This is a genomic window from Dyadobacter jejuensis (assembly GCF_003149085.1).
GTDB lineage: Bacteria > Bacteroidota > Bacteroidia > Cytophagales > Spirosomataceae > Dyadobacter > Dyadobacter jejuensis.
On record NZ_QGDT01000005.1, the window covers coordinates 57672 to 173014 of the forward strand.

Consider the following 115343-nt stretch of genomic DNA (forward strand, 5'->3'; position numbering starts at 1 on the left):
TGGAATATATAACCTCTTCTTCACAAACTGGTTATGTATTCCTAACTCATGCGGATACTTTATCTGGAATAATTGCAGGAACTTTTGAATTCACTGTAGCCGATTCAAATGGAAATAAGATATCAATAAGTGATGGACGTTTTGACGTAAACAGAAAAACGCTATAATCTTTAAACAACTAAAATCACTAAAAATTTTTATCGACTATTTCTAGGCATGGAGTCGTTTTGCCCTAAGGGCCTAATCCTTGCCTAGAATTTGGAGACAGGTACAGCCAATTCTCCGACTTTTGAGTCGTATGAGGAAGCGACCAATTATTGATGTAGCAACCTTGACCATTCAAAAATAACTACCGGTATCTGGTATGATCGGGCATGCAAGAATGAGCATTTGGGGGTCTTTCCTTCTTTATTTTTAATCTTTAATGCCTTGATCACTGGAATCCGCCCATATATTTTACTGGATTGTGCAACTACTTGAAAAATAAGTACATAATCGGTTTTATTTGCCATGAATCAAGTAAAAATAATACTAAATAACCTAACTATTATTGAATTATATTCGTAACTTTTATATAAGAATTCAATTCCACCATTAAAGCTATATCGCCTATGAAAACACCTAAAAATAGATAGTACCTAGGTCGGTTCCTGTTTCGGATGTTTTTTTCAAAAATCTAGACTCAGCTAAAACGATGAAAAATAGAAAAAGTAATTACCTATATGCCTTTACGTTAGTGATATGGCTAACGATGATAGGCTGCGACAAGGGCCCTCACCTTACACCCATCACCCAAGAAGGAAAGAATACCTTTTCCTGTAAAGTGAATGGGAAGGTGTGGGTGCCGACGGGAAGGGGAGATATTTTTGTAAATATTCCTCCAATTACTGGCGGATTTATTCGGCTTTCCGGAACTGACTCTATTGGGATATTTATAGACACATTTGCAGGTAGCGGAGAAGATTTGGCAATATACTTAAATAAAAGCGAGGAAGGACTATATGTATTGAATCAAAATACAAGTTATACAAATTTTGCTCCGGCGAGCTATGGACTTTTTAGTACGGAATTGAAAAATATTTTTTTGACTTCGGCTAATAATACGGGTATTGTTTCTATAACCAAAGCCGATACAATCAGTGGTATTATTGCAGGTACTTTTGAATTGACTGCAGCCGATCCAAAAGGTAACCTTGTAAAAATAACGGAAGGGAGGTTTGATATCAAATCGCCTCTATAACTTCCTAATCAGCATTTAAATAAATAAAAATATGAGAAAATTTTTAAGTTTATAATAGGTATGGGATTGTAATGCCCTATTCCCTGCACAGAATTCGGTGACAGGCACAGCTAATAGTCCGAACTTTGATTCGTATCGAGAAGCGACCAATTATGGATGTAGCAACCTTGACCATTCAAAAATAACTACCGGTATCTGGTATGATCGGGCATGCAAGAATGAACATTTGGGGGTCTTTCATTCTTTATTTTTAATCTTTAATGCCTTGATCACTGGAATCCACCCATATATTTTACTGGATTGTGCAACTGCTTAAAGAATAGGTACTTAATTGGTTTTATTTGCCATGAATCAAGTAATAATAATACTAAATAACCTAGCTATTATTGAAATATATTCGTAACTTTTATATAAGAATTCAATTCTACCATTAAAGCTATATCGCCTATGAAAACACCTTAAAATAGATAGTACCTAGGTCGGCTCCTGTTTCGGATGTTGGTTTCAAAATCTAGACACAGCTAATGCGATGAAAAATCAAAAAAACACATCCCTATATGTAATTACGATAGTCCTATGGCTAACGACTATTAGCTGCGACAAGGGCCCTCACCTTACGCCCATCACCCAAGAAGGAAAGAATACCTTTTCTTGTAAAGTGAATGGGAAGGTGTGGGTGCCGACTGGCAAAATTGAATTCTTCGCCACATTAAAACCGATAAATGGCGGGTTCTTTATAAATTCAATAACCGAAAAAAAAGCAATCTGGATTAGAACGTATACCAGCAATGAGGAGAGAATGGATATTTATTTAAAAGATATTAATTTACAAAAACACTTGTTATTCAAAAATACGACTCCTGTTGAGGTGTCACTTAATCCGGAAAATTATTGTTTATACCAAAATTCTGAAATGATAAAGTATATCACTTCTTCCCTTAATACTGGTTACGTTTCACTTACACAGGTAGATACCCTTTCGGGAATCATTGCTGGCACATTTGAGTTTACGGCTGCTGACACCAAGGGAAACCTTGTCAGAATAACGGATGGGAGGTTTGATGTAAAATCACCCCTGTAAGGTTTTACTAATCATTTAACGAATAGAATTATGAAAAATATTTCTAGCCTATTTTTAGGCATGGCTATACTATGCTCTTTTGGTAGTGTATTGGCCCAGTCGAATACTAGTTTGCCGATATTTAATACGTGTGAGGAAGCTACGCAATATGCATTTCGTGATCTTGACCAGACAAAAATAACGAAGGGTATACTTTATGATAGGGTTTTTAAGAATGCACATTTGGAATTATTTCAGTCTGCTGAGAACTCCCATGCTGGGCATTGGAAACAGGCCTATTTCGAACTTTACCATGCATCCAATAATAATTCTCAGATGCTAAATTCGGACAATTTGGATAACCTTATTTATGAATCTTATGAGAGTACTCTCACGGTAACATTAGGTGTATTGGCTGCTGAATTTAATGTTTTAAACTATGACGTGGTCGAAACGACTTCCACTGGATCGCCTTACCGACCTCTTCATCGATAATTGGGTGGATCAGAGGCCTAAAAGGTGAGAGAGGAATAGTCAAAAACAACCAATACCAAAATGAGTCCGAAAGAAAAGGGCTAGAAAGGAATATTCCATATGCCGCTTAAGCAAATAAATATTTATCCGCTACGAGTAGTACGGTTCCTACCTCGCAACAGTATCGCTAATGGGCGTATAGCATGCACCGTATTAATTTCTTAATATGAAAAGCCAACTGGTTTTTCTAACTTTAACCTATCAGTACAGCCATTTAACCAATTATCGCTAGGAGTATAACCCATTTATTTTCATGGAAAGTAGAAGAGATTTTCTTAAGAAAGCATCCATTTTTTCAGGGGCATTAGGCCTTTCCGGGATGATCCCCGAATCTATTCAGAGGGCCATGGCCATCAATCCCGCCCCAGGAACCACCTATCTGGATGCCGAACATGTGGTATTTTTGATGCAGGAAAACCGGTCCTTCGACCACGCCCTGGGAACACTAAAGGGCGTGCGAGGCTATAACGATCCACGGGCCATCACCCTTCCTAACAAAAACCCAGTTTGGTTGCAAAGTAATAAAAAAGGGGAAACGTATGGGCCTTTCCGTTTTGACATCAAGGAAACAAAAGCCACCTGGATGAAGGATTTGCCCCATGGCTGGAACGATCAGGTCGATAGTCTCAATAAGGGCAATATGGATGGATGGTTAGAGGCCAAAAGATCGCATATCAAGGACTATTCCGACATGCCCTTGACGATGGGCTATTATACAAGAGAAGATATTCCGTTTTATTATAACCTCGCCGATAGTTTTACCGTTTGCGATCATAACTTTTGCTCTTCCCTAACGGGCACCAGCCCCAACAGGTGTTTTTTTTGGACGGGGACAATCAGGGAGGAGCAGCATGAAGATGCAAAACCCCATATTTCCAATTCGGATATCGATGGGGCGGAGCGTGTATTCTGGAATACTTTTCCCGAGCGGCTTTCCAGCCACGGAGTGGACTGGCGCATCTATCAGAACGAACTGAGTGTGGGTGTCGGCTTTGAGGGGGAAGAAGGGCGTTGGTTGGCCAATTTTACAGATAATGACCTAGAGTTTTTTAAGCAATACCATGTTAAGCGCCATCCGGAGCATCTTCCGCACCTGTATAAAGAAAAGGCCTCCCTCGAAAAGAAACTGAAAGAAAAGCCCAATGCTAAGCTCCAGGAAAAGCTCGATTATACCCTAAAAGAAATAGCTTTCCTCGAAACAAACACGTTGGATACCTTGACGCCCGAACAACGCGACTTGCACCAACGCGCCTTTACCATCAACCGCAATGACCCCGATTACCATTCTCTGGAAACGATCACCTACAACGACAACGGCATAGAAAGGACGGCTGCCGTCCCTAAAGGCGATGTTTTGCATCAGTTTCGTGAGGATGTGAATGCCGATAAGCTGCCTACCGTGTCCTGGCTGGTGCCGCCTTGTAACTTTTCGGATCATGCAGGGACCCCTTGGTACGGCGCATGGTTTCTTTCAGAGGCCATCGATATTTTAACCAAGAATCCTGAGGTATGGAAAAAGACCATTTTTATCCTTACTTACGACGAAAACGATGGGTATTTCGACCATATTCCACCCGTAGGAACCCCTAATCCCAAGGATCCCGCTACGGGGCTGGTTTCGGAATCTCTGGATATTTCGGCCGAATATGTAAAGAAGGGGCTGACCTCCCGCGAAAACAGTATTGGATTGGGCTTCCGAGTTCCGATGATGGTGGTGTCGCCTTGGTCGCGGGGAGGATATGTTAATTCACAGGTATTCGACCATACCTCTTCCATCCAGTTTCTGGAGCATTTCTTAAGCCATAAAACGGGTGAGAAAATTTATGAAGATAATATTTCTTCCTGGCGTAGGAGTATCTGTGGGGACCTGACATCGGTATTTCGCCCCTATAACGGGGAACCTACCCCACTGCCCACAGCCATAGACCGCATCCCGTTTATAGAAGGGATTCATAAGGCCCAATTTGCAAGAGTCGCCGACGATTTTATCCAGTTCGACCAGCAGATGATCGCCAAGGTCGATCAATACCTACCTCAGCAGGAAAAAGGGATCAAGGCCGCCAATACCATTCCCTATGAAGCCTATGCCCATGGCTCACTGGATCAGGGACAGGCATTCGCACTGAATTTTACTGCGGGTAAACAAGTATTCGGAGAGGCCTCGAGTGGAATAGGGTATTATGTATATGCGCCCGAAGGTAAAACCTGGACGTTCACTGCGGCTGCCGGCGACACCATTAACTATCAGTGGCCCTTGGCCAACTTCGCCAACGGGCAGTACGACCTTAAGGTGCATAGTGCTAATGGTTTCTTTAGGCATTATCGGGGCAATGCCCAAGATCCGGGTATACGGGTAGAGCTCCTGTATGGCCAGAAAGGGGACGCTAAATTAAGGGTCCTACGTACCTCCAGTAACGATGCTATGGAAGTGCTGATAAGGGATAACTCCTATGGTCAAAAGCCAGTTAAGAAGATATTGGCTAAGAACGAAGGCGAATTGATGATCCCTGTCGATCTTAAGGCGAGCCATAGTTGGTACGATCTTACGCTGACCGTCGAAGGTTATGCGGACTATAGCCAACAGTTTGCAGGCCATGTGGAACATGCCAAAGAAAGCTTCACCGATCCGTTGATGGGGCGGATGCTGTAAAATTAAAAGGGACGCTTCCACACGATGGAGACGTCCCTTTTACGGTATGGTGGCCGAATAGTAACCCGGTGCCAAACAGGCCTTTTGGCGGTTGGCACCACCTCAAGTACTCCTAGTGCGCTTAACGACCGGTCTTGGTCATCCATTCTAGCTGCTTCCATTCCTTTACTTCGTCATTTTTCTGGATTTTACCGGGGGGGCTACGGCCTTCGTTCATGTATTTTTTCATTAAGGCTTATAGTCGGCTGTCAGTTCTTTTACCTTGGCAGGGATGCTGGCTTTGCTACTTCGCCATATATTTGATAAGTCTTAATTTTAAAATCATCAGTGGCTTCCCAATTTGGTAATTTTATCATTTTTTTTCCCCTATGAACAATCCAAAGATTTGCTTAAATTCGTATCCAAGTAGATACAGGTTTTATGTACTTCATTGAGAAAACCATTGAATTTGACAAATGGCTAAAAAAGTTAAAAGACTTTAAAGCCAAAGCGAAAATATTGTTCAGAATTCAAAAAATAGAAACTGACGATCATTTTGGCGATTGTAAAACAGTTGGCGACGGAATTCTGGAAATACGAATAAATTTTGCGAAAGGTTATAGGGTTTACATCAAGGAAAAGGAGGGGAAAGTTATAGTGCTTTTAGTAGGGGGAGACAAATCAACTCAACAAAAGGACATTCTGAAAGCGAAACAGATTTGGAAAAATTTAAACAAATAAAAAATGGGAACTTCAAGATTCGAGATAGCAGATTATTTGGATGATAAGGAAATGATTGCGGAATATCTCAATACTGTTTTGGAAGAAGGCAATCATTCAGATATAATTAATGCCATCGGACATATAGCTAAAGCTATCGGAATGACAAAGATTGCGGAAGAAACGGGTTTAAGCAGACCTAGTTTGTACAAAGCTTTATCTGCTGAAGCGAAACCTCAATTTGGAACAATTATGAAAGTACTGAAAGCAATTGGAGGACAACTACAAATAAGATCAACAGCTGGCAGTGAAATATCACAGCACTAATCGAGTAGACATCCCCTGTCAGTAAAGCCTACGATGCGCCTCTGTATCCACTCCACCTTTGTTGCCCGTTCTGGATGTTCTATGTAGGGTCTTTTTATAAAATTATTCGGTTCCTGTCCGAGGAGCATAATCCTAGGACAGGAACCGATGGTTATATGAGCCTTTTGACAGCAGGTATTACCTCAAGTACTTCTGGAGCGCTTAACGACCGGTCTTGGTCATCCATTCTAGCTGCTTCCATTCCTTTACTTCGTCATTTTTCTGGATTTTACCGGGGGTGCTACGGCCTTCGTTAATGTATTTTTTCATTAAGGCTTCCAGTTCCTTTACCTTGGCGGGGTTGCTGGCATAGAGGTTATTCTCTTCTGCTGGATCCTTATCGAGGTCAAATAGTTGATAGGGGGGGAGTCCGTCCAATTCCTTGGCTGACTTGGGGGAGGTCCACCCACCCGAGCCTGGCCATAGTACTAGCTTCCACTGGTCTTTCCGTATTGCGAAGCGACCGTCTATAGAATGGTGCACGGTGGCTTCTCTGGAGGCCTTTGCATTTTTGGGGTCCTTCAATATATTCAAAAAACTATAACTGTCTTCACCCATGGTATCGTCCATTTTATAGCCAGTTATTTCGGCCGCCGTGGCGAAGAAGTCGGTGGTGCAGATCGTCTGGGTCGATTTTGTTCCTGCAGGTACTTGCTTAGGCCATTTGACCACGAAGGGCACCCGGTGGCCTCCTTCATAGATATCGGCCTTATGCCCTCTGTAGATATAGCTAGGATCATGAGAAACCCTGGCTAGTTCATTGAAATTAGCCTTTGGGGAGCATCCGTTGTCGCTAGTAAAAATGATGAGGGTATTGTCGCTGATGCCCTTTTCTTTCAATACCGCTTCGATCTGCCCCACCACGTCGTCTACCTGTAACACGAAGTCGCCATAAAAGTTGGTATTGCTCTTACCGAGAAACTCGGTAGTCGGCAAAATAGGGGTATGGGGGGCTGGCAAGGCAAAGTAGAGGAAGAAGGGCTTTTCATTGCTTGCGTTTTTATTGATAAACGCGATGGATTTGTCGGTAACATGTTGCAATACCTCGGCATGTACAAAGTCGGGGCTTGTCACTCCCTTCCTCCAGAAACCCTTATCTTCAACGGATATGGTGGTGTCGGTGGGTAGTGCCGTAGCCTTTCCATTTTCTACATATACATAAGGGGCCATGTCGAGCGATCCTGAAAAGCCATAGGAATAGTCGAAACCTATGTCGTTGGGGCCAGAGGTAAGTGCTTGGGAATAGTCTACTTCTGGATGTGCATTCAGGTCGTCCAAATTCTTTTTAAAGGGCTTTAGGGCCCAGTCCCAGCCTAGGTGCCATTTGCCTACAAATGCGGTAGTGTATCCTTTATCGTGGAGCACCTTGGCGACGGTGGTCCTTTCGGGGGTGATCAGCGACTTTGAAAAACCACTCAATACGCCATTTTTAAGATGCGTTCGCCAATTGTACCGGCCCGTCAGTATGCTGTAGCGGGTAGGGGTGCATACGGCAGAACTGGTATGGGCATCGGTAAAAATCATCCCGTCTTGGCTCAGCTTATCGATATGAACCGTGTTTAGTTTCGACTGCGCATTAAAGGCTGACACATCGCCTATTCCCAGGTCGTCGGCCAAAATATAAATAATATTCGGGGCTTTGTTGTTTTGCGCAAATGCGGTTAGTTGCATCGAGAATAGACAAACCGCAAGTAAAAAATTCTTGGATTTCATAGGTACTTATTCAAATTTTAAATTAGGATTTCATTGGTATGGCCGACTTCTCTTTCTCCCAGGTAGCCAGTTGTTCCGAGAGCTTTTTGGATTCTTTAGGGAATTTATCGAATAAGTTATTCTTCTCCGACGGGTCGATGCTGAGGTCAAAAAGTTGGTATTGATTTTTTACCCTAACTAGTTTCCATTTACCCTCTCTAATGGCGGCAGCGTTGCTGTAGGCCCAAAAAACGGGCCGGGGTTTAAATATATTTGTTTTGCCCCGAAGCACACTACTGAAATCTCGGCCTTCCAGCTTCACTTCTTTCGGTATCTTGGTATTCGTTAAGGCCGCCAGGGTTGGGTAAATGTCCATGGTGAGGAGCAATTCTTGGCTCATTTGGCTCTGAATTACCCCTTTCCAATAGGCTATGGCCGGGATCCTATGTCCACCTTCCCATACTTGTCCTTTATATCCTTTATAGGGGGAATTGGAGCCCGTTTGATTGGCACCGTTGTCGGAGAGGAACAGAACGAGGGTGTTTTCGGCCAGACCATGTTGCTCTAAGGACTCTATTATTTTGCCAATACCCTCATCCATAATACGGATCATTTCACCGTACACTTTCTTTTTGTCGGAGATGGGCTCCGGCTTGTAGGACGGGTCTCCGGTGCGTTCGGGTCTCGAATCCCTTATTTGATAGGGGCCATGAGGAGCTTCATGAGCCACATATAAGAAGAAAGGATGATCCTTATTTTCTCTAATAAAATCCAAGGAATGGTGGGTGATCAGGTCGGTGCTATATCCCTTCTCATCCATTTTCTCGGTATTGAGCCACCAGTCGAAATAGTTTTCCTGGTCATAATGCGTTAGATAGTCGACATTTCCACTGGTAAACCCCCTGAATATATCGAATCCTTGATTGACGGGAGAGTAGGTGGTATCATATCCCAAATGCCACTTGCCCACGATGCCCGTTCTATAATCCTGTTTTTTTAATAGCTCTGAAATCAATAGTTCTTTAAGGTCTAAGCCGACATCCCGGTGGTCTTTGGCGGTGATCACCCCAGAGATACCCGTTGTTTGGGGGTACTTTCCGGTGAGTAAGGAGGCCCTGGTAGGGCTGCAAACGACCCCATTGGAGTGGAAATCCATAAACTGTATTCCCTGTTTGGCGAGCTTATCAATATTTGGCGTGAGGTGAGTTGTACTGCCATAGCAGGCCAAGTCACCATAGCCGAGGTCGTCGGCCATGATCACGATAATATTAGGTTTAGAGTCGGCTTTACTGTCCGCTAAGGCGAGGCCACGACTCGCTAAGAGTAGCATGCAAATGAAAAAATTTGCTTTGTTCATCATTTTGTTAAAAAATTAATACCCTGAATTTTGTTCACCCAAGTTAGCATTATTTACGAATTCAATTGATGGGATGGGGTTCAAATAATAGGGTTTTTGAGTAATGGGGTGCGTGATTACTTTATGATTAGGGAAGGTTAACCCTATATAATCCATTTGAATTTGGACGGCTGGCTCCAAGATGCCCCAACGGTTTAGGTCAAAATATCGCTTGGCTTCAAAGGCTAATTCAATACGGCGTTCTTTTCTGAGTGCGTCACGGAACGCCGCTTGGTCGGGTAGGTCGGCCGCTGTCAGAGCGGTTAATCCGGCGTTGACACGTGTTTTGTTGAGCAGGTCGAATGCCTCCCCATCGGCCTCATAGCCCACCTCATTTAAGGCTTCGGCCCTGGAAAGCACGATTTCTGCAAACCTAATCAAGGGGTAATTCCAGGTACTAAGTCCACGGGGGTCGCTGGTGTTATAGTATTTATTGACGAAATAAAGGCTTCCTTTTGGCTTAGAGGGGTCTATAAAATTGGTCAGACCATAATTTTGAACCAAGGTAGCCTTTCTCGAATCATTCGCTTCGAACACCTGCATAAATCCATTTCCTGAGGAAAGACTACCTCCTTTTCCGTCCAGGTTATCGTCGGTAGGCATGATGGCCGCCAAGCCACCGAAGTCTGGAGGGGAGTTGGTATTGCTAAGACCGGTGGTGGTGGCAGCGGCCACTCCTCCATATTGTACTTCGAAATACACCTGTTTTCCATTTTCCTGACTGCCATTGAAATTGTCGGCATAGTTGCTCAAAAGCACTCCAGTACCCATCAGATCGGCTGAATGGGTGATTACGGAATCCCAGTTTTCTAATTCCAGAGCCACCAAAACCATCAGCGCTTTTGCGGTATGCGAATTGGCCATACCCGCCTGATTTCCGTTTTTGATGGTGTTGTCGGCAGGTAGCAACTGTATGGCATCGGTCAAGTCGGTATTGATCTGCTCATATACCTGTTGTATGCTGGCCCTTGGTTTCTCAGAATCCTCCCTGCTCACAATTTCGGAGAGGATAAGAGGAACTCCCCCATATAAACGTACCAGATTGAAATAGTAAAACGCACGTAAGAATTTGGCCTGGCCAATAAGGCTGTTTTTTAAGGCGTCACTGGTAAAGTTGTCAAAACTTTCTATTCTATTCAGGATGGTATTGGTTCGGGTAATACCTGAATAATGATCGGCCCATATGGTTTGAATACCGCCATGGGTTTTGTCAATAATAAAAATATCGGGTTCCACTTCCTTACGCCAGATCCAGCCATCGTCACTGCCCAGGTCGGCAACTCGTAGTAGCTCTCCTTTGTAGATGCCCTGAAGGGGCTGGTAGGCACCATTGACGGCGGTAATAATGCCATTTTCATTCGAAAAAAGTTGGTCTAAGGCTATTTGCCCTTGAGGGTCTGGAGACAGGATGCTGTCGCAGCTCCCTAACATACCTACCATTATAAGGCTATAAATATATTTTTTCATGATGATGCGATTTAGAAGTTGGCTTTAATACTCATTGAAAACAATCGGGTAAGGGGGTAAGGGGTATAATCGATACCAGCAGATAGTAGGCTAGTGCGGCTAGATGCCTCCGGGTCCAGACCGGTATACTTCGTGAAAGTAAGCAGGTTGGTTCCCGATAGGGCTATTTGCGCTCCTTCGAGGGCTACCCCATTGAGCCATGTGGATGGCAACTTATAAGTAATGCTTACATTTTTTACCCGAAGAAAATCAGCATTCTCCAGGAACCTTGTAGACACTAAAGTCGCCAACGTAGTGGTATTACCTCCTTGCGAAGGGCGGGGTACCGAATTGCTAGGGTTGTCCACAGTCCAAAAGTCATTGACTTCGGCAAAATTTTGGACGAATGGAACAGATCGGGAGAACAAGTTACGGGCGGTATTGTAGAGTTTGTTTCCAACCGAATAGTTCAAGAAAACCGAAAGGCTAAAGGGACCATAGGAAAGGGTATTGTCAATACCACCGAAGAGTTTTGGATGTGGGTTGCCCACGTCAATTTTGTCGCCTTCGTCGAAGATCCCATTGCCATTGGTGTCGGTGTATTTGGGGTCACCTGGCACGGCATTGGCCCATTTTTTGGCCTCTTCCTCTTCTCCTAACTGCCATATGCCCGCAAACTCATACATATAGAAAGCACCTACCGGATGTCCTGAACGGGTCAGGTTGGTGGGCTGATTGGAAAGGGGGATTAGTTCGCCTGGGATGGTGAGGGGGTTGCCAATGGAGTTGGTCCCTATGTCGAGTACCTTGTTTTTGTTATAGGTAATGTTAAAATCGGTATCCCAGCTGAAATTCTTTCTACGGACATTCCGAGTCGTGATGGCAAATTCTACTCCCGTATTTTTCAAAGAACCGATGTTGAGGATTGGGTTTACGTCAACTCCGGCTGTAAGGGCTATTGGCGTTGCTACGAGCAGGTCTTGCGATCGTTTGTCATAAAAATCGATGGTTGAATTGATCCGCCCTCCAAACATGGAGAAGTCCACACCAAAATCTAGTTGTTTGGCCGTTTCCCATTTCAGATTGGGGTTGCCAATATTTTGAGGCGCATTTCCGATGGTCAGGGTATTGCCCGACACATAGGTGGCGGCAACGGCCCGAGTAATAAATGCGAAGTTTCCAATGTTCTGATTCCCAGTAAGACCATATGATGCTCTAAGTTTTACATCGTGGAAAAGTCGGGAATTTTTCATAAAATCCTCTTCAGATAGTCTCCATGCAAAGGAGGCCGATGGGAATGTACCGAACTTGTTTTCAGGACCAAAACGCGACGAGCCATCGCGGCGTACCGTAGCCGTCACCAAATATTTGCCCTTATAACCATAGTTCACACGTAAGAATCCAGAGGCCAAGCCTGGTACGATGGTCGTACCGGTGCCTATAAAGCTTGTCTGGTTCGACAGTTGATTCAAGGCATTGTCGATGGTACCCCTTCCGGTAATACTATTCGATTTGTTATAAAACTGTTGAAGGGAAACTCCCCCAACGGCATTGATAGCGTGTTCGTTAATATTCTTGTTATAGGTCAAGAAAGCGTCGGTTACCCAGTTGATTTGTTTATCGCTACCCTCGGTGGTGATACCCTCCGGACGGTTATAGATCCCTACCTGATACACGGGCAAATAGGTAAAGTCGGCCCCATTGACCACATCGGCTCCTGCATTGGCCGATAGCTTTAAGCTTGGTGCCAGTTGGAAATCGAATTTTACATTCCCCAATAGCCGTGTCACGTTGCTTTCGCGGGTGGGCAGGAGCAAGTCTACCAGTGGATTTTCGTTGGCTCCAAAAAATGGGGCAGAAGTGGTGTTGGTGGCCGATAGATTGCCAAATTCGTCGTAAGGGACGGTATAAGAATGTTGGTATACGAGGCCTCTATAGCCTGCGGCTCCCCAGCTGTCGTTGTTCTGGATGTTCTGGTCCTGGTAACTACCCGACAAATTGGAGGTAATCGTCAGCCAATCATTGACTTTACTCTGCAGATTAAGGCGCAGCGACCAGGATTGCAGGTCAGTTTTGGCCAAAACACCCTTTCTGTTTAGGTAAGAAACCGAGCCGGAATAAATATTTTTCTCACTACCCCCGCTGAATCCCAGGTTATAGTTTTGTCTAAATCCCGTTCTGGTACCTAGTTTTTGCCAGTCGGTATCGGTTTGCCATACCGGATTGGTGGGGTCGTTGTATACGCTAAGGTCTCTATTGGCATTTTTAAATCCTTCCAAAAACAGGAGTCGTTGCTCCTCTGTGGACATGACGTCATAGCGCTTGGTGATTTCTTCAAATCCGAGATCGGTATTAAACGAAAAGCGGGTCTTGCCTGCTTTCCCCTGTTTGGTGGTGATGATGATCACCCCATTGGCCGCCCGGGCGCCGTAAATGGCCGTTGCCGACGCATCTTTAAGGATGTCCATGGAAGCGATATCCTGCGGATTGATGGTCGAAAAATTGGTGCTGAATAAGGGGACGCCGTCCACTACGATGAGCGGGTCGTTATTTCCGGTAACCGACCCGGTACCACGAATGGAAATATTAAACTTCCCACTCAAATCGCCCCCCGACTGCCGTACCTGTACGCCGCCCGATCGGCCCTGAAGGGCGTCGTTAAATCCTGTAACCGGCCGGCTTTGAATTTTCTCCTCCGATATAGAAGATACGGCCCCGGTTACGTCACTCTTTTTCTGTGTTCCGTATCCAACCACTACCAGCTCTTCCAGCGATTTGTCGTCTGGCAGAAGGGTAATTGCTAAGGTAGTTCGGTTGCCTACCACTATTTCTTTCGATAGAAAACCAACATAGGAAAACACCAAGATGGCTTCCGTATTGGGCACCTGAATGGTAAATGCGCCGTTTGCCTGGGATATGACGCCTTGGGTGGTGCCTTTAAGGGCAATGTTGACACCAGGTAGTCCTTCTCCCTGATCGTCGGTAACGGTGCCTTTAATCTCGATATCCTGAATCTCTATCACTGGTTGGGCAGTCATGGAAACATGCTCTGTTACTGTGCCTTGAGGAGACTTCATTTTCGGCACATTTGGTGCCTTCGTAACGATGAGGTAGGTGTTCTTTTTTAGTTTCTTAAAGGTAAGATTGGTAGTGCTCAGGATACTTTGAAGATTTTCCTCAATTGATTTTTTGTAATCAATTAGGTCTGTTTTAATAAAAACTTTCTCCAAATTTTTATCTGCAAATAGTAAATCGGTATTAAAATGCTCACTAAGCACCATCAGCGCTTCCTGTAAGGCTATGGTAGCCGGTTGCGGTTTGGGACTTTGCTGGGTGGGGTAAGCCACCATAGAAATAGACTGCTGAGCGTATCCCATCTGGCTCATAGAGGCCAAGAGCACGGACACAGCTATCGCACGCCAACTCGTACACAGTTGAATTTTCATATGACAAAAGGTTTAGAAATTAAAGGTTTCGTTTAGATATAATAATCTGCTTGTCTTTTTTTATGATATTGAGATCCAGTAAGTTACTGATGAGGTCCAGGAGTTCATCGTCGCTATGGGCTGTAAATGCTCCTGAGATGGTAAGGTCTAAAAGGTCTTTGTTGTCAATCTTGGTGTCTATTCCATAATTGTCTTCTAGTATATAGCTAAGTTCTAGCAAGGTAGTTTTTTCAAAAATAAAGCGGTGGTCCTTCCATTTAGAATGGACTTCAGGGTGGGCTAAATGTTGAATGGCCTCGTTATTGGCATTATCCAAGGTTACTTTGTCCCCTGGTTTTAGGGTGATGGTTTTTTTTGTGTTTTCTTTTTCAACATTCATCCGAACCATCCCCTTATTCAAGACGACCTTAGATCCTCTTTCTCGAGCAAAAACGGTAAACTCGGTTCCTAGAACCTCTACATCGAACTGTTTGGATGTTTCTACAATAAACTTTTGGTTGGATTGAGTATGTGTCACCGAAAAATCGGCCTCACCCATCAGAAATACCTTTCGCGAATGTTCCCCAAAGCCCCATCGCGGAACTCGAAGCAGAGAGTTACCATTCAAGGTAACCTGGCTACCGTCGGAAAGAGTAAGTGACTTTATTTCTCCTGCCGTCGTTTGGTAGGTCTTGTAAAGCCAAAAAGAGGTTGTTTGGAAGGCCAGGAACCCAAGCAGAAGAACCGTCGACGCTGCCACCAGCCAGGTAGCGAAACTGTGGCGCTGCCATATTGCAGCGGAATGGTTAGGCTGTACGGGAGTATCCTCATGGAACGAAGCAGGGGCGGAATGGATGCGCGCATAGTACTTTTCTACTGCGGCATCGAGGCCTGCCGTGTATTCCGGATACAGCTGTTCGTATTCATCTAGCCAAGTATAAAATAATTCTTGGTTGTTTAGGTCCGTGGCCCATTCGTCTATCATCTGTTTCTGGAGGAAGGAAGTCCTACCAGAAAAGTGCTTGAAAATTAATTCCTTAGTTATATTGGTCTGCATGGGGATGGTCGATAGGTTGGTCAATGGGGAGCTTTTGAATCGGTGGACGTTCTATTACGAAACGGAAAGAACCAAAAGCAGAAACCATTTTTCTTTTAACAAGGCTCGTATTAACTTATTCGCCCGGTATAGCTGTACCTCCACGGTCTTAACCGAAAGGTTGAGCTCATCTGCAATTTCTTGATAACGCATGCCTTCGAAGCGGTTCATCAGGTATATCCTTCGTCGGTTGATCGGCAAGGTACTCACGGCGTTTTGAACGTCTTGGTACAGTTCCTCAAACTGACTGATACTTTCAGGTGTTTCTATCTCCGAGTGCTCCATATGGGCCGGTGCTGGTTCATAGATCGACTCACTACGGCGCATTTCTGTTTTAAGGTGACTATAGCAATTGTTTCTTACGGAACGATAGAGGTAGAATCGGTAGGAGTTGGTAATGCGTTCGTATATTTTCCCCTTATAGAACTCAAAAAATATTTCGGATACCAAGTCTTCGGCTATCACTTTGGACCCTACATACTTGATGGCATGGCTGCATAAGGGTTGAAAATAACGGCGGTAGAGGAGCTCTACCCCTTTTTCAGGATTGGTCTCAAATACATTTTTAATGAAGAGCTCATCATGGAATTCGCCCATCGTCGCCCTATTCCGTGCCTCTGGCGCAGTACGGCCAAGGCCTTTACTGGGGTTTTCATAAGGAATTCTGTCGGTTGTCTGGCCCATGCTATATCACTTCGTTCTAGTATTATTTACACCTCATTACAGTTAAGACCCCATCGAACTGTTTTTCACTTACGCGTTTTGTATTTTATTTTAAATAAATATAAAAATCTGCATAGTGGACTGCTGGGACATGAGGCAATAGGTAGCCATATATGCCTATTTATGGGCAAAGCTAGTCCGTCTCCCCCGCCGAGGGGTATGGATTTATGTAGTACATGGCCAGGTCGTGTATCTATCAGCGGCGCTCACCTAATGGCTGATGCCTCCTTTATAAGACCAATAGGGGAGGCTGTGGGCTTAGGGGAATGATATCTTAATTCCTTCTATGATCATGCTTGTCCCAATTATGGCGATAATAAGACCCATGATTTTCCCTATGACCGAAATTACGTTCTCACCAATTTTTTCTACGATAATTTCACTTAGGCTTAAGGTGATATATGTCAATAGGCACATCAGTCCGATAATGAGCATGACTATTCCAATATGAATATAACTGCTGTCGGGTACGAAATTCATAGCCGTTACGATGGTGCCCGGCCCTGCCAGTATGGGGATCGCTAAAGGGGACACGGCAATGTTTTCATCAAAATTGGTGGTTTTTGAGTGTTTGACATACGACTCTTTGGATTGAAGCTTTTCAAAGCCCACATAAAAAATGAGCAGTCCTCCGGTTATCTTGAAAGCAGGGATCGTGATGCCAAATAATTGGAAAATGAACTTGCCTAGCACTACAAAGGTGCAGACAATGATAAATGCAATCATCACTGCTCTTTTGTTAATTCTCTGCTTGGTTTGTTCATCGGCCCCTTCTACCAAGGAAATGAATAGGGGCAAATTTGATACGGGGTTCATTATTGCAAAAAAAACCAGTGAATACGGTAATTGAAAAGGTAATTAGGTTTGCATGCTTTTGTAATCCAAGTTTTTTAACTGTTTTTCGGTAAAAGAAGGGGCTTATCTTCTTATTTTCCTAATCGTCATTAAATGGCCAGGCCATCTGAGGCAGCTATTGGCAGGCTTGTGATATTACAAAATTAGGAGCCAAATGGTGGTTGAAGCGGTTATTTCATTTCAAAACGTCTTAGATAAGCTACTCCCTTTCTTACTGTCATCGATATACCCCATCCCGGTACCGACTGAGCCTTATTGCCGCTTTCTAAATGGGGCCGGTAGAGTCCTGGAGCCTTAGGGATATCCTTTAGGTCGTGGTGAAGGCTCCTAAAATGGAGCCCATCTGATGCATGGTTAATGGTAGCGTCAATAGAGGCTAAGGACGAAATTCCTTTTTGCTCCTTCCAGACCAACACCTCATGGCTATTATCTAATATAGGCGAAGGGTTCTTGATAAAAGGACCTGTCGGCCTATTGGCAAAGGCGACGCCCATTTTGGTGCGTGCCGGGCCTTGGGTGCCATCTACGATCGACCGACCTTTATAGTATAGCCATATTTTATCATTCTCAACGAGTAAGCTGGCGTCGTCGATCCGGTAGCTGTCAAAGTTTTCTGCTTCACTGGAGATCCTCAATACCGGGTTTTCACTAGCCCTTACAAAGGGGCCGTCGGGCCTATCAGCCACAGCCACACCTATGGCGGTAAAGTCATTTATGGAATTGTTCTCAAACTCCTTCATGGTATTTCCTGGCGTTGGTTTCACTCCAGTATAATACAAATAGTACCGCCCCTTATAGGCCAATATATTGGGTGTGAATACGGAGTGGCTGTCGAACGCTCCCTCCTCACCCAGGCCTAGAGCCATTCCCTGTTCGGTCCAGGTGTGGCCTTCGTCTTCGGAAGTGGCATACCAGATGGTACCCCAATAGCCCGAGGTTACCGGGGTATCCATACGAGTATACCAGATATAGTATTTGTTTCCCACCTTGATGATATCACTATTATCGCGTCGGTTATAGGTGGAGTCCATTCCGATCCCGTTAATGTCTTGATACTCGAATTGAACCATCCGACGGCTAGGGCTCGAAATGCTGTTTTTGGAGGACTGACAAGAAAAAACCAGAAGAGCTATACACCATCCAAACCTTGCGATTGCTTTATTTTGAATTCTTATTTTCATGAATATTTCTTAAATGTAGTAGATCGTCTGAGGAATAAAATTGAGGTGTATTTTCACTTTCTGCAAGGTTCCGTTGACGATTTTAGAATGCTTTTCGTCCGCTAATTGGCCGTGTTGGGCTCCGGCATTTCTGCTTTAACCCGGGCCTGCCAGGCTTCGAGCTTCAGCAGCAGGTCTTTGGTCTTATTTGTTTCGGTTGCCTGGAGGTTTTTGGTTTCGCCTACATCTTCTTTAAGGTTGAATAAGTATAATTCCTCAGACTCGAAATCTTTGATTAGCTTCCAGTCGCCTTCGCGAATCGCAGCGGCCATGGCCAGCTCTGTGCCGCTGCGGTGATGGGGGAAGTGCCAGTACAACGGTTGGCGGGCCGTGGTACGCTCTCCACTAAGGATGGGCCATAGACTTTGGCCCTCCAATTGCCCTTCTTTGGGTAGGGGTATTTGGGCTGCCTCTAATAAGGTCGGGAAAAAATCGACGGTGGTAACGGGCTCATGACTTATTTGTTCCGCGGAAATATGGTTGGTCCAGGAAATGATCAACGGAACCCTAATCCCTCCCTCGTATAGAGATCCTTTTCGCTCTCGAAGGGGTGGGTTTTCTTGAAGACCCCCATTGTCAGAATAAAAAATGATGATGGTGTCGTCCATTAATTTCAGTTCTTTCAATTTTCCTACGACTTTCCCAACGGCTTGGTCTAGCTTTTCGATCATCGCATAATATTTATTACCCTTATATTTGGCTACGGTGGCTTCCGGGGCTTGCATAGGGGTGTGAACCGTGTAGGTGGATAGATCTAGGAAGAAGGGGCGGTCTTTGTGTCGGACTATAAAACGGACGGCCTCATCACCAAGGCGATCGGTGAGGTATTCGCCAGCAGGGCCATCGGGGAGGGTACCGTTTTTGTAGGGCGAAAAGTAACTTGCCGGTTGGCCATAGGCACAGCCCCCTATATTGCTGTCAAAACCATACTTGTCGGGAAGTAGGTCGGGGTTGATTATCCCGTCGTTGCTTTGTGCCGATCCATCACCTGCCAAATGCCATTTTCCTATAAAGCCTGTAGCATAGCCATTCCTTTGAAGCAGCTGGGCGATGGTCGTCTCTTGGGAATCCAGCCGATCCACAAAATAAGCTTCCTTAAGTTTCTGCCCTTTGTTGAATTTGTCCAAATAGGTCTGCATGCCCATGCCGGGAATATGGCAAGTAAGTTTTAAGGCTGCCGGCGATTTGCCCGTTAGCAGACTGGCCCTGGTGGGGGAACATACTGGGGCCGCCGCATAGGCATTGGTAAAGGCCATTCCATTTTTGGCTAATAGATCTATGTTAGGAGTGGATATCCCCGGCTTTTTCCCCAGATAGCCAACATCCGCATAGCCCAAATCGTCGGCTAAGATGAGAACGATATTGGGTTGGCTGGCCCTTGAGCCTTGAGCCATAACGTTGGATAAGCTTCCAATAATAAATCCAATTATGATAAATATTTTTTGCATACCGTATGGTTGAATTATCGTAGTGTAATAGTTTCGTGTAAAATCGCCTTGAAACTTTAAAGACGTAGGGAATGGCAGAAGCCATGAAATGGAAATGGCTCATTGTACTTTACAAAACTACGGGATTTGCGGGTTTTATTTATCTCAAAATGGGGCCAGTATTGTGTCGCAGCTTGGTGAACCATCCATCTGAAGAGAGATAGCCTACAGCCGATAGCGGAGCTGGTATCCAATAAAAAGAGCCATTGAAAAAACCTTTTGGGGTTTTCTCAATGGCTCCTGAGTGGCTCGACTAGCTAAGCGTTGTCAGACTTTATTATGATTCAAGATTTTTAGGCTTTCGCTGATCAATGTTTTTTCGATTTGTTCTCTTTGAGTTTTAACTTATACCCAATATTAAAAACTAAAGGATCGCTTTCGCCTGTTCCTCCAATGGCTCGATCCTGGAATACCGATAAGTCGATAGAATTCCTTTTGGTTAAAGATATATCCACACCCGTTTTGTATCGTACCTGATCGAACCCTGTCCCAATTAAATAGAAGACATCGGCAGAGACATAGGGGGAGAAACTACTTTTATTTTTGTAGCTAAACTCGAATTTATGCCTAAAATAACTACCAGTGGTAGTCAGCCCTGATTCATCGTCTTTAAACTGATGCTGATAGCGGAAGCGGTAATCGAATTTTAACCAGTCGGTGATTTTATGGTCGAATTTAACATTCCCGTAGAATCGGTGGTAGGATCGGTAGTAATAATCGGTATCGGAATCATTGAGCTTCCTCTTGCCAAAATAACGGTAATTGACACTGGCTTCCAGGTATTTGGTGAACTTATACTCTAGGCCTGCCTCTCCCAAATAGGACTGCAATACACTCACGTTGTCGCTGAAGCGGGTCTGCCCACTAGCCGAAATAGAAAATCTGGAATTTAATTTTTTTTCAACTGTGGCGCCAGTCCATAGGCCCACGCCTTGCCCATGCACCATACCGGTGATCAACAGCAAAATTAGAAGCTTATAATGTTTCATAGGACAGTGGTTTTGTATGAATGAACTTCTTCGTCTATGGCCTGCGACTGGGTAGGATAATAGTAAATGGTCATTTTGGTGGCGTCCTTCAGGAAATCGATATCCTCAATCTCTACCCGATGTACCTCCAGTCCGGTACGTTCCCTAAGGTCCTGTATCAGGGCCTCACGCTGCTGGGGGCGGATCAGATGGATGTTCTCATAGATAATGGACTTTCCTCTTTCTTTTTTCATGAGCCAATTGCCCTCCAGAAGGTGGGTTACCACCAAGATAATGGCACAGAAAAAGCTAAGCTCGTCCCAGCCTCCTTTGCTAATGGCTGAGATAAGCCCAATAGCGATTACCAAAAACAGGTAAGTCATATCCTTGGCCGAAATTCCTTCTGTACGGTACCGGAGCATGGAGAATACGGCAAACAGACCAAAGGCGGCACCCATCGACATCTCCACTTTGTTTAACAAATAGGTGATCATAAATATCACCATGTTGAAGACGAAGAAGGTGATGAACAGATCGGTTCGCTTATAATTTTTATAATATATAAAGCGTACCAGGATAAATACAGAGGCGAAGTTAATACTCATGCGAAGTATAAACTTTAGGGATATTTTATCCAGTAAGTCAAATGAACTGAGGGCGTCGGTGAGATGGAATAGGGACATGAATATTGGTATTTATTTTGTTGAGGAAATTAACTTTAGACTTGAAGCGGTTGGTTTTTACCTGGTCTTTGATGCTGACGACCCCTAAGCAATACTTACTGAGGCCACCACTTTTGTACCGCATCTGGTGCATGAGTTCCAGGAAAGGGGATACCGATTTCTTCTTCTCTTGCTTCACCTCTATAATGGCCAAGTGGTCATAACTTTTTTGTCGGTTTCCCGACTTGAACTTGAGATCGAGGTCGATGGTAATTCTTTCAGCGGAATGCTTGCTAACCAAGGTCAACCGGGAGTAATACACCCAGAGGCAGGGTTTAAAGTCGGACGGATCGAGGGTCGTACTCGATTTTAAAAAGGATTGCCCTTTAGGCCCAATTTCTTCCGTTTGGCTGATGGGCTCGGTTACCCGAGTCTTGACGGTACGCCCCTTGTTATTCTTGACCTTAATCTCGAAAAAGGAGGTGTTCGTGTCCACATAATTCCGGTACCGTAATTTACAGCGATTCAGACGTCCCGAATGGTGGCTATGATAAAGGTCCATATTGGGCGTGTCAAAATACAAGGTTTCATAATCGAATATGGTTAAGCCCTTCATCGTTAGGACCCTATAGTCATTTTGGACACGCTCGAAGATGTCGAGAAGGTTTTCCACGGGCATAGTGAACTTTATCTCTGCCCGATCCATTAGTTTTACCGACTCCATTTCAGCTAGTGAAATGGGGTAGAAACCAGACAGCTGCTCGACAATATTGGAATATACTTTTGAGGTTAGCATGGCGCTTATTTTAAAAAGGTTTCTACTGCGGTATTTCTAGTCACTACATGGGTTTTTAAGTTACTTAGTTCCGTCTCAAAGGCGGCGGCACTACTTAGGTTAGAATATCTACTTTGTTCAGGCTCGCTTCCTGTCACATAAGGTTGAATTAGGTTATGGTATTTGTCGAATAATGCGCTCATAGTGGCAGGGACAAAAACATTCTCCTTAAATTCTTGGACATACGTTTTGTATTGGCTGTAGTACACGGCGTCGTCGGCTATATAACGGAGTAGGGGCCAGGTAGATGTCACTTCGGTCATGCTCAATGATACCGCCGACCGACCACTTCCTGCGTTACCCCCTCCGCCGGGTCCGGTTGGAGCTTGGCTTGTGGTGGTAACCGTCATCGATTCGTTGAAATCCCAAGGGATCCAGGTTAGCTTATTGACGGGGGCATTGTACAGGTAGTGATTATGCGCCATGGCACCATATACATCCCAGTTTACGATGGTGTTGTTGACGGCTAGGTACTTCAGGAAATGGTCTACATTGAAGGTGCTTTCCAAATTGGCCCGCCATTCTGCTGCATTGGAGGTCCGGTTAGATGCGTTAAGGGCCGTAATAAAGGCTTGTACATCGCTATAGTCAGATTCTGTTTCGTTGTTTTTCTTCTCAAATTCCGATTGGGTGAAGGTCCTAAAATATGATTCAGGCTTATAGATATTCCCATCGTCTTCTCCAAACTGATCGGCTACCATTGAGTCGTCTATTACCTCTACCATGGTATAAACCCCACAGTATTTGCTCCCGGAGCCAAAATTGATATAAACCTTGTAAAAGGCCGTCCTAGCTGCTGGTACACCGGCTGCCCTGAAAATATCTGAGGCCGCTTTCTCTCTGATCAGCGAATTGTCGTTATAGGCAGGGGACATCGACAGTTCTTTGAACCCATACAGCCGCTGATTTTTGATGGCTGGATAGTCGTCTTCATATTTATCCATATGTAGCCTAAAGGGGAGCTTGTATATCCCCGATTTCCAAATGGAAGAAAGACTGGAATTTCCCTTTAGGCGAAAGCCGACATGATTCCAGACCTTGCCGTTGAAGGTTACCGTCGTGGCCACGTATCCAGGATCCTCATCGGTGCTGGTAGTTCCTCCAGGGGCCCCTCCTGAACTCCCAAAAGATCCCATTCCGATCGAGACCATATTGGCTTGTATGGCCGACCAGTCGCCCGACGTCATGGTGATTTCCAGAGTATTGACCGATTCTTGAGGAAATATGACTTCATAGTTGGGCTCCACCTCGTTGCTATGCGTTTCGGTGGTCCAGTCAGCGTTGTCTTCAATGGGATCATCTACCACCACGTCGGTCGAAGGCGACACTTTGCAGGAAGTTAGGGCAATGGTAATTGCGATAAAAAGCTGTAAAAAGGAAATTGGAGCTTTCATAATTAGAAAATTTATAGTTATTGGTGTCTGAAAGCATGGGTTAATTGCTTCTATAGAGTATTTCGCTGAATTTGAGCTATTTGTTACAGTGTGTCGATAAATTAATAGAATCTGTCGATAAAAACCCCATTTTAAAGGAGTTCGTCAGCGGTCCGTTATTGCATAAATGTTTTCAAGGCCTCTTTCTGCCTCGTCTTTACATGTTGCTTTAGCTCCTTAAGTTCTGCTTTGAATTCTTTATAGCCAGTCATCTGGCTATAGGGGCTTTTTTCTTCTTTGGCCGCACTGTCTAAGAGCCGATAATAACGGTCGAAGATGGTGCTCATGCGTTCAGGAGTAAACAGGGTCTGGGCAAATTCGGTAACATAGGCCCTATATCGGGCGTAGTAGGTTGGATCTTCGGCCATATGCCTAATGAGGGGCCATTGAGTTCCCACCGTTTTCAATTCAAGGTCTACCCCCTGCTTACCCCGTCCTGGGGCGTTAGCCATTCCGGCTGCACCAGGTCTTGTTCCGGCCGTTCCAGCCATGGCTGGTCGTGGTCCTGGAGGTCCTGGCCTATTGGGTTGGCCTTGGGTGGGAGGGGCCATGCCTTCTTTTTGGGTGCTCATCGCCTCGTTTTGATCCCAAGGAATCCAGTTGAGTTGTCCATTTTGTGCCTGATATAAATAATAGTTGTGTGCCATGGCACCATAAGAATCCCAAGAGACCATTAGGGTGTTCATAGCCAGCCATTTTAAAAAGCCATCTACATTTAAGGCTTGTTCCATTTCTTGGCGCCATCTTACGGGTTCTGTGGTGCGGTAAGGCGCATTCAGGAACGTGATGAATTGCTCCACATCGGAGAAGTCGGCCTTCTTTTTATTATTTTTCTTTTCAAATTGGGAAGCGGTGAAGGAAGCAAAAGTGGACTCTGGTTTGTAAATATTACCGTCGTCCTCTCCAAATTGATTTTTTATCATGGTGTCATCGACCACCTCCACAATCGTATAAACTCCACAGTATTGAGTGTCATCTCCGAAGTCGATGTATACTTTACAAAAAGATGTTTGAGCAGCAGGTACACCGGCGGCTCTAAATAAATCGGAAGCCACCTTTTCGCGGATCAGGGAAGGGTCATTAAAAGCTGGCGACAAAGACAGTTCCTGAAAACCATGAAGGGATTGTTTGTCGTATTTCTTAAAATTGAGCCTAAAGGGTAATTTGTAAATACCCCTTGCCCAAGAAGTCATCAGGCTCGAATTTCCTTTTAAGCGGAATCCTACTTGGTTTAACGATAGTCCATTAAAATCTATGTCGACAGGTACATAGATCGGGTCTTCAGCCATGGCTCCTGAAGGCCCCCCACCTGGCAGCATTCCCTGAGGACCTCCCGGCGGAGGCCCCTGCCGGTTGCCACCGGGCACAGGGCTTACGTTGGAGCCTTGCTGGGCCGACCTAGCTCCGAAGGTGCCAAATTTTTCCTGCATATTGTCGTTGATGGCATCCCAATTGGATTGGTCGACCTTGATATGCAGCGTATTGATCTTTTCATCGTTAAATACGAGACTATATTGAGGGGGCTCAAGCACTTCTTGTTCCGAATGATCGATTTGGCCCATAACCAGTGAACTTAACACCAGTAGTGTAGCCGATAGTAGGAGTTTTGTTTTTTTAGACATCTTAAACGTATCTTGGTGAATCTGGTGGCCAAGGTATACGATTATTTTGGGGACATCTAGCACCTGTAGACACTGGGGCCAATTGTGTAGATGAATAGCTAAAATGGCTCCAGGGAGCCAAAAAGCCACTTTTTGGTAAAATTGACTATCCCTCTACACATTCCCTATGAATATATACACTTTGCAGAAATAGGATGGAAATGCGATACTTTTGGTTTAAAAAATAAGCATATATGAAATATTTCGAACGTTATCTGCTGCTATTAGGGATGTTGGTTTTCCTGCTATCTCCATTCCTTCTTTCCCCTTTTTCAGTCTTTGAAGCCTTCCAATACCCACAATACCAAAATGTGCTTTTGGCCAAAATAGTCATCAATGTACTCCTTATAGGAGTCTTTATTTTTAACCTCAAGGTTTTGACTCCACGCTTGTTAGACAATAAGCGTGCGGTAGAATTTGCCTTCGTATTACTGGCTTTGCTCGTCTGCTTTTTAGTTGTCGACACTTTTTTGATGCGCCAGGTGCAAAGTCCATTTCCTGGCCCTGGGCTAGGCAATGGACCTATTGGAGAGCCACGCCCACCCCGGCCTAGGCCCGACGGGGGTATATGGGGAGGACTGGTTAACTTTCCGCAACTGATCGGCAACCTTATTCTATTCCTAGTCATCGTGTTGTCGAGTTCTATCCTTGTTCTGCTCAGGGAAAGGTTGCGCGAAGAGGATTTAAGAAAACAGATTCTATATGAAAAAGTAAAAGCAGAACTCTCGGTTCTGAAGTTGCAAATAAGCCCACATTTTTTGTTTAACACCCTCAATAACATCCGGTATTTGGCTAGGAGAAAATCCGATAAAACCGAAGAAGCCGTGGTGGAACTGGCGCAGTTGCTCCGCTATATGATTTACCAAGTCAACGACGATCGGGTACCTTTATCAAAGGAAATAGAGTATTTGCAACGTTATATAAAATTGCAGCAAATGCGGCTCCAAGCTCATACCCAGGTGCATTTTAAGTTTGCTGGAAACGCCGAACGTCATAGTATCGAGCCTTTGCTATTTATCCCCTTCGTCGAAAATGCCTTTAAATATGGCGTTCATGCCCATGAAGCCTCAAACATCACCATAGAGCTCACGGTGAGCGATACGGAACTACATTTTCTTTGTGAGAATAGCACATTTGGAGGTGCGGTACTGCCCGAATTAGGAGCTTCCGGTGTGGGAATTGCGAATGTTAAAAAAAGACTTCAACTTTACTACCCCCATCGGCATCGGCTTAGCCTTAGCGAGCTCGATGGGAAGTATGGTGTAGACCTTACCCTTCAATTGACCCATGGATAAAATAAAATGCATTGCTATTGACGACGAGCCCTTCGCTCTCGAATTGATAAGTGAAGATATTCAGCGATTAGATTTTCTTGAACTTGTGGGTTCCTTTCCGGGGCCCGATGCCGCCGGCAACCTGCTCAAAGAAGGGGAGGTCGACCTTATCTTCCTCGATATTCAGATGCCCACCATCACCGGAATAGAGTTCTTGAAGTCGACGCCTGTTCATCCCATGGTCATTCTGACGACCGCTTACGAGCAATATGCACTAGATGGTTTCGAGCTCAATGTAGTGGACTATCTCGTAAAACCCATTCCTTTTACTCGTTTTCAGCAAGCTGCCGAACGGGCTTTAAATCTGTTTCAATTGAACAAGCTGGCCAGTACTCAGCAGCCACTTCCACCCATCTATGTGAATACCCAATACCAAAAAGTAAAGATCGCTCAAGAGGATATCAGCTATGTTGAAGGTATGAAAGACTATGTCAAGATATATATCGAGAACCAGTCGGAGCCTATACTCACCCGTATGAACTTAAAAAAGATGGAGTCCCTGTTGTCCCCAGAGCGGTTTTGTCGGGTTCATAATTCCTTTGTGGTCCCCTTAGAGAAAATCACAAGCTCCTTACGGTCCAAGCTATTCCTAGGTTCGGTAGAAATCCCGATCGGGGAGAAGTTTGCCGAGCATTTTAGAGAAAGGTATCAGCAGTAGGAGGGGAAGGGGGGGATTCACCGTGGCATGTGGCCCCAGCATACTCATAGCCCGACAGATCCCATACCGACCCCACTCCAAGGTGGATAATCAGCGCGAAAACTACATAACTAAAACTGCTAACTACCAAGGCAGGAATAATGGCTCTATAATATTCTACCGCATGTTTGTGATGAAGAATCTCTAGTGCAAACAGACTTCCCCCCAGAGAGCCCCAAACAGGGCCGTAAACCCTGAGGCCATTCCGGCCATAGTCATCGATCTCATTTCTTCCCCCTTTAGACGTAATATCCGGCCAAACCAGGTGCCGGTTGATCCCATAACCTGTACCAGCGGGGCTTCTGGTCCTGGGCTCCCACCCGAGGCGACACAGAGAAGGGAGGAGCGTATCATCGATGTGTAGTTTTTGGGCTCTAGCTTCCCCTTAGAGAAGTGAATAGTATTGACCATGAGGTGAATCTCGCCTATGAAGTGGATCGCCAGGCCAGCCAATAGTCCGCTTTAGGGCCATTAACGGGATGACTTGCCAGCCAACATATAAACAAAAAACTCGAGAACGATCCAATAGGTACTTGTAATAGCTCCCCCTATGATCCCCAGAAGTGCCCACAGTAAGAAGGTTCTACTAAAAACGAAAGGGTTGAAATGGATCGGTTGGTCTAATAAGTTGGTAAAGGTGATAAGCTTCCTTTTATTATAAACAGTCACTGGATTGGCTACAAGGTGAAATTAAAATCTGGGCTAGGTTTGCTCGGTGACCTATGAGCGCACCAATATGCAGTACTACTTAAACCCAATTTTATTTAAGAATATTTACAAAGTGACTCAGGGTGTTTCACTTGGTTTGAGTCTTGATAGGTTATCCTAGGCTTTTGGAAATCTAACCCTTTCTAAGAGGACTTTAATATGGATGTGCCGGTTGCAAACGGTACTGACTTATTGAGCAATTATTGGAAAATTGGTACAAGTAATGATTAACTGGTTTTGATCACTTAAATATTGTATGATGAAGAGACATTTATGGACTGCCCCATTATGGGTGCTCATGCTCGTTTTATGCCTGATCCCTTGGGATTCGAAGGCGCAAATTTTGGCTTTTTCCCAGCAAGTAAACAAGGAACAGCCTGCTACGGTCAGAAAACCGCTCATTGGACTGCTGGAACAGCTGAAAGAGTATTATAAAGTAGAAATTCTTTTTGAAGCCAAAACCGTCGAAGGGATATATTCCAATAGTGCTGGTATCAACAAGAAGCAAGACCTGGAAAGCAACCTGAAGGCTGCTTTATGGCCGTTGGGGTTGAATTTTAAGAAGATTAATGATCATTCCTATATCATTATTAAGGGGCAAAGTCAGAAGAGCAAAAGAGCTGAAGCCCCAGCAACGGGCCTACAAGGGGGAAACCCATCGCCACCAGTACCCGATAAGGTACTTCAAACGATTACGGGTCAGGTGTTGGATGAGGAAAATCTACCCTTGCCGGGAGTTAGCGTGGTGCTTAAGGGAACGACTATCGGAACGACCACCGATTCGGACGGGCGTTTTAGTATTGAGGTTAGTAATCCTGGCGAGGTAATCAGCTTTTCGTTCGTGGGTTTTAAGTCCCAGGAAGTTACGGTGGGTTCACGAACACAATTGTCGGTCGTGCTTGAACCCAACCTGAGTGTTCTGGACGAGATCATTGTGGTAGGCTACGGCACCAAAAAGAAGGAAGAAGTGACCGGTGCCATAGCGCAAGTAAGTGGAGAGGCCCTAACCAGCCGTCCTGTCACCAAAGTAGGGCAAGCCCTGCAAGGCCTTATACCTAACTTGAATGTGACCAATCCAGACGGAAATCCCAATGCCAATCCTACTTTTAATGTCCGTGGTACCACCTCACTGAGTGGAGGAAGTGCCTTGGTGTTGGTCGACGGTATCCAAATGGACATGAATTTGCTGAACCCTGCTGATATTGAAAGTATTACAGTGTTGAAAGATGCGGCCTCGGCGGCCATCTATGGTGCTAGGGGGGCATTTGGAGTAATATTGGTTACTACCAAAAAAGGCTCGGTGAATAAGAAGGCCCAAATCAGTTATTCGGGCAGTATTCAGTTCAATAAGCCCACTTATCTGCCCGACTTATTGAGTACAACCGAATTTTTGGAGTCTCAGAATGTGGCGCAGTTTAATGTCAATGGCGGTCAGAAATACAGTGATGATCAGATCAAATGGGTGCAGGATTATATAGACGACCCTATCAATAACCCCAGTTACCATATTCTGCCTAATGGGAAGATATTTTGGAATTACCCCAATAATGTAATCGAAAATATGGTACAGCCCTGGGCGCCAGGACATAACCATACGGTCAATGTGACGGGTGGAAATGCAAAAACATCCTACTATTTCTCTGGGGCCTTCCTCAAGCAGGATGGGCTCTTCAAAACTTCTACGGATGTTTTTAAACGGTATAACTTCACCAGCAATGTCAGTTCGCAAATAACCGATTGGTTTAAGTTAGGAGCTAAGGTGAACTATGCTGCTACCGGCTACGACGAACCTCATAAATACCCTAACAAAGGTTCGGACTGGTGGGAGCAAATGACCCGAGGGGAGCCCCAGGTGCTTTTCCCGCAGTTTACCCCCGCCGACTCCCCAGTAGGAGCAGGTATTGCAACCGAAAATTTTGCGAATTTCTTGCAGAGTGGGTCTAGAAAGATCGATAATGCGACCACGGGCATTTATAGTGTGGATGCGGAAGTGTTTCCATTGAAGGGACTCAAGGTAAATGCTAACTTTTCGTATACCTCCAAAAGACAGAACATCAAGGAAAATCAAGTGGCCTTCCCCTACATTAGAGACACTTGGATTCCTCAAATATCGGGAACTTCTCCTTCCTTCGTCCAAAGAAATTTTAATTCCTCGGATTATTTTGCCGGAAATATTTATGCGGACTATGGCCATGTAATTAATAATAAGCATACCTTCTCGGCCTTGGTGGGTTATAACCAGGAATGGTTTAATGGCCTGGGTACGGTAGTTAAAAAACAGGATTTGATAAGTAGTGGGGTGCCCGTGCTCAACTTGGCGACGGGCCTGCTCACCACCGACGACAGTGAAACCTCCTGGGCGATCAGAGGAGTGTTTGCCCGTCTCAATTACGACTATATGGGCAAATACCTGATTGAGTTCAATAGTCGTTACGATGGGACTTCTCGTTTCCCTCAGGGCCGTCGATTTGGGTATTTTCCATCGGTTTCGGCCGGGTGGCGCGTCAGCAAGGAGCGGTTTATGGAACCTTTGCAAAAGATTTTACCAGAGTTGAAGCTACGGGCTTCTTATGGTAGTTTAGGAAACCAACTGGTATCGAGCAATTTTCCCTATATTTCTTTGTTTGGTATCAACAACCAGGTACCCTATATCCTAGGCGATGCCCTGCCCTTAGGAATTACGGCGCCTGGTCTAGTTAGCCCGGGCCTTACCTGGGAAAAAGTGTCTACCCTCGACTTCGGGGCCGATGCCAATTTACTAGGGAAGCTCAATCTAGGTTTTGACTGGTATAAACGAACCACTTCAGGAATGCTGGTCGCAGGCGATAAACTGCCTGCCGTTTTGGGTACCGATGTCCCACAGAGAAATGGGGCCGAGCTGGAAACTACTGGTTTTGAATTTAGTATAAAATGGTCGGACCAGCTTAAAAATAATCTGAGGTATGATGTAGGGGTGGTATTGTCCAATTACAAAGCCATCATCACCAGGTTTGATAATAATCCCAATCTATTGATTGGAAACAACTATGTAGGTAGAGACGTAAATGAAATCTGGGGCTTCGAAACGGTAGGGATTTTCCAACAGTCCAGCGACGTGGCCAGTGCTGCTAACCAAGATCAACTGGGTAATTCGGGCAAGTGGGGGGCTGGAGATATTCAGTATAAAGATTTGAACGGAGACAATGTCATTTCCCGAGGGGCCAATACCGTTACCGATCCCGGCGACCAAAAAATAATAGGGAATGCAACGCCTCAATACCAATTTGGTATTACGGGTAACCTGGAGTGGAAAGGTGTCGACCTTGCCCTGTTATTGCAGGGAGTAGGAAAGCGGGATTATATACCTACTGGAAATTACTTCTGGGGGGCTATTAATAACGGAGGGGCCGTAGGAACTAAGGAGGTATATCGGAATTCGTGGACCCCCGAACGACCCGATGCCTATTATCCCATCTACAAGTCGGGGTCCGGCTATAATATCCAAGCCCAAACGAGGTATATGCAGAATTCGGCCTATATCAGGCTCAAGAATATCGCCTTGGGGTATTCCTTTCCAACGAAGTTGACGACCCCCATCGGATTGAATAAAGCCAGAGTCTACTTTTCGGGTCAAAATCTATGGGAATTTACCCAGCTAAAGGGAAATTTTGACCCCGAGGTCATTGGCAATGGAGGATTGGGGATCTTCTATCCCTTGCAAAGAGTGGTGTCGTTTGGTATCCAATTAACTTTTTAATTAGACAACAACTATGAATAGTAAAATAATAAAAGTCTCGTTAGTTGCGTCGATCTTATTTACGGCGGCTTGTTCCGACGATTTTTTGAATCGTTATCCAACCGATTCACTCAATGAAGAGAATTTTTGGCATAATGAAAATGAGCTAAAACAATATGCCAACGATTTCTATCGGGTATATACTGGGCATGGTACCGCCACAGGCTGGAGCCCGATCATCACCGGCGACAACCAAAGCGACAATATGGTGCCACTTGACTTTAATCTGGTAGCAGCTGGTAAGAATATCGTTCCCACCTCGGGAGGAGGGTGGAGCTGGACCGTGATCCGGTCCTGCAATTATTTTTTGCAACGCTATAATCAAACGCCTATCAGCAAAGAATTGAAAGATAAATATGCAGGAGAAGTTCGTTTTTTTAAGGTGTTGGATTACTTTGAAAAAGTGAAGGATTTTGGCGATGTTCCCTGGCTTTCCAAGGATCTGGATTTGGATTCGGAAGAGCTCTATGCTCCTAGGGATAGCAGGGTGTTGGTGATGGACTCCGTGTTGGCCAATATCGATGCCGCCATTCTGACCCTGCCCGATAAGGCCACCGCTGAGCCAGGTCGTATTAATAAGGATATCGCATTGATGTTAAAATCCCGTATCTGTTTGTACGAAGGCACTTATCGTAAGTATCGTAATATAGAAGGTAGCCAGAAGTTCTTGACAGAGGCCGCTAGTGCCTCAGGAAGGCTGATTTCGGAAGGGCACTACCAAATTCACAATACTGGCAATCCTGACGAAGACTATGCATCTCTTTTTAATTCCCTCGATCTGAGTGGTAATAAGGAGATGATCCTATACAAAGCCTATATTACGGGCTTACTAGGGACGGCCACAGTATGGAACTTACAGAATAATAACTTCAACACGAGTGCTTCCAAGTCCTTGGTAGAGTCCTATTTGTGTGCCGACGGGAAGCCTATTTCTCAGAGTGAGCTTTATAAAGGCGACGATTCTATACTAGATGAAATGGCCAACCGGGATCCACGCTTAAAACAGACCATCACTTATCCTGGGACTGGGATTCAAGAATCATCAAAGATTCCTGCCATTTCTGGATCGGGGATTAGCGGGGTAGGTATTGTTCCTACTGGTTACCAGATCCAAAAGTACTGGGTAGAAGATCAGCAGGAGTATGTAAGGATACAAAATGGTATTCTGGATGCACCCACCTATCGATATGCCGAGGTGCTGCTTATACATGCCGAGGCGTATGCCGAACTCGGGACTGCCACTCAGTCTATCATCGATAAGACCATCAATTTGCTTAGAAACAGGGCCGGAATGCCCCATATGGTGGTGTCGGAATTGATAAAAGATGCTCAATCCGACTTTCCTGGGCTTGGCGTATTGCTCGATGAGATCCGACGCGAAAGACGGGTAGAACTGGCCATAGAGGCCTTGCGATACGATGACTTGGTACGCTGGAAGGCGGGTTCATTACTCAATAAACCGGTGTTGGGGATGAAGTTTATCCAGTCGGTATATCCGAAAGCCGTGGTGGGAAACAGTATATTTGTTAATGACCAGGGCTTTATTCTACCATATGGCAAGTCGCTGCCCTCCGGAAGGTCTTACGATGAGAATAAGAACTATTTGTTGCCCCTGCCTTTGGATGAGCTGGCTTTGAATCCTAATCTGGAACAAAACCCTGGGTGGTAGCGAATATTAACCGTCTTTTTACTTGGAGACGACCAGCTAATAAGGTCATTATGAAGGTCTTTTATTCGTGATTTGAAAAATAATTTTCACCTGCAAGGTACTTCTGTTGATAACCATCAACAGAAGTACTAGCTGCAATTTTTATAGTAAACAGATATGAATTACAAAAAAACGATGATTTTAAGATGGGTAGTGGCCCTATCCTTTTTGACCGGTACGTTGGCCATGGCAGCTGAGCAGGGCGACCAACCCAAGAAAGGTAAACCCAATATCATTTTTATTTTTACAGACGATCAGCGGTACAATACCATTCATGCCCTTGGGGGAAGTCAGGTGATTACCCCTCATTTGGACGGATTGGTCAATAACGGAACCACCTTTACGCATGCTTATAATATGGGCGCCTGGGGAGGTGCAGTATGTGTTACCAGTCGTGCGATGCTGATCACCGGCATGTCGGTATGGGATGTCCAGGAGGAGGAAAAGGATTATTCGAGTCTACTGGGAAAGAAAGGGTTTTGGCCCCAACAAATGAAACTAGCTGGCTACGATACGTATATGACCGGTAAGTGGCATATCAAACAGAACCCTAAAGATATATTCGATCGGGTGGAACATGTGCGCCCTGGAATGCCCAACCAAACTCCTCAGGGGTATAATAGGCCGCTTTCGCCAGCCGATACCACTTGGCAGCCATGGGACCAGCAGTACGAGGGCTTTTGGAAAGGAGGCACACACTGGACTCAGGTGGTGGCCGACGACGCGGTGGGATATATCGATCAGGCTTCCAAAAAGGACGAGCCGTTTTTTATGTATCTAGCCTTCAATTCCCCCCATGATCCCCGCCAGGCTCCTAAGCGCTGGGTGGACCGTTACCCTGTTCAAGATATCGAATTGCCAACTAGCTACCTCGATGAATATCCATTTAAAGAAGAGATGGGCGCAGGCAAAGGGTTAAGAGATGAAAAATTGGCACCTTTTCCTAGAACCCCTTACTCCGTAAAGAAAAATATCCAAGAATATTATGCCAGTATCTCCTATACCGACGAACAAATTGGTAGGATCTTGGAAGCTCTTAAAAAAAGTGGAAAAATGGATAACACCTATATTTTCTTCACCGCCGACCACGGCTTAGCCGTAGGGCATCATGGCCTGATGGGCAAGCAAAGTATGTTCGATCACAGCATGCGTCCACCTCTGATCGTGGCCGGTCCTGACATCCCCAAAGGGGAAAAGCGCAGTCAGGATGTTTATTTACAGGACATTATGGCTTCGGCCTATGAACTGGCCGGAATCAAAAAACCGGAACACGTTTATTTTAACAGCCTTTTGCCCATGGTTAAAGACAAAAATAAGCCGAGTAGCTATAAGAGTATTTATGGGTGCTATACCATGGAACAACGCATGGTAAGAACACCCAAATACAAAATGATCGTTTACCCGAAGGCCAACAAGATATTGCTTTTTGATATGGTAAAGGACCCCGAAGAGCTTCATGATATTGCGGGGGATCCGGCTAATAAGGCGATACTAAAATCGATGAAAGCCAAGTTGATTCAGCAACAAAAGGAAATGAATGATAAGCTGGACCTAACGGCATACTTAAGCAAAATATAAGTCAGTATAAAACGGGAAAACCTAATGAATTTAAGACGAACATTTTCGCTTTTATTTTTCTTTCTCTGGATGGTTGGGGGGCACTACGCCTTCGCTCAACAACCGAATATCATCTTTATTTTTGCCGATGACTGGGGCTATGGCGATTTGGGATGCTATGGTAACCAGGAGGTGGCTACGCCCAATCTGGACCGTCTCGCCTCTCAAGGAACCAGGTATACACAGTTTCATGTAACGAGTGGGGTATGCTCTCCCAGCAGGAGTTCGGTTCTGACGGGCCATTTTCCGGCCCAACATCATATCCATGGTCATTTTGCAGGAAATGCCGTGAACGCCCGGCGTAATATGCCCAATTGGCTCGATGAGACCTTGCCCGTGTACCTGCCTAGGCAGATGCAGCAAGCGGGATATACGACTGCCCATATTGGCAAATGGCACCTAGGGGGAGGGGGAAAGCCTCATGGAGACCCCACGGCTCCAGAACCTAAGGTGTATGGTTACCACGAGACCAGAGTCTGGAACGGTAACGGCCCCACTTGGAAGGGCGATCAGCTTTGGCCCACCACCCGGTACATGGACGATGATACCGTATGGATCCAAAATTCGAGCCGAATAGCGGTGGATGCTACCATCGACTTTTTGGACCGACATAAAGGGAAATCACCGATGTTTGTGAATTTATGGCTGAAAGACCCACATACTCCATTGGCCCCCACCGATGAGCAGCGTAAGCCGTATAAAGGGCTGGAACCCGATAAGGAGACTTATTACGCCGTATTGACCGATGCCGACCATCATATAGGTCGACTGATGGAGGCCCTCACCGCTATGGGCCTGGACGACAATACCCTCGTGATATTTAGTAGTGACAATGGCCCGGCCAATTATGCCCCGGCTCGTCTAGCAGGGTCTACGGCCGGCTTGAAGGGACGGAAAGCCGATATCTTTGAGGGGGGAGTGAACGTGCCTTTGATGATGCGCTGGCCTGGGCATATTGCCAAAGCCGTGGTCGACAGTCAAACCGTGCTTTCGACTGTCGACTTATTACCTACCTTCGTGGAACTAGCCGGAGGAACACTCCCTGCAGGCTATGAGCCCGATGGAGAAACCTTCGCCGGTCTGTTTGATAAAAGGCCATTTACAAGGACGAAACCGTTGTTTTGGGAATGGCGCTTCCCATATCTTGGGAGTGACCCGTATCGGCAGGATAGCTGGGCTACTTTGGCCGTCAGAGCTGGGAGCTGGAAACTGTTGGCCAATAAAAATAGGACCAGAATTGAACTCTATGACCTCACAACCGATCCATTTGAAAAGAAAAATAGGGCTAAAAGCAAGCCCAGTGTGGTTTCTAGCCTGTTAAGCCAGTGGGACGGTTGGAAGGCCAATTTGCCCGAATAAGCACAAGAGTGCTCTGAGTCCTAACGTTGAAGTGCCTGTGAAGCCATAGGGGCATTACTGACTCAGCATGCCGTGTTTTGGAACCCCGACTGTGCTTCGAGCGGTATGGTTAGGAATCGTCTATACGAATAACCATACCGCTCCTATGCTATAGGTCCCATAGCCCTCGATAAAGTGGTTGTTTAGAAGTTATGGCCTATGCATGGTAAGATGATACCGATAGGGCCTGGTTAAACTATAGTTTCTGGAAATTATATAATCTTATCTTATTATTTGTTTAATTTTTTCATCGGTATAAGGTGTTTATAATCAGGTTATTAGGAAATTATTTAGAATTTAATTAAAATTTTTAGGGAAATAACCCAAAATAGAAAATCATTTGATTATTATTGTAACTTTAATGGTGATGATATATTGCCTGAGTACCCTCGTCGATTTGGCTGGGCCTTTATTTTCGATTTAGCGTGGTTGGAGGAAGGTGTAATCTGTATGAATATTTTCTGGAATGAGGCGGATGGGACCAAGGCAATTATAGGAAGTAAGCGCCTAGCAGATCAAGCCGAGAAGGGCCCTTATGCATAGCGTGAAGTAGTAGAATTTTACCAAAATTATTTATTTTTAAAGTATCTAGCTTAGGCTTTAGTTTCGATTTCGCATTTACGGTAACGTTACCATAGTATGGTGGAGGTGGTTTTTTGGTGAAAATTGGTAGCAGCAGGTTTTTTAGTTTTAAGGTATAGTAAGAATACATAATGTAGGCTGTTGCATGAAGGATTACCTGTGGCTTGTCGATTTGAGTTGACCAATTGGGAGCCAGTCTAGTTTAACGGAAATTATTTCCGTAGTCATATCACCATCTAGGATGATGGTCAGGGATGGTATGTGCCAAAAAAATAATAAATCCATACTCACCAATGAATAATGATGCAAAAAAAACTACCACAACTTATCGGGACTTTGTCCCGACAACTGATGCTGGGTACCTTGTTACAGGGCATGTTCATAGGCCTGTTGTCGGCAGACGACGGCAGGGCCAGAGCCGAAAGTATTGAAAATCGATTTGCCAATATTGAAAGTTCTCGGACGAAGCAGGTCAAAGCGAATAGTCCAATAGAAACTGGCGATAAGGCCAGTCGTAGGCCTATTACCCATTCAACAAATAGCGCAAGGAACCTTTCGGCTACCAATGTCGACATTCAGGTGACGGGGAAGGTCACCGACGAAAAAGGAGATGGGTTGCCAGGAGTGAGTATCGTTGAAAAGGGTACACCTAATGGTACCACCACCAACGTCGAAGGAGAATTTAGCATGAAGGTGGCTGGTGAAGCTTCCGTTCTTTCCCTAAGTTTTATTGGTTACGTATCCCAGGAAGTGACGATTGGCAGCCAAACTAGCCTGATGGTAAAAATGTTGCCAGAGGACAAATCCTTGGAGGAGCTTGTGGTGATCGGGTACGGTACGCAGAAAAAAGTGAATATGACCGGGGCCGTGTCGTCGGTAAAGATCGACGATAAGATAACGAGCCGTTCTTTGTCCAATGTATCCTCGGGTCTTTCGGGCTTAGTTCCTGGATTGGCCGTGAGCCAAAACACCGGCATGGCCGGCCGAAATGGAGCTTCCTTGGTGATTAGAGGGCTAGGCACCGTCAACGATGCAGGCCCCTTGGTGGTGGTAGATGGGATGCCCGATGTAGATATCAATCGTTTAAATATGAACGATATAGAGAGTGTGTCCGTGCTTAAAGATGCCACATCTTCATCGGTGTACGGTTCTAGAGCCGCCAATGGGGTCATCCTCATTACCACCAAATCGGGGAGGGGGCAGGAAAAGGCCACCATCAATTTCTCGGCCAACTATGCCGCCCAGGTTCCTACCAAAGGGTTTTCGTTCCTGGCCGATTATCCCAGGGCACTCACGATACATCAGCGCGCTGCTGCAGTGAACACCTTGCCGTCCAATTACTTGTTTAAGAATGGAACCATAGATCAGTGGATGGCCCTGGGCATGTTAGACCCTTTGGCCTATCCCAACACCAACTGGTGGGATATCATTACCCGCACGGGGTCCCTGCAGAATTACAATCTTTCGGCATCCGGTGGGAGCGACAAGTCGAACTTCTTCTTGTCGATCGGCATGATGAATGAAAAAGGAATCCAAATCAATAACGATTTTAAGCGGTATAATGCCCGTTTCAATTACGACTATAAAATCCGTAAAAATATCAACACCGGAATCAAGTTCAACGGTAACTGGTCCAAATTTACGTATGCTCTGGAAGATGGCTTTACCGACGACGACCCCCTCAACACGGCTGGTTTTGATATGCAAGCCGCTATAGCAGGGATTACCCCATACGATCCGATATCGGGTAGGTTTGGAGGGGTGATGGCCTATAATGAGGACTTGCAAGCCTATAATCCTTATACCGTATATATCAATAACCTTAATCGTCAAAATCGGCAGGAGGCCAATACCAGCATGTACCTGGACTGGGAGCCTGTAAATGGGCTAGTGGCCAGAGTCGACTATGCCTTGAATTACTACAATCAGTTCCGGTATAGAGCCGACACCCCCAACCAAGCCTATAACTTCCAGACCATGACCGATGGGAGCCGGGTATATGTTGGGACCAATGCGGGCATCAGCAATTTTACGGATACAGGTTATAAGACCATGCTAAATGCCCGGTTGAATTATACCAAAACTTTGGGTACGAATCATCACTTCAATGCTCTCTTCGTATATAGTGAAGAGTATTGGTACGATCGTTACCAGGCCTCGAGTAGAAACGACCGCCTTTACCCAACGCTATCGGAGATCGATGCGGCCTTGACCGACATACAGACTACCGGTGGGAATTCCTCTGCCGAAGGACTAAGATCATATATTGGTAGGCTCAATTATGCCGCTTTCGATAAGTATTTGGTGGAGCTGAATTTCCGTTCCGATGGTTCTTCCAAGTTTTCGACAGGGAGTCAGTTTGGTTTTTTCCCCTCAGCGGCTCTGGGTTGGAGGTTTACTGAGGAAAAATTTATATCGCAGTTTACCGGGAACTTCCTGACCAATGGTAAAATTAGGGCTTCCTATGGGGGCCTTGGGAACAACTCGGGGGTCAACCGATACGAGCAACAGGAAACGCTAGGGGCTCAAAATTATATGTTGGGAGGTACCATCGTGAAGGGTTTCGTCAATAGTAAGCTGGTGAACCAATCCTTGTCATGGGAAACGACCAATGTATTTAATTTAGGGGTCGATTTAGGGTTTTTAAACAATCGACTCACTGCTGAGATGGACTATTACGACCGGCTAACCAAGGGCATGAACCGCCCCTCGGACATGTCGTTGCTCTTGACAGGAGCTTATGAAGCACCAAGGAAAAATATAGGGAATATGCGCAATAAAGGGGTTGAAATGACTTTGTCGTGGAGAGATCGTTATCGTCAGGTTAATTATGGCTTCGTGCTGAATGCGTCCTATAATAAAACTAAACTGGAGTCCTGGAATGAGTTTTTAAATAAGGGCTATACTTTTGTAAATATGCCTTATCACTTCCTGTATACCTACCAGGATGCGGGAATTGCTCAAACATGGGATGACGTATATAATGCGACTCCTCAGGGGGCTAGTCCGGGGGATATCCTTCGCAAGGACGTGAATGGTGATGGAAAGATCGATAGCAACGACAAGGTCGCCGATCCTAATATCCAGCGTGACCGGCCCACTACCAATTTTTCTTTGATCGGGAATATGTCATGGAGGGGTTTCGATTTGAACGTGCTGATGGCTGGCGCCGCGGGAAGGAAGGATTATTGGTTAAATAATTACAATAAGGTCAATATCCCTACCCAGCGCTACGCTTCTTCGGAAATTCACTGGAACAATACCTGGACGGTGGAGAATCGGGATGCCCTTTTACCTCGGTTGGGTGGCAATGCCAATCAGGAAGAAACGACTTTCTATCTCGATGACCTATCTTATCTAAGGCTAAAAAACATTCAGATAGGATATAACCTTCCGTCGGCCTGGATGAAAGCCATAGGGTTAAGTAATTTTAGGATATATGCTTCTTCGGAAAACCTAGCCACTTTCACCAAATACCGTGGCTTAGATCCCGAAAAAGGAGGGAATAGGAGCGATGCCTATCCTTTGAATAAGACATATTCCCTGGGGATCAATATTGGCCTTTAACTTGAAATGAAAATGAAAAATATCAGTATTAAGATTTTAGGGTCACTCGTTTTGGTAGCGATGCTGTTGGGGCTCAACGCCTGTACGAGCGATCTGCTAGAGCAGCAACCCACCACCGAACTGGGAGCCAATGCCTTTTGGAAAACAGAAGCCGACGCCAGTTTCGCCTTACAAGGGGCCTATGCCTCTATCCGGCCGTTATTTGACCGGGATTATTATCTTGAAGGTCATGGAGAGTATGTCCGGGCTCGCGGTACCAGCGCCACTAATGGGAACCTTTCTAAGGGCGATGCTTACCATGGTGGTGACTACAACCCAACAGGTTATGGTGATAATTTCGATAAAATGTTCCGGTATCTATACGGAGGGGTGAACCGTACCAATTATGTCATCGAAAACGTGAATAGGATGTTGGCAACTGCAGCTCCTGGTTCGGTGGCCAATCTGGAGACTATATTGGGAGAGGCCAAGTTACTCCGTGGGATGGTATACTTCAGGCTGATCTCTATGTGGGGTGATGTGCCTTATATTTACCAAGTCGTCAACGACAACTCAGAGGTAGCCAGCCTGGCGCGTATGCCGATAGCGCAGGTAAAAGACTCTATCATGGCCGATTTCGATTATGCCTTCGAAAAACTTCCTGTGAAGTCGACGGTGGCAGGTAGAGCGGCAAAGCCCGCAGCCTTGGCCTTTAGAGGGAAATTGCAACTCTACTGGGCGAGTTGGAACAAGTTTGGATGGCCTGAGTTGGATACTTTTAAGCCCGATGCTAATGAAGCTACCAAGGCCTATAAGGCCGCTGCTGACGATTTTAACAAGGTGATTACCGAGTATGGCCTTAACTTGTACAAAAATGGTGAGCCCGGAGAGATCGACTCCGTAGGGCAGGCCGATAAGCTTCCAAATTATTATTATCTGTTTACACCTTTGGCCAACGGGGATCCCGAAATTATCATGGGCTTTACCCATGGTGGTACCGGTACGGGACAGGGAGAAGAACTAATGCGTGATGTAGCGGGAAGGTCCCATGAGGGGTCTCAATGCTGGGTTTCTCCTCGGTATGAAATCGCCGATCGGTACCAATCGACCCTAACCGGAGACTTTGCCCCAAAATTGATTCCTATGAATCCGGCCACTGCTGGTGCACGTACGGCGGCCAATTCGGCCTTGAACCCGGCAAGCTATAAGAACCGCGACTATCGGATGAAATCTTCCATAATGTGGGACTATGAAATGAGTGTAGGGATGATCTCTCTTAAATCGACCGGATGGGTGCCTTTCGTTTATAAAACATGGAACCAGCCCATTACGATCAATGGAGTGAAATATACCACCTATAATACCGATGGAAGCAATTCCGGTTACGTTTTCCGGAAGTTTTTGAGGAACTACGCCGGGCAAGGACGTAGTGATGGAGACTATACTTATCCGGTAATGCGCCTAGCCGACGTGTTCCTGATGTATGCTGAAGCGACCAATGCCGTAAATGGTCCGCAGGCCGACGCCATTGCTTTGGTGAATCGGGTGCGGCATAGAGGCAATCTGCCGGCTCTATCTTCAGACAAAACAGCCAATGCGACCGCTTTTTTTAATGCCATCGAACAAGAACGTATTATTGAGCTTCTGGGAGAGGGACAAAGGGGCTTCGACTTGCGGCGGTGGAGAGCGCTGGAGCGAGTGTGGGGTGCCCCCTATTCCGAAGGGGTATGGCGTATAGACTCGCATGGGGCTAATATTAGTAGGTATTATCAAAACGCCTCAGAAAGAGAATATCAGCAAAATTATATTTTCCGAATTCCCCCAGGGGAACGGGATAGAAATCCTAACCTTACCCAAAATACTCCTTGGTTGTAAGATAAGTCGACTTTTTAGAGCAAAATAATATCAAGATGAAAAATATAACCAACATTATTAGTTCCTTTTTCCTGCTGTCGCTCCTGTTTTTGGGGTGTAAGGAAGACTATCCCGTCGATGAAGATGGCCTGCTCATCACCACTCGAACAGATTGTTATGTGAGTAACTTTGAACTTTTGGGTTCCGATTTTCAAACGGTGCGGACTAAGAATCCGGCTATCGATACCATCGCCCAGACCATCGACGTGGAAGTGTTTTATGGTACCGACCTCAAAAACCTATATCCACAGTTCTCGCTGGTCACCGATGCAAAGCTAGATCCTAAAATTACCGGCAAGGTCGATTTTTCGGATTTGACCAAACCAAAGGTATATACAGTGGTGTCCGGTAACCGGCAAATCCGGAAAGACTATACGGTTAAAATAACGGTTCAAAAACCTTAAAACTTGAAATGATGAATCTAAAATATAAATATTTAGCAGCCTTGCTCATTCCCTTACTGACGATGGTATGGAGTTGTAAGGAAGAGGATGGCCTGACGGTGGTTCCTAAAAATGAGTTCCAAAACGACTGTATCAAAAGGAGTCTGGGGCCTAACGTAGTAGGCTTGGACATAGAATTCGCCTATGCAATGGCCATTCCCAAGAGCTTGGGGAAAATCGTGTCGGCAGAAGTAGTGGCTAGCGTGGCCGGTGCTGAGGCAACCTATCTCGAAAACAAGTCCTACTATACCAATGGAAGTGGACAGGATATTGGTATTACCATCGGAAATAAGTCGGTAAATGCGGACGGGAAAACTTCCGTGACTTTTACAACCGATACTACGGCAGCCACCTTGCGGTATTTTTATAGAATACCTGCGAGTGCTAAGGGTAAGGAGATATCGTTCGTATTCTCAGCCACAGCTAGCAACGGCACCACCGTCTCTTATAACATGGGGCCATATAAAGTTGCTACTATGGATATGGTGCTCGATTTGCCCGTAAAGGATAGTTCGGCCGCTTATATATCCATTGAAGACATGGCCGTATATGGTCCCGCCCAGGCGGCTACCAACGCCAGTAAAATCGACCTGGTATATTTATATCGGTCTATTCCTAACGTGGTGTTTGGCCATGGTTTGGTAGCTCCGTCTAGTACGACTTACTTGCCCAATATTACCCTGCCGGCAGGGGTCAATCGCTCGGCCAAAGTCAATAAGGTATGGGCCCTAAGAGATTTGCACCTGGCCAGGTTACAATATGGTATTTATATCGACGATTTGGATTTCCAAACCCTCGATATCAATACCGCCCCCGACTATGCCATTAACCTTAAAGCCGAGTCGGGAGTATGGGTAGAAACCGCCGATGGGAAGTACCGGGCTTATATCTATATCAACTCGGTCAATAATACCGGAAAAAGTGCGACCATCAGTATTAAGAGATATACCCTATAATAGGGGATGAGGTCCCATAGACGCCCTGTTTTTTAGCAGGGCGTCTATTCTAACTTCCAGGTTCTTACCCATTCGTACTGAGTGGTACGTTGCTCCCAGCTACCACTTTCCACTAAGCCGCCATCGGCAGGGATGGGGTTCCAGTCGTAAGTTTCTATGGCCATATGCAAGTAAGCGGGCATATCCCAGGACACGGTAGGGTTTAAAGAATAGGCATATTTCCCATCCAAGTAAAAGCGAATTTCTTCAGGCGATTTCCACCAAGCACCATATACATAAAACCTTTCATGGTTTTTTGTTTCAGGAACGATCATGTCCTGAACCCTTTCACTTTTAGGGTGGCAGGTCGTTTCGCGGTGAATGGCATTGGCATGGAAGATCTGGTCCCAGTTTTTCGCCCAGGAATCCGTCTTTTCTGTAGTTCGTCCCACACATTCCTGAATGTCGAGTTCGAGCTTTTTGTCGCAGTCGTATTTGGACATAAGCCAAAAAGTGGAGGACATGACGGTGCTGTTGGCCTTCATTTTACATTCGTAATACCAACCTACCTGTCCGGCATTGAGGGCCCTTACAATGCCCCCCTGGTGAGTGAATTTCTTGCCATTCTTCATCACCTCTTGGTCCAGTTTGCCCACGGTGACGTTAAGTTTTCCATCTTTTACTACCACATTGCTGTCCTTAAAAAGTCCAGGAGGACGTCCATCCCAGGTCCATCCATTGCCTATAGGCTCACTCTGCCATTTCTGTAAGTTGAGCTCCGAGCCGTCAAATTCGTCGGAAAGGGATGCTACCGGACTCCATGTCTTATCGGCCGGTTTGGGGTCGTTATTGGCTATAAAGTAGGGCTGCTGAGCTTGTACGGCCTCTTTGCTGGCGCACGAAAATAGCAGAAGTGCTATGAGTGAATATTCGAGTTTGATCATGATAGATGGTGAGAAATTGTTCACAACAAAGCTCAATTTTTAATTGAAATAGTATTATTAGTGTTTCAGCAAAGAGTGGTATCAATTTGGCATATTTAAGTATATGGAGCCATAGGTTTATAAAAGTAGGGAAAGCTTAAAATGATTAATCGAGGATTTCGATCATTGGGGTTACCGGTACTTTTATACTAGAAAAGCCTGAAAAGTACCATTAATGACCGTAAAAGTCACATATTATTCAAGGTTTTCGATCTATTTTTATATTTCATCTCGATATTGTACTCGATGTTGCTCTCTGGCCGTCAGATCAGCCAGATGGGCCTGAGTCTGCGCATGGGGGTATGGCCACACCGATAATAATAAAATTCCCTCGGGCTAAGAAGGTAAAAGGCTATGCGAAGGACTTCATTTGTTTGTAATGAAATGGTAGGGCAACACGATGTATAATATAGTTGATGGCAAAATCTATTCACTAACCCCAATCCGACGCGAGGGACTCCCCGGCGGAGGCAAAATTTATTCTATGAAAAATAAACTATTCCTAACCTTAACTTTTATTGGTTTACTTGCCGCAGTAGCCTTTGAATCCGCAGCGCAGACTCAAGTGCTTTCTACTATGGAGCAGACACACCCTCGATTACTATTATTGAAGGGTGAAGAGAAGCAGCTGCTCCAGAATATTGAAAAGAACCCAGGCTGGAATAAGCTGCATCTGGCCATACTGACCGAGTGCGACCAACTCTTAGACCAGCCGCCCGTAGAGCGTATTCAAATAGGAAAAAGACTACTCGACAAATCACGGGAGGCCTTACGCCGTATCTTTCAGTTGTCCTATGCCTACCGTACTACTGGAAAGGTTCAGTATTTTAAACGTGCCGAAAAGGAAATGTTGGCGATTTCGGCCTTTGAGGATTGGAATCCTAGCCATTTTTTGGACGTGGCCGAAATGACCATGGCGCTGGCCATAGGATACGACTGGCTGTATGATCCGCTTTCGGCTGAGAGTAAGTCGCTTATCAAAAGGGCCATCATCGAAAAAGGTATTGAGCCTTCCTTTGAAAATAAATACAATGGGTTTTTAAAGGCGCAACATAATTGGAACCAGGTATGCAATGCCGGAATGACCTTCGGTGCATTGGCCATTGCAGAAGATGAACCAGCCTTGGCCGAAAAAGTGATCCAACGGTCAGTAAAGTCTATTCCATTGGCGATCGATCATTCCTATAAGCCCGATGGAGCTTATCCCGAAGGATTTAGCTATTGGGGCTATGGAACAAGTTTCAATGTCCTATTTAATAGTGCGATGGAAAAGGCCATAGGGACCGATTTTGGACTGTCGGAGCTGCCGGGCTATTTAAAAACTGCCGGGTTTATGCAACATATCGTAGGACCGACAGGCCTGGCTTATAACTGGGGAGATAGCGGACTCAAGGAAGGGCTTACTCCCGCCATGTTCTGGTTTGCTTCCAAGACCGACGACCCTACCTTGTTATGGAGCCAGATGGAACATTTGGAGAACGCCTCTTCGCGCTTAGTAAGTAACCGCATCTTGCCAGCCGCCCTTATTTGGGGAGCACATTATCAGTCTAGTAAGGTAAAGGCCCCTAAGGAATTGCTCTGGACAGGGCAGGGGCCAAGTCCTGTAGCCTATATGCGGACGTCCTGGACCGACCCCGATGCCATTTTCGTAGGTTTTAAAACCGGCTCTCCTTCAGTCAATCATGCCCATATGGATGTAGGATCCTTTGTGGTGGATGCACAGGGCGAACGCTGGGCGATGGATTTTGGAAGCCAAGGTTACAACTCTTTAGAGTCCAAAGGGGTAGATTTATGGAACAGGAGTCAAAACTCGCAACGCTGGGAGGTGTTCCGATATAATAATATGGCTCATAACACCCTCACTTTTAACGATTCCCTGCAACGGGTAAAAGGGTATGCCAAAATAGATGGGGTATCATCTAAAGCAAGCAATTTATTTGCCATTTCCGATCTGTCAGACTTATATACTGGACAGGTGCAATCGGCCAAAAGAGGAGTCGCTATCGTAAATAAGAAAGCGGTGAAAATTCAGGATGAAATCACCACGGGTGCCAAAGCGGCAGGCTTGCGCTGGAATATGCTGACGGCAGCCGAAGCCAAAATAGTAAACAATCATACTATAGAATTGACTCAGAACGGCAAGAAAATGTTCTTGCGGTTCGATGCCAACCATCCTATAGAACTGCAAACCTGGAGTACCAAACCGACCCATAGCTATGATGCTGAAAATCCTGGGACCATATTCGTAGGGTTTACAACTACCGTACCGGCTCAGTCCACCCTCCAGGTCTCTGCCGTATTGAGTGAAAAAATAGTAAAAACCACAAAGGCTAGCCTAGCCGACTGGAAATAAATTGGAGTAAAACCTAATTCTACCAAAGGCAGGCTTACCGGCTAAGTTGGCCTTTGGTAGAGTCAGGAAAGCGACGAATATTATAAGTGAACGTGAGCAGAAAATAGCGTTGAAGAACGTTGGACTGCGTGTCTTGGACGTAGGTGTCGGCTATGTTTCGTTTGATGCTCACGTTTTGTTTTAGCAGGTCAAATACGTTGAGGCTAATCTCTCCCCTTCTGTTGGCAAAGAGTTTTTTGCCCAATGTCATATTCCAAATCATATAATTGGTATTATACCCAGCCGACAATCCGGTATTGATGGTATGGATGAGATCGGTACGATACACCAAGCCTTTCCAGAGGATCCACGTGAGGCGGAGTCGGGTATTCTGATTAAAAGAGTTGTTATGGGTATTGCGCAACGACCTTTTAACCATGCTATACCCCGAACGGGTCGACACCTGAAAGTCGACAAACTCGCTAATGTTGCTACTCACACTCGTACCAAGCCTAAAGTTAGAGGTGTAGGTCATATTCCGTATGGAGTCGATCAGGCTGGGGAGTTGGCTGTGGCTTACCGAAGTGTTGAAGCTTACCTTGGATTTGATCCAGTTGATAGGCTGCCCGTAATTGACGTAGGTGCTAATGTTCCAATACCCGTTGAGGTTGACGGGCATGGAGAGTTGCGAGCCCGTCTGCAAGGTGTCCGTCTCCGTTAAGGCAATTGGGCTTCGGGCCGTAAAGGTGCTGTTCGTCTGATAATTTGGGATTATAGACGACTGGATCATGGCAAAAAAGGTGCTGTTCTTATCCGGATTTTGAGTCTTGTACTTGGCCTGTATTTTGTTGTTGGTCGACTGTACCAAATTGGGGTTTCCGGTTCTTACGTACAAAGGGTTATAAATATTATAGACCTGCTGCAGCTCATTGATAGACGGGGCGTCGGTAGAGGTTCGGTAGTCGAGCTGTAGGTTTCGGGTTTTGGAGAATCTGTATTCTATCTTGGCGGAGGGTAGTACGTTGTCAAAAGTCCGGCTTAATGCGTAATCGGTAGGGAAAATTTGGTTGTTGACCAGCTTGGCACTTTGGTATTGCCCTGCTACCTGTATTCTTAGTTTTTCCTTGCGATACTGATACGACCATTCGGTCTTTTGGGTCAAGTACTCGCTCTTAAAAGTATTGCTTAGTCCGGTATTAAGGATGGTATACTCCTGGTCTACTTCTTGGTAGTCGAGCAGGCGTTTGTCGGAGTCGTCGACCCGGTTGCCCCTTTCGTGGCTCAGCTGCATGCGTCCATTGCTCCCTATGGGCTCTGAATACGACAAATCCACTTCCCAGGAGTAGCCTGATTTGTCGAATTTGGTAAGCTGGTTCAGCGTTTTGTTCTTGTCGGGTGTTCTGAAGTATACATTGTCCGACTCACGCGTACCCTGGTAGTCGTTGATGCGGTAGGCATTGGTCATGCGGAAAGAAAGGCTTCTTCCTGGCTTCGAAAATCGATGACTATAAATTACCGAGTTGCTGATGCTGACGTTATTTCCATTGCCAATCGATTTGTTTTCCGTTTCGTTGAGCGCGGAGTTTAGGTTATTGGTTTGTCCTGTAAAATACGAGTAGTCGTCGTTATTAGTGAAATTCAAATTGGGGCGAAAAAGTATTCTGTTTCTTTCATTGATCTTAAAATCGATGCGCATATTGGCCTGGTGTATTCGGTCTTTGTCGATCCGGGTGCTTTGCTCCTGATAGGTCCTGCCGGAATCGGCTGGGTTTACAAAATTCCGAAACTTGGTTTGTAGGGCAGTATTATGCCTTTGTGTGTAAGTGTAGCTACCGCTGGCTTCTATTTTTTCTGACCATTTTCCAGAATAGTTGACCCCGAAGGAATTCGTCGTCATTACGCCGGTATTGGGCTTGTCGTCGCCTTGGCTACTTTGGCCCGTTTGATAGGTGGTGGTATTGACGTTATTGGTAAGTCCCGTAAAGGTTAGTCGGAGGTCGTTATCGAATACATTGACACTGGCCCCTGCGGCATACCTTTGGTTGGAGCCATAGCCAGCGGATGCTTTTCCAAATTGGCCATTTCGGCGGTTGGGCTTCGTAACGATATTGATGGTTTTCTGTCGCTGACCATCGTCGAATCCACTCATCTCCGATTTATCACTTTGCTTGTCGTAAAGTTCAATGCTTGCGATTACTTCGGCCGGAAGGTTCTGAAGGGCCTTGGCCACATCGGCCCCGAAGTATTGTTTGCCATCGACTAATATTTGCTGTATGTCTTCGCCCTGAGCTTGCACTTTACCATTTTCCATGGTGATGCCCGGGAGTTTTTCGATTAGCTCCTGAGCGGAGGCGTCGGCGGTGGTCTTAAACGCATCGGCATTATACGCTGTGGTGTCCCCATTTTGAGCTCCTGCCGACACCTGGCCTACTATCTTTACCTCCGCCAACTCATTGGATTCCTCCTCCAAGAAAAGGTCCAATACCTGATTTTGGCCATTGATCAGAAGCAAATCTTTAGTGATCGTTTTGAAACCTATAAAACTAGCTTTTAATGTATAAGCGCCTGCGGGGATTTGTCCTATCCTATATTTGCCCGCCTCATTGGCCATGGTGCCTTGATCTATATTCTCTACGGCTTCCTTCTGCAAGGTGATGATGGCCCCGGGCAAGGCTGTGGTATCGCTTGCATTGTGTACCACCCCTTCGAGGATAATACCTTGTGAATGTCCCCATAGAGACATAAAAACGAATACAATGACAATTGCGGGGGTATAGGTTTTTGCCATATTTATGCTGCGACTATATTTAGGAGCTTCCCGTCGGGAAGACTGTTAGGGGGATCGGTAACGTTTCATATAAATATAACAGTACCTGTCCGGCCCTGAAATAGAATGACGACGAACCGGAACAATTTCGCTCTCTAGGCCGATTTTCTCCAACCCAACTGGTAGGGTGCTAATGGTCGAGCCAAGCTTTAAAAGCCGGTGTGCGCTCCCCACTCACTACTATATCCTCCCCACTGGGTGGGTTTAATGCTACTTTCAGCCTTCCCTTGAAGTAAGGACGTATGTCCTTGATGGCATCGATATGAACGATATACTTGCGACTAATTCTAAAAAAGATATCAGGATCCAAGCTTGTCTCGATCTCTTCCAAAGAGAAATCGATGGGGAATTTGGACTGATCCGCACAAACCAGAAAACTAATTTTTTCTTCAGAGAAAAAGTAGGCGACTTCCTGTGCTTTGACAGTCTTAATTTGAAGCCCATTCTTGACCAAGAAACGAGATTTGAAGTTTGTCGGAGGGGTACTCAGCGAACTTGCCTGACGTAGGAAGGTCTGCTGCATCTCCTCGAGTTTCTGAAAACTTTTTACTAACTGTCCATACTTTACCGGCTTGAGCAAATAGGCGACGCTACTGACTCCAAAAGCCTCCAGAGCATATTGCTCATGAGAGGTGGTGAAAATAATAGGACAGCTTACCACCACAGCTTCAAATATTTCGAAGCAGAGCCCATCCGATAGCTGGATGTCTACAAAGGCGAGGTCGGGCATGGGATGGTGATTAAACCACACGATGGCCTGTTCTACGGACGACAACCGCGCCAATATTTCAAGTGACGCGTCAAACTGTTCTATCAAGCCCTGTAAGCGATCGGCAGCTAGGGCTTCATCCTCTATGATAATGATGGTCATGTACTAGGAAGGTGTGATGAGGGGTAGTTTTACTGTAAAATATTGGCTGTCCTCCAAAATTTCTATGGGGAGGTTGGCCAATAACTCGTAACGTTTGGCTAGATTCTTAAGGCCTGATTCGGCACTATATATCCCTTTTTTTCGGAGCTGAAGGTTATTCGTTACGGTCAATTTCCCCTCCTTATCCGTGAATATCTGTACGATTAATGGGGCCGCCTCCGTGGCCTTATTATGTTTCATTGCATTTTCTACTAAGGTTTGTAAGGCTAGGGGAGGGATAAGATGGCTGTGGAATTCGGTCTTGATATCCATCTGGATTTGTAGCTGGTCCACAAATCGGATTTTGAGCATAAATATATAGGAGTCGATAAACTCCATTTCTGTGGCCAGTTCAATAAGCTCCTGATTGTTGGTACTGAGGACGTAACGATAGACGTCGGAAAAGCTTTCTAGAAATTTTTGAGCTAGGTCAGGGTTTTTATCGATTAGTGAGGATAATACGTTAAGGTTGTTGAAAAGGAAGTGGGGAGAAACATGGCTCTTTAATGACTCAAACTGGGCCTTGATATTTTGGCTTTGTAGCTCCTTGGAATAGCTGAAGTTTTTTTTCCAACGCATCATAAAGTATATGCCAAACTGGATAGAAAGTATCGGGATAATCAGAATCAGTCCATATACATTGAGTACAATAAGCTGCTGCTGGTCGGGTGGGAAGCCTAGAACCTGGTTTTTAATGATATAATAGCTCAAATTGACACATAGCAAGGAGTAAATCGTACTCAGGAAAATCTGGATATAGAACCGTCGGGTATCATAGTCGGCCCAAGGGTAATGCCTATTGAGCCAAATTGAAATAAAGCGGTTGCCTAGCCAGAGTAGTAATATCACCCCAATGATCCAAAATAACCCTACCAAATAGAGGGTGGGTACTGTGGCTGTGGCCGTTAGCACTACCAACAAGATGAAAATCAAAGTGGCAATGAGGATCAGAAGGTTGCGGATCTTTTTCAATATTAATGACAGCCTAAGTGGGTGAGAGTCGAATTGGAGCTTATTTAAACTGAACTGTTTTTACCTGATTCCAAGGGACATATTTTGGTTTTTCTTGGTCATTCCATATCAATAGTCCCCAATTCTTATCATTCACGTCGTTCTGTCCGCCTAGCAGTACCTTTGCCCCATTTCTTAAGGAAATTAATGATTGTTTTTCGTTTTTACGTTCCACGGTACGGATGTTTCCAAAAGGGATGAGGTAGTTAAGGCCATTCTTGTACCCCTCCAAAATGTCGCTATTCCACTGCTCGTCGAGGTCGTAAACGATACGGCCTTGATACCTCGAGCCTGTAAGGGTGGTTACGGTGGCCATTAGCTTGGTGCTAGGCCTGAAATCCCGATATCCGTACAGTTGGCTTGTATAGGCCTTGTGGCTTAATTCTAATTCAATGAAGTCCTTCCATTTTACTTTTATCGCGCCCATATTTCGAGAGAAAATGGTAAGGCCATGGTTGCTGGAACCTACGTCGTCGGTACCCCACAACAGCAGCTTTGATCCTGACCGAAGGGTGACTTCCGAGCTGTTGTCATCCTTTTTTAGGATATGATTTATCTGCCAAAAGGGGATCTTATGGGTTTTCTCCTGATCCTTGCCATCTAGCTTTGTGGAGGTCATCGTTTCGTCTTGGTCCCATTTTATGTAGCCAGTTAGCGTGCCATATTTGGATTTTACAGTGCCAAATAAGGGCCGTACTGCCGTGCTTAAAGCATGGCTTGGGGTGGCAGTAAACTCGATTTTACTAACCTTGGACCATCCTATCCTTTGCCATTTTCCGGAAGGGTCGGCCAGGTGCAAGTTGCTCCCAATATCCCTGAATTTGTCGCTGCCCTCCACCGCAATGGAACTCCCATTTTTAAGTCTTAACTCGGCTTTCTTACCCTCTTTGGTGGTAATAGTTGCGATATCTCCAAATCTACAACTAAACCGGTTGGTGCGGGAGGGATACTTGTTCTCCCAGATTTGCATAAAACCCCATTCTATTTTCTCCTTTTTTTCATCATCACTGAGCTTTTTTATCTCACTGCTTTTGAGGAAGGTCAAAGAAGGGTTGTCTTTACGAATGGATACAAAAATGTCTTCCCAAAATAATTGCCTATTTTGCCATTGAATAATTCCGGTTTTGGTACCCCCGTCCTTTAGGGTTATGGTGCCGTATATGAGACCTTGAAAGGAATGACCCCATGCGAAACTAGAAGAAAACAGCAATAGAATCCCAACTGTGCTTGTCAATAAATTGCACCATATCGGTTTTCTTTTGAATGGATATATTGTTTTTGCCATCGGCTCTTTTCAAAGGTAAAGCTGCCCAAGTTAGCTACTTTATGTTAGACCTAAAATGGAATATTAGCCCAATTGGGATATGCGAGGCCCTAAGTGGAGTTTAAACTTACCTAATTGGCATGCGATTTATGCGGTAGGAAAGATTAACTTTATAGAAATGGCTCTAGCAATTGGCCTTAGAAAATGCCCAATTTAATTTGATAAATCGTTATAGTATGAACACAATCATCAATCATTCCCTACCCAAAGCCTATGCGGCCATAGAAAAAGAAACCCAAAAATCGGGCTTCACCATGGCATCCGATACGATGGCCTGCTCTTTTTTAAGAACCATGGCCGCTACTAAGCCTGGAGGATCGTTTCTGGAGTTGGGTACGGGATCAGGACTGTCCACCTCTTGGATCCTCGACGGAATGGACGAGCATTCGACGATGATCTCCGTGGATTATGACGGAGAATTACTCAGTATTGCCAACAAATTTCTAGGGAACGACAGCCGGTTAACACTGACCCTTGCCGACGGAGAGGAATGGATCAAGACACATCCTAATCTTGAGTTTGACTTTATATTTGCCGATACTTGGCATGGGAAATATTTACTTTTGGATGAGGTGCTCCAAATGCTTCGGCCGGGGGGACTCTACCTCGTAGATGACATGTTGCCACAGTCCAACTGGCCCGAAGGGCATTTAGAAAAAGCTACCAATTTGGTGAAATATCTTGAAAGACGAGAAGATTTGGTTCTTACGAAGCTTAATTGGTCGTCAGGGTTGATCGTCGCAGCCAAAAAATAGTGGCCCAAAGCCCTTTTGCCCGCTGTTTAGGAGTGGTTTTACGCCACCGTACGAGCCTCCAGCCGGTCGGGAAACCCATTCCAAATGTCTAGAGGAAGGGTTGTAAATCATGAAAACTTTATCCAGTTTTTGCAAGTATGCTAGGCCCATTTCGATATATATATGATTGCATCCCGCCCCATTCTCCTAATTAATAGCCATTACTAGGGGATAATAACGGAAATCGAGTCTATATTGGTAATATCCTCAATATGTTTGCCATTTATTATATGAAATCCATCGCATTTTTCCTGCTCCTACTTTCTCATTTTTCGATTGCTAAAGATTTTTACGTCTCCCCGCAAGGTAAAGATACCCATGCAGGTACCACTTCCGATAATCCCTTAGCCTCCTTGGCCCAAGCCTTGGAACGGAGTAAGGGGGTCTTAGCTACAGAAAGTGTACATATTTACTTAATGCCTGGGAGTCATTATGTTAGTGAGGCGCTAGTGTTGGATCGGGCCTATGCTTCGGGAAGTGGGCATCAGCTGGTGATTGAGGGTATAGGCGAAAATGTAGTTGTAAAAGGCTCGGCATTATTGAAAAACCTTGTCTGGCGCACTTATAGGGGGGAAGTTAAGGTGGCAGCTATCCCTTCAGACCTTCGTTTCGATCAATTATTTGTCAATGAGGCCCTGCAGGTAAAGGCTAGGTTCCCGAACTACGACTATGCCAATCCATGGCGGGGCGGCCTTGGCTACCAACTGGCCAGCGATGGAGGGGATAGGCGCTACGACAGCTGGATGGGCGTAGATTCTACAGTATTTTCGCAAAAAGTATGGGAAAACCCCGAAACAGGAATTGTTCATGCCTTTCAGAGCCACAACTGGGGCAATATGCAATATAAGATCCTAAGTAGGGATCGGACCAAACACCAACTAAAACTCGGAGATGGGGGTTGGCAACTGCAGCGGATGTATGGAATAGGAAAGGGAACTCCTTTTTTTATTGAGAACATATTCGAAGAGTTAGATGCCCCCGGGGAGTGGTTCTACGACGAGCGGCAACATTTATTATACTATTGGCCCCCTGCCGGCCTCGACCTACACGATGCGCTGGTGGAAGTGCCCGTTGTGAAGGATATCATTCAAATAAAGGGCACTCCCGAGCAGCCAGTGAAGAATATTCACCTAAAAAACATCCGTTTTACGCAAGCAAAAACCACGTTTATGGATGCTTACGAACCGCTCGCCAGAGGCGACTGGTCCATTCATCGTGGAGGGGCTATCTTTATGGAAGGAGCAGAAGACTGTGTGATCGATGCCTGTGATTTTGACGATTTGGGGGGTAACGCCGTATTTATGAGTGGTTATAATCGGAATAATATGGTCAGAAACGCCCAGTTTTCAAACCTGGGCGAGAGTGCCGTTTGTTTCGTTGGTAAGCCCTCCGCCGTGCGTTTTTACCAAACTTGGGATGATGCAGAGATTCATCATAAGGACTGGGAAAAGATGAGACAGGGGATGGATCTGGGAAGGGGTCCTAAGTCGCCCGACTATCCCGAAAATTGTGTGGTAGAAAATGCTATCATCCATGATATTGGTTTGTTAGGAAAACAAACCGCCGGGGTGTTTATCTCCATGAGTCATCACATACGGGCCAGCCATGTCAGCATTTATAATACCCCTCGTGCAGGAATATGCATTAACGATGGTACCTGGGGCGGCCATATTATAGAACATTGCGATATCTGGGAGACGGTCAAAGAAACCGGCGAGCATGGTCCTTTCAACTCTTGGGGCCGAGAACGTCAATGGAAACAAGGTTCCGGAGGTATGATCAAAGACTATGTCCTGCTCGACGCCATCGATCCTGTAATTATTAGAAATAACCGAATTTCCAATTTCAGAAAGACCATCAGTGCCGGAAACTGGACCATCGACCTGGATGATGGATCGAGCAATTATGAGATTTATAATAACTTGAGCCTAGGGTCTACCCTTAAGATGAGGGATGGCTATTTTCGTAAAGCATATAATAACATTATGGTGAGCCCTGTGCCATTAGGCTGGCATGTGTGGCCCGAAGAATCGGGCGATCGCTTTACCAATAATATCGTGGTAATAGCTGGGAAAGTACCCGGTAAGGAAGTGCCTACCCAACATTTTATTGGTCCCGCCCGTATGCCCCAGGAAGGTCGATGGGGAGATATTCACGATCAGAATGTCTATTGGAATGCCAATACCGATAAGGCACTGGTATATGGGGATGTTACCTTTGAAAACTGGCAGTCCCAAGGGTATGATCAGCATTCCAAACTCGCTAATCCCTCTTTTGTAAATCCTGGAAAAATGGATTTTAGAGTACAGGAGCATTCTCCAGCCATTGGTTTGGGTTTTAAAAATTTTCCTATGGACCAATTTGGCCATACCATGACCAAAATTGGCCCTTTCTGGAAGGAGTTTACGGGGACGCTGCAGATTAGCCTCACGGCCGATAAGCGAGGGGAGAAAGTCTATTATACTACCGACGGAAGCCAACCCTCTACCGGCTCTCAGTTATATACTCAGCCCTTTACCATCCATGAAAGTAGCCTCATTAAGGCTGCGACGGTCGATTCACAAGGGAAGAGGGTAGGGCCTATTCAAGCTGAATTCTACACCAAAGTCGATCGGGTCAAATATCCTTCTTGGTATCAGACCCTCTTGTCTGGGAAAACCGACTGGGATTTTGAAAGCTATAAATTCCCCCAAACCAATAAACATATCGATGGCCTAGAGCTAATCAATATCCAGGAAGTTCCCGACCTGATAGATGCCTCTGGAGGGTATGCCACGGGGTGTTTTGTGGCCTCTATCGATACACTGGGCGGGGAACACTGGCGCAAAGCGGGCCTAAGACCTCATATGATTGTACAAGGCATGGGCACGGAGTCGATAATAAGTACCGATGACTTCGAGGCGGCTCTAAAAAAATATGCGGGCCAAAAGGTATCCGTAAAAACTGTATATGCTTATGAAAATCAGGTGTTCGAGGTACAGTTAAAGTAAGTCTAGCATCGCTTCCATTAAGTTCTATTCCAATTTCCATTCTTCTAAAAGACCCTTTATCCGAAGGGGTATTGTATATTGCATTAAATTAATGTAACCGTGTATATACAAAACACGATATTTACTTAAAAATGGCCATTGTAACCGTTTTAAGGACGTTTGGTGATATAGTTATTGCCCGACCTAAAGTATAATATTTTGTTATAGTTCATAACTTATAATGATTTTTTGGGCAAGCGTCGAGGAGGCAACTTTGCATCAGCAATAAGCTGTAATCCTTAACAACAATTGGTATATGATACTTGCCATCCAAGCCAACATTCGGGCAGGTCCTCCAAGGGTATGGACCGAAGTAGAATTTGTATTATTGAAACCCTTAGAAGCCCATCTTTATGAAGAATCCTATCGGAATCATCCGTTTGATGAAGAATACCCTCATAGGCCTTTTGGTAGCCCTGGCCTGTACGTTTTTGCTGGTGATCAGCCTCATGATTTTTCCGAGCCTTAGTGAGCGGACCAACCGGGCTACGGCGGCGGTCACTCCCTTATACAAACCGCCTCAGGCCCAAGTAGCGAAGGAACCCTGGACGGCTCCAGATACTGCCACCATTCCTAAGACTGAGCAGGGCGATAGGATCCGCTATGGGCGAGAGTTGATCGTCCATACCTCCGAGTACCTAGGTCCCAATGGTAGCGTGAAGGCGCTCAGTAATGGAATGAATTGTCAGAACTGCCATTTGGAAGCTGGGTCGAAGATCTTGGGCAATAATTTTGCTGCCGTGTACAGTACCTATCCTAAGTTTAGGTCGCGTTCTGGATTGACAGAGTCGGTGATCAAGCGGATCTCCGATTGTTTTGAAAGAAGCCTCAATGGTGTCAAGCCCGATAGTAGTAGCCGGGAGATGCAAGCCATGGTCGCCTACATGAAGTGGGTGGGCCAAAATACGCCGAAAGGGGTGCGGCCAGAGGGCACGGGATTGGTAAAGTTAGCCTATCTCGATCGGGCGGCCGACCCCAAGGCTGGAGAGGAGATTTATGCCCTGAAATGTGCCAGTTGTCATGGTGCGAACGGGGAAGGAGTTTTTAATGCTAATAAAACGGCCTATCAGTTCCCTCCCCTGTGGGGTAAGCATAGCTATAACGACGGCGCTGGACTGTATAAGCTCTCCTCGTTTGCCGGCTATGTGGTCAATAACATGCCCTTTGGGGCAAGCTATAAGTCTCGAATGCTCACCGAGGAGGAGGCATGGGACCTGGCTGCCTATGTAAATGCTCAGCCCCGGCCCCATAAGGACCAAACTGCCGATTGGGTAGATCCATCTAAGAAGCCAATAGACTTTCCTTTTGCCCCTTATACGGATTCCTTTACGGAGCAGCAGCATAAGTTTGGACCCTTTGCTGAAATTGCCAAGGTCCATGGAAAATAGTTGTCATTCAATCTTTTAACAATTAATTATTATCCTATGAAATATCGTATGAAATATCGTATTAAAATGTCAAAAATAGCCCTGTTGCTTATTTCCTTGTTTGTTTCGTTAGATGCGCTGGCGCAGCATCAAACGACAGACTTCCATGGAGCCGTTGCCGAGCTCGATAGTTATAAGGTGGTCTTTCAACTGAACAGTGGCGACGATAAAGTGATCAAAGGAACGATGCGGAATATTTTAAATTCTTTAGAGGATCCGCGGCTCAAAGGGAAGCTCCAGGTCGAACTGGTGGTGCATAGTGGCGGAGTGGTGGTATTTAGGAAGGACCATCCCTATGAGGCTCAACTGAAGGCCTTACAAGCCAAAGGGGTGATACTGGCCGAATGTGAAAATACGATCCGCGAAAAAAATATAAGTAAAGATCAGCTATTCGATTTTATCTCTTATGTGCCCAGTGGCAATGGGGAGATTATCATTCGTCAACAACAAGGCTGGGCGATTGTCCATCCATAATTCAAGGTTTTAAATAGCAACATATCATGAAAAATATAATTCTTAGTCTGGTACTTTTGTTTAGTTTATTACATACGGCAGGGGCACAAAACGACCCTCATGCCTTCGACCCACCATGGAACAAGCCTTGGAACGATGGACTTTCCTTTACGGTTGCGGGGGTCGATAATGTTCCGGACCTCTACGGAGATATATCCGATCCCGAATTGGTGGTCTTTTTTGCCGGAAATCAGTTTATGGTTATCGACGATCTGCTGGTGGCATTCAAAAAGGCTTATCCTAGTTATACCCGAATCTTCGCCGAAACCTTACCCCCCGGTATATTGGCACAGCAAATAGATCATGGGGCCCTTACCATGGGGAATATGCGCATTACCCTAACTCCCGACGTCTACACGGCGGGGAAGGCCAGAATTTTGGAGCAGGAAAAGCGCTTTAGCCGGCGAGAGGTATACGCCAAAAATCAGCTTGCAATCATGGTACGAAAGGGTAACCCAAAGAATATTAAAGGGCTGGCCGATCTGAGTCGCAACGATGTGTTGGTGACCATGCCCAATCCAGAGTGGGAAGGCATAGGTAAGAAAATAGAAGATGCCTATCGAAAGGTAGGGGGGGGAGCCCTTCGAAAAAAGATCATGGAAGAAAAAGTGGATGACCATACTACCTTTCTAACTACGATCCACCATCGGCAGACCCCCATGCGCCTATTGTATGGAGCATCGGAGGCCGGGCCAGTATGGTATACGGAGGCTTATTATCAGCAAATGCTGCACCATCCCGTCGAAATGGTGAAGCTTAGTGAGCAGGAGAATATAGGAGCGGAGTATATGGCCGGACAGCTAAAAGATGCCCCGCACCCTCAAGCTGCGCATGACTTTATGGACTTTTTAGTGAGTCATGAGGCCAAGGCCATTTACAAGCATTACGGATTTATAACCGATTAACGTTTCCTTTTTAATATTGATGAGGTAGGTCGTATTTCTTCGGCCTACCTCTTGTTGGTATAGGCTTAGCCGATGCGGCCTCTGCGCGTCATCTGCCTTTATGCCTTTCCGGTGAACTTGGGGTCGAAATCGACCATCCATTGTATTCCGAATTTGTCCTTGAATAGTCCAAAATAGGAACCCCATGGACTGTCGGATATGGGCACTTCTACTTCTCCTCCCGCCGACAGGCCCGTAAAGAGCTGGTCGGCTTCTGCTTTACTTTCGGCACTTATAGAGACGGTATATCGATTACCCTCTCGTGTTTTTTGTCCCTGGCTTTCCAAAAAATCGGTCGCCATAAGCACATTGGCTGGGCCAATGGGTAGGGCAATGTGCATGATTTTATTGGCGTCGCTTTCGGATAGTGGGTGCTGTGGATCGGGCATGTCGCCAAATCGGACCACGGTTGCCAGTTCACCCCCGAATACCGATTTATAGAATTCGAAAGCCTCTTCGGCATTGCCGTTGAAATTGAGGTATGGATTAATAAGGGCCATATTTGAAATGTTTAAGCGTTCAATAAAGCATTTATTTCGAATTTGCTCATTTGCATCATAGCATCCAGTGCCTTTGGGGCCTTTTCTGGATCGTTCATTAGCTCTGCTAAGATACTGGGGACGACTTGCCAGGAGACCCCATATTGGTCGTCGAGCCAGCCGCAGGCGTTGTATTTTCCTCCTTCTCCCAGTCTTTCCCAATAATGGTCAATTTCTTCCTGGGTGTCGCAGGTGACAACATAGGAATTGGCGGGAGAGAACTTATACTGAGGGCCCCCATTGAGGGCCATAAACCTGGTTCCGTTCAGCTCAAAAATAACCACCATAGGGTTTTCAGCAATGATTCGGGAATTTTCAAAAATGGCGCAATAATGCGCTGCTGCCGCCTTGGCCTGTCCGTCAAACCATAAGCAGGGGGAAAGAGGATGTGTCATTCGTGTAAAAAGTGTTTATATCCTATACCTAAGAATAGGAATAATGTAAGGTATAATCTTCTAAAACTGGGTCAATTCAATCAATTTATTCATCGATTGGTAAAGGTGGTCCCACCACTTGCATGTCATTCTCAGAAAAAATCGCTGCTATTTCTTCGGGGCCAGGGATATGATCCAAGGCAGCCATGGTGACGAAAAAATTCTCCAGCTTCCCTGCTGGCTGCATGATAACGTTCATTTTTCCTTTGGCCGATACCTGGGTCCAGGCATGGGGTACTTGCCGGGGTAAGAATATACTGTCGCCCGTCGATAGGTGGTAGGTATCTTCACCTACTTTAAACTTATAGGAACCTTCTAACACATAAAAGATTTCGTCCTGGGTATGGTGAATATGTAATGGTGTTCCTTTACCAGGTGATAGGGAGGTTTGTTCAAAAATGGCCAACTCCCCATTGGTGTCGGAGCCCGATACTTTCACATCGAGGATATTGGCATTGACCCCCTTCAGTTGGATGTGTCCGTGTATCCTCCCTTCCCCATTGGAGATTTTGAATCCTTTACCTTCAGTAAAGTCATTTCTTGATACCCGCGAGAAACCCAAAAATGGGGAAGCAAGGGAGGATAAGAAATAGGTGAAAAATAAGCTTCGGTTCATGATGTTGATGAGGTTACCTGTCCCCAATCCATCCATGCTTTCATTCCTTCGGCCATTTGCTCTTTGGTCATATGGGCATTTTGCTTCCAAGTGTCGGCCGGAGCGTGGTATAGTACGATGAATGTTTTCATAATAAGAATCATTTTAGTGATATGAAAAATACAAAATATACCATTGAAAAGAAAGTTTTCTCCCTTTTTTAAAATTTTTAGCGCGTAGCCCTATCCCAGGGGCTATTCCAGCCTTGGTTAATACGGGATGGGTGGGGATTCTGCCAGGGTGAAATCCCCGCAAAATTGGGGGTTAAAACGTGGAAAACACCCTCCATAGCATTGCTTGAGCCGATTTACCTTTACGACTGATTTCAGCGGGACCATTGGGCCCTATTTGTAAAATCCATTCTGTATAAAACCTCACCTTAAATGTCTCAGCACTATGAAAAATGTTGTTTACCTCCTGTTTCTAATGAGTATAATAATGGCTTGTAAAAAGGATAGAAATCCGGTAATCGAAACCATTGACGATCCTAACTCTACAGAGCTGCTTACCGATACGCTTTCCACCAAGCACATCGAGTATTTGGATAGCCTTCAATCGGCAACCGTGCTGTTGGACAGCATGCTATTGCCCAATGGGATGACCATAAAAGAATTTAGGGAATATATGGAAAACAACAAACGAACCAATAACAGAGTACAAGCAGAAAATGGCCCGCAATTGATCAAGAACAAAATTATCATGGATATGTTGTTGAAGGGGTATGAACTGAATACGAGAAGTAGCTTCGTGAAGCCCGACGAATCGACGAGTAGTAATCCTTATCGGCCGGCTCAGCCTAACGGAATTGCTTATGGCTACGGGAATAAAGACTACAGCAAAAGGGTAAATCCGGCGGGTCCATGTTTCGAAGAGGTGTATGGACTGGATTGTTCGGGCTACCTCCAACAACTCGTTTTCAATGCCGGACTTACTGCGTTCCCAAGTGGAACCAGCGATATACAAGGTTCGGAGGCGACGTGGAATGCGATGTTCGAAAAAGATGAAAAATACAAGGACTTAAAGATGAAGGACTTCGGTCACCTAGCTATTAAGGATTTACAAACCGGCGATATCATCGTTTGGAATGGGCATATCGGGATGATAGGAGGCAGTGGTGCGGGGTCATTCGTGTTGAATTCCAATGGATCGGCGGCACTCTCTTGCCTAGACCCTAATTCGGGGGTTCCCGATTATAACTGCATCAGAAAAGAGCAGGAAAAGAATAGGGGCTTAGGGAGAGGTCCCCGAATCGTGCCCATTACCGATGCACAGAGTAATTCTTGGTTTGGGAAAAATTACAGAATACTGAGAATAACCACCCGAATTGAAGGCAATTGGAAGATCCTCGGGCGCTGCACAGGAAGCTCCTATGATGCCATAGATTTTAATATCGTGATTAAGTCTGATTTGAATCAAAATGATACGGACATTAAATATACGGTTTCAAGCCAGGGGCTTGATTATGATGGGACCCCCTATAGCTTATCCATAGAAGGGGTGTATGACTCAGAGAAAAATATACTGAAAGGGGATATGACTTTCACTTTTGCAGATGATACAGAATATCGGAGAGTCGACCGTTTTGAAATCGCCCTTAAGACGGATGACACCGGTTTTCATCAAACCACCAAAGTGGTGAATAATGGTGGATGCGATATTGATTTACGTTTTGTAAATCTGCAAAATGAAAACCTGAGGACCTTTGTCCCATTTAAAAATCAGGTGAAAAGCACCGGCCTGCTTTCCAAATCGATTTAAATTTTTCTTCGACGATACTAATAAATGGTAAGAGCCCAGCTGAAGATTTTGGGTAAAACCATGGGGGCGATGAATGGCTTGGGACCTTCCTCAAGCCATTCATCGCTCATTCTAGGATAGATCGGTAGACCGCTAAATAGAAGTAGTTTACAGCGTTTGGATAGAGATTTTATACTGGTTCATTCGCCGGAGGGCCCACAGATCGGTCAATAATAGAAATAAGCCCATCAAGGCGAAACCTGTGGCAATACCCTTGGAATACGGTGCCGCTAGCACTAACCGAGAAGCGACTCCGGCCAGTAAAACTAGCCCCCACGTTAGTTGAATTTTGGTATGATTGTTCTTTTCGGCAAGCATCCTTTGCTTTTCCCTCTTGAGGGTCTCCCCACTGGCTTTTTGATAGGCCGCTAATAGTTGCTGTTCTAGCTGTGGCCGATTTTTTATGGTAAAACCCCCGTAAAACAATAGGATAAGGGATAGTAGAGCCATAGGTAAGGCCATACCCTGATAAAATAATTGTGGAAGCATCCACAAAATAAAAGACGCAACTGCCATAAAACAACCAAGCAGGACCAGCCATTTGGCATCTTGTATGGTCTGTTGGATCCAATTTCTTACTATCGATCTAAAATTCAAGGGTATGTTATGTTGTTTTCTTTTCTAAACCCCAAAAATACTCAATAAATGTGGGTAGTGGAAAATTGGACCTAACTTTCGGCGACTTATGATGGCGCATTAGTCCCTTACAGGCATAGTGTTGAAACCCTGTTTTTCCCCATAACGACCTGCTATTTTACCTGCGGAAAAGGACCTATCTCGATTGTTTTATTATTTCCGATAGGGGTTGAGAGGGCTTGAGTTGTATTATGAAATAGGGGATGGGCAGCGTAATTGAGGCAATTGGTTCTCGCTACATTAAAGCCGAAATAAATACGTTTCAATACGCCAATTCGTTACTCTGGCATAATAATTTTTCTCCAACTCCGTGGTGGTCTATCGAACGAAGATGGCGACTATAGGAAACTTAAAATCATCGATAAACTAGCTTATGTGGATTAAAAAATCAGGAATCGGTTTCATGTTTATGGCTCTGTCTGTCTTTATAAGCCAGGCTGCCATGGCTCAAGACAAGGAGAATGAAAAAATCAAAGCTTCCATTGAAGTATTGGATAGTTTTGGTGAGATGGAGGAGAATATTCCTTCTCAATTATTGTCCATTTCGCAGGGGATTATCATCGTGCCCAAGATGATCAATGCCGGTCTGATGATCGGTGGAAAACGGGGTAAGGGCATTGCTATGATCAAAAATGAGGATGGTAGCTGGAGTGATCCCATATTTGTTACCATCACTGGCGGTAGCGTAGGAGCTCAAATTGGGGTTCAAGCTACCGATCTTATTCTGGTATTTAAGAATAGCAAAACTTTAAGAGAGATCGGAAAGGGCAGTTTTACTCTAGGGGGTGACCTGTCGGTAGCGGCCGGTCCGGTGGGGCGTAGCTCTTCGGCCCAAACCGACTATAAATTGGAAGCGGAAGTGTATTCTTATTCCCGAAGCAAAGGTTTGTTTGCGGGGATTACGCTAAATGGTGCCGTGCTGGCAGTAGATGCCAAAGCGGATGAAGCATTTTATGGTACTACTTCCGACGCCCATACCATTCTTACATCCTCTAACAGCGACTCCGCATTATTGGTTGATTTGAAAGAAAGACTTCAAGGCCTGAACCAATAAGTGGTGCAGGGACGGGCAAAGGTCGTTTTGGGTGGTAGGGAGTTAACGCTACGACCCAAAACGACAACAGGTATTAATATGGTTACAGCAGCATCGACCCGCCTTGAAGTTTACCCGTCATCACCTAGGGGCTTGAGCCCTTAGGGAGGAGGCCCTAACGATTAGCTCGGTGTCAAGTTTTACGAACTGGTCGGTAGGGCCCGATGCTTCATTCGCCAATAGGGCAAGGATTTTTTTTGCCGCCAATCTCCCTATTTCTTTGGTAGGCTGTGCTACCGTCGTAAGGCCCGGCTCTATATAGGCCGATCTGGGGTCATTACTATATCCTACGACCCCTAGTTCTGCTGGAACCCTGATTCCTTTGGCTCTCGCCGCCAGGATAATTTGAATGGCCGACGGGTCGTTGATGGCAAATATGGCATCAGGAGGCTCGGCCATATCCAAAAAATGTTGTGCATATATTTTGGCCGTTTCATCACTGAGGTCGGTATGCAGGATCAATTCGTTCAGCACGGGCAAGCCGTTCCTGGAGAGGGCGTCGATATATCCTCGTAACCGCTCTTGGCTCAGGGTTAAGTTTCGGGGGCCAGCCATATGTGCAATCCGCCGATATCCTTGGCCTATAAGGTGCTCTACCGCTGCAACTGCTCCTTGGTAGTCGTCGATTACTATTCTTTGTGCCATGATTTCTTCGGCATAGCGATTGAAAAATACCATAGGGATTTCTCTTTTCTCAAAGGCCTTAAAATGCTCGTAATGATTGGTTTCCTTGGTCATCGAAACGATGAGGCCATCGATGCGACTGGCCAATAGGGTGGCGGTATTGGAGATTTCATCAGCGTACGATTCATTGGACTGCATAATAATCATCCTATAGCCGGCTTTGGTGAGTATTTCTTGAGCACCGATGATGACCGTCGGGAAAAATACATGATTGAATTCTGGTACGAGCATGCCGATGATGCGGCTTTGACTCTTGACAAGGTCATAGGCTACCTGGTTGGGTTGGTAGTCCATTTGCTGTGCCATTTGAATAATGGCTTTTTTGGTGTCCTCATTTACGTCGGGATGGTCGTGAAGTGCCCTGGAAACGGTTGAATTGGCCACTCCTAGCGCCCTAGCAATGTCTTTGATGGTGGTAGGGCGGCTCTTCCTGCTCGTCGGCGATGGCTTTAAAGTGCCTCCCAAGGTGAAATGGAAAGAGCAATCCTTACAATAGTATCTTTGCTGTCCTCGTAAAAATCCAGCCTTAAGGATGGCCTCTACGCGATTACATTTTAAACATTTGATCATGGCTTTTGGCTCTCTACAAATTTAAGAGTTCGTGAGTCTCTTTTCGCTTCCGCATATAGGCTAGGGGGCCTAAAAGTAAAGGTTCCATAGCATGGCGATAAATTGGAATATTTCGGGTTGTTTTAAGTCGGAGATATTTAGAGTTGCTCAGGGCTGTTGACCCTAAAATCAATTACGATTCAAGATAGGTAAAATTAAAACCTATCGCAACTCGTACCGCAAACGTTTGTGATAGAAATAGAACTGTCCGTTGACAAAATTTTACATTTTGGCTATCTATTATTCTATTTTCTGGCTATAGCTTCACAGAGATAACTCCTAGGTCGAAGGCCAAAATGATGGGCCTAAGAGGAAGATGTTGGCCCTAATTGGATTTTTTGAATAAAATACCCTGTGGTATTTCATTCAGAAGCTATCCGCCTAGAGGCTGGTTGGTCTATCGAGAAATATGGCCTGTCAAATGGCCAAAAATATATTAATTCATGAGCCCCTTAGACTACCTCGTTATTGTTATTTTTTCGGTGATTATTTTGGTTTCGGGCTTATCGTTCAAAAACAGCGGGACGGACATGAAATCGTACTTTGCCGCGGGAGGTGAGGTGCCATGGCCGATTAGCAGTCTATCCCTGTTTATGAGTTTTTTTTCGGCGGGTACTTTTGTGGTATGGGGCTCTATTGCCTATCAGTTAGGCGTGGTGGCTATTAGCATCCAGCTCACCATGTGTGTGGCGGGCTTGCTGGTAGGCGCCTTTATAGCGGGTCGATGGAAGCGGTCCGGAGCGCTTACGGCGGCGCAGTTTATTAAGGAGAGACTGGGGGCTAAGGCTCAGCAATTTTATACCTACATCATTCTATTCTTGTCGCTGGCATATACAGGAGCCTTCTTATATCCTGTGGCCAAATTGGTGCATGTTTCCACGGATATTTCAATCCATTTATCGATCATCGTTTTAGGCTTGCTAGTGATCGCCTATACGGTAGTAGGAGGGCTTTGGGCGGTTATTATCACCGACGTGCTGCAATTTGTGATACTTACAGCGGCGGTTTTGATTGTAGTTTTTTTGTCATTGAAGGATATTGGGCCCGTCGATGCATTCTTAGCGTCGGCGCCAGAGCATTTTTTTAGTCCAACCGCCGGGGAGTACTCCATGACCTTTATTCTGGGTTTTATGATCTATAATCTGATTTTTATTGGAGGAAACTGGGCCTATGTTCAGCGTTATACATCGGTAAAGGACGAAAAATCGTCCAGAAAGGTGGGGTATTTATTCGGTATGTTGTATCTGGTTAGTCCGTTTATATGGATGTTACCTCCGATGATCTACCGCATTACCAACCCCGGATTAAGTGGGTTAGAGAATGAAGGAGCCTATTTATTGGCCTGTAAGGAAGTGCTTCCAGTGGGGATGCTAGGACTGATGCTGGGCGGTATGATCTTTGCTACGGCGAGCTCGGTCAATACGACCCTCAATATGGCGGCAGCAATACTTACCAACGATGTTTTTAAGCCCATGCGTCCAGGTGCTACAGAGCAGGATTTGATGCGGTTCGCTAAGTTGGCAACCTTATTTTTTGGGCTTGCGACCATCTGTGTGGCGCTGCTCGTTCCGGCTGCGGGAGGTATTGTGGAAGTAGTCCTTACCGTGGGGGCTGTAACGGGCTGTTCCTTATATGGACCTCCTATATGGGCACTTTTTTCGAAACGGCAGTCGGGAAGGTCCATCATGACCATTACGATCCTAAGCTTGGGGGTCAATCTATTTATGAAGTTTGCCTCCCCTGTGTTACTAAGCTTCTCATTCAGTAGGGCTCAGGAGATGCTTTTTGGTGCTTTGGTGCCTTTTATACTATTAGGGGTATATGAGTTTATGCTTTCACGGTCGCTAAAAGAAAGTAGCGATTATGTTCATTACAAGTTCCTGATAGACCAAAGAAAGCAGTTGGATGATAATACCCCCGCTGTTCAGTCCGAGAGTAGTCAAAATCGGTATGGTCTTAATGTGCTGGCCAATACCCTCTTGCTGATCGGCCTGCTGATAGTGGCCATAGGTTGGTACAATTCCGATTCCGTTCTACTGGTTACCCTGGTAGGTGGAGCCATTATCGTTTCGGCCTTGGTGATAAGCCCTCGAATATCCTTAACCAAATCATAAATAGTTAGTCTTGGATCTGGTCCCATGGAGGGGTCGATACCGGGTGCTAGTGAACCCATTATTATGCTAATAGAAGAACCTAAAGCTAAACGAGAGACAAAAAGAATACACCTAACCCACCAACTGGTCGTTACTGGCGGAGGACTGTCAGGGGTATGTACGGCCATTACCGCAGCGCGAGCTGGGGTGAAAGTAGCCTTGGTGCAAGATCGGCCCGTTTTGGGAGGCAATGCTTCCAGCGAGGTAAGGTTATGGGTGTTGGGAGCCACCTCACATATGGGTAATAACAATCGATGGGCTAGGGAAGGGGGCCTTATCGACGAGCTATTATTAGAAAATGCCTATAGAAACCCAGAGGGCAATCCTAATATACTGGATACCATTTTATTAGAAAAAGTATATCTGGAGGAGAATATCACCTTACTGCTCAATACGGCAGTATATGATTTGACCAAGCATGAGGACGGACGTATTGCCACATTAATGGCCTTTTGTAGCCAAAATGCCACCCAATATGAGCTTTCCGCTCCTTTGTTTTGCGATGCCTCAGGCGATGGTATTGTCGGTTTTATGGCCGGAGCAGCATTTAGGATGGGGGCAGAAGCGATGGAAGAATTTGGTGAGAAGTTTGCCCCGTCCCAGGAATACGGTGAACTGCTGGGGCATTCTCTTTATTTCTACTCGAAAGACACCGGGGCTCCGGTGCGCTATGTAGCACCAGCCTATGCCTTATCGGACATCAGCAAGATTCCCCGTTTCAGGAGTTTTAAGTCTAGCGATTTTGGCTGTAGGCTGTGGTGGGTAGAATACGGTGGACGCCTGGATACCGTGCACGACACCGAAACCATTAAATGGGAGCTATGGAAGGTGATTTATGGCGTTTGGAACCATATTAAAAATTCAGGGGAATTTCCCGAAGCCGAGAACTTAACGCTAGAATGGGTGGGGACTATTCCCGGTAAAAGGGAAAGCCGGAGGTTTGAAGGCGACTATATGCTGAAGCAACAAGACCTGATCGAACAAAAAACATTTGACGATGCGGTGGCTTTTGGTGGGTGGAGCATCGATCTGCATCCGGCCGATGGCGTTTTTAGTGAAAAACCTGGCTGTAACCAGTGGCATTCTAAAGGGATTTATGGCATTCCTTATCGGTGCCTTTATAGTCGCAACGTCGACAATCTTTTTGTGGCGGGGCGTATTATCAGTGCCAGCCATGTGGCCTTTGGCTCAAGCCGAGTGATGGCCACAGCTGCCCATGGGGGGCAGGCCATTGGTCTAGCCGCCGCACTAGGACTGAAGTACAATATGCTACCTCGTGAAATAGGTAAAAATCATATACATGAATTGCAGCAGGATCTTCTGAAAACGGGACAATACATTCCGCATCTAAAGGTTGAAGATCCAACAGATCTTGCGCAACAGGCCAGTACTTTGACGGCGTCGTCGACTTTGGTGCTCCAGGAGTTGCCCCATAACGGTGCTTGGGAGCCTTTGCATTTTTCGGCGGCTCAAATGCTCCCCTTGGCTAAGCGTCAGATGCCTGCTATTACTTTTAAAGTGCGGGTTCAGGAGCCTACGGTGCTAGAGCTTCAGTTAAGAAAAAGCAGCAAGCCTTTCAACCATACGCCAGATGTTACCCTAGAGGTGCGCACCCTAGAGGTGGTACCAGGGCAGGACAGCTACCAGGTCGACTTTGACTACTTTTTCGAGGAGCCCTGCTATGCTTTTGTATGTTTTATGAAAAATGAAAGGGTGAGTTTGGCCTATAGCAACAAGAGAATAACGGGGATCTTGTCGGTATTTAATACCACCAATCCTGCTGTATCCAATTATGGCAAACAAGAGCCCGTCGAGGATGTAGGAGTAGAGGCATTCGAATTTTGGTGTCCTCTTCGAAGGCCCGAAGGCAAAAATATTGCCCTCCAACTCGACCCTCCTTTAGAAGTATTTTCGGTGGAGAACCTCACCAATGGAATACAGCGTCCGGTATCTAGTACCAATGCCTGGGTAGGAGCCTATGACGAAGGCGTGTCGCAGATTGTCCTTGCCTGGGAGGAGTCCCAGACCGTTGGGCGGGTGGAGCTTTTTCTGGATGGTGATTATGATCATCCTTTGGAAACGGTACTCATGAAAAATCCAGAGACCCGAATGCCTTTCTGTGCCGACAACATCACCCTGTTAAATGAAAAAGATCAGGTGCTGGCTATAATTACTGACAATTATTTGAGTAGGAGAACCGTAGAATTTGATAGCCCACAAAGGCTGCACGAGTTGAAAATAGTAGTAGAGAATACGGCAGAGGATGTTCCCAATGCATTATTTGAAGTCCGTTGCTACTAATTGATTTTCTATGAACTACAACAGTATTTTTAGGCTTTGTTGGCTTTAGTGTTGTCGTCGGGACCGCCGTGGGGGTAGCTCTAGGATCGAGTTTGGAAATTTCGGATTGTGATTTTGTAAAAATTTTTAATACAACCTTTGATTAACGCAGTACTATTTTAATGAAATAACCATGAAAAAATTAACCTTATTATTTTTGCTGAGCATTTGCGGAGCTTATGCTCAAAAGCCGACTACCGTGATGGTGGAAGCTGAAAGTTTCAAAAACAAAGGAGGCTGGGTAGTAGACCAACAGTTTATGGATGTGATGGGGTCCTCGTTTTTGATGGCCCATGGAATGGGTAAGCCGGTAGCAGATGCCAGCACAACGGTAAGTTTTCCCAGCAAAGGAAAGTACAAAGTATATGTGCGTACCCGTAACTGGTCGTCCCAATGGTCGAAGAAGGAGGCAGCAGGGCAGTTTCTGCTATCGGTCGATGGTAAAACCCTCCCCAAAACATTTGGAAAAGACCATGCCGAATGGGCCTGGTCGGAAGGCGGAACGGTGAAGATTTCGAAAAAGGAGGTAATCCTATCTCTTAAAGACCTTACGGGTTTCAATGGCCGTGTCGACGCTATCATTTTCACTAACGATCCAGCCTTTAAGCCTACCAATGACGTAAAAGCGCTAAGTGACTTTAGGAATGATTACTTCGGTTTTGACCGTAATCCCAAACTTGCCGGAGACTTCGACTTTGTGGTAGTGGGGGGAGGAATGGCCGGCACCTGTGCGGCTATTGCTGCTGCGCGTAATGGGGTTAAAGTGGCTTTAATCCAAAACCGACCCGTACTTGGAGGTAATAATAGTTCGGAGGTTCGGGTACACCTTGGGGGGCGCATTAACCTAGAGCCCTATCCTGCATTGGGGAACTTGGTCAATGAAATTGGGCCCAAAGAAGGAGGGAATGCCCAGCCTAAGGATTACTATGAGGATGATAAAAAAATGAATGCCGTTCTCAATGAACCTAATATCTCTTTATTCTTAAATCATCATGCCAATTCGGTAGAGACCAATAATGGTACCATCGAAAGTGTTACTGCGACGAATATAGAAACGGGTGAAAGGGTGATTTTTAAAGGGGCTCTCTTCGCCGATTGTACTGGCGATGGTACCATCGGGATCCTAGCAGGGGCAGAGTATATGATAGGTCGGGAAAGCCAATCGGTGTATGGCGAACCTACAGCACCAGAGGTAGCCGATAACCTAACCATGGGAGCCTCCGTACAGTGGTTCTCCGAGACCAAGGACACTCCGGCAACTTTTCCAGATATTCAATGGGCGCTACCTTGGGACGAAGAAAAATCGGAAGAGATTACCAAGGGTGATTGGGAATGGGAGACTGGTATGGGCTTGGATATGAAACTGGATTTCGAACAAATTCGTGATTATGGTATGCTGGCCGTTTATTCTAACTGGAATTACTTGAAGAACCATTCGAAAAATAAGGAAAAGTTTGCCAAGGAAAGTCTACGTTGGGTGGCATTTATAGCCGGTAAGAGAGAGTCGGTAAGGCTGAAGGGTGATTATGTATTAATAGAGCAGGACTTAACGATCCCACGGGTGTATCCCGATGGTACCGCCCCTACATCGTGGACGATCGATTTGCATTATCCAGACCCTGAAAACTCCAAACTTTTCCCTGGAGCGGCGTTTAAGTCTATTGCCAAGCACACCAAGATTTATCCCTATCCTATTCCTTTCCGTTGCCTTTACTCCAAGAATATTAACAATCTCATGATGGCTGGTCGCGACATCAGCGTGTCGCATGTGGCCTTGGGAACGGTAAGAGTCATGCGTACCACCGGAATGATGGGCGAAGTAGTGGGTATGGCGGCTTCGGTTTGTAAAAAGGAAAATACTACACCGAGAGGGCTTTATCAGAAACATTTCGATCAGCTAGAAGCCTTGATGTTGAAAGGGGTAGGCGACCCCACTTTGCCTTATATCCAAGGGTATAATAATGGTGGAACCTTAATGGAAATCAAAAAGAAATGAGGTGGTTGCTTGCACAAATACTACTCCTGTTGACCTTGGGCTCCTTCCAGATGAGAGATCATCTGGAGGAGCCCTCCTTTAGCATAAAATTGGAGGATGGGGGTCGTTTTGATGTATATGCCTTAAAAGATGGAAATGGCTTATTGGATGGTTATAGGGCTCATATCAAAGCTCCCGTATGCGAAGACCGGCTTTGTTATGATGTTAATGTGATTTTTTATTGGAACCTTAATGGCGAATTTCTACGCTACGAGGTATTGCCCCATGACCCTCTTACCAAAATGGATCATGAACCATTTTTGCCCGAGGATTATAAGAAATTACAAAGCATCCTGACCAGTCAGGACCTGAGCTTCGTGAATATACCGAAGGACGAATTGGTGACAAAATCGGATAGCTCGGAGGTGGATGGTTACACGGGCGCTACCAAGTTGACCGTAAAGAAGGAAGTGATTGAAGGGGCCTTGTACACCTGTTATACCCTTTGGCATATTGCAAATGGTACGGTGGTTGAGTCTATAAAGAGTCATACCAAAAATGCGTTTAGTAAGGAGTTGATTAGGAAAATCATAGCTCAAGACAATCAGACGGCACATTATTTTCTGATCAATAACCTCAATTCGAGTCAGTTTGCCGAAAATTTGCCCGAAATACTCGGTCTGATGACCAGTAGTAAGGGGTATTTTAGTAAGAATACCATAGAGAAGATCCCTAAAACACTTTTCAGTACCGAACCGTTACAGGACTTTATTGTAGCTAACTATCAGGAGCTCGACTATTACACCCAGCTGGCTATTCTTAAGAAGCTCGATAATCAACGACAAAGCGGTAGCCTTAAGCAGTTTTTTATTGGACATATAGATCCGAAAAATAGTTTTCAAAATCAAAAGCTTATCGGTCTTGTACTACAAAACATTGGTCCAGAGGAGTTTGGTCTTTTGGTGGGCCAGTTGCAAGCCACAGGCGTGGGTGTTTCCGAAGAAAACTTCCAAGCCTTACAGCAGGTCAATGAGCAGTTAAAGTTAAATATATCGATGATTCAGAAGCTGTAAATGATGAAATTGATCAAAACCATCTGTGGAATGCTGATACTGGCCTTGGTTGGTTCCGTGGATATCAGTTTGGCCCAATCCCAGCAGAAGGGCTATGCTTTAAAGCTGGGCAAGGTGCCTATGTCGGCCAAGTTTGTCAATGACACCATGAGTATTTGGGGCGCCTCTCTGATCAAAGGCGGCGATGGCCTATATCACCTCTATTATTCTCAGTGGAAAAAGAGTTTGGGGTGGGCATGGGTGACCGACTCCGAAATAGCGCATGCCGTATCCAAAAGTCCTTTCGGTCCATTTACATTTCAAGATGTGTTCCTACCTAAGCGTGGGGACGAGTATTGGGATGGCCTTTGTACCCATAACCCGACCATTCACCGATTTGGTGGTAAATACTATTTGTACTATATGGGCAATACTGGCGATGGAGTGGTGACTGGTACTCCAGGTAAGGAAGCTCTGAACTGGACGCATAGAAACAACCAGCGTATTGGCGTTGCGGTTGCCGATAATCCCAATGGTCCATGGGAAAGGTATGATCAACCGCTTATCGATAACAGTTCGGATAGTCTCGCCATCGATGCTTTAATGACATCAAATCCCTCCATGACGCAAAGACCGGATGGTACGTATTTGTTTATTTATAAGGGGGTTGGTATGCATTACCCCCTGCCTGGGGGAGGACCGGTACTCCATTGTGTGGCTACTTCCGATAGTCCTGTAGGCCCAATAAAAAAATACGATGTGCCCATCTTCGAAGTAAAAGGAGAGCGGTTTCCGGCTGAGGATCCCTATATCTGGTATGAAGAGAATAGGTATAGGGCTATTGTTAAGAAAATTAGCAATGCAAAGGACCCTGTTACTGGTAAGATGATTCGAGGTTTTTCATTGGTTTTATATGAGTCGGCCGATGGTTTCGACAGGAAGCTAGCGGAGGATTACCTAATTTCGGATCGGACCATTACCTGGGAAAATGGCCATTCGGAGCGGTTGGTGCACCTAGAACGCCCGCAAGTGTTCTTTGAAGATGGCCGTCCTACTGTATTGCTCTGCGCAGCCGACTTTCTAGACGCCAACGGCGTGCGACAGTCCTTTAATCTTCAAATTCCTTTGATTCGTAAGTAAAATCTTCAAATTTATAACGGTTAGGAATTACAAGCTAGTCACGATTCAAACGGCCTGGTTTGCTTCATTTTAATTCATGAAAAAGATGAAAAAACAATTTAAACCTACATGGGCTTGGATGGGCCTTTTATTGATTTGTGGAGCTAGCTCTTGCTCCCAAAAGGCTAGCCCCAAGCTTACAAGCCAGGCGGCCGATGCTTCTGTGGCTAAGGTCTTTCCGCATAAGATGCCTACCGAGAAGCCCGACTTTCCGATGAGTGCGGCCATGGAACGCATGTTCGACTACCCTGCTCCTAGGGTCCACGATAATGAACTTTTTAGTCAGTTTAAATACACCCGACTAGAGGGGTTTGATTACCATGGAGGCGATGGGACCGTATCGAGGCGCGATCCTTCCCGTCCGATATTGGTGAACGGGACCTATTACATTTGGTACACCAAAAGAGATACCAAGGTGCCTCCTATAGGCTGGGATAAGGCTGCCGAAGTGACCGACGAGATCCCATCGACCGATTGGGACCTTTGCGATATTTGGTATGCCACCAGTAAGGACGGTATTACCTGGGCCGAGCAAGGCGTAGCCGTTGCTAGGCCACCAAAGCCTAGCCCGGGGTGGCGCTCGGTATGTACCCCCGACATACTGGTATGGAAAGGAAAGTACTATTTATACTATCAAGCTTTCAATGAGCCCAGTGGGCTAAAAGGAGATTGGTGCCCAGTGTCTGTGTCCTATGCCGACTCCCCCAATGGTCCCTGGACCCATGGAGGCGACGAGGTAATTCCCTTTGGCAAAAAAGGGGAGTGGGATCAGGATGCTACCCACGATCCATTTCCTATCGTATACAAAGGGAAAATTTATCTGTATTATAAAGCGGCCTATAACAAATGGCCCGACGATCGCAAGCATTATGCTGTAGCCCATGGCTTGGTTACGGCCACCGATCCACTAGGGCCATTCACTAAGCACCCCCTCAATCCAGTGCTTAATTCGGGCCATGAAACCACCTATTTCCCCTTCAAAGGAGGTGTTGCTGCGTTAGCCATTAAAGATGGGAACGAAAGGGAAACCATTCAATACTCCGAGGACGGTGTCAACTTTCATATTGCATCGGTGGTGTCCTTGACTCCCACCGCTGCTGCGCCTTATGCCGCCGATATGTTTACCAACACCTCCGACGGGCGCGGTATTACCTGGGGGCTATGTCACTTTGTGAATGCTGGTGCCCCTAAAAAGGGGTATTCTATTATTGCTCGCTTCGACTGTGACCTAAGTTTGGACAATAACGATCCCCGATTCAAAGATACTGGCGTATGGCATAAACCCGAAGTGTATTTCCAACAAGGAATCAACCACGATCACGCTCCCGAAAAGCGCTAGTGGGCCATGCTTAGAGCCGGTAATGCTAGAATTGTTTAATAAGATACTGATATGATACCATTTAGTGTTTCTTAATAAATTTAAGTTTGTGTGTGGTTATTGCTGGAAGTAGATATCAGATGGGTCTCCGTGGCCCAGCTGATACCTTCCTAATGATGATTGTCGACGTAAGGCCATAGAACTTAGAACTTAAGAAAGTATCAGATGAATGAAACATTTTAGCCCTAAGTCGTTTTACCTATTGATGCTGGTCATTTTTGTGTTCCACAAGAATGGGTTCAGTCAGATTGCCCTATTAGGCGATAATGCTCCATTCGCTAATAAACTTGATGGTGATTTTAATGCCGTCTGGGCGAGTTGGAGAGCCGCTAAGCAGTCACCCTATTGGACCACCAGGGTAGTTAAAGGCAACGAACCCATGGGAGTCCATGAAGGAGCCTTGTTTAGTATGAATGAGCTGGGAGTTGCCGAGTCTATGAGGCTAAGCGGTACTGCCGATTATCCTGAGCCTAGGGTAGGGGATGTTTGGAATTGGAGTTTTGGTGCCGACTTGGAGTATATCAGTAAGGGGACGATTTCACTCAGTTTGGTTTTTGCTGATCATGAGCAACTCTTGGCAGAGAAAGTTGCCCTTCATGGTTCCGATAAAGTCATAGAACATTTTTCGGGAACTTATACCCTCACTGCCCAGGACGTAAAAATGGGCTTTCCCTTTGTTAGAGCTACTTTCTATTCGGGGGAGGGTATCAAAGTTTTTTTAGATTATGTCAACATCAATGTTGCTACTCCTGAATTGCCCGCTCCGGTGCTAAGGGGGGAGGCCAGCAAGGAGGGGGTTCTGCTCCAATGGGAGGATAACCTGGCCGCTACAGCAACAAGCTATGCCATTTACAGGTCTACCTCGGAGAGGGAGGGTTATCAAAAAATTGGAGCTTGCGCGGCTCAGTCGTTTCTTGATACTACCATTGTGAATGGTATCAATTACACCTATGTGCTTACCAAGTCGGCAAGGGAATCCTCGAGGTCCAATAAGGTCAACATTCGGAGACTCGACCGGGATGCGCCTGCCCCTCCGCAGGATTTGGCGGTACAGGTCTACGATACTGAAATAAAACTGATGTGGTCGAAGTCTGTCGACAAGGATGTCTCTCATTATGCGGTGTACCGAACCGATGCCCGAGGTGGTAATGCCGTTGAGATAGCTCATCATTTGAAGCATAATTCCTATTTGGATTTTACTCCGGAAAAAGGTGTTGAGAACATATACACGGTATATGCTTATGACTATAGCGGAAATAAAAGTGCGGCTTCACCGTCGATTAAGTCCAAGGTGAAGGCGGTGTTTGGGGCTTCCTTTAGTGACCTTATATTGCCAATGCCCATTCATAAAGGGCTGCGTTCCGATGTATGGGGTGCTCCTGGCGTAGTACCGAGGGACCCCGACAATGGCATTGAGGACAAGGATTGGTCCTATTGGGGAGGGCGACCCGTTGAAGATCCCGATGGTCAGTACCATATGTTGGTGACTAGGTGGCCAGCTAATGCTACCAAGGGGCATTGGGAGTGGCCCAATTCGACTGTGGCGCACGCCGTAGCAAAAAAGCCCACCGGGCCCTACCTAGTCAAGGATACGTTGGCCTATGAAGCCCACCAGGGCTATGGCCACAATCCAGATATTATACTGCTCAATGATGGGACTTTTATGCTTTATTCTTTAATAAATTGGGAGCCCACTTTATTTACTTCAAAAAGCATGAATGGGCCGTGGAGTCGCCTTGGAGTGATCACCATCGATACCCTCAATCTTAGGGATAACCCCAGTTTATTTTATCGGTACCAGAGAAATTTGTCGGGGGTGCATCTCGACGATGGAAGGTTCCTCTTTGTCACCAAGGCGGGGGCGATGATGATTAGCCAAGGGGTCGATCCTTTGGGGCCTTATCGTGTGCTTACCAAGGCGCTGGAAGGGAGTTGGGTCATTCCAGAAAAATATAGAAACTCTAATTATGAAGATCCAGTAATATGGAAAGATGATGTTCAATTTCATATGATTATCAATGCCTTTTTGGATTATAGGGCCATCTATCTCCGCTCACCCGATGGAATCCATTGGAAGTTCAACCCTGGCACTGCCTATACCCCCAATAATACCCGCTATCAGGATGGCACCCAAACGCATTGGTATAAGCTAGAGCGTCCTCACGTGTTACAGGATGGATTGGGCAGAGCCACGCATTTATCCTTAGCGGTCATAGACGTACCCAAGGCCGACGATTTGGCAAGGGATAACCATAGCTCGAAAAATATCGTAATCCCGCTGACCGTACCCAAGCAGATTAGGCTTCTTACTAAGGAACCTATCAATAAAAAGATCAACATAAAACTGCTGATTAAATCTGAAAAGGGATTTGATGCCCAGAATGATATAGACTTAAACAGCTTACGTTTTGGAGCATCTGAAGAGGTAGATTTTGGTAATGGAATGGTGATGGTTAAGGCTAAAAAACGGGGAAAAGATTTGTTAGTTGTTTTTGGTAAAGAGGGCCATGGGCTTACTGAAAAGGATTTTACCGGCAAACTTTTAGGGTTTACAAAAGAACATCAATTGATATTGCGATATGTAAAACTTATGAGTAATCTAAAATATGAGGAGTAAATATTATATTATCAAAATGGCCTTTGCTTTAAGCCTATTCCTGGCCGTTCATTCCCTGCTCTATGGGCAGCAAAGTGTAAGCAGGAGGCCAAATGTGATACTGATTCTGACCGACGACCAAGGCATTGGTGACTTAGGTTGTCATGGAAATCCATGGTTAAAGACGCCTAACATCGATTCTTTTTATGAGCATGCAGTTCGGTTTACTAATTTTCATGTGAGTCCGATGTGTACCCCAACCCGTGGGGCCTTAATGACCGGCCGATACCCCATCCATAATGGAGCTTGGGCTACCTATAAAGGCAGGGATGCTTTGTCGGAACGGGCTTATACCATGGCCGATTTATTCCAGAGAAATGGTTACGCAACCGGGTTGTTTGGAAAATGGCATCTGGGAGATAATTACCCTGTGAGGCCTACGGATTCTGGATTTGATGTCGCCCTACACCATCTGGCAGGCGGTGTAGGGGAACTGTCGGACTATTGGGGGAATAATTACTTCGATGACGTATATTTTATGAATAATAAGCCGGTACAATTTAAAGGGTACTGCACCGATGTCTGGTTCGATCAGGCTATGAGATTTATGAAATCAAAGAAGGATGCCCCATTTTTCGTTTATTTGCCTACCAACGCCCCGCACACTCCTTTGTACGTCGATCAGAAATATGCGAAGCCTTATCAAGCGCTAGAAAAGGAGCATAAAATTGTGAGTGCCGATTATTATGGAATGTTAGCTAATCTTGACGAAAATTTTGGAAAATTAGAGGCCTTCTTAAAGGAAAATAACTTAGCTGATAATACTATTCTTATTTTTATGACAGATAATGGTACGGCCAATGGGATAAGTCAGGATGGTACAGTAGGATATAATATGGGTTTGCGAGGCCGAAAGGGGGACCAGATCGATGGAGGCCATAGAGTCCCGTTTTTTATACAATGGATAGAAGGGAATATCCATGGCGGCTGGGACATAGAGCAAGCGGCGGCTCATGTAGACTTGCTGCCTACCCTCGCTAATTTGTGCCAGATCGATCTTCCTAGTGATTTATTATTGGATGGTGTGAACCTATCGGCACTGATGCAACACAAGGGGGCTAGGATCGAGGAGAGAAATCTATTTATCCATTATCGACAGGATTGGCGACCTCCCACGGACATAGACAATACTTGTGTGATCATGAACCAGTGGCGATTAGTCAATGGCAACGAACTCTATGACCTGTCGAAGGACAGAATGCAATTGGAAAATGTAGCTGCCAAGTATCCTGAATTGGCCCAAAGGATGAGGGACGAGAATGCGGGTTTTGTTAGATCCGCCAAAACTACTACCGAATATACAGAGTTTCCAGTGGCTGTATTAGGTAACCCAAGCCAAACTGAAATCAAACTTACTATCCAACATGCCATCGGGGAAAATCCGGGCTTTTGGAAGAGCGAGCAAGTGGCAGAAGGATTAAAATGTGGCAATAATACCCATGCTATTAAAGTGGAGAAAGAAGGGATGTACCGCATTGCTTGCAGGAGATGGCCCAAGGAATGCTCAGGGCCAATATTAGGAATTCCCTCCAAAAATCCTAAAAATTGGTTCTCCTATAAGGCTATTACCCCCGACAAGGTCAGGATTCAAGTGGCCAATCAGATGTTGGAAAAAAACATTGGCCCCACTGATGAAGAGATAGCTTTTGAGGTATACCTCGAAAAAGGGAAAACTTTTTTAGTAAGCGATTTTATTGAAGGTAAAAATAGATATGGCGTGTATTATACATATATCACAACACTGCCTGAGAAGCCTTAGACGGCCATTTCCATTCCGTTTGTCATGGTCCCATTTGGTTATTCTCGAGGTATCGGTGCTTTAATAGGCGCCAATACCTCAAGGTTTTTCTCAATGCGATACCGCTTTGAGCCCTATGATAGAGCCGATCAGGGTGATGATAAAGAATATACGCCAAAAACTGGCGGGGTCTTTAAATACGAAAATCCCCATTAATACGGTTCCTACTGCACCTATGCCGGTCCACACCGCATAGGCCGTGCCAATGGGCAGTGATTGTGTGGCCCTGATCAGCAAGGCCATACTAATAGACAGTGATAATAAAAAGCCAATATACCACCTGGTGGCCTCTGTGCCAGTGGTTTCCTTAGCCTTTCCCAAACAAGAGGCGAAGGCTACTTCAAAAAGTCCGGCGATAATTAAGATAATCCAATTCATGCTGTTAATATTTAATGGGGCAAGATCGAGAAGATTTTCTAGATATACTCGGAAATGAAGCGGGAAATTGGACTATTTTCACTACTGTCTTCTGTGTTTTTTTCAAAGACATTCAGGGATAGCCAGTTGGTACGTCCTGCCTAAAGAAAAACTCCCCGGCGCATATGCACACGGGGAGTCTTAAATGCTCAAATTCCAGGAAAAGAAAGTTAATTGACAGGGGTCAGCTTACCATCCTGGATTTTGAACAAGGTTAGGGTTTAGGTTTATTTGTGTTGTGGAAATGGGTTGAAGGTAATTTTTAATGGCAAATCGGCGGTTGGAGGCCAGTTCCGAAATGATGGCACCCGGCTTGGTGGTTGCTATACCTGGGTAGGTTGAAACTGTGATTTCCGACTGCAGAATATTGGCCTCCCCATAAGACGCTTTATTCAGAATAGGGTTGCCTGTATTGGGGTTAATGGCCGTAGAGTACTCCGTTTCTTCCCCATTATATTTGATATAAATACCACAAATCGGCTGTCCTGCCATTTCATCTTGTGCGATTCCCCACCGGCATAAATCTGTGATGCGCTGTCCTTCGCCATGTAATTCTATGGCTCTTTCTCTCCGTATTTCTCCTAATAAGGTTAGGTCACTATATGGGGCGATCAGGGCATGGGTGAGGGGAGCTACTCCGGCCCGATCTCTAACCACGTTGATAGAGTAATTGAGGTCGGCATCCGAAATCTCTCCGTTACCTAGCTCTGCAGTGGCTTCCGCATAGATCAAATAAATTTCGGCCATTCGGATATGGAGGTAGTCGGCTGACTCTTGGTTGGTAACCCGGTCGTTGCTTTCCGTCCCAAATTTGCGGCTATTGTATCCCCACGATCCATTCAGATTAGGGATATATTGGTAGGTAGTAGAGGCTAAGGTAGTGATATCGATGGCGTAGTTAGAGCCGGCATTGTTAGAGCCCCATCCCCAGTACCAGTCCATAGGCTTCTGTATGGTGGAGGTAAGCCGGTAGTCGCGATTCTCGTATTCGGAGGTCATGGTCTTATATCCTTGGAATAGGGGAGAGTGCTGAACTGGCAAGCCGTCGGTACACAGGGCCATGTCCATATATTTACGACTTGGCTTAGCGGGTTTGGAGTGGGTGAGGTTGGTGCCTCCCCGTCGCAAATTAAAGTCGTATACACTCCTAAATATAGCTTCATGATTAGACGCCTTGGTCAACCCATTGGGGTTGGAGCCGGCATCTTCCAAATTGAAGAGATAGTAATAGCTCGTATGGGCATACATTTCTGGGTTAGCCACTCCACCAGCCGTAACCGACTCCATTCCTTTCCAGAGCGAGAACTGCCCCCCGTCGATGAGCTCTTTGGAGAGGGTCTTGGCTATGGTCAGGTATTCTTTGTATTTGTTGGCATCGTAGCCCGCCGAACCGGCTCCAGCGCTGGTGCCATCTCCATCGGTGGCTGTCTTTACATATTTTTCCCAGGTACCTTCATATAGGGCTATGCGGGCCTTTAAGGCTTTGGCGGCTTCAACAGTCACATGGCCATCGTTAGCGGTGCTCGCCTTAGTGACGGCCCCTTTGGTAAGGTTTTCGATAGCCGCATCCAGATCCTTCATGATTTGGGCCATTACCTGATAGCGCGACGCCCTGGGGCCAAATACAATTTCAGAACTTGGGTCGGTCACTTCTGTGGCAATGGGTACTCCACCAAAGCGTTTTAGCAGGAAGAAATGATGCCAAGCCCTGAAAAAGTAGGCCTGACCGGTGTAACCGGCTATTTCGTCCTTATTGGGATAAGCGTCGGTTTTGGAAAGGAAAACGTTGACCGTCCGCAACCATGCATAGGCTTTGTCCCAGTATTCGTCGGTCGTGGTGGCGGTATTGGTGCCGCTACCGTCGGCGGTGGGTGCCGAGCTCATGTCCGATCCATTATCGAAATTGATGGCATAGGTGGTATTACCGTTCCACGCATATACATTGGTATGCAGGTTGTCGGCGCCAGCCTTTATTTCCGCTACAGTCTTGAAATACGCCGCTTCGGTGACGGAAGCCTGCGGGTTTTGGTCGAGTATATCCGTACAGCTCGTTGCGGAAGCTAGCAACATGATGGCGGCAACAATATTTTTATTTATGATTTTCATATTCGTTATTTCTAATGGTTAATTAAAATCCTAGATCGATGCCGAATGAAACGGTACGGGAATACACATCGACCTTTCCTTGTCCCGAAGCGGCCTGACTCTCGGGGTCAAAACCATCTTTTACGTTATGAAACTCGAATAAATTGTCGCCCGATACCCATAGTCTTAGTCGGTCCAAGCCTAGTTTCTTGATGATCGGACTTGGTAGGGTGTAGCCTAGGATCATCGATTTGCATCGCATATAGGAGATGTTCTGCACGTTATAGTCATTCACTTTGGTATAGTTCCAGTCATTTCTACTGCCGTTTCTGGTCAGTACAGGGAAGGGAGCGTCGGTATGATCGGGGCTCCAGGTCTGTCCTAAGAATATCCGATTTTGGTTGGTCCAGCTCCAGCGGAAAGGTGCCGACATTTTATCGGTTCGTACCAGGTATTGCTGGCCTACTCCTTGGAAAAAACTCGTGAAATCGAAACCCTTGTAGGACAATCCTAGGTTAATTCCGAAGGTGTAGTGCGGATTAGCATCCCCATAATAGTCGAGGTCGTCGGTGGTAATGGCTCCATCCTTATTCATGTCGACCTTGGCTGCGCTACCGGGAGTCAGTCGATTGGTAGTGCCATTGACCGGAATAAAGGATCCGCTGCCGCTATGGGCATTATAATAATTGGTTACTTCTTCTTCGCTTTGAAGGAATCCATTGGTGCGGTATACATAGATAGAGTTGAGAGGCTTTCCCTCCACTACGCTATTGGTTCCGGCATTGATAGCCACTGATCCATTGTACTTAGTAACTTCGGTTTTTGCATCCGATAAGGTTACTCCTACGTTATACCGCAAGTCCTTACCGATCCTATCCTGCCAGGCAAGCATGGTCTCGAATCCCTTGGCCACGAAATGACCATCGTTGGTAAAGGGCGAGCCCGTTCCCAATGTCGATGGGTAAACCAGCTTGACTAGCATACCCTTATTTTTACGGATAAAGTAATCGAAGGACCCGCTTAACCGATTTTGCAATAGGGTAAAGTCTACCGCAAGGTTGGTAGAGGCTACTCGTTCCCATGACCTGTCACGTACCGATAGGCCACTCACCCAGGCTGTTTGCGTTTGGGTGGGGGTGGTGCCAAATATGGTGGTACCAGTGCCAATTCCCGAAACGTAGTCATAATTGCCAATACCCGACAGGGACCCAAGTTCACCATATGATGCGCGCAGCTTCAGGTTATCGATTAGCCGCTGATTTTGCATGAATTTGAACTGGGTAAGCCTCAAACCCGCCTCGGCGCCTACGAAATCGGCCCAACGGTTTTCTGGAGCGAGCTTAGAGGACCCATCACGACGGTACTGTACTTGTAATAGGAGGGTCTCTTTAAAGTCATAATTTAACCTACTCAAATAAGATACCAGTGCCCAGGCGTTGGAATTGCCCGAATTGTCGTCGTAGGTGGCATCCCCGGTATTGATGGCGTCTAGGTCGTTGGAGGCCATATAGCTCCTTTTGGCATAGAGGTCGTCTCCTTGTTCCATTTCACTCGTTATACCAGCCAAAAAGGATAAGTTATGTCCACTTAAAGATTTGTTATAATTCAAAAAGCCTCCGTAGCTGTTATACAGGTTCCTGGTGTTGGTATTCGTTACGTAAAGGTCGTTGGGCTTAGTTTGGAAAAAGATATTATCTGGTTTGCCAAGTTCTCCTTCCCAGTCGTACATCGTTACCTGGTTACCGCGTTCTATTTCTATTCCATTGCGCTCCTTAATATTGGCATTGGCGGTAAGGGAAAGTCCTGCCAAGGGGCGTATAAATCCCATATCGATGGTGGCCTTTCCCGCCAATCGGAAAAATGTTTCGGTATTGTTAATCCTACCGCCTTCTATAAGCTTAGCCAACAGGTTGTTAGAGCCAAAGGCGTCATAAAAGTTGCCAGCTGGGTTGTAGAGCGGGAAGATAAACATGTCCTGAATTCCTTCTCCGACTCCCCGCGTGGGGGTGCTAATTAATCTTTTGTCATATGATAGATTGGCCTCTGTTTTGATCCATTTATTGACGGAGTAGTCGAGGTTGGTTCTGAAGTTGTATTTCTTAGTGCCGTCGTATACCACATCGACCAAGGAACGGTCATTGGCGAAGCCTAGAGAGGTGAAAGTTCTGATTTTGTCAGTACCTCCAGAGAAGCTTACGTTATGGTTCTGCCCCCAGGTGTTGCCATAAACGGCATCAAACTGATTGGCGGTAGGGTCTAACCTTAGCTTGCCATCGCTTCTCCAAAAGGCTTCATTATTGGCCAAGCGCTGATATTCTTCTCCTGTAAAGAGCCACCAGTTGTTTTCTGATCCTGAGGCTACTGCATCATTGGTGTTGGCAATGATATTCATCTGCGCCCACTCTTGGCCTGATGCTACAGGGAATCTTTTTCCAATGTAATTGAGGTGTGCGCTGCCTGTGTATTTTACCTTCACCTTGCCTGTTTCCCCTCTTTTGGTGGTCACGAGTATAACTCCACCGGCCGCTCGAGTACCATAAATGGAGGCCGCAGCATCCTTCAATACCGAGATGCTTTCAATATCGTTGGGGTTGATTTGCGATAGCTCCCATTGATAAGAGGCGATTCCGTCGATGACGATCATAGGGCTTACTGCGTTCACCGATATGCCCCCCCGAAGTGAAATGCTCGTGCCTTCGTTGCCAGGTCTTGACGAACTACGGGTGATGGTGAGGCCTGGTACCTGGCCTTGAAGGGCCGCGGCAGCATTGGTAGTGGCTCGGCCTTGCAGCGCTTCATCTCCACTTACCTGAAATACAGCTCCAGAAAGTGTCGATTTCTTTTGTGTCCCATATCCTACAACCACCACCTCTTCCAGTGACTTAGTATCTACTTTTAGGGAAACATTGACCGTCCCTGACTTGGTAACGCTAACCTCCGATGGTAAAAATCCTACATACGAAAAGACTAAAACGGCTGCTTGCTCGGGCAGTTGCAGGCTGTAGGTCCCATCTACCCCCGTGGTAGTTCCCTTGGCTGTGCCTTTGATAGCAATGCTCACCCCTGGCAAGGGAAGGTTGCTCTCGTCGGTAACTGTCCCGGTAACTGTCCACTGATAGGAAGCCTGTGGAGCGTTTATTTCTGTGGAGGCTGCGTCCGATCCAATTTTTAGGACTATCCGATCCTTGATGAGTTTGGTGGAGATGCGGTCGGGTTTGAACAACTCGGCCAATACTTCCGATACCGTTTTGTTCTGCAACGAAAGCGATACCAGGCGCTCTACTGGTAGCGACTTGGGGCTGTATACGAACTTGACGCCCGACTTCGCTTCGAGCATTGTCAGCACCGTTTTTATTTCCTTCTGCTCGACCGACAAGGTTACTTTTTGATTCAATAGCTCCTGTGCGTTGACCTCATTCCCATAAGAGTAGGTCCCTGCAATGGCCGCAAGCAGTATTTGTATAAATGAGAGTTTCATAATAGTACCTATTGGTGCTATGAATTGTCTTGTTTTTTTCATTGCTTTGTTGTAGTTGGATTTGGAATGGTTCAACAATAGGAGCCCAGGCTCATTTTTAGAAATGAACTACGCTTGTTCCACAAGTTTGGGCTTTAAAACTGAACCGGAGATGCTGGCACATCTTCGGTTTTTTTATTTGAGCATAATTTTATTTACATAGGCAATTTATTTTTTAGGCTGAAATGGTTTGCACTCTCCCCCTGAGATCACAATCGTTTTACCTTTTATTTTAGAGTCTGAATTGAGTAGGGCATTGAGTATATCAAGTTTTGTAAATAACGATTCTGTCGTCAGGTCGGCCGTGATGGTACAGTTTAATATCGCTGCATTTTCGACCTTTATCTCAACGCCGTAGGCGTTTTCTAGCTTAGCTACAATATCGGAAAGGGTGGCTTCGGCAAACACGAAAGCATCGACACTCCGTAGCGAGGGTTCGTTTTGGTCGAGCAAGGCGGGCTTTTCTACCAAGCCGGCAATGTATTCTGCCCGGTCGGGAAGTATCGTCACGCGCTCATTAGGAGTTAGGACTACCCCCCCAGCCTGAGCTTTAAAGTCCCTACTGGTTCTGTCGGAGGGCTCTACGATGACCTTACCCGTTATGACGGCTACCTCCATTTTTCCTGAGTTCTTGTCTTTTTTGATGGTAAAGCTCGTTCCTAATACTTTGGTTACGATATCGCCGCTATAGACGATAAAAGGCCTCTGCGGATCTTTGGAAATGTCGAAGAAGCCATCTCCTTCCAAATAAACCATGCGTGTGGAAGCATCGAAGCTTTTGGGGTAGTATAGGCTCGCACCCTCCTCCAATTCGACTAGGCTACCATCTTCTAGGTTGATTTTCTTGGGGGTATGATGGGTGTTGGTTACTTTATTAAGGGAAATAATCTCCTCCTGGGCTACACCTTTAACGGGGAAGTTATGGACTTTTCTATAATCTGATATCAGATATAGGAAGCCTAAGACCAAGAGCACAGACGCGGCCGTGGCGATCTTAAAGAAACTTTGATGCCAAAATGGAATTACGCTTTCCGAAAGAGATTCACTGGACTTGGCTTGCTCGATCTTATTCCATAATTTTTGCTCAAGTTGCTGTTTTTGGGAGGCCTGCAGGGATTCCTCCTCAGGGTTTCCCAAGGAGTCATACCAAATATCCATGGCCTTTTTGTCGGACCCAGACAGGCTGTTGTTGATATAATTTTGGAGTACCTCTAAAAACCCCTTTTTCTTATTTTCCTTCATCTAATAATCTGATACCGTTTACGTCGTCGTGTATGGTATAGTCACTTGTCCCGCAAATTTGCCGCAAATAGTTTTATAACATATTTAAATGTTTATATGATAAATTGATATTTTGGATAAAAATCTTGGTTTTATACCATATAATGGGAAGGGAAGGTTAGAGCTGTAGCAGGAAGTGATGGTCCTGGCCCTTACCCGGTTATCGAGAACCGTATGGTATTGAAGGGGTTGGAGACGAAATTCATCATAAACTGTTAAATGCAAACGGGGTAGCTACTTGTTGGTTTTTCTTGCTACCCAAAGTCTTCGTATTTCCAGTAAATGTGCCAGATAGACCAATGGTACGATGTAGGCAGGGAGATAGATATAAGGGAACTGGCTAAGAGCAACATTGGGTTGGTCGAAAGCCAGCTGCTGAAAGGGTAGCGGGGACGAAAGGATGGCTATGATCACAATGATAGTTAGGAATACTATTCCGAAAGTATTCCATATGAGGAGTAACAGTGGTGGGGTTGGCCGCTTTAACACTCGCGCATATCCTAGCAATATCATGGCCGTGACCCCCATAAAAATGTCGTAATTCCAACCCTCAAAGGTCATTAATTGGGGGATATGTCCTTGTAGAAAGAGCTGGAAAAGGACGAGTTCGATCGGTAAGCGTAGGCCATGTAGTCCCAATAAATAAGTAAAGTTGGTTTGGGTTAGGCGCAGAAATCGATAGGCCGAATAACCTAATAATGGAACAGCGATCAGGATCCAAAGGAAGGGTGGGGGCATCGTGATGGTGTCCTGAAAGATACCATAATAGGCCGGGCCGCCAATAATCAGTATCCAAAGCAGGCTTCCACCGAGCACCCTTTTGTCGCTTCCTGTTCCCCGAAAGAAGAAGAATGCTGACAAAAAGGTAATGGTCATAAATACGAAGGGCAACATATGTATCTCTATTTTCCGAACTGTCGAAGATGATGGTCCGTGTGCTTGTAGACGTATTGGCCAACCTGCTCCTGGGTCATCTTACCAAAAAAGGGATGGGTCGATTCCAGTAGGTCGAAATAGGCATACCGCTCCATTAATAAGATCCATTTTTCGCGTTCGGCATGGAAGTCGCCCTGGTGGGTGATCTTCATATCGGGATGAGTCGGTTGATTCTTTTTAATCGGGTCTTCGTTCTTTAAAATCTGTTTAAGCGTCATAGGGCCAAATAGGCGGCCTATGAAAAGCCGTTTATAGGATTTGAGTCCATGGGTCATTTCGTCGGACAGGTAGCAATGTCTAACCATTTGATAGGGGTCCATTTTTCCCCAAAGCCTAGGGCTGTCGGGTTGTAGCTGCTCTATCCGTGTTCGGATTTCTCGTCTGGTGGTGGCGTCGAATATTGTTTTCATACGTTGGGGGGAGTCGGTGAGTGGTTCCATTATTGAGCTTTTGGTGCTAAGACTTTATCTTCAACAAAACTAGGGTCCCGAGTCAACAATATTATTGCCCTATGACAAGAAATGGAATTACTCGGAAATTTCTTTCCGAATCCTGCTCAATGAGGTGTCGGTCACCCCCAAATAAGTGGCAATATGCTTGAGTGAAATGTTTTGGATAAGATCCGGTTTTTCCTTCATCAGTTTGAGGTATCGGTCTTTTGCCTGGTCGGCAATAATGGAAACACTATGTTTTTTTAATTCGAAATAGCTGCCTACCAAGGTGGTTCGGCCCTGTTCCCTGAAACTTTTTATGTTATGAAACAGGTCTTGAAAACTGTTGAAGTCGAGCTGCCAAAGCACACAAGCAGAAAGTGTTTGGATATTTTCGCGGGTTGGATTTCTTAAGAAAAAGGAGGTCCAGTCAATCACGATGTCGCCGGCTGCGTAAAAGTTGGTCGATATGTCTTTTCCTTCCGGATCAATTACATAGGACCGGGCGTATCCACGCTCTAAAAACCAATAATGGTTTTCTAAATCTCCTTCTTGGAGCATATATGCGCCTTTAGCCAGTTCCAAGCGCTGGAATTTGGGGAGGATCGTTTCTAATTCTGGAATGGTAAAATCAGTTTCTTTAAAAATTTGGGTCAAAAAATGGGGCTGAGTCATGGCGGTGCTTTTGGATAATATCGAACCAAGATACTGGTTTTTGATAAGTTTTTATAGAGAGGCTTATGGCTATCTGTCGGATACAGGCCTAAGTAGCCGGCCGGGCTTGGAGGCGAACCTTTTGGTTATAATTATTCATTAGATTATTCAATCAAAGTGCTTTTGATTATTCACTGAAAGAAATGCTCAATGGAAAATGAATCGACCACTCTGCAGAAACGGCCAAATGATTTGATTCTTTGGGAATCCTTTAGGCGGGGAGATCGAGTCGCTTTTGAAAATATTTATCAGGCGCATTTTGGTTCATTGGTGCGCTATGGACTTAAAATTTCACAAGACCAAGATTTGATTCAAGATTGTATTCAGGATTTATTTATTGAACTCTGGGATAGTCGGCAACAACTGACCATTCCAAATTCAATCCGATTTTACTTGCTAAAATCATTACGTTACAAAATAATAAGACAGCTGCAGAACTCTAATACAGAAAGCCTCGAAAATGGTTATGCTGCCGTTATTGAAGATAGTGTTGAGCATAACATCCTGCTACAGGAAACCCGTAGTGGTTATTTACGACAGCTGGGGTTGGCTATGGATCAGCTTCCCAAGCGGCAACGCGAGGCCTTGCACCTCAGGTATTTTCAAGGGCTAAGCAATGAGGATGTAGCCCGATTGATGGGCGTGAATTATCAATCGGCCTGCAAATTTATATATACCGCCCTCAAATCGCTCCGAAATATAATGCGGCTATCTAGCCTAATTCCCACTTTATGGTTTTTTATTTGAAAAAAATCATAATAAAATGGATTAAAATGGGAAGTGTTTTGCACTTGGATAGGTAAATCAAAAAAAGTATCCAATGCAGCGGGATTTTTCGAAATTTGAGATTGAAGATTTCGTTTTTGACGAATCGTTTCAAAAATGGGCCAGTGGAATACCGTCTCCAGAGCATCGTTTTTGGGAGCGTTATTTGCATATTTATCCGCACCAAACCGACAAACTGTTAGCGGCTAGGGAACTGGTCAAGCAACTAAAGGCCGATGACCCCGCATTGTCGTTTCATGCAATGCGGCGGGAAGTATGGTCGACACTTCAGGAGCATATTGAGCCATCGGGAAAGGTGGTAAGACCTATTTTTACCTTTTGGAACATCGCCGCGTCGGTGGTATTGGTCATACTAGGACTTGGAGCATGGTATCTGTCGAGCCAGCCCCAGCTTCATCAGCAAATGGAGCAGGTGATTACCTTTCAGCCCGCCGAGTCGGAGTTGATTGAAGAGGTAAACAGAACCAACAGTACTCTTCTGGTTCACCTGAGCGATGGCAGCGTCGTAGAGTTGGCCAAAAATAGTCGGTTAAAATATCCTAAGAGCTTTGCCAATAATCAACGCGTAGTCCAATTGGAAGGGGAGGCATTTTTTGAAGTCCAAAAGAACCCTGAAAGCCCGTTTTTAATTTATGCTAACGAAACGGTTACCAAAGTATTGGGGACCAGTTTCCGGATTGTCGCCTTTCAAGATGCCTCCAAAGTGATCGTTTCCGTAGCAACAGGCAAGGTGTCGGTCTTTTCTAAGGAGGGCTACCACCGAAGTGCCCAGCATCAGAATGCCGCAGGCGTGGTGTTGACGGCCAATCAACGGGCCGAGTTTACCAGAGATCAGCAGCAGTTCAATAAGACCCTAGTGGAGAATCCTGATATAATAATAACGCAAGAGAACCCAACTTTTAATTTCGACAATACACCCTTAAAATTGGTTTTTGAGGCATTGGAAAAGGCCTATGGAGTAGAGATTCTGTACGATGCTGAGCTGGTATTGAATCGATCCTTAAAGGTACACTTTGGCGAAGAGTCCTTGTATGAGAAGCTGACGGTGATTTGCAATACCATGGGGATGCAATATCAGATTGTAGACGCCAAAATCATTATTGAAAGAAAGAATTTGAACTAAACCTAAACCCCAAAAAATGAAAGAAAGCTTGAAACGAAAGAAGTCAGTAATGTTTCCGCATTACTGACTTCAATGAGCAACCCCCAAGTATCCGTGGAAAGAAAATGGGGATTTGTCTTGTCCATTCACATTTAGTAGAACTTTACAAAACAACCAAAGGTATGCAAAAACATCGATTACCTCTTAAAATTATTGTGTCCATGCTTAAATTTTCGGGTTTCCATCTGTTATGGATAATGCTGAGCTTCGGAATGAGCATAGCCAAGGACAGCCGTGCCCAGGAATTACTTTCTCGCTCTGTGACTTTCGAAATGGAAGATCAGGATCTACAGCTGGTATTGAGTAAGATAGAAAAAGCTGCGAAGGTCAAATTTAGCTATGAACCCATCGTATTATCTGATCAGAAAAAGGTGAATATAGTGGCCAAAGCGGAGCCATTATCCAGTGTGCTGGATAGGTTGCTTATCCCTTTGAAGGTTCAATATAAGGTCTCTGGGAAGTATATTATATTAACTAAAAAGGTGGAGCCCGTCAAGGCTTCCTCGGCTTTGAAGAGGGACGATGAAAGCCTCATTAATTTTCGAAAAATCTCCGGACGAGTCACCGACGAAGCGGGGGTGGGCCTGCCTGGGGTAAGTATCCTGGTAAAAGGCTCCCAGCAAGGTACGACCACCGATGTGGAGGGCTCCTTCGAGCTTTCGGTCGAGGATCCAGCCGCCTTATTGATATTTTCGTATGTGGGCTACGTTAGTCAGGAGATTGCCATTGGGAAACGGTCCACGATCGAGGTGTCCCTAAAACATGATAACAAATCTTTAGAAGAAGTGGTGGTAGTGGGCTATGGTACCCAAACCAAGGCTAACCTTACCGGGGCAGTCTCCTCTATTAGTGGCGATGTTTTGGAAAGTAGGCCTTTGGTCAATATTGCTCAGGGGCTACAAGGGCTAGTTCCTAACCTCAATATTAACCTCAATAGTGGAGCTCCTGGCCGAGGTGCTACCTATAACATCAGGGGGAATACCTCCATCAACGGGGGAGGACCATTGATTCTGGTAGATGGCGTTCAGATGGACCCCAACCTGATCAACCCTGCCGACGTGGCCAGCGTGACGGTTTTGAAGGATGCAGCATCTGCCGCCATTTATGGCGTGAGGGGGGCTTATGGGGTGATCCTGATCACAACCAAAACTCCTAATAAAAACAATCCTTTAAGGGTAAATTATTCCTCCTCGTTTACCTCTTCACGACCAACTCGCCTACCCGACTATGTTAACTCTGTCGACTATATCGCGATGAATAGGGAAGCCGACGCAACCGGCGGGCGAACGGGTGGAACCCAGGCCAGTAATAAGTTTACAGATTTGGATTTCGAAAATGCCCAGAAGTATTTTAATGATCCCATTAACAATTTACCAGTATATGTGGATCCAGGAAATCCATCGGTTTACCGGTATGTGGGTAATACCGATTGGATTAAGGAGCTTTATAGTGGTAGTGCTCCCATGATGGACCATAATTTGTCGCTTTCTGGTGGAGAAAACAAAACCTCTTTTGTAGCATCCTTGGGGCTTCTGAGCCAGAAAGGAATTCTAAAAATTACCGATCAACGATTTAAAAGATACAATGCCAGCTTAAAACTGAATACCGAGGTAACTAAATGGTTGGATTTGAATTTTAAAATGAGTCTGAATCGAACTGAAAATAATACCGCTAGTGATAGAAATAGAACGGGAATGGCTGAGAGTAGGATAGGTGGGGACCTGAGGCCAAACATGCCGGTGTACCATCCCGATGGGAACTTTTCGGGCCAGGGTAACTGGACCAACCCCATCGCATTAGCACAGCTCAATGGTAGAATGAAGACCCAAGCCAACGATCTATGGCTTACCGGTGGTTTTGTATTAAAGCCTTTAAAGGGGCTCAGGGTTGTCTCAAATTTTACCTGGAATAATTACCAGAGAAATGAACAAGAGCATCAGAAAGAATATTATGAATATGGTGTGGATGGGATTTTGCTTGGGAGTTTTCCATGGACGAAGCCTACCAGGGTGATAGAACGTAATAATAACGATTACTATACGGTTGTTAATTCCTATGCGGATTATGAGTTTAATACGGGTAATAAACACTATCTGAAAGCCATGGTAGGGTATAACCAGGAATTAAAAACTACAAAATTTGTCTCGACTTCTGTCAAAAACCTGATTGACCCTACCTTGCCAGCCATCAATCTAAATAATGATGATCGGCCAATTGTAGCGGGTAGCCAGGGAGACTGGGCCGTGAGTGGTACGTTTTTCAGATTAAACTATGATTTTGCCAAGAAATACCTATTGGAAGTAAATGGCCGGTATGATGGGACCTCTCGTTTTCCAAGAGGCAACCGTTACGTCTTTTTGCCCTCTATCTCTGCCGGGTGGAGAGTGTCTGAGGAGTCATTCTTTGCTCCGCTGAACCACGTGGTCAATGATTTGAAAATACGTGCCTCCTACGGTAAGCTAGGGAATCAGGCGGGCGACCAGCTTGGCAATTATCCATACCTTACCACCATGCCAACGGGTAATATAGCCTATGTGTTTGGCAGCCAACAAGGTACTGCGGTAGGAGCTCCTGGATTGATCAGCCCTAATTTTACATGGGAAAAAGTAACTAGTACGGATATCGGGCTTGATTTTGACCTTTTTCAAAATCGACTCACTACGAGCTTTGACTGGTATATCCGCGAAACAAGGGATATGATTGTGGGCGCATTCCCGCTTCCTTCTGTATTGGGTACTAGCCCTCCCCGAAGAAACGCCGCCGATATGAAAACGGTAGGATGGGAATTGTCTACCACTTGGAAGGACAAAATAAATGCGGATTGGAGCTATAATATCACGTTGGCATTGTCTGATTATACTTCGAAAATTACCAAATATGATCTTAACGAGACAATGACCATTGGGAGCCGTTATGAAGGGGAGACGTTGGGGGAGATTTGGGGCTATGAGACGGATGGATTTTTCCTGACCGACGATGAAGCGGCCAATTTTGACCAAAAGCAATTGTGGGGAGGAACTTATTTGGCTGGAGATATTCGATATGCGGATTTGGATGGCGACGGTAAGATTACCCGTGGAACCAATACTGTGCAGAACCCAGGCGATCGTAGAATTATTGGGAATAGTACCCCTAGATATCAATTTGGTTTTAACTTTTCTACTCAATACAAAAACTTTGATTTTACCTTCTTATTTCAAGGGGTTGGCAGTAGACAAGTGGCTGTAGGTGGTCAGGAATTTTGGGGGTTTACCAACGAATGGCAAGTTCCCTTAAAACACAACCTAGACTATTGGACCGAAGAGAATCCTAATGCTTATTTCCCGCGGCTGAGGCTAGGGGGAGGTGGAAACTTCCAAACTCAGACAAAGTATTTGCAAAATGCTGCTTATATGCGAATGAAAAATTTGTCGCTAGGGTATGTGGTGCCACATGCTATTACTAACCGTATCCACATTAACAATATTCGGGTTTATGCCACTGCTCAAAACCTCTTTGAGTTTACCAAGTTTTACAAATCACAGGATCCTGAAACCGTCTTTCAAAATACTTATCCTTTGAACCGGTCCATTTCTGTAGGTGTGCAAATTGGTTTATAAACCTTAAAAACGAATTCAATTATGAAAGCTAAAATATATTTATTCTTATTGATCTTAACCATGTCCTGCCGGAACGAAGATTTCCTGGATCTTTACCCCAAGGATGCGATTACGGAGCAGACCTTCTTTAAAAATGAAAATGATCTGAAGCTCTATGCCAATCAGTTCTACCCATCACTGCCGGTGCAGCCCAGTCTGTCCGACAATAATTCCGATGATTTTGTGCCTAGCAATCGAAACAGTTTTTTAGCTGGAACCTATGTGGTGCCGGTATCTGGAGGAGGATGGAGCTGGACCAATGAGCGGAATGTCAATTATTTCTTGCAACGCTACCAACGAGCCGATATAAGCGACGTCCTCAAAAACAAATATGCGGGAGAAGTTCGGTTGTTTAGGGCATATTTCTATTGGAGAAAAGTGGTCCAATTTGGAGATGTACCCTGGTTGAATGCAGATTTGAACGATTTGTCACCTGAACTATACGATCCGAAGCTTCCCCAAAAACAAGTGATGGATTCGGTATTGACCGACTTGAATTTCGCCATCGCTCACTTGCCCTTGCCCAAGGATACAGAATTGGGCAGGCTCCATAAGTATGCTGCGGCTGCCTTGAAGTCCCGGATATGCCTTTGGGAAGGTACTTATAGGAAATATCATGGGCTTGGCGACGAGCAAAAGTTCTTGCAGGAAGCGGTTGACGCCTCAGAAATGGTCATGAATTCCGGGCTTTATGATATCTATAGTACGGGCAACCCATCTACTGACTATTACGACCTTTTTATACAAGAAGAGTTGAGCTCCAATGTGGAGGCGATATTACCGATGCGGTATCTGAAAAATATTGTGATGCACGGACTCACCAGATCATTAGGTGAATCAGGTACTGGTTTTAGCAAAAATTTTGTCCGTTCTTTTCTCAGTTCCGATGGCCTGCCTACCAGTCTTAGCCCCTTGTATAAAGGAGACAACACGCTGGAAGAGGAAGCCACTGCACGCGATCCACGGTTCAAGCAGTTGATTGGAACGAATGGTTTTGTTTTTCAAATAAGTGCCTCTGGCGCTCAGGATTTGATCACCCTTCCAAGGATAGGGTCCAATGCCGCTCCGACTGGTTACCAGCTCATAAAGGGGAGGTCGTCGGATCTGGAGCAATGGAATGCCCTTCAGTCTACCTTAGATCTGTTTATATTTCGATATGCCGAGACCTTACTGAATTATGCAGAGGCAAAAGCCGAGCTAGGGGAGGCCGATCAATCGGTGTTGGACAGGTCCATTAACAAGATCAGGGACCGTGTCGCCATGCCCCATATGACTACAGAGGTGCCCAAAGACCCACAGTCCGATTTCCCTTCCCTTTCCGCTTTGATAGACGAAATACGTCGTGAAAGAAGGGTTGAGCTCGCTGCCGAAGGCTTTCGCTTCGACGATCTGTTGCGGTGGAAAGCAGGGGAACAGATAGAAAAACCAGAGACAATCTTAGGGTTAAAATTGAATGCCGCTTACAAAACTCAATTTCCGGCAAGCCAAATTAGTGGTATCGTCGTCGATGAGAACGATCTGATTCGTATTTATAGCAATATCGATAGTCGAGTTTGGGATGATAAAATGTATCATTATCCTATTCCCACCCAGGAGCTTTCTTTAAATCCAAAACTTGCCCCACAAAATGCGGGTTGGTAATTCTGAAAATTCAGAGGGCAGCAATGTCCTCTGAATTCAAAGATCAATATACCCGGTTTTAATCCTTTTTGACACTTATTCTTATCGCTTTATGTTCCGCAAATTAATTTGTTATAGTAAGCCACTAGGTCTTATAGCAATACTGTTTTTGATACTCATTCCCGATTCTAGAGCACAAATACCCACGCCCACGGCTCCCCAACTGTATTGGCAAAAAAAAGAAAGGATCATGTTTATCCATTTTGCACCGAATACCTGGACGGGCCTGTCACAAGATGATAATTCGCTGCCATTGAATCGAATTAACCCTACAGAACTCGATACCGATCAGTGGTGTCAAACGGCAAAATTATGGGGAGCCGAAATGATCGTTTTTGTCGCCAAACACTCTGGCGGGTTTTGCTGGTGGCAAACCAATACAACGGATTATGGTGTAAGGAATATTCCATGGAGAGAGGGGAAGGGCGACCTAATGGCCGATATTTCTAAATCTTGCGATAAATATGGCTTGGACTTAGGGGTATACATCTACCCAGGCGACAAGACTTGGGGAGCCGGGCTGGGCAGTGGAGGAAAGACCGACGATCCTACCAAACAAGAGGCCTATAATAAGGTTTTTAGACAGCAACTTACAGAGGTATTGTCTAATTATAAAAAGGTAAAGGAGGTCTGGTTCGATGGTAGTTGTGTGATTGATATTTCGGATATACTCGCTAAATATGCGGATGATGCCGTTATTTTTCAGGGGCCATCGGCTACAATCCGTTGGGTGGGGAATGAGCGAGGAATAGCTCCTTATCCTAATTGGTATACCCTCAAAAAAGAAGATTTAGCTACAGGGACCGCTCATGCCCTTCATTCCGATCCGGATGGGGACGCCTATGCGCCTCTTGAGGTCGATGTGCCTTTTTTGATGACCGATAAACACCATAAGTGGTTTTGGGCTCCAGATACAGATAGTCAGTTATTGACCCTGCCCAAACTTATGGAAATATATTATAGTTCGGTAGGCCGAGGGAGTGTGTTATTATTAAATGCCACACCAGATACTACAGGAGTTATCCCGGCCTCTCACGTAAAACGATATGCTGAATTTGGACGGGAGATAGAACGTCGGTTTAAGAAACCGATTCGTGCCGTTTCTGGGAAAGGTAATACCCTGGAGGTCGACTTTGGTAGGCCAACAACGATTAACCATGCCGTGATTGAAGAAGACTTGGCAAAAGGGCAACGCGTAAGGAAATATGTAATCGAAGGATTAGAAGATAATAAATGGGTCAAAATTTCGGAAGGCTCGTCCGTCGGTAGTAAGCGTATAGATGCTTTTCAGGAAAGTAAATTCAGGAAGGTGCGTTTGCATATTACTGAATCTGTGGCTGAGCCAGCCATACAGAAATTGGCTTTTTACCATATAAAAATTAGGCCCTCATCCATGGCTTCGAAAGTGGAACAGCAACCCGTTCAGGTAGGAGGATGGGATAGACAAACTTTTAACTCGGAATGGGAAGATTTTCAGTTGGATTTAACTCCTCAGTTCATCGATAAGGTGGGGCAATTTGAACTTAGGTTTCAGCTTATCAGTCACGATAGAGAAAGCAAGGGGCATGGTCTGGAGTTTGAGGACGTCACCATTCAGATGTATGGAGCGGATCGCCCAGCCGATATTCAAGCTACAGGACCTAATACTTTTATGATTAATTATTCCCAGCATACCACCAAAGAAACCACACAGCCCGTCATTTTTAAAGCTAGGGTTCGGTCGAAGCCAGCGCGGTCTGTCGGTTCAATCAATATCCGTATGATTCACTTAAACTAGGGCAACTAAGCAGTAACGGCCTCCTTCAACAAAGGCCCCAAAGACACTATTCCTAAGCCTTACCTAAACCTAAATATCACCAAGCAATGAAAAAAATCTTTCTCCTACTAGTATTATGGACTAGTTCAGTGACGGTTAGGAGCCAGAACGTTAAACATATATTGCCTACCAAGCCACAAATAGAATGGTCGGAGGCAGAGATTGGCGTCATGTACCATCTGGATATGCAGGTATTTGAGCCTACTTATTTGTTTAGGGAGGATTGGAATTACCAGCCCGATGTCTCCAAATTTAACCCCACCGAGCTGGATACCGATCAATGGCTTAAGTCGGCCAAGGCCGCTGGAGCTAAATACGCGGTGTTAGTCGCCAAACATTGCAGCGGATTTAGCCTTTGGCCAACGAGTGCCCATGACTATAGCGTAAAAAACGTACCCTGGAAAAACGGCAAAGGCGATATTGTAAAAGACTTCATAGCTTCCTGCAAAAAATACGGGATTAAGCCGGGTCTCTACGCCAGTGCCTCGGTAAATGCCTACTTTCAGGTTAATAATCCGGGTAGGGTACTTTCAGGAAACCAAGAGGACCAAGAAAAGTATAAACAAATTGTAAGAACTCAGTTGACGGAACTGTGGACACAATATGGAGAATTGTTCGAGATTTGGTTCGATGGGGGTGTGCTGCCCCCCGACAAAGGAGGAATTGAGATGCTATCTCTGCTGAAAAAATACCAACCCAAGGCAGCAGCCTTTCAAGGCCCCTATGGCTATGAAAACAATATACGATGGGTGGGCAACGAAAACGGAGTAGCTCCTTACCCCTGTTGGTCGCAAGCCGACTCCACGACTTCGGCCACTGGTCTTATCCAAATAAAAGGTCTGAATGGTAGTCCTGACGGTGCCTTTTGGTGCCCCGGCGAGGCTGATTTTCCCTTGCGCAAACATGCCTTCCTAGGCGGGTGGTTTTGGAAGGAAGGGGAAGAAGATAAAATTCGCTCCTTGGAGGATCTTAAATCCAGATACAATGAAACCGTCGGAAGGAATACCAACATGCTACTCGGCGTGGTAGTAGATGACCGAGGGCTAGTTCCCGATGCCGATGTAAATCGGCTAAAGGAATTTGGAGATCAGGTAGACAAAAGATTTTCAAAGTTATTAGGGAGCACTTCTGGAAAAGGTCTAAATACATTAACCGTCCAATTTGCCAAGCCTCAAAATATTAGAGATGTCATTATTCAGGAAGATATTGCATTGGGCCAAAGGGTACGCGAATATGCACTATATGGTCAAAGAAAAGGGGACTGGCAACGGATAGCCGAGGGGAGTAGCATTGGCCATAAAAGAATCGAATCGCTTCAGGAAGGCGATTTTGACGCCATCAAACTGGTGATTGAGAAGTCGGCTGGCAGTCCGATGATTAAGAACTTGGCTTGCTATTAGGACCGTAAGCCGACTGAGTGTATGGCGTCATGTAGGTTGAATCCAAAAAATTATCAGTAGAATATAGCCTAATGATCCTCTGATTGGGTAGTTCTAATGAAGTAAAGTAGCCGCTCAGATACCTAGGTGGTTGCCTTATCTAACCCTTAAACAGAAGTGATATTTTCAATGAGTTCTTTTCGTAATGTTTTGTACAGCATGGTAGGTACGGTGCTGTTGACAACGCCCTCCTGGGGCCAAGCCAAAAAAGTGCATCCTGATAACAAGTATGCCGAAGCAGAGTTGATTCAGAAAAAAGCCAATGGCTTTAAGGGGATTTGGTATATGAACCAACCCTCCAACGATGAATATGTGTACAAATACAGTGGGGGCTTAGCCGTATACCCTGCTAACCACAGGCCCTTTGCCATGTATGCCCCCAAGGTAAACAAAACCTTTTTTTGCTTTGGAGGAACAGACGATAAAAATTCGACTTTATTGCATAATGTTTCTTATTTTGATCATCGAACGGGTAAGGTGGCCAACCCTGTAACGTTGCTGGACAAGAAAACCACAGATGCCCACGATAATCCCGTTATTTCTATTGACAATGAGGGGTATATATGGATATTCTCTACTTCTCATGGTACCACACGGCCATCTTATATCCATAAAAGTAAGAAGCCCTATGATATCGAAGACTTTGAAACAATCGCTGCCACCGAAATGGTGAATGGGGAAGAGAAGCCTTTCAATAATTTCTCTTACTTTCAGGTGTACCCCATCAAGGGAAAGGGCTTTATTGCCTTGTTTACTAAATACAACAAGAAAGGGAATAGGGTTATCGGGTTTAATACGAGTAAAGATGGTGTAAAGTGGAACGAATGGAAAGTGTTGGCACATATTCAGACGGGGCATTATCAGGTAAGTGCCGAGTCGAATGGCAAAGTAGGGGTGGCCTTCGACTACCATCCTGATGGAAAGGGACTCAATTATCGTACTAATTTACAATATTTGGAGACTGCCGATTTTGGTGAAACATGGCAAAATATTCAGGGGCAGCGTGCTACACTGCCTTTGACGAATGCCGAAAACCTGGCGGTGGTACATGACTATGCCAGCGAAAAGCTCAACTGCTATCTATTAGATATCGCATTCGATCAAAAACAAAAGCCTGCCATTCTGGTCATATCTAGCAAGGGGTTTGAGGCTGGGCCAGGAAACAATCCTCGCAACTGGACGTTTTATCGGGCTCCCAAAAATGAGTGGAAGTCCAGTGTGGTCACTACTTCCGATAGTAATTATGATATGGGATCTATATTTATAGAATCTAAAAATCGGATTAAAGTGATAGGGCCCACCATCGATGGCCCCCAAGCCTATAATCCTGGTGGCGAAGTGGCCATGTGGGAAAGTAAAAATGGCGGGAAAAGTTGGGCACTGGCTAAGCAAATGACTAAGAATAGTGCCATGAACCATACTTATGTGCGCAAACCGCACCACGCCCATCCCGACTTTTACGGTATCTGGGCCGATGGCCACGGTCGGAAACCCTCTGAGTCCTACCTCTACTTTACCAACCGCCAAGGGGATGTATTTCAGTTGCCTCGCCATGCTACAGAAGACATGATCACTCCCGTTAAAGTACAGGACTAGGACATCTCCTACGACCATTAACTAACGGTAGAGGCTGTCGAAGGCTCGTTTACCACGATGGCGGTCATGATAAAGTATAGCTTCAGCAAAAAACAAACTAGCCTATTCCTCCGCGTGGTGGAATAGGCTAGTTTATTTATTTCAGGTTCTAATTATATACTTTTTTCGTAACCCGATAGAACCACCAGGGTAGAGTCCTTAACGTTGGTGGCACTCACTTTGATGCCTCCAGTAAAGGTGGAGTCCTTGGCTGACACCGGCTTAAATGATACGTAAATTGGCTTGTTTACTACATTACTGTCTATCGTAACACTGGCGGTAAACGGACCGTTCTGAGCAAGGCTAACCTGAAATGGAGCCGTGGCGGTAACGCTGAGCTTATCAATGATGCACTGTGTGGACGATAGCAGGAACTGGGCCTGGGAAGTGGTCTTGGTTTGCGTGGTCGGGAAGGTAAGTCGCTCCGTGGAACTACTTACGGTGGACAAACCATTGCATTTGGGTAAAAGTACTTCCGTCACCGTCTCTGGCATAAATTCATTGAAGGGATTAGTAGGCTCGTAGATCGTCTGTGCTATCAGCTTACTGGCAGGCTTGAAATCGTTCAGTAGAATGGTAGTGTTGAACTTTCCGAGCCATACTTCTTGTGGGTTTCCGGCAGCATCTTGATAAAGAAGACGTACATTTTTAAGCCCTTCATGGTTTTTTCCAAAACTTACCAAAGCACCATTGCTAGCCGGTAGGTTAGACTTTTGAAACTTCACCCCCGTAATTTCCTTGGGCAGTAAAGTTTTTACAAAACTTTCTCCCAACACATTGACGAGTATCGATTTCTCCAGCGATTTGTTTCCAGAGTCGTCCATCAACGTGGCTACAAATCTATAGGTACCCTCGTGAATGGCCAAGTCTACGAAAGCCGTATCGGTGCCATTATGTTTCCTGTTGATCGTAAAACGGTGGGTCAGGGTATCATTCAGGATTTTTAATTCTCCCTTCGTTATTTTTGGATCGGCATTATAGACGATCGCAAAGCGTACTTTTTCGAATCCCGATTGGGTGATGATGGTATCGGCCGTACCGACATAGGTCGACTCAGGGACTTTGCTGAATTCGCTGAAGGTGTCTTCCAATGAAGTACACGCGGCCATAAGTAGTAACAGGAAAATGGGCAAAGACCATTTTTTATATTGATTGTATATGCTCATGAGATCATTTTTAATAGTTGATCAAAAAATCCTAATTGGTCCTTATTCCAACACCTTACCCCATAGGTTTATTTCCATGATGTGAATGAAGTTGGCACCCGACCAATTTTTCTTATTGACGAAACGAATGTAGCGGATGGGCTTGGACGGATCTACAGATTCGAACTCCTCGCCAGAGGCTGCTTGGGCTACGTCGTCGGCACTGTTTTGGCCGAGGGCCGCTCCCGACGGCTTCTTCACTTCCCCTTCTTCGACCAGTCGTGTCCATCCTTCCATGGAGGTCCCATCATAATTAGCCGGGATCTTGTCTATCCCCCAAATCTCGAAATTTCGAGGGTTTCCATGAGCGAAGATCCAAGTGCCTTGGCGTTGCCAAAATTTGATTCGACTAATATTGGCGGTAACCCCCAAATCGAAGGAAAATACCGGATACGGCTCGGTATAAGGGGCAATTAGGGCCCCTCCATCCGTTTGGCTCGTATGGAATCCACTGCCATTGATATTATTATTCCATAAGTTTTCAATAATCCAGCCAAAGGCATCTTTGGAGTCGTTAGGGATGGCTGGGGCTATCTTTTTAAACTTCTGAATATCCAAGAGTTGTTCCTGTATCGGGGTGATATTAGCGAATATAGTGTCGCTAATATTATTCCATCGGTCTATGGCCACGGCAGCAAAGTCGGCTTGTTCGGGTTCAAATCCTCTAAAGCTGTATCCAGTACGTTGGTTGTTCGAAATAAACGCAGAGGATTGGTATTGGTAAAGACCACTCTCCTTATTTTTTTTCAGGATTTGTATTTCTACCTGCACCTCACTCTTATTATCGTAGGATAGGCGTACTCCACCAAAATCTTCTTTAAGACTAAAGCTGTCGAAGAGGTCGTCGATAGGGGCCCTAAGTGGGGTAACCTTCACAACCACGGGGGTCGAATGGTTATTGCTTCTGTCTACGGAAGTAAGTGTTACATCAATTTCCTGGCCCGACTTCAAGCCATCGAGAGTGATTACATTCTTGAAGACGGAGGAAGTCTTAGTGATGATTTCGGTTCCTCTCGAAAAGGTGGCTTCTATCCTGAGCAGGTCAGGGTCGGAGGGTAGTTGATAAACCAACTCCGCTCCACCGGCCGTATTTTTTACCTGTACTTCCGTTACCGGAGCAGGGGGCGTGTTGTCCTTTTCGATGGGGCCATGAAAGTTGTCATCCCCACAAGAAAATAACAGAGCCATCAAAGTGGAAAAAAATAGGCATTTTATTTGTGCATATGATTTCATAATGATTGTCATTTAAGGAGTTACCATCCAGGGTTTTGAACTAAATTAGGATTGGCCAAAATGTCCGTTTCCGAAATAGGCCAGAAGTAATCGCGGCTCGAGAATTGATACCGGCCATATACCAGAATGTTATAATAACTTTCGGTATCTTCTCCTTGAATATTCCATCCCCTAATGGGGGCGTTCATGTATATTTCTGCTTTTTTCCATCTCCTTAAGTCCCAAAGACGGTGTCCTTCGAAGCTTAGTTCAATAAGCCTTTCTTGCTGGATAATATCGCGAAATCCTTCCTTGTTCAAGGGTTTGTCAGGAAATTGGGAATGCTCTCTCCAGGATTCTACTACGCCCTTAAGTCCTGCTCTTTCTCGGATTTTATCTATCCAGGGATATGCTTCGGCCGTTCTACCGACTTCATTTAAGGACTCTGCATACAGTAAGTATAAATCGGCGAGCCGAATAATGGGAAAGGGATACCTTTCTGCAGAATAACCACTGTTGGGGGCACTTTGCACCGCTTCATAATGGACTATCTTTTTGGCGAAGTATCCAGAAAGGGAATAGCGGGTTGCGTCGAGGATTCCCGCTCTTTGTCCTCTTTTGGCTTCTACAAAATAGGAGGCTTTGTCGAGCTGGCCATGTCCTTCCCATATGCCGGTGTCGAAACCCAGAAACCCATAAAAGCGCGGTTCTCTGTCGAAATTAAGCTTGGCCGTAACTTTCCCTTCCTTAATATAATATCGGTAATCTGCCGTGGCTGTGGCTGTGGCATACCGGTTGGCGTAGTCGTAGTTTTTGTCTTCGGTGATAGGTACCCCATTGCTAGAATAAAACAATTCGGCAATGCGAAGAGGAGGGGACCAAAACGAACTGGTGCTTTCCCGGCTTTCGGCTGTTAACAGCGGATTGATTTTGGCTTGAGCCCTTGCCTGGAAACCGGCAGTAAAAGTACTGTTAGAACCACCCCAGAGTAATTCGTTATTCCAGGGCTCGGTCATTGCTCCTCTCACTGTGAGCTTGGTATAGGTGGAATCGCTAGAATTTGGGAGCTCATTCTTGTTAAATGTAAACAGGTTATGCCCGTTCATTTCAGCCACTTCTATGGCCTCCTTACAGGCCTGAACGGCATCAATCCATTTGTTTTCGTCGTAACTAGTGGCAAAAAGTGGAGTCCCATCTTTATTGGTAAAGCTCGCATAGTCACTGTTTCCATTGAATAAAGGGCTGGCCGCCGTAACGAGCACTTTAGCTTTTAGGGCATAGGCGGCTACTTTGGTGAGCCGACCAAGCTCGGTTCCTACGTCGGTGATCGTCAATGGGAGTTCTGGGTTGGCAATGGCCTCATCTAGGAGTTCAACAATATATTCGTTTACTTCGTCGACCGGATCTCTGGAAACCCTTACCGCATCGAGTCCTTCACTAACCTCTATGTTTTGGCGGACAAGGGGTATGGGACCGTACATCCTTAACAGGTAAAAATGAAAATAAGCCTTCAGAATCTTGGCTTCGGCCGTCCATCTCTCCATCTCATTGGGTAGGATATCGAAGGGTTTGTCTACGTTTTCTAGGAAAATATTGCAGTCGCGCAGGGCTATAAATAAATTCCGTACAGAGCCTGTATTGCCCCAATACCCCAATAGCGGCCCCACTTTATTCTGTCCACCTCTAGATAGGATATGTCCGGCCCAAGTTCGGGAAACATTTTCATTGACAGCGATTTCATCACCTGCCGTCATGGCCGGGTTGTTGTCGGAGACATAGGCAGGCAAATAGTTATACAGGGTAGCCAGGAAGCGTTCGGCATTATCGCGCGTTTCGAAGGCCTCCTCTATGACGGCAATATTGCTTGGGACTACATCCAGAAATTTACCACAGGATCCGCTCAGCAAACTGATCGCCAGTGTGAAGAGCAGGGTTATATATTTATTTTTCATAGTATCGTTACAATTAAAAGCCCACTTGAATACCTAAATTGAACACTTTTTGTAGAGGATAATTGAATCCATTCCCTCCCAGTTCGGGATCCCACATCTTGAATGCGGACCAAGTGAATAAGTTGGTTCCGGTAACATATACCCGCAGGTTCGACATCCCCCACTTTTTGGTGTTCTTGATGGCGGTGTAGCCTACTTCAAGCTGTTTGAGCCTTACAAATGACCCATCTCTGATCCACCAAGTGCTATTGGGCGTATTATTGGCGTTGATGGTCGTCGATAGGCGAGGCCATAATGCATATACATCCGGGTTTTCTTCTGACCAATGATTATCGGCATAGGCTTGAATGAGTCCATTCTCAGAAAGTATGCCGTTGGCAGAGGAAAGTGTAAGGGGGTCATTGGAAAGAGTTCCCGTAATACTATTGACAAACGGACCCGTACGTACGGGGTCAATGGAGAAGGAGGTTTCTGCCAGGCCTTGGAAAAAGACATTGAAGTCAATTTTTTTATAACCCATAGAAGCACCAAAACCATAGGTGACCTTTGGTACCGTTGGTTTTCCTATCGGTACTAAGTCAAGGGCCGTAATCACTCCATCTTTATTTAGGTCCTTGTATTTCAGGTCTCCACCACCATAGTCGAGTCCTGGAGTACCGAATTGCTGTGGTGAGTTCCTGGCCTCTTCATCATCTACAAATAACCTTTCTGCGATAAGTCCCTTGCTGACATTGACGTTATTGCCAATATTGGACACCCAAGGAGCACCGATAGCGGCATAATTGGGTTCTTCGTATACCTTATACCGGTTGTCGGAGAACGTATAGGTTCCTCGAGCGGTGACCCATAGCTGGTTCGCAAAACTGTGGTTAATATCCAAAGATCCGTCAACTCCCCAAGCCTCTACAGCGCCTACATTGCTCTTTAAGGGAGCTTGTAAGCCGAGGGTAGAGGGAATGTCGGACCGGGTCTGGAGGATACTGGATCGGGTTTCAGTAAAATAGTCTACTCTTAGCTGAATAGCGTCCTGATGCAAATTCAGATCCATACCGATATTCATCTTTCTGGCACGTTCCCAGGTGACGCGGGCATTTGCATAGCGTGAAATGGAAACCCCATTTACCACTTTATCGAAACGTTTACCGTAAGTAGACCCAGCTTGACCGGAGGCAAGATTCACTTCTGACAGATAGAAAAACCGGTCACTGGCATTAGAACTACCGATTTTGTCGTTGCCGACCCAACCAAATGAGGTGCGGAACTTAAGTCGACTAATGGTATTACTCAAAGGAGCAAAGAATTTTTCGTTAGAAACAAGCCAGCCCACTCCAAACGATGGGAAGAATCCCCAACGGTTATCCGTGGCAAACCGTTCTGACCCGTTATAGCCAAAGTTTACTTCAGCGAAATATCGATTGTCGTAGTCATAATTAAAGCGTCCAGAGATTCCTAGATTTCGGCTAGGAAGTGACGCAGCGACAGTATAAGCGTTGGCATCCAAAAACTCCTGAGCGAGGGCCACCACTAAACCTTGGGTATTGTGTTTATTAAAAGACCGAACGTAATCGATAGCCGTTTGGGCATAGAACACCGAAGAGTTGGTTCTGCTGCCAGGCTCTAGTTGGAGGGCTTCTAAGCCAGCCTTAGTACGGACCATACTATACGTATCGTTGAGTTGGTCATAACTTTGAATTCTATAGAAATAAGGGGAGTAGGCCCTTCTATTTTCAAAATAAGAGCTGGTATTGGCATTTCCCAAAAACCGAAGACTTAAGCCTTGGGTGATGACATCGAGTTTTTGGTTAAGCTCTAGTTGTACCAGGGACAGCTGCCTACGGGTATCTCTATAGCCTCGCTGTAGTTCGGCATAAGGATTAAACCATGCGGCCTCGTTTCCTGAAGTAGTCGATCCTCTAGGGCCATAGTCGTTACCAAAAGTGATATGAGGAACTCCCACCAGGTTTCCAGTAGGCTCTATGATTGGGGCAAACCGCACGGGACTGGTTCGAATAGCGGCATTGTACATGGCGTTACCTCCTTGCAAAGGCCCTTTTAGGTTGTCCAAAGTTGAATGCAGCCGTACGACCATTTCAGTTTTAGGGCTAAGGTCAATATTGACATTGGCCCTAAGTAAGAACCTGTCTAGGTTAATATTACTTTGAAACGGATTGCTGGGGTCTGATTTGATCAACCCGTTGTCGTGGGTGTATGAGCCAGCCACGTAATAACGCGCTTTTACTCCTCCACCTCGTACATTCAAATTGAACCTTTGTTGGTTGGTGTTATCTCTAAAGAGCATATCATACCAGTCGACTGCAGGGTAGGCATTCGGATTTAAGCCTCTTTCAGTACCTTTTATCTTCTCTTCGGTATAAGTGGCAAATCGACCCCTAGTCCTTTCTGCTTCGTTTTGCAGTCGCATATAGGTGATTGGGTCGGCCATTTTTATCAGAGAAACGGGTGTGCTTATCGAGTTTTCTACCCGTATACTCACCACGGCAGGTCCATTATTACCCGACTTGGTGGTAACCAATATTACTCCATTGGCGCCCCTAGCCCCATAAATGGCCGTTGTTGTAGGATCTTTTAATACGGAAAAACTCTCGATGTCGTCGGGTTGTAGCCTGGCCAAGTCGTCGACGGTAAGCTCAACGTTGTCGATGAGTATCAGGGGGCCATTCTGATTATTGAAGGAGGCTACCCCTCTTACAAAGAATTGAGCGTTATTGGCACCTGGCTCACCGGAAGTTTGGTAAGATATAAGCCCCGAAACTCTTCCTGCAAGTGCGGTGGTAAGGTTGCTAGCCGGGACTTTTAACTCTCCCGGCTTTACGGACGTCATCGCCCCTACAACTGCATCCTTTTTAATAGTCCCAAAACCTACTACTACGACTTCATCGAGCGCTTTCTCATCAGTTTGTAAGGTGACGTCGATGATAGATTTATTGCCGACGGTAATCTCTTGTGTTACAAACCCCACAGCAGAAAAGGAGAGAATATCCTTATTGCTAGGGACAGTTATGCTGTATTTTCCGTCGGCGTCGGTATTCACTCCGACCGTCGTTCCTTTCACTAAAACGGTAACACCGGGAATTCCGGATTGATCTTCGGGGTCAACGACTCGTCCCTTAACCGTCTTTTCGGTAGCTTCATAGCTGGCTCTGGCATGCTGGCTATTGAAAATTACCAAGCTTAAAATTAGCATGGACTGTACCAGATAGGCACGAGCTATGCTAACCACATGGCTGTTTAGTGGTAAATGCTTTTTCATACATGAATTGAATTTGGAATGGTGAGTAAAATATGGAAATCAGTGTTTATTGCATAGGCAACTGCTTGGTTAAGTTGAATATAAAGTACTAAAATTTATATAAATAAAGTAAATAGATTTGTGATTCTAACGTTATGTAGCAACAGTGGTCTGTGTTTTTAGTATGTAATAAGTTATATAAAATAGTACTTTAGGTATATTGTATATTGCTACTAATCTCTAGAAGGCCGAATTTTTGATCCGCTAGCTAGATTTTTTCAGACTGGATGTTGTTTTTCTACTAAAATTTGCACGAGCGTCCGACAGTACAGGATAGTTTTGTAGAAATAGTATTTTAGGTGGACTTAAAATTTATAAAAAAATCTATTAAATTTAGGATATATACAAACTCGCACATTAGGAAAGTGTATTACTACTCGATGGATTAAGCGATGCTAAATCAGATCGTTTTTTCTAAATCCTCCAACGGTTTGCCTTAAAACCTAGGTACGAGGCCAGATAATCGGTTAACTCATCCATAGAATTGGATGCAGGGAATTAGGTTTTGTTGGAATGTGATTTAATTCTCTCCTCTCCTAAGGAGATTGTTGTACAAACACCGAAAAAAACAAAGAACCAATTGGTGGGCATAGATGTACGCAATTTGCTAACTTTAGACCTATGAACCGCAACGACTATTTGTGGAAGGGGATTTTGGAAAATGTCGCCGACGATTTTTTACGCTTCTTTTTTAGAGATGCGGACAGTTTGTTTGATCTGGATAGAGGTTTTGCTTTCCTAGATAAGGAATTGGCAGATCTGTTTCCAGATGAGGAAGCCCTATCTCCTAAATTCGTTGATAAGCTCATTAAAGTATTTACCAAGGCAACTGAAGAAAGTTCTTCCGAGGAAAAGTGGGTATTGGTTCATGTGGAGATTCAGGGTTATAGAGACAACAGCTTTCCATCACGTATGCATACCTATTTTTATCGGATACTCGATCGGTATCGTCAATCGGTGACGGCTATAGCCATTTTTACTGATCGGGATCGGAAATACCGTCCAGAATTTTATAAATACGACTTTCTGGGTACTAGCTTGATATTTCGGTTCAATACGTATAAAGTGCTCGATCAGGATGAGGAGACGCTAAGAAATGATAGTAACCCTTTTGCCGCCGTCATTCTGACGGTTCTGATGACTTTAAGAAAGAAGGAACTGTCAGATCAAGAACTATTTGAGATGAAACGTGGTTTATTACGTAACTTACTGCACCACAGGGTTTCGGCGTCAAAAATTGACAAACTGATTATTTTTTTGCAAGTTTATGTTCAGTTTAAGGATCAGGATTATGCTAGACAGTTTGAGCAAGAAATAAATGAAATCACTAAAAATGACAGATCGATGGGAATCAGGGAATTAGTATTAGATCATGCCGAAAAGATAGGTATCGAAAAGGGTCTTGAACAAGGTATTGAAAAGGGTCTTGAACAAGGTATCGAGGAAGGTATCGCAAAAGGTATCGAAAAGGGCATTGAGAAAACTGCCCGAAATTTGGTAAAGTCCTCCATTCTTACCAACGCACAAATTGCATCCGCCCTTGAGGTATCTGTAGAATATGTGGTTAATATACGAAAGGAGATGGATATGGGGATATAAGGCTAGTGCCAAGAGAGGTTTTCTACTTGTCCTTGAGTAAATGTTTAATTTTTCAAAGGGATACGACTATAACATTTTGTTATGATCTATTACCTTTTATCATTTTTGCTAGCTTCGTCTAATGTGGATATTTGTGGCCTAAACTAGTAGCTAAGCCATGGATTTTCGCGAGAGTATTTTTAAAAAAGAGTTTCCTATAGGGGTTCACCAAAAAACGCGAATTGGAGCCTTTGTTTTGGTGCTGACAATTTGTGCAACTCCTTTTGTAGGAGCGGTAGGGGGGCTGGTAATGGGTGTAGCATTCGCACTCGTGCTAGGTCATCCCTATTTGGAGTATAATCATAAGGTTGTTCAGTGGCTCTTACAAGCATCGGTGGTCGGTTTAGGTTTTGGGATGGACTTGCAACGAGTAATTCAGGTAGGGGCTCGGGGTGTTTTGTTGACCATGTTTTCGATCGTCTGCACTTTAGCATTGGGATATGGTCTAGGAAAGGCTTTTAGGGTCGATCCTAAGGTCTCCTTTCTGATTTCAGCAGGTACAGCTATTTGTGGTGGCAGTGCTATAGCAGCACTTTCGCCGGTTATCCGCGCCAAAGAACGACAGGTATCCCTGGCTTTGGCCTGTATATTCATTCTAAATGCATTAGCTCTATTGGTTTTTCCGTGGTTGGGTCATTACTTTGGCCTTTCACAGCGTCAGTTTGGCCTATGGTGCGCTTTGGCCATTCATGATACAAGCTCCGTGGTTGGTGCGGCAGGCGTATATGGAGTAGAGTCATTGGAGCTCGCAACCACCGTAAAATTGGCCAGGGCATTATGGATTATCCCTATCTCTTGTATTTCCACTTTCTACAGCCATGGAGCCATTCGTCGGATTCGTATTCCTTATTTTATTGGACTGTTTTTAGTAGCTGTATTGGCTAATAACTTTATACCAGCTGTGGCTAATATGTCATACCTTTTGGGCGCACTGGCACATATTGGCCTTAAAATATCCTTGTTTCTGATTGGAACGGGGCTCACCAGATCCGTTTGGAAGACGGTGGGGCTGGGGCCTTTCCTCCAAGGGCTTCTTCTTTGGGTGCTCATTTCATTTCTTGGCTTGCTATTGGTCGCGGGATGGCATTTTTAATGATAAACGGGTCTGGATATATTTTCTCCTATTCGTAACATGCTGTGGGTGATGCATTAGTTAATTGGGTCATCGCTTCAAAATGCTAACATTTTTTGAGGTAGAATGGCCCTGATAGTGACTTTACCTTTTAACCTTTCCCTCAAGTTCAGGACAGGTGCCAACCCTTGGTGATCAATCATAAAACAGACCCATAAAACTCCTATGAATAAGTTATTGCTTGTTGTGACCTCTTGTATGTTATTGACTTGTCATGTTGAAGGCGAGCGGAAGGCGATAATGGAGCTGGATTGGCCCGAATATTTGGGAGGTCCTGACAGGAACCATTATTCCGATTTGACTCAGATCAATCCTGAAAACGTAGCTAAACTACAAGTAGCTTGGACCTATACCATGCCCGATTCAGGACAGACCCAAGCGAGTCCGATAGTGATAGACGGGGTACTCTTTGGCGTTGCAGCGGGAGGGCAGGCTTTTGCTTTGGATGGGGCGACTGGAAAACAAAAATGGATTTTTGAGGACGATAGTAATAAAGTTTCTAATACCAATCGTGGGCTGGCCTATTGGACGGATGGTCAAGACGAACGAATCTTACACGCTATGGGCGCTTATTTATATGCCCTAGACCCTCAAACAGGAAGACCTATAGCTACATTTGGCAATAATGGCAAAATAGATTTACACCTGGGACTTCCTATGGTGGCTCAAAACAAATACCTCGTTTCTAATACACCGGGGACCATCTTTGATGACCTGATTGTCGTGCCGGTTCGGGTATCGGAAGGGTCCGACGCTGCCCCTGGGGATATTAGAGCCTTTAACGTGAAGACGGGCGAATTAGTCTGGACTTTTCATACCATACCTTATCCTGGGGAATATGGTTATGAAACATTTCCTGCCGATGCCTATAAGAATAATTATACGGGAGGAGCCAATAATTGGGCGGGTATGGCTGTTGACAAGGAGCGGGGAATCCTTTATGTGCCGACTGGGTCGGCAGGGTTTGATTTTTATGGGGGCAATCGAAAGGGGAAAAATCTGTTTGCCAACTGTTTGATCGCCCTAGATGCGAAGACAGGCAAACGAATATGGCATTTTCAAACCATCCATCACGATATGTGGGATCGGGACCTGCCCGCCCCACCCAATCTGATTACTGTCACGCATCAGGGTAAGAGAATCGATGCCGTCGCACAAGTCAGCAAGCAAGGTTATGTGTTTTTATTTGATAGAGAAACTGGGGACCCACTGTTTCCTATAGAAGAGGTAAAGGCCCCAGTTTCAGATATCCCTGGGGAGGAATCATGGCCCACCCAGCCCGTACCTACCAAGCCTAAGCCTTTTGCCCGACATTCTCATACGCTAACAGAGGCAGATATCAATCCTTATGCGGCTAATAGAGACTCTTTACTCGTTCGGTTTCGGAGTTATAGAAAGGGCTTCATGGCTGCTCCGAGTAGGGAAGGGACCTTAATACTGCCAGGTTTCGATGGAGGTGCCGAATGGGGGGGAGCCGCCGCCGATCCTAAGGAAGGTATCCTGTATGTCAATAGCAATGAAATGCCCTGGATTCTGACCATTATCGACCGCCCCAAAAAGGAAAAGTTGGCAGGAATGACACCTGGTAAGAAAGTCTATACTCAATATTGCATGGGCTGTCATGGTGAAGCCCTCGCTGGGAACTCAGTTAGTGGATTTCCTTCTCTTATTGGCATTAATAAACGACACAATAAGGCTTATGTGTCTTCCTTGGTGAAAACAGGTAAAGGCATGATGCCCGGATTCCCGATGTTAAAAACGGAAGAAAAACAGGCTTTAATTGCTTTTCTGTTTAATGACGAGAAAATAGAGGCTCCCAGCGCAGAACCTACCGAAGGAAAGTATCAGCTACCCTATACGACAACAGGTTATAATAAATTTCTAGACGAAAATGGTCTTCCAGCCATTACACCACCTTGGGGAACGCTCAATGCCATCGATTTAAATACGGGCGAGTATCTATGGCGTATTCCATTTGGTAATGAAGAATCCTTAAAAGGCATCGCTAAGGAGCCGACTGGACTGGAAAGTTATGGTGGGCCCGTTGTTACCGCCAGCGGGCTCTTGTTTATAGCTGCCTCAAAGGATGGTAAGTTTAGGGTGTATGACAAGCATTCGGGTACATTATTGTTCGAAATTCCTCTGCCAGCTCCTGGTTTTGCAACACCTGCCACCTACGC

80 protein-coding genes (2 of these 80 cut by a window edge) are annotated in these 115343 nt (G+C 45.4%); 43 read left to right on the top strand and 37 right to left on the bottom strand.

What is annotated here, in order from left to right:
• The 7 genes from CLV98_RS11570 to CLV98_RS11600 form a co-directional block, all read left to right on the top strand.
• Positions 1–167, top strand: partial view of a Riean_0653 family protein gene (locus CLV98_RS11570; protein ID WP_146202263.1) — the 3' portion only. It extends 391 nt beyond the left edge of the window; only the last 167 of its 558 coding nucleotides appear in the window; its start codon lies off the left edge, out of view; it ends in the stop codon at positions 165–167.
• 527 nt (positions 168–694) lie between these two features.
• Positions 695–1240: a Riean_0653 family protein gene (locus CLV98_RS11575; RefSeq protein WP_109674499.1), complete on the top strand. Its 546-nt coding sequence runs from the start codon at positions 695–697 to the stop codon at positions 1238–1240.
• Positions 1241–1769: 529 nt separating this feature from the next.
• Positions 1770–2321 carry a Riean_0653 family protein gene (locus CLV98_RS11580; RefSeq protein WP_109674500.1) on the top strand — a complete coding sequence of 184 codons (552 nt, stop codon included), beginning with the start codon at positions 1770–1772 and terminating at the stop codon, positions 2319–2321.
• 30 nt (positions 2322–2351) lie between these two features.
• Entirely contained in the window at positions 2352–2795 is a 444-nt protein-coding gene (locus CLV98_RS11585; RefSeq protein WP_109674501.1) for a hypothetical protein, read from the top strand.
• A gap of 292 nt (positions 2796–3087) precedes the next feature.
• Positions 3088–5484 (top strand): phosphocholine-specific phospholipase C, encoded by a 2397-nt coding sequence (locus tag CLV98_RS11590; RefSeq protein ID WP_109674502.1) that lies wholly within the window; start codon positions 3088–3090, stop codon positions 5482–5484.
• Between the two features lie 420 nt (positions 5485–5904).
• Complete coding sequence (locus CLV98_RS11595) at positions 5905–6204, top strand: type II toxin-antitoxin system RelE/ParE family toxin (protein ID WP_109674503.1); 300 nt, start codon at positions 5905–5907, stop codon at positions 6202–6204.
• 3 nt (positions 6205–6207) lie between these two features.
• Positions 6208–6510 (top strand): addiction module antidote protein, encoded by a 303-nt coding sequence (locus CLV98_RS11600; RefSeq protein WP_109674504.1) that lies wholly within the window; start codon positions 6208–6210, stop codon positions 6508–6510.
• Positions 6511–6711: 201 nt separating this feature from the next.
• On the opposite strand, the gene CLV98_RS11605 is transcribed toward CLV98_RS11600, so the two are convergent.
• The 14 genes from CLV98_RS11605 to CLV98_RS11670 all read right to left on the bottom strand — a co-directional run bounded on the left by CLV98_RS11605 (position 6712) and on the right by CLV98_RS11670 (position 25409).
• Positions 6712–8262, bottom strand: a complete 1551-nt coding sequence (locus CLV98_RS11605) for a sulfatase family protein (RefSeq protein WP_109674505.1) — start codon at positions 8260–8262, stop codon at positions 6712–6714.
• A gap of 22 nt (positions 8263–8284) precedes the next feature.
• Entirely contained in the window at positions 8285–9601 is a 1317-nt protein-coding gene (locus tag CLV98_RS11610) for a sulfatase-like hydrolase/transferase (RefSeq protein ID WP_109674506.1), read from the bottom strand.
• A gap of 12 nt (positions 9602–9613) precedes the next feature.
• On the bottom strand, positions 9614–11104 hold the full coding sequence (locus tag CLV98_RS11615; RefSeq protein WP_109674507.1) for a RagB/SusD family nutrient uptake outer membrane protein: 1491 nt from the start codon (positions 11102–11104) through the stop codon (positions 9614–9616).
• An 11-nt stretch (positions 11105–11115) separates the two neighbouring features.
• Entirely contained in the window at positions 11116–14529 is a 3414-nt protein-coding gene (locus tag CLV98_RS11620) for a SusC/RagA family TonB-linked outer membrane protein (RefSeq protein WP_109674508.1), read from the bottom strand.
• Between the two features lie 19 nt (positions 14530–14548).
• Positions 14549–15565, bottom strand: coding sequence for a FecR family protein (locus CLV98_RS11625; protein ID WP_109674509.1), 1017 nt, complete (start codon positions 15563–15565; stop codon positions 14549–14551).
• Positions 15566–15619: 54 nt separating this feature from the next.
• Positions 15620–16288: an RNA polymerase sigma-70 factor gene (locus CLV98_RS11630; RefSeq protein ID WP_109674510.1), complete on the bottom strand. Its 669-nt coding sequence runs from the start codon at positions 16286–16288 to the stop codon at positions 15620–15622.
• A gap of 297 nt (positions 16289–16585) precedes the next feature.
• Entirely contained in the window at positions 16586–17125 is a 540-nt protein-coding gene (locus CLV98_RS11635) for a MarC family protein (RefSeq protein WP_229203330.1), read from the bottom strand.
• 227 nt (positions 17126–17352) lie between these two features.
• A complete protein-coding gene (locus tag CLV98_RS11640) occupies positions 17353–18363 on the bottom strand; it encodes a glycoside hydrolase family protein (protein WP_109674512.1) in 1011 nt (336 codons plus the stop codon).
• 101 nt (positions 18364–18464) lie between these two features.
• A complete protein-coding gene (locus tag CLV98_RS11645; RefSeq protein ID WP_109674513.1) occupies positions 18465–19850 on the bottom strand; it encodes a sulfatase in 1386 nt (461 codons plus the stop codon).
• Between the two features lie 347 nt (positions 19851–20197).
• The gene (locus CLV98_RS11650) at positions 20198–20878 is read right to left on the bottom strand and encodes a DUF2490 domain-containing protein (protein ID WP_109674514.1); all 681 of its coding nucleotides are present in this window, start codon (positions 20876–20878) and stop codon (positions 20198–20200) included.
• Complete coding sequence (locus tag CLV98_RS11655) at positions 20875–21540, bottom strand: DUF4956 domain-containing protein (RefSeq protein ID WP_109674515.1); 666 nt, start codon at positions 21538–21540, stop codon at positions 20875–20877. The genes CLV98_RS11650 and CLV98_RS11655 overlap by 4 nt, the downstream gene beginning before the upstream one ends.
• Positions 21500–22315 (bottom strand): polyphosphate polymerase domain-containing protein, encoded by an 816-nt coding sequence (locus CLV98_RS11660; protein WP_109674516.1) that lies wholly within the window; start codon positions 22313–22315, stop codon positions 21500–21502. Before CLV98_RS11660 ends, CLV98_RS11655 begins: the two co-directional genes overlap by 41 nt.
• Before the next feature lie 5 nt (positions 22316–22320).
• Complete coding sequence (locus CLV98_RS11665) at positions 22321–23748, bottom strand: CotH kinase family protein (RefSeq protein WP_109674517.1); 1428 nt, start codon at positions 23746–23748, stop codon at positions 22321–22323.
• Positions 23749–23903: 155 nt separating this feature from the next.
• The gene (locus CLV98_RS11670; protein ID WP_146202264.1) at positions 23904–25409 is read right to left on the bottom strand and encodes a CotH kinase family protein; all 1506 of its coding nucleotides are present in this window, start codon (positions 25407–25409) and stop codon (positions 23904–23906) included.
• A gap of 233 nt (positions 25410–25642) precedes the next feature.
• Between CLV98_RS11670 and CLV98_RS11675 the strand changes: the two genes are divergently transcribed.
• Together CLV98_RS11675 and CLV98_RS11680 are read left to right on the top strand one after the other, a co-directional pair.
• Positions 25643–26743 (top strand): sensor histidine kinase, encoded by a 1101-nt coding sequence (locus tag CLV98_RS11675; RefSeq protein WP_109674519.1) that lies wholly within the window; start codon positions 25643–25645, stop codon positions 26741–26743.
• Positions 26736–27440: a LytR/AlgR family response regulator transcription factor gene (locus CLV98_RS11680; protein ID WP_109674520.1), complete on the top strand. Its 705-nt coding sequence runs from the start codon at positions 26736–26738 to the stop codon at positions 27438–27440. The genes CLV98_RS11675 and CLV98_RS11680 overlap by 8 nt, the downstream gene beginning before the upstream one ends.
• A gap of 183 nt (positions 27441–27623) precedes the next feature.
• Here CLV98_RS11680 and CLV98_RS23900 read toward each other — a convergent pair whose 3' ends face one another.
• Positions 27624–27890: a chloride channel protein gene (locus CLV98_RS23900; protein WP_229203331.1), complete on the bottom strand. Its 267-nt coding sequence runs from the start codon at positions 27888–27890 to the stop codon at positions 27624–27626.
• A 553-nt stretch (positions 27891–28443) separates the two neighbouring features.
• On the opposite strand from CLV98_RS23900, the gene CLV98_RS11690 reads away from it, so the two are divergent.
• From CLV98_RS11690 to CLV98_RS11725, 8 genes are all read left to right on the top strand, one after another.
• On the top strand, positions 28444–31923 hold the full coding sequence (locus CLV98_RS11690) for a SusC/RagA family TonB-linked outer membrane protein (protein WP_109674521.1): 3480 nt from the start codon (positions 28444–28446) through the stop codon (positions 31921–31923).
• Between the two features lie 13 nt (positions 31924–31936).
• Positions 31937–33631: a RagB/SusD family nutrient uptake outer membrane protein gene (locus CLV98_RS11695; RefSeq protein WP_109674522.1), complete on the top strand. Its 1695-nt coding sequence runs from the start codon at positions 31937–31939 to the stop codon at positions 33629–33631.
• Between the two features lie 156 nt (positions 33632–33787).
• A complete protein-coding gene (locus tag CLV98_RS11700; RefSeq protein WP_229203332.1) occupies positions 33788–35248 on the top strand; it encodes a sulfatase family protein in 1461 nt (486 codons plus the stop codon).
• 24 nt (positions 35249–35272) lie between these two features.
• Positions 35273–36646: a sulfatase family protein gene (locus CLV98_RS11705; protein ID WP_109674523.1), complete on the top strand. Its 1374-nt coding sequence runs from the start codon at positions 35273–35275 to the stop codon at positions 36644–36646.
• A gap of 921 nt (positions 36647–37567) precedes the next feature.
• Positions 37568–40834 carry a SusC/RagA family TonB-linked outer membrane protein gene (locus CLV98_RS11710; RefSeq protein WP_211320013.1) on the top strand — a complete coding sequence of 1089 codons (3267 nt, stop codon included), beginning with the start codon at positions 37568–37570 and terminating at the stop codon, positions 40832–40834.
• 12 nt (positions 40835–40846) lie between these two features.
• Positions 40847–42688 carry a RagB/SusD family nutrient uptake outer membrane protein gene (locus tag CLV98_RS11715; protein WP_109674676.1) on the top strand — a complete coding sequence of 614 codons (1842 nt, stop codon included), beginning with the start codon at positions 40847–40849 and terminating at the stop codon, positions 42686–42688.
• A gap of 35 nt (positions 42689–42723) precedes the next feature.
• Entirely contained in the window at positions 42724–43131 is a 408-nt protein-coding gene (locus CLV98_RS11720; RefSeq protein ID WP_109674524.1) for an SGBP N-terminal domain-containing protein, read from the top strand.
• Between the two features lie 8 nt (positions 43132–43139).
• Positions 43140–44126, top strand: coding sequence for a DUF4466 family protein (locus CLV98_RS11725; protein ID WP_211320014.1), 987 nt, complete (start codon positions 43140–43142; stop codon positions 44124–44126).
• A 44-nt stretch (positions 44127–44170) separates the two neighbouring features.
• Here the strand turns inward: CLV98_RS11725 and CLV98_RS11730 are convergent, their stop codons facing one another.
• A complete protein-coding gene (locus tag CLV98_RS11730; RefSeq protein ID WP_211320015.1) occupies positions 44171–45049 on the bottom strand; it encodes a LamG domain-containing protein in 879 nt (292 codons plus the stop codon).
• A 523-nt stretch (positions 45050–45572) separates the two neighbouring features.
• Between CLV98_RS11730 and CLV98_RS11735 the strand changes: the two genes are divergently transcribed.
• Positions 45573–47441, top strand: coding sequence for a heparinase II/III domain-containing protein (locus CLV98_RS11735; RefSeq protein ID WP_109674678.1), 1869 nt, complete (start codon positions 45573–45575; stop codon positions 47439–47441).
• A 34-nt stretch (positions 47442–47475) separates the two neighbouring features.
• On the opposite strand, the gene CLV98_RS11740 is transcribed toward CLV98_RS11735, so the two are convergent.
• The 4 genes from CLV98_RS11740 to CLV98_RS11755 form a co-directional block, all read right to left on the bottom strand.
• A complete protein-coding gene (locus CLV98_RS11740) occupies positions 47476–50208 on the bottom strand; it encodes a TonB-dependent receptor (protein ID WP_109674526.1) in 2733 nt (910 codons plus the stop codon).
• Between the two features lie 169 nt (positions 50209–50377).
• A complete protein-coding gene (locus CLV98_RS11745) occupies positions 50378–51118 on the bottom strand; it encodes a LytR/AlgR family response regulator transcription factor (RefSeq protein WP_109674527.1) in 741 nt (246 codons plus the stop codon).
• A 3-nt stretch (positions 51119–51121) separates the two neighbouring features.
• Entirely contained in the window at positions 51122–52129 is a 1008-nt protein-coding gene (locus tag CLV98_RS11750) for a sensor histidine kinase (protein ID WP_211320016.1), read from the bottom strand.
• 40 nt (positions 52130–52169) lie between these two features.
• Positions 52170–53453: a hypothetical protein gene (locus CLV98_RS11755; protein WP_146202265.1), complete on the bottom strand. Its 1284-nt coding sequence runs from the start codon at positions 53451–53453 to the stop codon at positions 52170–52172.
• Positions 53454–53668: 215 nt separating this feature from the next.
• Here CLV98_RS11755 and CLV98_RS11760 point away from each other — a divergent pair, with 215 nt between their 5' ends.
• The 5 genes from CLV98_RS11760 (at position 53669) to CLV98_RS11780 (ending at position 60160) form a co-directional block, all read left to right on the top strand.
• On the top strand, positions 53669–54247 hold the full coding sequence (locus CLV98_RS11760; protein WP_109674680.1) for an O-methyltransferase: 579 nt from the start codon (positions 53669–53671) through the stop codon (positions 54245–54247).
• A gap of 269 nt (positions 54248–54516) precedes the next feature.
• Positions 54517–57276 carry a chitobiase/beta-hexosaminidase C-terminal domain-containing protein gene (locus CLV98_RS11765; RefSeq protein ID WP_158281238.1) on the top strand — a complete coding sequence of 920 codons (2760 nt, stop codon included), beginning with the start codon at positions 54517–54519 and terminating at the stop codon, positions 57274–57276.
• A gap of 392 nt (positions 57277–57668) precedes the next feature.
• Positions 57669–58703: a c-type cytochrome gene (locus CLV98_RS11770; protein WP_109674530.1), complete on the top strand. Its 1035-nt coding sequence runs from the start codon at positions 57669–57671 to the stop codon at positions 58701–58703.
• Between the two features lie 48 nt (positions 58704–58751).
• Complete coding sequence (locus CLV98_RS11775; protein ID WP_229203333.1) at positions 58752–59216, top strand: DsrE family protein; 465 nt, start codon at positions 58752–58754, stop codon at positions 59214–59216.
• Positions 59217–59242: 26 nt separating this feature from the next.
• Positions 59243–60160 (top strand): molybdate ABC transporter substrate-binding protein, encoded by a 918-nt coding sequence (locus CLV98_RS11780; protein ID WP_109674531.1) that lies wholly within the window; start codon positions 59243–59245, stop codon positions 60158–60160.
• Between the two features lie 98 nt (positions 60161–60258).
• Here the strand turns inward: CLV98_RS11780 and CLV98_RS11785 are convergent, their stop codons facing one another.
• The 4 genes from CLV98_RS11785 to CLV98_RS24010 form a co-directional block, all read right to left on the bottom strand.
• On the bottom strand, positions 60259–60699 hold the full coding sequence (locus tag CLV98_RS11785; RefSeq protein ID WP_109674532.1) for a VOC family protein: 441 nt from the start codon (positions 60697–60699) through the stop codon (positions 60259–60261).
• Between the two features lie 11 nt (positions 60700–60710).
• Complete coding sequence (locus tag CLV98_RS11790; RefSeq protein ID WP_109674533.1) at positions 60711–61133, bottom strand: VOC family protein; 423 nt, start codon at positions 61131–61133, stop codon at positions 60711–60713.
• A gap of 85 nt (positions 61134–61218) precedes the next feature.
• Entirely contained in the window at positions 61219–61788 is a 570-nt protein-coding gene (locus CLV98_RS11795) for a cupin domain-containing protein (protein WP_109674682.1), read from the bottom strand.
• Positions 61785–61919: a hypothetical protein gene (locus tag CLV98_RS24010; protein WP_262512146.1), complete on the bottom strand. Its 135-nt coding sequence runs from the start codon at positions 61917–61919 to the stop codon at positions 61785–61787. Before CLV98_RS24010 ends, CLV98_RS11795 begins: the two co-directional genes overlap by 4 nt.
• Before the next feature lie 334 nt (positions 61920–62253).
• On the opposite strand from CLV98_RS24010, the gene CLV98_RS11800 reads away from it, so the two are divergent.
• Entirely contained in the window at positions 62254–63585 is a 1332-nt protein-coding gene (locus CLV98_RS11800; RefSeq protein WP_146202266.1) for a hypothetical protein, read from the top strand.
• A gap of 147 nt (positions 63586–63732) precedes the next feature.
• On the opposite strand, the gene CLV98_RS11805 is transcribed toward CLV98_RS11800, so the two are convergent.
• Positions 63733–64074: a hypothetical protein gene (locus CLV98_RS11805; RefSeq protein ID WP_146202267.1), complete on the bottom strand. Its 342-nt coding sequence runs from the start codon at positions 64072–64074 to the stop codon at positions 63733–63735.
• 559 nt (positions 64075–64633) lie between these two features.
• Between CLV98_RS11805 and CLV98_RS11810 the strand changes: the two genes are divergently transcribed.
• Positions 64634–65314, top strand: coding sequence for a lipid-binding SYLF domain-containing protein (locus tag CLV98_RS11810; protein ID WP_109674536.1), 681 nt, complete (start codon positions 64634–64636; stop codon positions 65312–65314).
• A gap of 120 nt (positions 65315–65434) precedes the next feature.
• Here CLV98_RS11810 and CLV98_RS11815 read toward each other — a convergent pair whose 3' ends face one another.
• On the bottom strand, positions 65435–66607 hold the full coding sequence (locus tag CLV98_RS11815; RefSeq protein ID WP_109674537.1) for a LacI family DNA-binding transcriptional regulator: 1173 nt from the start codon (positions 66605–66607) through the stop codon (positions 65435–65437).
• 482 nt (positions 66608–67089) lie between these two features.
• On the opposite strand from CLV98_RS11815, the gene CLV98_RS11820 reads away from it, so the two are divergent.
• The 8 genes from CLV98_RS11820 to CLV98_RS11855 all read left to right on the top strand — a co-directional run bounded on the left by CLV98_RS11820 (position 67090) and on the right by CLV98_RS11855 (position 81138).
• The gene (locus CLV98_RS11820) at positions 67090–68760 is read left to right on the top strand and encodes a sodium:solute symporter family protein (protein ID WP_109674538.1); all 1671 of its coding nucleotides are present in this window, start codon (positions 67090–67092) and stop codon (positions 68758–68760) included.
• The gene (locus tag CLV98_RS11825) at positions 68761–71100 is read left to right on the top strand and encodes an FAD-dependent oxidoreductase (RefSeq protein WP_374755188.1); all 2340 of its coding nucleotides are present in this window, start codon (positions 68761–68763) and stop codon (positions 71098–71100) included.
• Between the two features lie 172 nt (positions 71101–71272).
• Positions 71273–73135, top strand: a complete 1863-nt coding sequence (locus tag CLV98_RS11830; RefSeq protein WP_109674540.1) for an FAD-dependent oxidoreductase — start codon at positions 71273–71275, stop codon at positions 73133–73135.
• The gene (locus tag CLV98_RS11835; RefSeq protein WP_109674541.1) at positions 73132–74187 is read left to right on the top strand and encodes a hypothetical protein; all 1056 of its coding nucleotides are present in this window, start codon (positions 73132–73134) and stop codon (positions 74185–74187) included. Before CLV98_RS11830 ends, CLV98_RS11835 begins: the two co-directional genes overlap by 4 nt.
• The gene (locus CLV98_RS11840) at positions 74188–75306 is read left to right on the top strand and encodes a glycoside hydrolase family protein (protein WP_158281239.1); all 1119 of its coding nucleotides are present in this window, start codon (positions 74188–74190) and stop codon (positions 75304–75306) included.
• 85 nt (positions 75307–75391) lie between these two features.
• Complete coding sequence (locus CLV98_RS11845; protein ID WP_158281240.1) at positions 75392–76684, top strand: glycoside hydrolase family 117 protein; 1293 nt, start codon at positions 75392–75394, stop codon at positions 76682–76684.
• A gap of 208 nt (positions 76685–76892) precedes the next feature.
• On the top strand, positions 76893–79340 hold the full coding sequence (locus tag CLV98_RS11850) for a hypothetical protein (RefSeq protein ID WP_109674542.1): 2448 nt from the start codon (positions 76893–76895) through the stop codon (positions 79338–79340).
• Entirely contained in the window at positions 79330–81138 is a 1809-nt protein-coding gene (locus tag CLV98_RS11855) for an arylsulfatase (RefSeq protein ID WP_229203335.1), read from the top strand. The genes CLV98_RS11850 and CLV98_RS11855 overlap by 11 nt, the downstream gene beginning before the upstream one ends.
• A 90-nt stretch (positions 81139–81228) precedes the next feature.
• On the opposite strand, the gene CLV98_RS11860 is transcribed toward CLV98_RS11855, so the two are convergent.
• The 7 genes from CLV98_RS11860 to CLV98_RS11890 form a co-directional block, all read right to left on the bottom strand.
• Positions 81229–81555, bottom strand: coding sequence for a DMT family transporter (locus tag CLV98_RS11860; protein WP_109674543.1), 327 nt, complete (start codon positions 81553–81555; stop codon positions 81229–81231).
• A 228-nt stretch (positions 81556–81783) separates the two neighbouring features.
• Positions 81784–83700: a RagB/SusD family nutrient uptake outer membrane protein gene (locus CLV98_RS11865; RefSeq protein WP_109674544.1), complete on the bottom strand. Its 1917-nt coding sequence runs from the start codon at positions 83698–83700 to the stop codon at positions 81784–81786.
• Between the two features lie 22 nt (positions 83701–83722).
• Entirely contained in the window at positions 83723–87157 is a 3435-nt protein-coding gene (locus tag CLV98_RS11870) for a SusC/RagA family TonB-linked outer membrane protein (RefSeq protein WP_158281241.1), read from the bottom strand.
• 207 nt (positions 87158–87364) lie between these two features.
• Positions 87365–88438, bottom strand: a complete 1074-nt coding sequence (locus tag CLV98_RS11875) for a FecR family protein (RefSeq protein ID WP_109674546.1) — start codon at positions 88436–88438, stop codon at positions 87365–87367.
• Between the two features lie 273 nt (positions 88439–88711).
• A complete protein-coding gene (locus CLV98_RS11880) occupies positions 88712–89353 on the bottom strand; it encodes a DUF8737 domain-containing protein (protein WP_146202268.1) in 642 nt (213 codons plus the stop codon).
• A gap of 26 nt (positions 89354–89379) precedes the next feature.
• Positions 89380–89853 carry a DUF1569 domain-containing protein gene (locus CLV98_RS11885; RefSeq protein WP_229203336.1) on the bottom strand — a complete coding sequence of 158 codons (474 nt, stop codon included), beginning with the start codon at positions 89851–89853 and terminating at the stop codon, positions 89380–89382.
• Between the two features lie 87 nt (positions 89854–89940).
• A complete protein-coding gene (locus CLV98_RS11890; protein WP_109674548.1) occupies positions 89941–90519 on the bottom strand; it encodes a Crp/Fnr family transcriptional regulator in 579 nt (192 codons plus the stop codon).
• Between the two features lie 189 nt (positions 90520–90708).
• On the opposite strand from CLV98_RS11890, the gene CLV98_RS11895 reads away from it, so the two are divergent.
• The 7 genes from CLV98_RS11895 to CLV98_RS11925 all read left to right on the top strand — a co-directional run bounded on the left by CLV98_RS11895 (position 90709) and on the right by CLV98_RS11925 (position 102675).
• Positions 90709–91305 (top strand): RNA polymerase sigma factor, encoded by a 597-nt coding sequence (locus CLV98_RS11895; RefSeq protein WP_109674549.1) that lies wholly within the window; start codon positions 90709–90711, stop codon positions 91303–91305.
• Positions 91306–91378: 73 nt separating this feature from the next.
• A complete protein-coding gene (locus CLV98_RS11900) occupies positions 91379–92467 on the top strand; it encodes a FecR family protein (RefSeq protein WP_109674550.1) in 1089 nt (362 codons plus the stop codon).
• A 161-nt stretch (positions 92468–92628) separates the two neighbouring features.
• Entirely contained in the window at positions 92629–96105 is a 3477-nt protein-coding gene (locus tag CLV98_RS11905) for a TonB-dependent receptor (RefSeq protein WP_211320017.1), read from the top strand.
• Between the two features lie 21 nt (positions 96106–96126).
• A complete protein-coding gene (locus CLV98_RS11910) occupies positions 96127–97785 on the top strand; it encodes a RagB/SusD family nutrient uptake outer membrane protein (RefSeq protein ID WP_109674551.1) in 1659 nt (552 codons plus the stop codon).
• A gap of 91 nt (positions 97786–97876) precedes the next feature.
• Positions 97877–99601, top strand: coding sequence for an alpha-L-fucosidase (locus CLV98_RS11915; RefSeq protein ID WP_109674552.1), 1725 nt, complete (start codon positions 97877–97879; stop codon positions 99599–99601).
• An 86-nt stretch (positions 99602–99687) separates the two neighbouring features.
• Positions 99688–101040: an alpha-L-fucosidase gene (locus CLV98_RS11920; RefSeq protein WP_109674553.1), complete on the top strand. Its 1353-nt coding sequence runs from the start codon at positions 99688–99690 to the stop codon at positions 101038–101040.
• Positions 101041–101208: 168 nt separating this feature from the next.
• Positions 101209–102675, top strand: coding sequence for a BNR-4 repeat-containing protein (locus CLV98_RS11925; protein ID WP_109674554.1), 1467 nt, complete (start codon positions 101209–101211; stop codon positions 102673–102675).
• Between the two features lie 152 nt (positions 102676–102827).
• Here CLV98_RS11925 and CLV98_RS11930 read toward each other — a convergent pair whose 3' ends face one another.
• The 4 genes from CLV98_RS11930 to CLV98_RS11945 are packed head-to-tail and all read right to left on the bottom strand — an operon-like array spanning position 102828 to position 110354.
• Positions 102828–103880: a DUF4998 domain-containing protein gene (locus tag CLV98_RS11930; RefSeq protein ID WP_109674555.1), complete on the bottom strand. Its 1053-nt coding sequence runs from the start codon at positions 103878–103880 to the stop codon at positions 102828–102830.
• 42 nt (positions 103881–103922) lie between these two features.
• Complete coding sequence (locus tag CLV98_RS11935) at positions 103923–105152, bottom strand: DUF5000 domain-containing lipoprotein (protein WP_158281242.1); 1230 nt, start codon at positions 105150–105152, stop codon at positions 103923–103925.
• Positions 105153–105172: 20 nt separating this feature from the next.
• On the bottom strand, positions 105173–107083 hold the full coding sequence (locus CLV98_RS11940; protein WP_109674557.1) for a RagB/SusD family nutrient uptake outer membrane protein: 1911 nt from the start codon (positions 107081–107083) through the stop codon (positions 105173–105175).
• A 13-nt stretch (positions 107084–107096) separates the two neighbouring features.
• Entirely contained in the window at positions 107097–110354 is a 3258-nt protein-coding gene (locus tag CLV98_RS11945) for a SusC/RagA family TonB-linked outer membrane protein (protein WP_109674558.1), read from the bottom strand.
• Between the two features lie 660 nt (positions 110355–111014).
• Between CLV98_RS11945 and CLV98_RS23905 the strand changes: the two genes are divergently transcribed.
• The 3 genes from CLV98_RS23905 to CLV98_RS11960 all read left to right on the top strand — a co-directional run.
• Entirely contained in the window at positions 111015–111992 is a 978-nt protein-coding gene (locus CLV98_RS23905; protein WP_109674559.1) for an RpnC/YadD family protein, read from the top strand.
• 157 nt (positions 111993–112149) lie between these two features.
• Positions 112150–113124, top strand: a complete 975-nt coding sequence (locus CLV98_RS11955) for a YeiH family protein (RefSeq protein WP_109674560.1) — start codon at positions 112150–112152, stop codon at positions 113122–113124.
• A gap of 237 nt (positions 113125–113361) precedes the next feature.
• A protein-coding gene (locus tag CLV98_RS11960; RefSeq protein ID WP_229203351.1) for an outer membrane protein assembly factor BamB family protein crosses the window boundary here: on the top strand, positions 113362–115343 show its 5' portion. It continues 94 nt past the right edge of the window; 1982 of the gene's 2076 nt are visible here — the first part of the coding sequence; its start codon is at positions 113362–113364; the stop codon falls past the right edge of the window.

What these genes read in the sequence shown, in the direction of transcription:
- CLV98_RS11870 (WP_158281241.1), bottom strand. Translation starts at nt 87,157, where the DNA reads ATGAAACTCTCATTTATACAAATACTGCTTGCGGCCATTGCAGGGACC.
- CLV98_RS11855 (WP_229203335.1), top strand. Translation starts at nt 79,330, where the DNA reads ATGAGGAGTAAATATTATATTATCAAAATGGCCTTTGCTTTAAGCCTA.
- CLV98_RS11830 (WP_109674540.1), top strand. Translation starts at nt 71,273, where the DNA reads ATGAAAAAATTAACCTTATTATTTTTGCTGAGCATTTGCGGAGCTTAT.
- CLV98_RS24010 (WP_262512146.1), bottom strand. Translation starts at nt 61,919, where the DNA reads ATGAAAACATTCATCGTACTATACCACGCTCCGGCCGACACTTGGAAG.
- CLV98_RS11905 (WP_211320017.1), top strand. Translation starts at nt 92,629, where the DNA reads ATGCAAAAACATCGATTACCTCTTAAAATTATTGTGTCCATGCTTAAA.
- CLV98_RS11785 (WP_109674532.1), bottom strand. Translation starts at nt 60,699, where the DNA reads ATGGCCCTTATTAATCCATACCTCAATTTCAACGGCAATGCCGAAGAG.
- CLV98_RS11625 (WP_109674509.1), bottom strand. Translation starts at nt 15,565, where the DNA reads ATGCAGACCAATATAACTAAGGAATTAATTTTCAAGCACTTTTCTGGT.
- CLV98_RS11770 (WP_109674530.1), top strand. Translation starts at nt 57,669, where the DNA reads ATGAAGAATCCTATCGGAATCATCCGTTTGATGAAGAATACCCTCATA.
- CLV98_RS11675 (WP_109674519.1), top strand. Translation starts at nt 25,643, where the DNA reads ATGAAATATTTCGAACGTTATCTGCTGCTATTAGGGATGTTGGTTTTC.
- CLV98_RS23905 (WP_109674559.1), top strand. Translation starts at nt 111,015, where the DNA reads ATGAACCGCAACGACTATTTGTGGAAGGGGATTTTGGAAAATGTCGCC.
- CLV98_RS11655 (WP_109674515.1), bottom strand. Translation starts at nt 21,540, where the DNA reads ATGTCCCTATTCCATCTCACCGACGCCCTCAGTTCATTTGACTTACTG.
- CLV98_RS11800 (WP_146202266.1), top strand. Translation starts at nt 62,254, where the DNA reads ATGAGTATAATAATGGCTTGTAAAAAGGATAGAAATCCGGTAATCGAA.
- CLV98_RS11730 (WP_211320015.1), bottom strand. Translation starts at nt 45,049, where the DNA reads ATGATCAAACTCGAATATTCACTCATAGCACTTCTGCTATTTTCGTGC.
- CLV98_RS11640 (WP_109674512.1), bottom strand. Translation starts at nt 18,363, where the DNA reads ATGAAAATAAGAATTCAAAATAAAGCAATCGCAAGGTTTGGATGGTGT.
- CLV98_RS11955 (WP_109674560.1), top strand. Translation starts at nt 112,150, where the DNA reads ATGGATTTTCGCGAGAGTATTTTTAAAAAAGAGTTTCCTATAGGGGTT.
- CLV98_RS11835 (WP_109674541.1), top strand. Translation starts at nt 73,132, where the DNA reads ATGAGGTGGTTGCTTGCACAAATACTACTCCTGTTGACCTTGGGCTCC.
- CLV98_RS11755 (WP_146202265.1), bottom strand. Translation starts at nt 53,453, where the DNA reads ATGGCAAAAACAATATATCCATTCAAAAGAAAACCGATATGGTGCAAT.
- CLV98_RS11680 (WP_109674520.1), top strand. Translation starts at nt 26,736, where the DNA reads ATGGATAAAATAAAATGCATTGCTATTGACGACGAGCCCTTCGCTCTC.
- CLV98_RS11790 (WP_109674533.1), bottom strand. Translation starts at nt 61,133, where the DNA reads ATGACACATCCTCTTTCCCCCTGCTTATGGTTTGACGGACAGGCCAAG.
- CLV98_RS11620 (WP_109674508.1), bottom strand. Translation starts at nt 14,529, where the DNA reads ATGAAAATTCAACTGTGTACGAGTTGGCGTGCGATAGCTGTGTCCGTG.
- CLV98_RS11920 (WP_109674553.1), top strand. Translation starts at nt 99,688, where the DNA reads ATGAAAAAAATCTTTCTCCTACTAGTATTATGGACTAGTTCAGTGACG.
- CLV98_RS11605 (WP_109674505.1), bottom strand. Translation starts at nt 8,262, where the DNA reads ATGAAATCCAAGAATTTTTTACTTGCGGTTTGTCTATTCTCGATGCAA.
- CLV98_RS11930 (WP_109674555.1), bottom strand. Translation starts at nt 103,880, where the DNA reads ATGAGCATATACAATCAATATAAAAAATGGTCTTTGCCCATTTTCCTG.
- CLV98_RS11575 (WP_109674499.1), top strand. Translation starts at nt 695, where the DNA reads ATGAAAAATAGAAAAAGTAATTACCTATATGCCTTTACGTTAGTGATA.
- CLV98_RS11590 (WP_109674502.1), top strand. Translation starts at nt 3,088, where the DNA reads ATGGAAAGTAGAAGAGATTTTCTTAAGAAAGCATCCATTTTTTCAGGG.
- CLV98_RS11610 (WP_109674506.1), bottom strand. Translation starts at nt 9,601, where the DNA reads ATGATGAACAAAGCAAATTTTTTCATTTGCATGCTACTCTTAGCGAGT.
- CLV98_RS11795 (WP_109674682.1), bottom strand. Translation starts at nt 61,788, where the DNA reads ATGAACCGAAGCTTATTTTTCACCTATTTCTTATCCTCCCTTGCTTCC.
- CLV98_RS11595 (WP_109674503.1), top strand. Translation starts at nt 5,905, where the DNA reads ATGTACTTCATTGAGAAAACCATTGAATTTGACAAATGGCTAAAAAAG.
- CLV98_RS11710 (WP_211320013.1), top strand. Translation starts at nt 37,568, where the DNA reads ATGATGCAAAAAAAACTACCACAACTTATCGGGACTTTGTCCCGACAA.
- CLV98_RS11775 (WP_229203333.1), top strand. Translation starts at nt 58,752, where the DNA reads ATGAAATATCGTATTAAAATGTCAAAAATAGCCCTGTTGCTTATTTCC.
- CLV98_RS11665 (WP_109674517.1), bottom strand. Translation starts at nt 23,748, where the DNA reads ATGAAAGCTCCAATTTCCTTTTTACAGCTTTTTATCGCAATTACCATT.
- CLV98_RS11745 (WP_109674527.1), bottom strand. Translation starts at nt 51,118, where the DNA reads ATGACCATCATTATCATAGAGGATGAAGCCCTAGCTGCCGATCGCTTA.
- CLV98_RS11725 (WP_211320014.1), top strand. Translation starts at nt 43,140, where the DNA reads ATGATGAATCTAAAATATAAATATTTAGCAGCCTTGCTCATTCCCTTA.
- CLV98_RS11935 (WP_158281242.1), bottom strand. Translation starts at nt 105,152, where the DNA reads ATGAAATCATATGCACAAATAAAATGCCTATTTTTTTCCACTTTGATG.
- CLV98_RS11925 (WP_109674554.1), top strand. Translation starts at nt 101,209, where the DNA reads ATGAGTTCTTTTCGTAATGTTTTGTACAGCATGGTAGGTACGGTGCTG.
- CLV98_RS11695 (WP_109674522.1), top strand. Translation starts at nt 31,937, where the DNA reads ATGAATAGTAAAATAATAAAAGTCTCGTTAGTTGCGTCGATCTTATTT.
- CLV98_RS11600 (WP_109674504.1), top strand. Translation starts at nt 6,208, where the DNA reads ATGGGAACTTCAAGATTCGAGATAGCAGATTATTTGGATGATAAGGAA.
- CLV98_RS11660 (WP_109674516.1), bottom strand. Translation starts at nt 22,315, where the DNA reads ATGCTAACCTCAAAAGTATATTCCAATATTGTCGAGCAGCTGTCTGGT.
- CLV98_RS11900 (WP_109674550.1), top strand. Translation starts at nt 91,379, where the DNA reads ATGCAGCGGGATTTTTCGAAATTTGAGATTGAAGATTTCGTTTTTGAC.
- CLV98_RS11715 (WP_109674676.1), top strand. Translation starts at nt 40,847, where the DNA reads ATGAAAAATATCAGTATTAAGATTTTAGGGTCACTCGTTTTGGTAGCG.
- CLV98_RS11740 (WP_109674526.1), bottom strand. Translation starts at nt 50,208, where the DNA reads ATGGCAAAAACCTATACCCCCGCAATTGTCATTGTATTCGTTTTTATG.
- CLV98_RS11645 (WP_109674513.1), bottom strand. Translation starts at nt 19,850, where the DNA reads ATGCAAAAAATATTTATCATAATTGGATTTATTATTGGAAGCTTATCC.
- CLV98_RS11940 (WP_109674557.1), bottom strand. Translation starts at nt 107,083, where the DNA reads ATGAAAAATAAATATATAACCCTGCTCTTCACACTGGCGATCAGTTTG.
- CLV98_RS11910 (WP_109674551.1), top strand. Translation starts at nt 96,127, where the DNA reads ATGAAAGCTAAAATATATTTATTCTTATTGATCTTAACCATGTCCTGC.
- CLV98_RS11735 (WP_109674678.1), top strand. Translation starts at nt 45,573, where the DNA reads ATGAAAAATAAACTATTCCTAACCTTAACTTTTATTGGTTTACTTGCC.
- CLV98_RS11885 (WP_229203336.1), bottom strand. Translation starts at nt 89,853, where the DNA reads ATGGAACCACTCACCGACTCCCCCCAACGTATGAAAACAATATTCGAC.
- CLV98_RS11765 (WP_158281238.1), top strand. Translation starts at nt 54,517, where the DNA reads ATGAAATCCATCGCATTTTTCCTGCTCCTACTTTCTCATTTTTCGATT.
- CLV98_RS11820 (WP_109674538.1), top strand. Translation starts at nt 67,090, where the DNA reads ATGAGCCCCTTAGACTACCTCGTTATTGTTATTTTTTCGGTGATTATT.
- CLV98_RS11585 (WP_109674501.1), top strand. Translation starts at nt 2,352, where the DNA reads ATGAAAAATATTTCTAGCCTATTTTTAGGCATGGCTATACTATGCTCT.
- CLV98_RS11580 (WP_109674500.1), top strand. Translation starts at nt 1,770, where the DNA reads ATGAAAAATCAAAAAAACACATCCCTATATGTAATTACGATAGTCCTA.
- CLV98_RS11875 (WP_109674546.1), bottom strand. Translation starts at nt 88,438, where the DNA reads ATGAAGGAAAATAAGAAAAAGGGGTTTTTAGAGGTACTCCAAAATTAT.
- CLV98_RS11845 (WP_158281240.1), top strand. Translation starts at nt 75,392, where the DNA reads ATGAAAAAACAATTTAAACCTACATGGGCTTGGATGGGCCTTTTATTG.
- CLV98_RS11890 (WP_109674548.1), bottom strand. Translation starts at nt 90,519, where the DNA reads ATGACTCAGCCCCATTTTTTGACCCAAATTTTTAAAGAAACTGATTTT.
- CLV98_RS11810 (WP_109674536.1), top strand. Translation starts at nt 64,634, where the DNA reads ATGTGGATTAAAAAATCAGGAATCGGTTTCATGTTTATGGCTCTGTCT.
- CLV98_RS11945 (WP_109674558.1), bottom strand. Translation starts at nt 110,354, where the DNA reads ATGAAAAAGCATTTACCACTAAACAGCCATGTGGTTAGCATAGCTCGT.
- CLV98_RS11850 (WP_109674542.1), top strand. Translation starts at nt 76,893, where the DNA reads ATGAAACATTTTAGCCCTAAGTCGTTTTACCTATTGATGCTGGTCATT.
- CLV98_RS11895 (WP_109674549.1), top strand. Translation starts at nt 90,709, where the DNA reads ATGGAAAATGAATCGACCACTCTGCAGAAACGGCCAAATGATTTGATT.
- CLV98_RS11650 (WP_109674514.1), bottom strand. Translation starts at nt 20,878, where the DNA reads ATGAAACATTATAAGCTTCTAATTTTGCTGTTGATCACCGGTATGGTG.
- CLV98_RS11615 (WP_109674507.1), bottom strand. Translation starts at nt 11,104, where the DNA reads ATGAAAAAATATATTTATAGCCTTATAATGGTAGGTATGTTAGGGAGC.
- CLV98_RS11840 (WP_158281239.1), top strand. Translation starts at nt 74,188, where the DNA reads ATGATGAAATTGATCAAAACCATCTGTGGAATGCTGATACTGGCCTTG.
- CLV98_RS11690 (WP_109674521.1), top strand. Translation starts at nt 28,444, where the DNA reads ATGATGAAGAGACATTTATGGACTGCCCCATTATGGGTGCTCATGCTC.
- CLV98_RS11815 (WP_109674537.1), bottom strand. Translation starts at nt 66,607, where the DNA reads ATGATCAAATGTTTAAAATGTAATCGCGTAGAGGCCATCCTTAAGGCT.
- CLV98_RS11760 (WP_109674680.1), top strand. Translation starts at nt 53,669, where the DNA reads ATGAACACAATCATCAATCATTCCCTACCCAAAGCCTATGCGGCCATA.
- CLV98_RS11865 (WP_109674544.1), bottom strand. Translation starts at nt 83,700, where the DNA reads ATGAAAATCATAAATAAAAATATTGTTGCCGCCATCATGTTGCTAGCT.
- CLV98_RS11630 (WP_109674510.1), bottom strand. Translation starts at nt 16,288, where the DNA reads ATGGGCCAGACAACCGACAGAATTCCTTATGAAAACCCCAGTAAAGGC.
- CLV98_RS11805 (WP_146202267.1), bottom strand. Translation starts at nt 64,074, where the DNA reads ATGGCTCTACTATCCCTTATCCTATTGTTTTACGGGGGTTTTACCATA.
- CLV98_RS11705 (WP_109674523.1), top strand. Translation starts at nt 35,273, where the DNA reads ATGAATTTAAGACGAACATTTTCGCTTTTATTTTTCTTTCTCTGGATG.
- CLV98_RS11780 (WP_109674531.1), top strand. Translation starts at nt 59,243, where the DNA reads ATGAAAAATATAATTCTTAGTCTGGTACTTTTGTTTAGTTTATTACAT.
- CLV98_RS11700 (WP_229203332.1), top strand. Translation starts at nt 33,788, where the DNA reads ATGAATTACAAAAAAACGATGATTTTAAGATGGGTAGTGGCCCTATCC.
- CLV98_RS11720 (WP_109674524.1), top strand. Translation starts at nt 42,724, where the DNA reads ATGAAAAATATAACCAACATTATTAGTTCCTTTTTCCTGCTGTCGCTC.
- CLV98_RS11915 (WP_109674552.1), top strand. Translation starts at nt 97,877, where the DNA reads ATGTTCCGCAAATTAATTTGTTATAGTAAGCCACTAGGTCTTATAGCA.
- CLV98_RS11880 (WP_146202268.1), bottom strand. Translation starts at nt 89,353, where the DNA reads ATGACCATTACCTTTTTGTCAGCATTCTTCTTCTTTCGGGGAACAGGA.
- CLV98_RS11860 (WP_109674543.1), bottom strand. Translation starts at nt 81,555, where the DNA reads ATGAATTGGATTATCTTAATTATCGCCGGACTTTTTGAAGTAGCCTTC.
- CLV98_RS11670 (WP_146202264.1), bottom strand. Translation starts at nt 25,409, where the DNA reads ATGTCTAAAAAAACAAAACTCCTACTATCGGCTACACTACTGGTGTTA.
- CLV98_RS23900 (WP_229203331.1), bottom strand. Translation starts at nt 27,890, where the DNA reads ATGGTCAATACTATTCACTTCTCTAAGGGGAAGCTAGAGCCCAAAAAC.